We start from the raw sequence: 115,343 nt of genomic DNA, 5'->3' as shown, positions 1-115,343 counted from the left end.
TTGTTCCAATTGGGCTACCACTTCTTCCATGTGGTGGGGCATAATATTTTGTCAGCTTATACTGAACTGGATCACACATCAGGTCTCACTTTCGCTCAACCTGAACCTGGATCATATAATTTTTTGCATCGATCAATGTTTCGCTTTTACATTTCGGGCAGAACAACGGAAACGCCCTGAGTTCCGTCTCCCAAAGCAGCTGCAGACGTGTTTTTGCCCCACACACCGGACATCGGATCCAGAATCTTTCCCGCCCTGTATATTCTGTCATTTTACATCCATCCTCTCTGCTTCCATCCGCCTGATAAAACGGTCGATATGTTCGCTCAGCAATCCGGAAACTGCACTTTTTTCCTCTGCGCCGTCATAAACGCTGTAGAGCAGAAACATCGGACCATAAAACTCCAGGGCAAGCTGCATGGCAGACGCATCGCTGTCCGTCATCTTCCGAAACACCGCCGCCATATACTCCGCTGGCCCGGTCGCCAGATAATCATGATACAGCTTTTCAAGTTTCGGATCGCGATACTGTTCCAGCGTCAGCATCTTCCTGAAATTAGACGCGAACGGTTCCTCCGTCCAGTGGGCAAACTGCGCCATGCTATATGAACGGATCATCCCGATCGGCGTGTGAAGATACGCCTCCGCGAAACCATCCGGCTCCGTCTCCGGCATCTCGTACTCTTCCGCCCGCTCATAATCCATCTGATTCATCCGCTCCACGATCCTGTCCAGGATCTCCTGTTTTCCCGTGTAGTGCTTATACAAAGCTCCCTTTGTAATTCCCATCTGCTTTGCGATATCATTCATGGAAGTCCCCGAATATCCGCTCTGCGCGAACAGCTCAAGGGCAGCCTCCAAAATTCGTTCTTTCGTCTCTCCAGCCATGACCTGACTCCTTGTTTTTTGTAACCGTTCGGTTACTTTGTATTATAGTAACCAATCGGTTACTTGTCAAGAGGTTTTCATTTTATTTTTCACTCCCCTCAAACTGCAGCAGCGATAGTGCTTTCTTTGTGCGAAAACAAATTTGGCTCTGGAAATAGATTCCGAAATATCGCATTTTATTTATTCTTTTATTTCGAGCTTTCCATAACCCGGTATTGTCATACTTATGAGATTATTATATCATTATGGAAGATCCTGATATGAAAATCAATGAAAACGTTTATTTATATATGCGTAGAAAGGAAAACAAAACATGGACATGAAACGTAGAAGAGACATGCAGATCGCGTACATCGCAGATCAGAGTGTCATGGAGGAAATGGCAAAATGCAGAAAGATCCTGCAAAAGCTTAACTTTGCAGACCGCTCCGATTTTGATGGGATTTCGGAGACAGTAAAAGAACTTTTAGGGAAATCCGAAAATGCCTGGATCAATCCGCCTTTTTACTGCGATTACGGCTCCCATATTGAAGTCGGGAAAAATTTTTATGCCAATTACAACTGTACGATCCTGGATGTCGCAAAAGTAAAAATCGGTGACAACTGCCAGATGGCTCCGAATGTTGCGATCTATACAGCCGGACATCCGATCCATCCGGATACCCGCAATTCCGGGTTCGAATACGGGAAAGAAGTTACCATCGGGGACAATGTCTGGCTGGGCGGAAATACCGTCGTGTGTCCAGGCGTCCACATCGGAAATAACGTTGTGATCGGCTCCGGAAGTGTTATCACAAAAGATATTCCTGACTGGTCGATCGCTGCCGGCAATCCCTGTCGCGTCATTCGCAAGATCATCGAGACCGACAGAAGAAAACTGTTCCATGAGGAGGAGATCGATGAGGAAGCATGGGAGATGATATGTGCGCAGAACAAGTGAGCCTATGAAAAAGTCTGTAACAAGATCATGAAGGGCAGGAAGTTCAAAAGGAAATCCGGATGATCTATCATCCTCGTATCAAACCATACAGACTCACTCCGATCATAACCACTGCAAGTCCAACAAACACCGAATAAACTACCTTGCTTCCCCTGGATTCCGTATTTCTAATGCAAAACACAAGATAACAGATCCAGACAATATAAGCGACAAACAACAGGCCGCTCATATAAAAAAACATCGCCAAAAAGAACAGAGTATTAACCACCTTCATGCCATTCTCAGAAAAAAGGATCTCTTTTATTTTCCTCATAGCCCTCACCTCCATAAATTTTGCCGATGTATCCTCTCTTTACCAAAGTTTCATTCAATAATCGATAAAACCGCTCCAGTTCAAGATCCATCTATGATCAACCGTGTTCTGGACTTTCGACAGTTAAAATGTGCGTTGTTAGACTCATAAACAATAATCAAAGTGCTGTCATTAACTTTTGATCATTTATCTAATATCCCACTTCTATACTTAAAATTAAATGGGAAATAATATATCTCAGTCGTGTTTTTTCCTCCTATTGAGTTCCATATATAAATTTTGTATGTGAAACTGGAATAGACAATAGTCCCGCCATCCTCAAATACTTGTTTACTCCATGGAAAAAATAAAAACCAGGAAACAATAAGAGTTATTACTACAGTCCATAGTATACAATGTTTTTTCATTTTGTCCCCTCCATTTCCCTTTGATTTTGTGTACCAGTGTACAGGTTCTCCATTCATATCACGATCAAACAGCTTTTATGGTGATGCGTTTTTTCTTCTTTGCTCATCTATCAACCATACTATTTATGTATTGAATAATTACCGCGTAATCTCCTATTTTCCAGACCGAATGTTGAAATGGAAATTCATTATTCAAAATAATAATTAAACCTGAACTTTTTACAGTATAACGAACACTTCGCTTGCCAGAATAGTCAATATTATAACTTTGTTCTCCTGAACGTGATTGCGGAGTTATGTATATTTTCTTTGGGGTTATATCCTTTATTAATTGAGTAAGTCCGCTTCTTTCTTCTGTCAAAGTCTGGTTGTGATAGATTCCTTTATAATCATACCATTCAATGGAAACGGTATCAGAATCATCAAGCCAATTTCCTTTTAAACTCATGTTATTCCAAAGCAAATAAACTATCAGTAGGCACAGAATAGATATTAATGCAATTATGCGTATCTTTTTAATCAGGATCATCTCCATTCTTTAAATGGTGAGTATCACGTTTTCAAGACTAGAAGTAACGACATAATGATTAGGATACTGCGAAAATGGTTCATCACCAGGCAGAAATATAATCTGCATAAACTAGCTCCTTGTAATATTACAAAAAGTAATTACTTTCTTTATTACTGTAATGTGATATGCCCTAACACCCATTCAATGTATTGATCATATTCTTTTTCTATATTAACCACGAGTAATTTATGATCTACTACCATTGCATAACAGTCCGACCAGTCATATTTTGATCCCGGGCAATAATATGTGGAATTCCCTCTAATATCTTTTTTCGTGAATATGTCCGGATTGCTTTTTATTACAGCGTTCAGTTGTTCTTCGCCATTGTCCGAATCATATGTTGCCAACTTTACCTGAAATCTATCGCTATCTATCTCACATTCATATGTTACTGCCGTATAGCTCTTTGCCACAGAAACAGTTTTATCTACTGCGCTGAACGATCCATTATCTAAATTGCTTTCCTTGTTAAAATTAAGCACAAAAATATCCATGCTGTTGTTTGCTGAAAAATCCTCTATAGAACCATACTCTGTGTTTACTATAGATTCTGTGATATTCTCATCTTCATCTCTTTGAAATATTTCAGATAACATCTGGGTATTGTGCGCTCCTACACCAGTTAATGTTAATCCCACTGCTAGAATGAAAATAAGAATAGATTCTGCTATGCACCATTTATCTTTCGATAAGACTGTTTTAAGTTCAGGATATGTTCGCTTTAAATGGTATAGGCGAAAAATACCGGCTATGAACCAGATCACCGCAACCCCAACAATACTATTGGATAAAAAATCACCTTTTATTATTTCTAATGAGAGTAAAATTTTTTTTATATACAGGCTCACCAAGATACAGCACATCCCAAAAAGAAAAACTCTCCATGTTTTTATTGATTTATCCATAATAGTGACCTCCTTATCCGGGGGCATTCATCTTAACGGGGCTTTGTTAATTATATTTTTCCTCTGTCTCATTCAGGAACCGATAAAACTGTTCCAGTTCAGAATCGATCGATTCATCCATGACATATTTCTGCCTGTTCACTGTGATGTTTTCCCCGCAAAAAATAATATCATATTGATATGTTTCCGTTGTTATAATGGCTCTTTTGCTCCAGCCAGATGAGTTGATGATTGAAAATACAGGTTTCTTTTTTCTTTCATTAAACAGACTCGTAAATTCTTCGATCTCCTGCCGGTCTGTTATTCTCTTTTTATAAGGTGGGGATACGAGTATGATCTCGGTGACTTTTTCTGCGTTTAAATCATCAAGCTTAGTTATTTTTCCAACAAAAACTACTATGCCTATGATGATCAGAACAAAAATGATATATCTTATTTTAATTTTCTTCTTGCTCATACTGCCTCCTCTCCGGGGGGCAGTCCACTTTGCGCTTTTCTCTTATTTAAATTATATTTCAATTGCTGTTTTTTTCAATATACTTCCGTATATCTTCATAATTTGTAATATATTATTTATATTTTAGTTAATTATCTGTAATTTTATGTTCTATATGCAACATCACTGCCCATTTTCCGATTCACCGATACCTTTCCTTTCAATCTCTTCAAGCACCCACTCCGCCATATCACGAACCTCACGATATTCATCCTGACATACTTTTTTAATAACCGGAAGGTATTTCGGATCATAGTTATTTAACATCGCGTTCAGCGCATTCGTTTTATACCGCCACTCTTTCCCCTGCGGAATATACCAGAGTTTGGGCTGCACGACGGATCGCAGCCAGCTGTATTCCGCCAGAACGATCTCTGTATCCGTAAAATAGCTGCTCCACGCTTCGAGTTCTGGGAATTCTTCTGTATCTTTCCATGCTTTTCTATTATGGGGCCATGCATCCTAGCAGGCATCGCAGCCGTAGATCCATTTTTCGAATTTGTTCTGCAGCGGTTCCGTCCTTAGATCCCAGCCATCCCATGTTGTCAGGCAGGAAACGCAGGTGTTTCTGCACATCATGTACGGCGCTTCCAATGATTCTGTCGGACAAGATCGTATGCACAGGTTACATTTCTCAGCGCATGGTCTGATCTGATTCTCCACAATGTACTGAAGCGGCTCATCAATTAAAAAAGCCTCCAGATACTGATAAGACCCTTTCTCGGTATAAAAGAAATTGTTTTTTCGTATGATTCCAATTCCCGCCTTCATTCCTGCCCACCGCAGAGCTGTAATTCCAAAGTCTCTGTCAGTCGCCACCTGAAGACCGCAGTCTGCAAGGTATTTTTCAAATGCCACGCTTGTCTTATAACCTTCTGAATCTGTATGTCTTCTTCCGTCTGTCAGATAATATTTTGCAACACGGCCTTTCATTCTTTGTCCCCACCTAATTTCTTTTCCTTCCAACTGAGTTTGCCACCGGCAGTTTCCGGTGACAATAGCAGTAAAAAAGTGCGTACTCACCTCATAAGCTGCTTTACCAGTTCTTTTTTTCTTTGCTGCTGTCATGCTGCGATTTGCGCTCCTCAACCATTTTTACAAACCACTCCACCATTGCCGGATCCTGATGTGAGAAAAAAGCACTTGTGGCAGTATCCATCTGTGAAATCTGGTTCATATCATTCTCATCAAGCGCAAAGTCAAATACATTAAAGTTTTCAATCATACGTTCTTTATGTACAGACTTCGGAATTACGATCACACCTCTTTGGATATGCCAGCGGAGCATTACCTGAGCTGTTGTTTTTCCATATTTCTGTCCAATCGCTTTCAGGACTTCATTCTCAAAAAGACCGTTTCTTCCTTCGCCAAATGGTGCCCACGCTTCCAGCCGGATATCATATTCGTCTGCCCATTCTTTTAATGTTTTCTGCTGGTTAAGGGGATGCGTTTCCATCTGATTTACCATCGGCTTAATATTTGTGAAGTTTGCAAATTCTACCATGCGGTCTGTATAATGGTTGGAGATACCGATTGCATGGAATTTTCCTTCTTTGTACAATTCTTCCAAAGCACGCCACGCGCCGTAAGTATCACCAAACGGCTGATGCAGCAGCAGCAGATCCAGATAATCTGTACGCAGTTTTTCCACAGATTCCAGCACAGATTTTTTACACTCTTCATATCTGAAATGTTCGATCCATACCTTGGAGGTTAAAAATATTTCTTTTCTGTCAATTCCTGACTTTTCAATAGCCTTCCCAACTTCCTCTTCATTAAAATAACTCTGGGCAGTATCAATGCTGCGATATCCCACTTCCAATGCATCCCGCACGCATCGTTCACACTCATCTTTCGTAACCTGATATATTCCATTTGTTCTCCCCCTGCCTGTTGATTCATTTTTTTCATCATGCTATAATCCTACCAGCCGGTAGCTGCTACCGGTCAAGGACTTTTTGAGATCCAAGCTGTTAAATTCAGCATTTTGAATTTAATTTTATGTTTTTAGGAGAATGTTATGTATTCCATGAAAGAGGCCTGCAAATTAACCGATATGACCTACGAAAATTTGAATTTTTATTGCAACGAAGGACTTGTTCCCAATGTAAAAAGGGATAAAAGAAATTACCGGATGTTTGATAATCACGATATTAAATGGATCCAGAGTTTAAACTGCCTGAAAAATTGCGGTATGAGCATTGCTGAAATGAAAGAGTATCTCGCACTTTGCCTTGAAGGAGAAAAGTCTATTCCAACGCGAAAAATTATTCTGCAAAATAAAAGAGAAGCTCTGCTTCAGTCTATCGAAAAATTGCAGCAGGCTGTCGCATTTATTGACTGGAAGCAGAGCTTCTATGATAAAGTCTTGTCTGGGGAAATGAAGTATTATAGTAATTTACTGCCTGAATTAAGAGAATAACCCCTCGCTTTCAGCTCAGTCAATTCCCAGCGCCGATGAGTCACCGGGCACAGGCGCGCCTGGATCCCGGGAGCTGGCTTCCTCTTGGCTCGCAGGAAAATGCGTTGGAAGACAGGGAACACTTGTCTGAGTGTCAGCGAGTTGTGTTCCCTGTTCTCCGTCCTTAGCATTTTTCTGCAAGCTTAGAGGAACCCTTCCGGAATCCCACTAAGCGTCTGCGCCCGGAGACTCATTGGCGCGTACCTCTTGCAAAAAATGTATAAAGAAAGCAAACTCGTTTCCTTAATATTGAAATCCCCCAAAAACAAAATCATTCAGAACCAGATCAAAATGCAGCGATATGTCCGGCTCCGATCACACGAAAAGACCGGATGAAATCATCTCTATTCCTCCTCCAACATACATCCTTCCGGCGCATACATCCCAAACAGCCAGTCCTCCAGCACATTCAGGTTATCATCGGAGTGCTCGATCTCCCTCGCGTACCGCCAGGAGATCTCCTCCACATCCTGCATGGACAGCTTCTTCCCGTTTTTCAGCCACCGGACGATCAAAAATTCCTGGATCCAGCGGACAGAGAACAGCGCCAGCTCCATCTTGGAACAGACCATATTGTCATAGACTGCCCCGCAGAAATATGTATAGACAAAGAACATCAAAAGCTGTTCGCCCAGATTTTCCCACTCTTCTTTATGGCTGCTCAGCGCCCCGTACATCCGGTGAAATTCCTCGCAGATCTTAAAATATTCCTCTTTGCTTCCCTGATACAGCCGCTTTTCCGCTCCATCAAGCACCTGATCCCACTCCGGACGCAGACGTTCCAGACCATAAAGCACCTGAAGTTCTTCCTTCTGCCACTCCCACTGATGAAAAGATGCCGCATCCACGCCCTTTTCTGAGAGACTTTCCGATATAAACTCCCGCAAGGTTCCCTCCCTGTGATGGCGTTCGCATTCCTGAAGCAGATCATCGATCTCAAACTCTCTTCCTTCCTCCATACAGATCTGGTATCTCTCCGCCAGCTGCTCGCACGCTGCCATACGCAGTGTCAACGGCAGATTTCGATCCTGTAAAACAGAGAAAAGAACATCTCTGGTGTCTTCCAGTCTCGAAAACATCATAAAATCAAACTCGTCAAAACCATCCTCCTCGTCCGTCTCCTCCTCAAGAAACCGGACCGGCTCCTTGCAGGAAAGAATGATCTTCGCCGCCTCCGGGCAGGAAAGGGACAGGGATAATTCCCTGAGTCCCTCAAATTCCTCCGTGTGTCTCGGATAAAGGCGGCAGGTATCGCAGAGCGCGTCCGGTCCCAGTGCCTTATAGAGATCACACAGATTCTCATCATTCAAAAATGCGCACCGCCGTTCATTCTGGCAAAAGCAGTCCTCTTTCCAGTTGATCAAATTATGCAGGCGTTTTCCAAACTCCCCCTGCACATTTTTATACTTCTCCAGAGAAGCATCATCGATCATAATCTGCCATCCCGCACAGCAGGTATCCGGGCAGTCTCCGGCCGTACAGACAAATTTATCGTAAAAATGTGGTTTCAAATATCGCATCGTTTATTTTCCTTTCTGAATCACATAACTCTCCAACTGCAGCTTTTCTTCCGGCGCATATCTGCATCTGCCGTTAATGATATTCCCTGTAATAATCATCCGGATCTCCGTATTTTAAAACAGCTTCCTGCTGTTCTTCATCACTCAGACTCCTCATAAACAGCCAGTTTTCCTCATACATATAATGCGGATACCGAAATCTCGTTCTCACAAATGTATTCGTTACATACAGGGCAATGTGTTCATCATACTGTTCCACTTTCTGCTCAAATCCAAGACTGTAAAGAAACCAGTTCCATGCAAAAAACAGGAACAGAAAAACCGCCGCCACGATCACCGGTATCCTGATAATTCTTCTCATCCAGCCGTCGAATTTCTTTCTGTTCCACGCCAGCAAAAAAAATGTCCCCGCTGTCAGCACGATCTGCCAGAACACGCAGAGCCCAAGTGCAATGGCGATCGCCCTGTCAGGGATATAATACCAGCCATCACGCAGCCATTTTTCGCCTGAAAAAAAGAGAATTGTGACCACGCCAATCACACCTGCTGCAGCCAGCAGTATATAGAGCCATTTTTTCTGTATTTTCATGCCGCACCTCAACGCAATCTAAATTCTTCCGCTACCATAATATCATAAAAAACAAGTGTAATGCAAAATTTTCACATTTCTACACTACACCCGTCATTTCGTATGTTACTGTTCGCGCCTTGCGCAAACAGTAACTGTATATTTTGCTCACAGCTCAGAAGACGAAACCATACACGTGAACATCCAGCACTTCTCAACTACAGCGCCGTCCCTCTCTTCGGCACAAACATCCCGGACATGTCTGTCTGTTCCAGTTTCAAAAGCCCGATCTTCTTCTCAATTCCGCCCGCATACCCGGTAAGGCTCCCGTTTGTTCCGACCACCCGGTGGCATGGAATCAGGATCGAGATCGGATTGTGGCCGACTGCGCCTCCGACGGCCTGAGCGGACATGTGCTTTTTTCCTGTCATCTCAGCAATTTTTCTGCCGATTTCTCCGTAAGTCATCGTCTTCCCGTATGGGATCGTAAGCAGGAGCTTCCAGACCTCTTTCCGGAATTCTGATCCGTCCGGCGCCAGCGGCGGAAGAAACTCCGGATCTTTTCCTGCGAAATAAAGATCCAGCCACTCTCTCGTCCTCTTCAAGACAGGAGTTTCCTTCTCCTCTGTCCCGTTCTCTTTTAACCCGGAAGCAAAATACTTCTGCCCCTCAAACCAGACTCCCTTTAACGCTTCTTCATCCGCCGCCAGATAAAGGATTCCAAGCGGTGAATCATAGTGCGATACAAAAATCATATTCTGTTTCTCCTTAAATTTATCATATCCGCCAGCTATTTTGTGTCTTCTTTATCACGCTCTCTTTCCAAGCCACACAGCCACCCCGAAATGCACCAGGCAGACCGCTGCTCCCAATACAAACACCCACTCCGGACCGACAAACTTCCAGACAGCGCCTAAAAGCCCGGAGACCGTCACTGCCAGCACATGATCCACACTGAGCCCAAACGACAGGTTCTCCATCACGTCCGCCGGAGAATCGCTGAGTTTTTTCATCAACATCACATGGACCGCGTTAAAATGATCTGCGATCATAATAAAAATATATGCCGTGAACGCAAAGATCTGCTCCACTCTCCCCGTAAACACACCTGACGTGATCCCATGGACTGCCCAGGCCGCATACAGAAAGATCGCCCCGATCGTCACACTCTCCAGAACAAGTCCCTTTTTCACACCATACCGGTCAAGAAATTTTCCGATCTGCGGAGCAATCATACTGCTGCCAAAATGCGCCGCGATTCCAAGAAGCGCCACCGTATCTGCCCCCATCGCAAGAAGCTCGATAATGATCCACGGTGCAAACACCAGACGCATCCGTTTCTGGAAACCATAAACACCCGTAACGATATAATAAGGAATGTATTTCTTCTTAAGCGGCAGTCCTTTTTTCTTCTCATCATGCTTCCGCACATCAAGGGCCGGAACCTCTCTTCTCAGTCTCCACAGGAAGAATAACGCCGCCGCAACGACTACAAGTGACACGCAGAACGACGGAACGATCGATCTGTCCGCCCGGAACCAGAACGCCCCGTACCGGAACCCGATAAATACAAGCAGCGATGCCGCCATGGACCCCATCGTCGCATATCCCCGGTATTTTCCGAGAAACGTTCCCGTCTTCCCCTCATCCGCGAGATCCATCGCGATCGCGTCCCGGACCGGCATGACAATATGATCCCCGAGAGAATAGGTAAACACAAACAGCTGCATTAAGAGATATCCCGGAGATAAAAGTCCAAGGACAAACATTCCCACCGCGTACAGGCAGAAACTGATCATCGCTAACGTCAGATTTCCACATCCCGACAGCGCCGTGATCACAAACACTCCCACAACTCCCGGCAGCTCCCTCGGGATCTCCAAAAGCCCTCTCTGCACCGAGTCCACCTGATACACGCCCTTAAAATAGTTCGAGATAATACTGCCGCCAAATCCGTTCGCAAACGTAAACAGGACGAAAGCGATCAAAAACAGCCGCCTTGCCCTCTCCTTCTTCATCTGTTCCGCCATAACCTTCCTCCCATTTAATCTCGTCAATATCCAGCACAGGACTGCCTCTGGACGCGATGCCTGATTTTCAAAAAACGAAACAGTACAGTTTTCCTCCATCCAGACATCTCTTTTTTCTTCGAAAAAACGTTATCTAACCTCAATTATAATACATATCTTTCATATGAACAAGCGTTCTTTCCCACAGTAACAACCAGATCATACATCCTCCAGGTCTATCCTTACGCCTCCAATCCCCAGCGCAGGTCAGCCTCCGGAACCGGGTGCCTGATTTACAGGCCTGGCTTCCTCTTGGCTCGCAGGAAAATGCGTTGGAGGAAATGGGGCGCTTGTCTGAGCGAAGCGAGTTGCGTCCCATTTTCTCCGCCCTTAGCATTTTTCTGCAAGCATAGAGGAACCGCCTGGAAATCGACAGCACCAGGAGCCGGAAGCTGACCTGCGCGTACTTCCGCCAAGTTGACCCAATCTCTCTTTTCCTGACTCAGACCATAAAAATACCGGAACAGCAGTCTCCCCGCCATCCCGGTATTTCTCAATTCCTATAAGATTTCCCCAAGGAACCTACTCCCCGAGGTCCACCATCACATCAGAAACCTCAACCTTCTGATCGATCAGTCCACTCTCAAGCATCCAGTCGATGTTCTCCTGCCAGCACTCTTCCGTCTGTGTCAGGAACGGAACATCCTCCGTCTCCATAAGCGGCAGCAGAGTCTCACAGGATTTCTCCTCAACGCTCTGTGTCAGCGGGAAATTCTCCTCATTCTGGTTGTTCATGAGGATCGCGAGGCAGCCGTCCGGATCCTTCTTAAAGTCCTCAAAGCCCTTTGCAGATGCACGTAAAAAGCCCTTTAAGACCTCCGGCTCACTCTCGATCATCTCATTATTTGCGAGGAACACTTCCTCATAATAATTCGGAATGCCATATCCGTTTGCCATGAAATAATTGACATCAAAGCCCTCTTCCTCCAGCTGCGGAACCTCATGGTTCACAAGGCAGCCGATGGTGGCATCCACGTTTCCGGTAGTCATGGAGCTCATCAGGTCAAATCCAACGTCGATCAGATTTACATCTGACGCGTCCGCGCCCACATACTCCATCATGGTCTTCACAATAGACTCACTGAGAGCTGTTCCGCCGTATCCAACTGTCTTTCCGACAAGATCGGACGGGCTTGTAATATTCTTATCCTTTAAAGAAAGTACAATGCTCAACGGAGACTGCACGATCGCACCGATGGACTTGATCTTCGTTCCCTGATTTGCAACCGCCTGGATCACATCCTGCTGATAATACATTCCGATCTCCGCCTTGCCGGCAGCGACAAGTGCCAGAGCATCATTCGCATTCGCCGGGAAGCGGACCTTCACATCAAGCCCCTCTTCCGCATAATATCCGCGCTCGATGGCAGTGTAGATAAAGGTGTGGATCGCGTTCGGATACCAGTCCAATACCACGTTGACCTCACGGAGATCCTTTTTCTCATCAGAAGCAGCCGCTGTCTCTGCCACGCTGCTGTTTTCCGCTGAAGCGGCTGCCGCTGCCGTCGTTTCCGCTGTCTTTGTCTCACTCTTACCGCATCCTGCAAGTACTGTCATACTGAAAGCCGCAGCCATCACCGCTGCAGCGATTCTCATTCCTTTTTTCATGTCATTTCCTTTCGTTATCAAAATAATTTGTCCTGCTCTTTCACTGGTCATCCAGAATTTCATGTTGTGTTTTCTACTCATTTCTCCAGTGAATGATCCGTTTTTCAAGCAGTGTGACCACCCAGACAGCCGCCATCGCTGCCACCGATAACAATAAGATCGGTGCGAACACTCCGGCTCCATCAAGCTGTGTCATCATCCTCCTGCTGAAGTATCCAAGTCCGCTCTGAGCTCCCAGCCATTCACCGATGGCCGCTCCGATGATCGATAACGGAACCGCCATCTTGATCGCTGAGAAAAAGCAGGGCAGGACAGCCGGAACCTTTAACTTCATAAAAATCTGGCGTTTATCCGCGCCAAAGGTAAACAAGAGTTCTTCCATCTCCGTCTTCACCGACTTAAATCCGTCGAATACCGTGATCGTGATCGGGAAAAATGTGATCAGCACCGTCACAAGCACCTTGCTCCAGATCGTATATCCGAACCAGAGTACAAAAAGCGGTGCCAGAGCTGTCGTCGGGATCGTCTGGGACGCGATGATAAGCGGATAAAGTGCCTTTTCCGCTGTCTCGCTGGCATCCATCAGAACGGCCAGACCAAGGCCAAGAATAATGGAGATCAGAAGTCCGATCCCCACCACCGACATCGTTGCCGGAAGGTGTGCCTTAAATAACGGACCTCTAAGCTCCCAGAGCCGTACCACCACCTGGGTCGGTGACGGCAGGATATATGCCGCGTCGATTCCCATAGCCGCCGCCTGCCAGAAGATCAGCAGAGCTGCCACCAGAATCGCCGCCGGAAGGTTTGTACTCAGAAAATTATGGGTCTGTCCGTGCGAAGCCCCGGAAGGAACCCGCGCATGATCCTTCTTCATCTTTTTACTCATGACGTCTCCTTCCTCAGCATACCGATCAGCTCCTCCTTCAAGGACAGGATCTCCGGTTTCCGAAGCTCGTCCCTGGATCTCGGATATTCTGCCGGAACATCAATGGACCGCAGATGGGTGATCGGTGATTCCTCTACAACCAGGATCCGGCTGGACAAAAAGACCGCTTCCTCCACATCGTGCGTGATAAAAAGGACTGTCTTTTTCTCCCTCTCCCACTGCTCTAAAAGCCATTCCCGCATGGAGATCCTCGTCAGGTAATCGAGGGCTGAAAATGGCTCATCGAGGAGCAGAAGGTCGGAACCCGTGAGCACCGTTCTCGCAAACGCCGCTCTCTGACGCATGCCGCCGGAAAGCTCCTTCGGCATCTTGTCACCCCAGTCCTTAAGACCAACAGATTCGAGCGCCGCGTCCGCTTTCTCTCTCATCTCCATTTTCGAATATCCGCCCCGGATCTCCATCGGCAGCAGGAGATTCTCCCTCACGGTCCGCCATGGAAATAAAAGATCCTGCTGCGGCATGTATCCACAGTAGTTTCTCTTCCTCTCAATGGACTCTCCGTCCACCAGAATCTCGCCGGAAGCCGGCAGAAGGAGCTTGTTCACAAGCCGGAAGATCGTACTCTTACCACAGCCGGAAGCGCCGATGACGGACACGAATTCCCCGTCCTGTACATCGAAGGAAAGGTGGTCAATGATGGAGAAATCTTCCACATCATATTGAAAGCTTACATTGTCAAATTTCAGCATCCTACTGCCTCATTTCCCATGCCATATCCCAGAATGCCGCCTCGTAGCGGGAGCATGCTGTAAAGATGTCCACGAGATGCTGTTTCCGCATTTCGGAATAGTCCTCCGTCAGGCGGTTCATCAGGTCTGCCAGCACCTCATTGTCCTCGTGGTAGGAATCGGACGCATATCCGCTGACCCATTCCCCATAGAACTCATGCTTATCTGCAGCCGGATACTCTGCAAGGATCTTCTTCGCGATAAACTCATAGCTCAACGCGCAGGAAAGGATTGCCGCCATGACCTCCGCCTCTCCTTCCTCGTAAGCGACACGAAGCATATAAGAGGTATAGGACAGATTATCAAGAGCGACCGGTGTCTGCTCCGCCTCCTCCTTCGCGATTCCAAGTCTCGTCATGTACGCGCGGTGGATATCCATCTCACCGTCCAGGATCGAATGGGTATAACCCGCGAACAGGCGCATAGCGTCGAGGTTTTTCGCCTTCGCCGTGCCGATGGAAAATACCTTTGTATAATCAAGAAGATACAGATAATCCTGTATCATATAATATTTGAATTTTTCATGATCCAGACTGCCGTCCGCGATTCCCTTTACAAAAGGCGTTTCGTTATAGCCGGCCCAGATCTCCTTTGTTGCCTCTAAAAGGCGTTCTGTCATCGTCATACCTGTTCCTCCGCAAATCCTTTTCCGCGAAAATCAAATCCGTGATCCATCGGTCCGGATCCATGTCCGAGATCCAGCATGGCTGCCAGCGCTCCGGAGATGTAAGCCTTTGCGCGCTCCACCGCCGTATCGAGGTCATAGCCCTTCGCCAGATTGGAGGCGATGGCACTCGATAAGGTGCAGCCGGTTCCGTGGGTGTTCGGGTTGTCGATACGCTTACCGTTGAACCAGCGGTAGCTGCCGTCGCGGTATAACAGGTCGTTGGCATCATTCAACTGATGACCGCCCTTACAGAGGACCGCGCAGTGATAGGTCTCACTGATCTGTTTTGCCGCCGCGATCATGTCCTCGGCGGACTTTACTTCCATCCCTGATAAAACCTCTGTCTCCGGGATATTCGGGGTCAGGACTGCCGCCATCGGAAACAGGTATTCTTTTAATGTGCCGATGGCATCGTCGCTGATCAGCTTTGATCCGCTTGTCGCCACCATGACCGAGTCCACAACGATATTTTCTGCTTTGTGTTCATGAAGCTTCTTTGCGATGGACTTGATCAGTCCCGCAGAAGAAACCATTCCAATCTTTACCGCGTCCGGACGGATGTCCGTAAATACGCTGTCAATCTCCTGTTCCAGGAATTCCGGTGTTACCTCGAAAATCCCCTGGACGCCGGTCGTGTTCTGGGCCGTCAGTGCTGTGATCGCGCTCATTCCGTATACTCCGTTTGCGATCATCGTCTTTAAATCGGCCTGGATGCCGGCGCCTCCGCTGGAATCGCTTCCAGCGATCGTTAATGCTGTCTTCATCATAAAAACTCCTTTCAGGCATCAATAACTTTTTATTAGGCGACGCAAGGTGGTGCCCCCAATGTGCCGCCGCGGAAATGTTTTCCGCTTGATCTATTCCAAAACCCAGAGGGAAAATTGCTGCTCTGTGAATTTAGAATTCATATTTTCAGGCAAGTAGTATTTTTCTTCTGGCTTATTGGCTTGTTTGAATGTAGTGTTTAAAAAATTATATTATAAGATTTCTCTTACCGCCTCTTTCAGTTCTCGTGTCGCCTTCTCAATATCCTCTGCCGCAAAGATCGCGCTGACGACTGCGACGCCATCCACACCGGTTCCCTTAAGGGGCTCCAGGCGGTCCTTATTGATCCCGCCGATGGCGACTACCGGGATATCCACCGCCTGACAGATCGCAGAAAGCGCCTCCGGTGTCACCGCTGTGGCGTCCTTTTTTGTTCCTGTCGGATACATCGCTCCGACGCCGAGGTAATCCGCCCCGTGCTTTTTCGCGAGAAGCGCCTGCTCCACATTCTTACAGGAAACACCGATGATCTTATCCGGTCCCAGCTTTTCTCTCACTTTTCCCGCTTCCATATCGCTCTGTCCCACATGAACGCCGTCCGCGTCCACCTTAAGGGCGATATCCACGTTGTCGTTGATCACAAAGGGAACATGATATTCGGCACAAAGCTTTTTGATCTTCTTCGCCTCTTCTAAAAACATCTCCTCATCCAGCTCTTTTTCCCTCAGCTGAACAAAGGTTGCTCCGCCCTTTAAAGCCTTTTCCACCTGGCTCTCCAGAGTCTCACCATTTAACCACGCGCGGTCTGTCACCGCGTAGAGCAGCATATCTTCCGGTCTGCAGTTCATATCTTCTACCTCCTACAATACATGAAACGCGCCTCGCACATTCCCGCTCCTCGCGCGGCCGCTTGCGACGATCTACATCTTCGCGCGAGTGCACAGCATTGGCACGTCAGTACCTTTTGTGTAATAGGGAATTCCCCGGAATTTCCTGTAATAACAAGTGAAAACACGCTTCGCGAGTTTCCCCTTGTTATCGCGACAGTCGCCAAGGTCTCGCGCAAGCGCGGACTTTGGCTCGTTGTTCGCGTAAAAAAAGGAGACACCCGCAGGTATCTCCACTTCTACTCTTTCTCTTCAGCAGCTTCCTACGTTGGCATGATCCAAATCAGGTATACGGGTCTTGGCGATGCAGCCAACTCTCAGCCTGATCCGTCAGGCTCCCCGGTCTGTTTATTTTCTTTTTTCTGACAAGATTTACTATATACTTTCCGAGCGGAAAAGTCAAGTTTGCACCCGGTTTCGTACATGATTTCAAGACTGCGGACTTTGCATGGATCCATCGATATTTTTCATGTATTCCATGCAGCCTGCTTACAGCCTTGTGTTCCCCGCCCATCGCTTTTTCCCGGCGGCCTTTCAGAAATTTCCTCTCTTGCCTTTTTCCATCTCCTGTGCTACAATCCAAATCGGTTAACGGAATGCAGCATGAGGGGGAGCGCCCTGGTGCTGCGGTCAATTCAATTACTTGATGACGAAGACCAGATTGCGAGGGAGCCCGTGTTCCGGGCTGAGAGGATCCCAGAAAGGATCGACCGTCCCATGCCGCGGATCCATGTCCGCGGCTTGTCAGCATTCTGCCTGAAAGTCATTTTTACGGTATGCTGCAGAAGGCATGCCTTTTTCTTTATCCGCCTGCTTCTCCAGGATTCATGGCAGCTGAATGCGTTCTATTTCTTATTCGGAACGATCACGCTCTCACAGTGTCCTGACCATTAGCGGATATTGAAACTATTTCACCGTATTTCCCGGTGTCCCATTCTTTCAGCAGAAAATATATTCTGCCCTGACGGGCTATGGAGGTATTATATTATGAAAAAATTTGTTGTACCGGCTCTCTCCCTGGCACTCTGCCTCGGACTCACTGCAGGATGTTCTTCCAAAACGGACGCACCGGCTGCTTCCACAGGGGAGACCACAGCTGCCGCTTCTGCGGAAAGCACTTCTGAAGCAGCCGCTTCCGCAGAGACAAAATCCATCGATTCTTTAAAGATCGCTTTCTCCCCGTACGCGGACGCAGATACGATCACGACAGCAACAGAGCCGTTAGAGAACCTTTTAAAAGAGACACTGCTTGAAAAAGGCTACGATGTCAAAGACATCGACATGACCGTCGGAACAAGCTACACCGCTGTCGGTGAGGCACTGAGCGCAGGAAGCGCTGATATCGGATTTATCTCCGGAGGAAACTATGTCCTGTTCTCCGATGACTGCGACGTTCTCCTGACGGCTCTCCGCTACGCCATCAATAAGGACTCCGAAGATCCGAAGGAATGGAACGACGGCACCATCGAGGAAAACACAGACAAAATGAGCACATATTACCGCTCCATCATTCTCGCAGGACCGAGTGAAAAAGGTCAGGAGCTCTTAGCAAAAGTCAACAACGGCGAGGAACTTACCTGGGATGACTTAAACAGCGCCACCTGGGCAGTCATGGGACCAACCTCCGCGTCCGGCTACATTTATCCATCCTTATGGTTAAACGAGCGCTACGGAAAGACCATCGCTGACCTCGCGAATGCGGTCCAGTCCGATTCCTACACCACCTCCCTTGCCCGCCTCGCCTCCGGACAGGCAGACCTCATGGTCTCCTACGGCCATATCCGCACAAAATATGCGCCGGACTGGAAAGAGAAATTCGGCGGCACTGATGATATGGTAAAGCAGACAGGCATCATCGGCGTCACAGAGGGAATCTACAACGATATGATCGCATACAGCAAAACTTCCGAACTGATGCAGGATGCTGACTTCCGTCAGGCTCTCGGCGATTCCTTCATAGAGATCGCAGGAACTGATGAAGGCAAAGACATCATCAAAGTCTTCAGTCAGGTCGGCTACGAGTGGGGCGATGACGCGAACTATGACGGGGAACGCGCCGCACAGGAAATGTTAAAGTCTATGAACTAAACAGATCCCAATTTTTTACTGATTCATTATTTGTAAGGCAGGTATCTTCATGGAAATCGTTCTTCAGAACATTGGAAAACAATTTAAAAACGGGACACGCGCCCTGGACCATGTAACCTTTACCATCCCTCAGGGCGAGTTCGTCTCCGTGATCGGTCCGTCCGGAGCTGGAAAAACCACCCTGTTCCGGATCTTAAACGGCATGGAGACGCCGGGGGACGGGGCTGTCCTTTTTGATGGCAGCAACATATCGTCCATGTCCGGAACTGCCAGGAAGAATGTAAAGAGATCCATCGGCACCATCTATCAGGATTTCTGTCTCGTGGAAAATTCCACCTGCCTTGCAAATGTGCTCACTGCCTGTCTGCCGGATATGGGATTTTTCCCCGCTGTGTTCGGAATCTATGGAAAAAAGCGCCGGGCAGAAGCACTGAAATTTCTTGACCGCGTGGGACTCTTGGAAAAAGCAGAAGAACCGGTAAAAAATCTCTCCGGTGGTCAGAAACAGCGCGCCGCCATCGCGAGAGCCCTCATGCGTCATCCAAAAATCCTGCTGGCTGATGAGCCCGCCGCCTCCTTGGATCCGGTCACCGGGCGGCAGATCCTGACACTTTTAAAGGAGATTCAGGAAAAGGATGGCGTCACGATTCTTATGAACAGCCATAACCTTGAATTTTCTCAGGAGTTTTCCGACCGGATCATCGGGCTGAAGGACGGAAATGTAGTTTTTGATGGAACGCCATCGGAAATGAATGAGGAAATCCTGAGAAACATTTATCTCAGTCTCGAAGACGCCCACCTATCTTAGGTGATGAATAATAGAACTCTGCTATTTATGCATTTATCCATCCCAACGGATCCTTGCAGAGAAGCATTTCAGAGGAGGAAGCAACCCATGTACAGAAATCGAAAAAAATATATAAAACCTGCCGGCTGGATTCTCTTCCTTCTCTGCTTTTACGCCGCCGCGTCCTTCACCGGATGTGATCCGGCTCTTTTTATTTCAAGGAGCTCCCATCTTTCAGATCTGGCGGCCGACATGATGCGGCCGGATCTCTCCTTTTTTCCGAAGATCCTGCTGCCTCTCTTTTACACAGTCCAGATGTCCGTTACTGGTACCGTGACAGGATCCGCTCTGGCGCTGATCGTTTCCCCTTTCGGCGCTGTATCCCTGCATTTTCCGTCCTGGGCAAGGTGTTTGCTGCGTCTCCTGATCCAGGTACTCCGGTCTTTTCCGGCGCTGATCCTGGCGCTCGCCGCGACCTTTCTCTTCGGACTCGGAACCTTTGCTGGAACCTTCGCCATCACGCTCTACACCTTTGCGATCATGACAAAGCTCACCTACGAGGATGCGGAACATGCGGACATAGCCCCCTATCAGGCCCTTATCTCTATGGGCTGCGCCCGTTTCCCGGCATTTATCCATGCCGTCCTGCCGGAGATTTTGCCCGCGTTTCTGACAAACGCCCTGTACCTCTTTGAGACGAATGTGCGGCACAGCTCCATTCTCGGATACGTTGGGGCAGGCGGAATCGGTCTGATCTTAAATGAAAAGATCTCCTGGCGGGAGTTCCACAAGGTCGGAACGATCCTGCTGCTGCTCTTTCTCACCGTCTGTGTCATCGAGTACGCAAACCGGTATTTTACAGCTGTGATCCACAGCGGACAGATTACAGAACTTTTTTCAGGCAGCAAAGCCTTGTCTAAAAAAGCCTGTGTCTCTGGACGGATGATCCTTTTCGGTTTCACCGCCCTCTTCCTCTTCTGCCTCGCGGCCCAGACCCCGCCGGATTTATCAAGAACAAGTGCCGCGGCGTTAAAAAGTATGGCAGCCGGACTCACGCATCCGGACTGGACCTTCTTTTTCTCCACAGAGAAAGACGGGCTCGGCTATCTGCTTCTTGAGACCATCTGCATTGCCATTGTCGGAACAGCCATCGGTGCTTTCCTTGCCGCACCCCTTGCCTTTCTCAACACAAGACGCTTTGTCCCTGCTCCGACCGCTTTTTTCTTTAACCTGATCATCATGGCGATCCGGTCGATCCCGTTTCTGATCTATGGTCTGATCTTTATCCGGGTCTCCGGTCCCGGCGCCTTCACAGGTGTCCTGACGTTAGCCGTCTGCAGCATCGGACTTCTCACAAAGCGCTTCACCGAATGTCTGGAGACCATTGATCCCGGCCCGTACCGGGCGCTCCTCGCCATGGGTGTCCACCCGGTTCCAGCCGTCTGCCACAGCGTTCTCCCGCAGATCGCTCCGGCATTCTGCTCCGCCGTCCTCTACCGCTTTGACGTCAATATCCGTGAGGCGTCCGTTCTCGGACTCGTGGGCGCAGGCGGGATCGGCGCACCGCTTATCTTCGCGATGAACCAGTACGACTGGAATAAGGCTGGAGCGATCCTTTTGGGACTGATTCTGCTTGTGTGGGGTGTGGATATTCTGTCTTCACGCAGATAAAATAAATCCCTGCTCTTTCATCTCTTTTTAGAACTGTTTGCAGAAATTCCATCCTGCCCAGAAATATGCTTTCTACAACTGACGTCCAGCATGAACTACATAGATTTTATAAATAGTAAAAAGACCTTTTGACACAAAATAACAAACGATGTCAAAAGGTCTTTTATTCATTTTTTGACCCGGACACACAGGTCATCAGCCGCCTGTGCTCAGGTTCCACCTTTTACCGGATAGTCAGCCCGATGTATCGTCTCAGCTCGCCGGTTTCACCCATTCTGTCGCACCTGTCGACGCAGCAACAGGTTTCAGTCCCTGTTTTTCTACAAATTGATGGAGCATCTCCGCAGTCTCAGCGCGGGTAACCGTGCCCTTCAGATCAAGAAGATCGCTGCCGGCTGCCATGCCAACCTGTGTAATATCATGGCCCCTGACCTGTGCGTAGCGATAAAAGATCGATGCAAGCTGTTCACGCGTAACAGGATCATCCGGCCCAAATTTTTTGCCGTCAGAGTCTCCCATAATACCGTTTTGCTGCGCCCAGGTTACAGCATCGTAAAGCCCTACGGTACCGGGACCGTACTCAACATCCGTAAAGTGGTTCTTTCCCTCAACGGCAGGGCTGCCCGCCATACGGTAGAAGATCACCGCGATCTGGGCACGGGTGATATTAGTGTTCGGCGCAAATGTCACCGCACTGGCGCCGGACATCAATCCCTTCTCATGGACAAACATCACATCCTTATAAAACCGATCATTTCCATACACATCCGTAAATGGATTCGCCCCTGCGTGTGGATCGCTCTTTATCCACCCGGCGTAAACCGTCCTGTTTCCGATCATCCTGAGTTCCGTGATCTTCTGTGTCAATGCCTGATCGGAATACCAGCCGGTAAAATCATAGCCCTCGCGGGTCGGAATATGATCGGAAAGACTGACCGTCTTACCGTGGGTTCCCCAAATTGCACTTATGCCGCCGCCACCGTTCGCATGGAAGTTCAGCATATAGCTGGTGGTATCATCGCTGCTTCCGGAACTGCTGCTGTCCTTTTTCGGGGTCGTCGGGGCCGTTGGAACCGTGGGTGTCGTTGGAATCGTAGGTGTCGTCGGAACCGTAGGTGTCGTCGGAGTCGTAGGTGTCGTCGGGGTCGTAGGTGTCGTCGGGGTCGTAGGTGTCGTCGGAATCGCCGGATCCTTCGGGACAGCCTGTCCTGCCGCAATTCTGATACCACAGCCCTTACAATAGGTGTCCCCCGTATAGCCATCTGCACTGGCGGTGGCCTCAACTCTGCCGCGCACCTCGGTGCCGCCCGTGTGATGATCTGGATTCAGTTCCCCATAAGCTGCGCCGCAGACAGAACACACCGCCTGATCTTTGCAGGTGGCCATTCCGCCGGAGTGATCTTCCCTGATATCACTTGCATCACATTTAGAGCATTTCCTCCAATGTTTATCGGCATCGCTCTGCCATTCGCCCCATGCGTGAATACACACAACCGGATTTTCTGGCTCCGGTATCACGATCACAAGTCTCCAGCTGGCATAAAACACCACATTCTCCGTAACAGGAAAAATATCTCCCGGGCAGCCCGCTTTCTCTCCATCAGGATTATCCAGCGCCCAGTAATCAAGGATCGCTGATTGATATGTAAAACCAGACTCCGGAAGAACGTAATCCCCGGATATGCCTTCCACTGACTCCATACGTCCCGATGCTCTGCCTCCATCAAAAGAGACTGTGTAAGTTTCGCCCTTTACCTTCCAGTTTATCCATGCAGCTTCAAATTTGTCTTTATACGCGTCAGGAACATATATCGTCAGATTCTCCGGCCATGATTCACCGGGCAGATAAAATGCCAATGACAATTCTGCTTCATCCGGATCTTTCCAATGGGTGTGAACTTGCCCAAGTTGCGGGCATTTATGAAACGCGAAGGGCATCACATTTTTAACACTATTTGGAATATCAATCTGCCTGAGGGTGTTACAGTCATAAAAAGCGCCAGTCCCTATTGTTTTGACTGTTTTTGGAATTTGCACCTCACTGAGTCTTATGCATTTACTAAATGCATCTTTTCCAATCGTTGTCACTCCTTCCTCTATGATCACCTTGTCAATCTTAGACTTTTTGTCCTCCCAGGGACACCTTTTACCGGAACTACTATTATCAAAATCAGGCATTTCCCCTTTACCGGATATCGTAATGGTCTTATTGTCTCTGCTGATCGTCCATTTAATATCTGTGCCGAGGATAGGATTCTGGATGTCAGGAAACGGTCCATACAGCACAGCCGCAACCTTCAGATAGCGAGCGATATCAAGTACAACCGAGTCCTCAACGGAAAGTTGTATCATTGCGTCCTCAACAGCTTTAAACTGAAGCCTTACCTCCTCGATGTTATCGTTATTGATATCTGTTACGTCCGGCAAAGCATCGATCATATCCTGTGCGCGATCGATAGAAGAGACTTTCCTCGCATTGGACCGGGTGGCGATCGCTTTATTTTTCATAAGCGCTTTCGCTGTGATTGGAGTGCTTTCGCTGTCATATTGACAATTTAATTCTTTTGTGATGCAGCCGCTTTCCTCACTGCATACATGGCCGCATTCGGTGGGCTCCACCGCATCAGATGAGGTGGAGGCAGATTCCGTTATCTCCTTCTGCGGATAACATTCCAGCGTATGTTCATGGACACATTTTTCCATCCACGTATAACACTCCGGGGTATGTTTATGGCTGCCCGCTCCTTTTCTCATTTCTGCCGCCAATACAGGCACAGAAACTAAAGAAAGCATCGTACAGATGCAGAGCAGCGCCGCATAGATCCGTTCTCTTTGTTTCTTTTGTTTTTCTGGCTTTCTCATTGATTTTCCCCCATTTCTATGGTATCTGTTTCCTTTTTCTGAACTTGATATATAAAGCAGTGAGCACAACTGCAGCGGTAAAGGAAATGACCGCTTCCAGCACATATCCGCCCACACCCTCATGCAGCAGGATCGCCCCGTACATTCCCGCAGCATCCATCGGCTGGCTCTGCACCGTCCCTACCGTTCCCAGAAGAGACAAAAACAGCAGAACGCACAGTGCCGACAGACTGCGAATGCTTCGCCGCGCCTGTCGGCGGCGAGATTCCGCTATCCGCTCCTTTGCCAGTGCAACACGCTTTTGTGTATCGTACATGCACGCAAAACCTCCTTTCTGAAAACTCAGCTTAAAGGCCTTTCACTTATATAGGTACAAAAATCCGGAAAAACTCTCACCCGGAAAGCAGATTTTTCAAAAAAAATGAGAGCTGCTTAAAAACAGCTCCCAAAAATCACAAAATAAAGTTATATTACGATGTCAGACGGCGGGCAATCAGCTTTCCCGCTGCCAAGATCATTACAGGCAGAACATAGGCAGCATACTGCACTGCGCCGCCGTAAGCGATCAGCAGATTATAGAGCGCGTGAAACGTGATGGCTGCTCCCAGCAGACCGCAGGTTCCGGCAATCTTCAGCCAGGTCCGCTGCCACACATACGCAAGGCCTCCGCCTACAATGGCTCCGCAGATCACATGCATCGCTCCTGTTCCGATCCCCCGGAAAAAAATAAAGGAAAAATGTCCGGCTCCATTTTGGATCAGGTAGCAGATATTTTCAAAGGTGGCAAAGGAAAGAGCTGTGATCACAGCGGAGATTTTGATCTGTTCCGTCTTTGGCTCAAATATCAGAAGATAAAAGAGCAGAGGCAGAAGCTTCATGACTTCCTCCACCACCGGGGCGATCTCCGCAGTGGCGGCAAAGGTATCCGCACCATAAAGTGCAGCGAAAAAGGTATTGATATAAGCGGAAAGAAGACACGCCCCCATTCCTGCAAGGCAGAACAGAAAGAATTTTGTCTGCCGTTTTCCCATGCACAGGGCGGCGATCAGTAACGGCGATGCCATACAGATAAAAACATTTTCAATATACGTCATTCCTGCACCGCCTTTCCCATTGCCGGCAGCAAAGCGAGCAAGCAGCCTGCCAGCAGAAGATCAAACCAGCAGTATGGGCTGAAAATGGAATCTCCCGGCCAGAAGCAGCCGGAAGTCCAGAGAGCATATTCTAATGTTGCATAGCACAGTACCCAGGCATGAAAATATTTCATATTATGTGCAGCTCCCCTCTGCCTTCTGGCATAGGCAAGTCCCCGGATAGAAAAACAGGAAACAATGATCATCATACCGCACCAGAGCAGATTGGAGAGGATATCTCCAAATGTGCAGTAAAACATGCACAGCGGAACACCGATCAGGACGGCACTCAGGGCCTTCCTGCACGGAAATCTCCTTTCTTCTGCCGAAGAAAGCGCGTATTGCAGCATGGAAAGGAAAATGACACTTGCTACCCAGCCGAACTCTGACACATAAAAGACCTGCGGCGTTTTGGAAAATAAGAGCAGATACAGCGTCCAGTAGAGGGATCCAAGGAAAAAACAGCCATAAAAGCAGGTCAGCAGGAAATACTCCTGTTTCCGGCTTTTCAGATACCGGATACCGCCCAGAAAAAAGCCTAACAGGGTAACCGCGGCTTGCAAGAGGTTACTGATGACTTCCATCTGCATTTTCCCCCTTTTGCTCCCCTGTCTGTTCTTCTTCGTTCAGTCTACGTATGCGGAAACATAACACCGTCACGCACACGCCGAGAACAAAAGCGAGCAGTCCGACCACGATATATCCAAGTGCGGTGCTGCCGCCTAACATCGTCGCCGCTGTTTCAAAGCCAGAAGAAGTTCCCATCTCAATCCGGCTGACAGTATCAGGCATGGAAAGGGAAACACCTGCGATCACCGCAAGACATGCGGCCACGCAGCAAACTGCTGCAGCCCATTCTCTCCGCAGTCTTTTTTTGTATTCTTTTTCCGCAATACGACGTTTTACTTCCGCGATCCGTTCCTCATTACTTCGCATTGGTAATTCCCTCCCGCTCCAGCAATCCACGCAGACGCGCTTTTCCCCGGTATACCATATTGGTGATCTGCTTCTCACTTTTTCCCATGACCTCAGCGGCCTGCCGATAGCTCATTCCCTCAAAATAGGTCAGATAAAGAGCTTCCCGGTAATCCGCCTTCAGCTCATCCATACAGATATGCAGGATCTGATCCCGTTCCTTTGTCCGAATGACCTCTTCCACCAACGTCTTTCCATCCGGCTCTTCCGTCAGGTCATCGAGGCTGAAGAAAAGCCGATGTCTGCTTTTGTGGCGCAGAGCCATGTGCCGCGCTGCTTTATACAGGTAAGCCTTAAGACCGCCGTCCCGGATGCGTGGCTTTTTTGTGAACAGATAGGAAAAGACTTCGATCATCAGGTCCTCCGCTTCGTGGACATCATGCAGATAGCCATTGATGTATAGGGTCAGCGGGTTACCGTATTTTCTCATTAAAGCCTCAAGTCCTGCTTCATCGCCGCGCAGATACTGTCTGTAAAGTTCTTCATCAATAACCATGCTGTTCATTTCCTTCTGTCTGAAATACTATACACAGTATATGTGGGCATCGGCATAATTTCAAGTCCTATTTTACTTCAAACTTCGCCCCGTGCTCCAGCTCATCCCCGTCCATATGATAGATCGCGTCGATAATATAATTCCGGTATGTTGCGTTCCCGTCCTGCGGTGTCAGCCGTTTATGGGCGATCTCCCCCGCGAGTCCCATGGCACAGACTGCCGCTGCTGCCGCCTCAAGCGGATGCTCCTGATTTGCAGTCACAAATGCTGCTGTAAGAGCAGAAAGCTGGCAGCCGGTTCCCGTGATGGAGGACATCATCGGATGGCCATTGTAGATGCAGTACGCTTTTTTTGCGTCTGCCACGAGATCAATAGCGCCTGTGACCGCGATCACAGCCCCTGTCCTCCCCGCAAATCTTTTCACGAATGCCACCGCCTCATCAAGGTTCTCTTCGGTTACACGGTCTGCGATATCCGCATCCACGCCCTTTGTGGTCCCTGTTCCCACTGCAAGCGTCTTGATCTCAGAGATATTTCCGCGGATCACGGTGAATTTTACCGTTTTTAAGAGTTCGTTTGCCGTCGATGTCCGGAATGTCGATGCCCCGACGCCCACCGGATCCAGCACTGCCGGGTGTCCCAGCTCATTGGCCCGCATTCCCGCGATCTTCATGGACTCGATGGTACGGCTGTTCAGCGTACCGATATTGATATTGAGGCCTGCGCAGATCGTCTGGATCTCCGCGACCTCCTCCTTGTCGTCCGCCATGATCGGGGAAGCCCCGCAGGCCAGAACCATATTTGCGCAGTCATTGACCGTCACATAGTTCGTAATATTATGGATCAGCGGGCTCTTCTCCCGCACCTGATCAAACATCTGTTTTAACATGCTTCTCTCTCCTCTACTGTCCCATTGCTTCCTGCATCCCTGCAAGGATATTGGCTTTCTTTAAGCTGTAGATCAGCACACCGCTGATCACTGCACCTCCGGCAGTTGAAACAAGGAACGGGATCACATATGCGTAAAATGCCAGACCTGCCGCGCTCTTTCCCATAAGGAAGACCGCTACCGGATAGGCCGTGAGTCCGCCAAGAACAGAGGTTCCAAATACCTCACCGATCAGTGTCGCCGGAATATTCTGTGTCTTCTGATACACAAGCCCGCAGATCAGCGCGCCGAACATACTGCCCGGGAATGCCATCAGGCTTCCAAGTCCCAGAAGATTCCGGATCAGCGCCGCCGCGAATGCCGCACCCAGTCCGTATCCCGGTCCTAAGAGGACTGCACAGAGAATATTCACCATATGCTGTACCGGGGAACACTTACTCCCGAATACCGGGAATGAAAATAAGCTTCCTGCCACTGCGACAGCACAGAAAACGGCTGCCACCGCTAATTTTTTCGTATTTGTCTGTTTCATGTTTTATTCCGCGTGACCGGTCCTTCCTTCGGACCGTCACACATTCCTCCTTTGAAAATTTTCCGCAGCCGCAAAGCTTCCCTGCGCAGCTGCATTTTTAGGAAACGTCTGTACGACAACAGCGCTTCCACAGGCGAAGTACCATGTACTCCACATAAAAATGTACAGTTCCCCTCTCCGGATCACTGTATGGAAGGCGGTCGATGCTTACTGGCATCCTCTCACGCCGGAACACGGCTTCCCATCGCTGATCTCATACATGGCCCAGGGCGCTCCCCCTCGGCCCGCCGCCTGCTGGCGGATCCCGTTTCCTCCTTTCCCAAAGTATGGTTTTTGTTACTTTTTTTCTGCCACCTGTTTCGGAAACACAATGATCCCGAACTCTTTAAGTCAGATGACATAAAAACAGGAGACACCCATCGCGGCATGTCCCCTGTAAAAATTCACATCATGACTTCCTACGGCGGCATTATCCGCATCAGGTTAAAGGGTCGAAGTTCGATTACTTCCTCTCAGCCCGCCAACGAGCTCCCCTGTTTTTTGTAAGACTTATTATAGCGCATCTTCGAAAATTTGCAAGTAAAGAATTTCCTATTTTTCTTTTTCCTTCTTTATCCGCACGTCCTGATCCATCTGAGCTTTCGCCTTTCTCGCAACCTTCCCGGCCGTACTCATCGTACTGCCCCGGACGATCATTCCATTTCCAAAACGCCTGCGGATATCGTCGAACGCCTCATCTGCTTTCTTCTGTTTTTCCCGTTCATCAGGATTCTCAAACAGGGAGATCTGTCTGAAATCATCCGTTGTAAGATCTGTCAGCGCCATTCCGATCAGCCGCAGAGGCTCACACTTCCAACATTCATATAACAGTTTTTTCACCTGCGCAAAGATCTCATCCGTCACATCCGTGGGATCCTCAAAAGCTCTCTGATGTGACCTCGTCTTAAAATCCAGTGTCCGATAGGTCACCGCCACACAGCTGCACTTTTTCCCGTCTCTGCGCATCCTTGCAGCCACCACATCACACTGGGCAAGCAGAAGCGCCAGTGCCTGCTCATACGTCACAAGATCCTCTTCCACGGTCGTCTCCGCGCTGTAGCCCTTCGCTTCCTCCCGCTCCGCACGCACCGGGGAATCGTCGATGCCATTGGCATACCGGTAAAGCTGATGCCCGGCCTTTTCTCCCAGGATCCGCTTAAGCTCAGCTTCCCCGCTCCGCGCCATATCTCCGATGGTCTTAATTCCTTCCTGTAAAAGTCTCTGCTCCGATGCCTTTCCAAGGAACAGAAGATCCCGCACCGGAAGCGGCCACATTTTTTTCGGGATCTCAGGCGGAAAAAGCGTATGAACCTTATCCGGCTTTTCAAAATCCGATGCCATCTTCGCTAACAGCTTATTCGTTCCGATCCCGACATTCACCGTAAAGCCCAGCTCATCCCGGATCTTATCCTTGATCTCGTGAGCCACCGCCACCGGATCCGGATAGATCAGATGGGTACCGGTCATGTCGAGGAACACTTCATCGATTGAAAAGGACTCCATCGCAGGCGCATAGGACGCGCAGATCTCCTTAAACGCCCGGGAACATCTCTGGTACAGCGCAAAATCCCCCGGCACGCACACGAGATCCGGACATTTCCGCAGTGCCAGGGCCACAGGTTCCCCTGTTGTCACCCCGTACTTTTTCGCCGGAATCGATTTCGCCACAACGATGCTGCGCCTTAGCTTTGGGTCCCCGCCGATACAGGACGGGATCTCCCGAAGATCCGGCAGCCCCTCCTTTACACGCTTCGCCGCCTCCCAGGAGAGGAAGGCGCTGTTCACATCCACATGAAATATCAACCGTTCCATACTGTTTTCCTCATACCAGAACTTTCTGAGACTTCCGTCTCCTCATTCAGTCAGGCACTGCAAAGGAAACCTTTCTATAATCATGCCTCAGCTCATCCTGCCGCACTGCCTGCTCACGCGCTTTTTTCTCTCATGATCCAGAAAAACGTGCATGTAAATATAATTCCCTTTACGATCGACGTGGACGTAAGCGCCCACCAGATTCCGTCAAGCCCCATGATACCGCTAAGAACGATGGCAAGCGGTATTCTGGCACTCGTGAGCACAATACTGATCACGCTGCATAGTCTCGTTCTTCCGAGTCCCGACAGTGCTCCGATCGTCGTCAGCTCCACGCACATAAATGCCTCGCTGAATCCAATGATCACGAGATAGCCCACAGCTGTCGCAACCGCCTTCGGCTCATGAAAGAAGATATCCGCGATCGCATTTGGGAAACAGATAAATACGGCAGAGACCAGCACTCCCCAGATTCCGACCGTCCACAGGGATACCTGATATCCTTTCCGGACGCGTTCTCTCTCCCCTGCCCCATAGTTCTGGGCCACAAACGCGTTTAACGCCGCCGCGAAGCCATCAGCCGTATTCCAGGAGATCGATTCGATCTGACCGCCAACTCTCTGCGTTGCCACTGCCTCCGCACCGTATCCGGACACCATTCGCGTCAGGATCATGGAAATTCCACAGTACGCCATGCCCTGAATCGCGGTTGGAATTCCGATCCTGCAGATCCCCCTTAAAAATTCAGCAGGGATCTTCGCAAAGAGCCGGGTTCCTTTTAACACATTCTCCTTCTTCCGCGCAATGATCCCAAGAATCATGATACTCATCACGATCGCCTGGGCCGTCACCGTAGCAATCGCTGCCCCGGTTACGCCAAGTTTCGGAAATGGTCTCGGTCCGAGGATAAGGACCGGATCCAGGATCATGTTTGTCACGAGTCCGATCAGATTTGCCATAAACGGCGTTTTTGAATCTCCCTGAGCCGTATAGAGTCCCGTCAGCGTCAACGTCAAAAATGAAAATACGATCAGTCCGCAGGCAATCTTTGTGTAGGCCAGCGCTGACGCCTGGGCTTCCGCATCCTCAAGTTTAAAAAATCCCACCATCTGATTGACAAATATGAGACAGAGGACCGCATACGCGATTCCCATTGCCGCTGAAAGCTGCACTGCAGCCTGGGCAAATCCGTGGGCTTTTTCCCGGTCCCCGCGCCCGATACACTGTGCCACCTGAACCTGTCCGCCCATTCTCGCCATGGACGCCAGCCCCTGCGAAAGCCAGGTAAACATTCCCCCGACGCCGACCCCCGCTACTGCCTTTGATCCCAGAAGGCCGATCCACGCCATGTCCGTAATGTTGTAAAGCGTCCCCAGAAATGCCGATGCCATGATCGGGACAGCAAGCTTCACCAGCGTCTTCATGATCGGCCCCTTTGTTAAATTTCCTTCCATTCCCCAAATTCCCTCATTCGTTTTATTTTTCGCTGATCCAGTATCTCTATTATACATGGTTTCCTGCAGAATTTCATCTATAAAAAATTTCGCAAGCTTCCCGCTCGGCTCCTTAAGCCTGTACCGCCGTTGGCTATTCTCAGACTTTTTTCCACTTTGGGGAAAAAGATTTCATTTATTATTTTTTTGCCTTGCAAAAATAAAAAGAACGATTAATAAAGTGACCGGGAACAATAGTCCAACTCCCATACCTGCACGGATATTGTCTATAATTAACGGTAAATCCGCTTCTATTTTATCCCCCTCCATCATTATTTCACTTTCATTTAACCATTTAAATTTCATCTTCTTTCAATTCACCTTTAACAGAATTTATGCATCTTTTATAATGACAATGTGTTGATATTAGACGTGTTTTTGAGTATACTATACTTGAATGGAGGTGTTTTGTATGGCAACAACTAATTTAAATATTCGTATAGACAAGGCAATCAAGGATCAGGCGGAGGAAATCTTCAATGAACTTGGTCTGAATATGACAACTGCTGTAAATATGTTCCTGAGAACCGCTATCCGTGAGCATGGTATTCCTTTTGAATTAAAACTGGAAGTACCGAATAATACTACAACCGCTGCGATTGAGGAAGGACGGAAAATGCTGTCTGATCCTTCTGCACCGAGATATTCCAATATGGATGCTTTGAAGGCGGCACTTGAAGTATGAAATATGATGCGTAGTTTACCAATCAGTTTAAAAAGGATTTGAAGCTTGCCAAAAAGCAAAATAAGAATCTGGATAAGCTGTTTGAGGTAATCGATATTCTGGCGAATGGCGGTACGCTGGATGCAAAACACAGGGATCATGACCTTACAGGAAACTACAAAGGTACTCGTGAATGTCACATCGAACCGGACTGGCTGCTTATTTATGAGATTCGTGGAGATGTTCTTGTTTTGATGCTTTTTCGCCTTGCTTCACATTCTGAGCTGTTTAAGAAATAAGTACAAATCGAAATTTGTAAATCTCAATAGAATAGCAGTTTATTAGCATCGGTCAGAGAAATCTGGTCGGTGCTTTCTTTATGCTCGGCAGCAATGCCGGGCAACCCTGAGCAAAAGGAATTGCCATCCCTTTGGAATCTCAGCCCGCTTTGAAATGAGTACCCACAAATGGGAAATGGTTTGTGGGCATTCATTCCAAAACGAAATAATCCCCAGAGCTTCATCCGGGAAGAAGATGAAGTTCTGGGGATTTTCAAGAATGCATGAACTGAGTAGGGAGCCTATCTCAGTATCATATGAATGCATTAATTCATTGGATGAACCTAAGAAACCCATGAGCCGCTTAAACTACAAAATTCCTATTTTTTTCTGACGGCAGACCTGGATTTCCTCTATGGATGGCAATGCTGGAATTGCGCCGCCCCTCGTTGCAGTGAGGCTTCCTGCGGCATTTGCAAAGTCCACTATTTGGCTCAGGTCACCAAGGAATAATTCCTCTTCAGGCAGGTCTTTCAACGACCAGAGCATTGCGCCGACAAACGCATCCCCTGATCCTGTCGTATCGATAGCTTTCACAGGGTATGTAGGAATCAGCTGCGCGTGGGTTCGGTTACGGTAGAATGCTCCCCTCTCTCCCAGCGTTACCAGCACCAGAGAAGGTCCCTTTTCCATCAGGATTTTGGAACCCGCCTCCAGATCGGCTGTTCCGGTAATCAGCAGCAGTTCTTCCTCAGATACCTTCAAGATATCTGCCAAAGCAATACCTCGCATGATTTGTTCCCGTGCATCTGCCTCCGTATCCCAAAGTAGCGGTCTGTAGTTTGGATCGAAACTGATTCTCTTAGCTTGCTGCTTTGCATAGGCCGCAGCATCAAGACATGCACTGCGGCAAGGTTCATCAGTCAGAGACACTGATCCAAAATGGAATATCTTACACTGGTCGATTAGATCTCTGCGAACCTCCGATGCTTTCAGCATTAGATCCGCTCCCGGTTTTCTGTAGAAAGAAAAGGATCGGTCTCCCTGTTCATTCAGTTGAACAAATGCCAGCGTTGTCGGAATAGAGTTGTCTTCTACCAGACCGGCATCATAGATGCCGCATTCTGTCAGTGTCTGCCGCAGATAACGGCCGAATCCGTCTGCACCAACTTTACCAAGGAAGGCAGAGGTTCCTCCCAACCGGTTGTTCATAGCCAACACATTGGCTGGCGCACCACCGGGATTCCGGGCGAACATAGCGATTCCCTGCTCATTTACTCCGCTGGGCGTAAAATCAATCAGGATTTCCCCCAGTGCAACAATATCGATCATTCATGTCACTCCTTTGTAAATTCCTCTCGAAATAAGCGGTATGGTTTCCCACCTGTCTGACCTCAGAAAGGGGAGTGAATCAGTACAGAGCACCAACCAGATTAATCAGGAATCTAGCCGGTTGTGAAACCAGATAGTCCTGCTTATATGCGGCAACAAAATCCCAAACCTCTGGGTGTTCTCCAAAGGAGAAAAAGCTGATTTTGTCGGCAGTCTCATGTTTCTCAATGCGGAAACTGCTGGCAAATGCCACACCGTATTCCTGTGCCACCAGGGACAGAACGGTATCAATGGTACTCAGTTCCGCAATTCTGGGAGAAATCGCATGACTTTCCAGAATTTCCGAAGCCAGCTGTCCCAGCCGCATTTTCTTTTTCAGAGTAAGGAAACAGTCGTTTTCAAGATACTTCAAATCAATCCACGGATATTTTCGCCCGGGTTCGTTTTTGGAAAGCAGCTCATAGTGGCCGTTTTTCGGGGCACACAGTACAATTTCCTCCTGAGAGATCAACTCACAGCAAAACCGTTTTTGCGTGAACCTGCTTTTTTCAGACATGGTGAAAAAAGCAATTTCAATGGTCCCGTCACTGAGCATACGCTCCAGTGTGTCCACATCTTCCTCAAAAATCCGAAGCTCATAATCCGGAAACTGCTTTCGGAAATCCGGTAAGATCATGGGCAGAATGGTATGACCGCGTCCAGGGGTAATTCCCACGGACAGTTTTCCGTGATCGACCTCCTTCAACGCATCCAGTTCCTTTTCCAGTTTCTGCTGGAGTTGCAGGATACTGCGCGCTGTTGCCAGATAAAGTTCCCCTGCGTATGTTGGGATCAGCTGCCGTTTTCTTCTTTCAAACAGAGGAAGCCCCAGCTCATCCTCTAGCTTCAGCAGGAATCTGCTGAGAGCCGGTTGGGAAACAAACAGGCGATCCGCTGCTTTTGATAGTGTTTTCTCCTGGGCAATCACAATAACATACTCGATTTCTCTGCGATCCATGGCGCGCTTCCTTTCCTGTTGTCGGGAAATCCCGTTGTTGGCTATATTATAGCAGAGGAAGCACCGTTCTGACAGCCGCCCGGAGAACTTTTTTCTCGTTTTCGATTTGCATGGAATTGATGGCAATGACCGCATTCTTCCTGGGGACGACCACACAGTACTGACCATACTTTCCGTCCGCGCGGAACATTCCATCAGGCATCATCCAGAACAGGAAACCATAGTCGGTGCCAATTTCGTCATCGCCTTCATCGGAGACAATATGGCTGCGGGTTGCTTCTTCCACCCACTGGGCAGGAATCAGCTGTTTTCCGTTCCACTGACCCTTCTGCAGGTACAGCAGCCCCAGCTTGGCAAACTCGCTGACATTCAGCTGCAAGCCGCCGGCGCCAAAGGTGTTGCCCAAGGGGTCCTTCTCGCATTCCGGACGGGAAATTCCCAGGGGCTCAAACAGCCGGGGCATCAGATAGTCCACCAGCGACATCCCGGTTTTTCTCTGCACCAGAATGCCCAGAAGATAGGGACCTGCGTTGTTATATTGGAAAACGCTGCCCGGCTCATGAACCACCGGAGCCTTCAGCACAAATTTTACCCAGTCCTTCTCCACCATCTTGGGACGCATGGCTCCCATCAGCATGGGGCTTTCAAAGCCCATGGACATGGTAATCAGATGGCGGAGCTTCATTTTTTTCAGATTCTCACTGGGATTTTCCGGTGCGTCCTCCGCAAAGTGATCCAGAACATAATCATCCATGGAGAACAACCCTTCCTGGGCAGCGAAGGCGCAGGCGGTGGAGGTGAAGCTCTTGGTGCCGGAATACTGGTTCTGACGCTGCTCGGGCTCCGGCTGGTAGTACGCGATCAGCTGTCCAGCCTGAAATACACGCATTCCCCGCACAGCCAGATTCTCAGAGGTAACAGCTGCCTCAAAGGCAGAAAGATCAAGTTGACGCATAGTAACACTCCTTTGTTTGTTAAGATAGCTGCCCCTGGAATCCCCTGAGGCAGCCGTAACGGTTGTTGCGGATTATACGGGAATGATGCCGGTGACGAGAACGAAGGCCAGCATGGCACTTGCCAGAACGAATGCCCACTTGTAGGAGAAGGCGATATGATCCTTCAGTTCCACATTGGTCAGGCCAAGGCCCATGTAAGTAGCAGCAGTCATGGGCATGATGTAAATGGCAGGGCCAAAAGTAATCAAGAAGGCTGCGCCCACAGCAGCGGCAGGGATTCCGTAGACAGACACAATCTGGTTGACAATGGGCAGAATGCCATAAGTCAGGGCATCACCGTGGATGAACATACTCAGCGGGCTGTTGACAGCGGCAAACAGCACGTGCAGATGGGGAGCCATGCTCTCGGGCATGGCGGACAGAACCATCTGAGTCATGGCGTCCAGCATGGGGCTCTTGCCCATGATGCCGATAAGAACACCGGAAGCCAGTGCCGTGAAGGCCATGGTCAGAGCATCGGTGGCGTGGGCCTTGACACGCTCCATCTGCATCTTCTGGGAGGGATAGTTGACCGTCAGGCCGATGGCCAGAGCAATCATAAAGGTGATGTGTGTTGCCACCTTGGTCATGGTCAGCATCAGCACAACCGCCACGATCAGGGCAATGTTGAACCAGAACAGCTTGGGACGGTGCAGTTCATTCACTTCGGCGACAGTTTCCACGCTGACGGTCTCCGCCTCGGCGGCAGGGTTGTAGCCCGCTCCACGCTTTTTTTCATTCCGGGAGAGCAGGACACACAGGCCAAGGATCAGAACAATTCCGACAACCTGTGCGGGGATGCAATACCTCCAGATCTCAGAGGTGCCGACTTCCAGCGCGGCGGCGGTGCGTCCGCAGGGGCCACCCCAGGGCACGATATTCATAACGCCCATGGTCAGGGTTGTGATGCACAGCAGGTTGATGGGCCGCACATTCATTTTCTTATAAATAGGAAGCAGAGGAGGGATGCAGATCAACAGGGTGGTTGCACCGGAGCCATCCAGATGGCCAATGAAGGCAATCAGCACCGTGGCAAACATCAGCAGTGTAATGTTATTGCCCACCAGTTTCAGAACCTTGCCCACGATCACATCGAAAACACCGGCATCGTTCATAACACCGAAGAACAGAACCGCGAAGATAAACAGGATTGCCGTGGTCGCCACACCGGACACGCCGGAGGCAATATATCCGCTCATCTCCTCAGCGGTAAAGCCGACAGCAAAGCCAACGATGATGGGAAGGAGAATGAAAACCACCGCAGGTGTACTCTTTCCCCAGAGCAGCAGGGCTACGATCAGAATCATCAGAGCGAAGCCTGCAAGACCTAAGTATGACATATCTTTCTTTCCTTTCTCTTTTTGTGATTTGTTTCGTTCATCAATTACCGCGGTTATCTAGATGCTTTCATTATACCGGGTGCAGGAAAAATTATCCAATACCCAAAAAATCCGGTTTGTATAATCAAATGTTATACAAAAAACGCTTTTGTGCAGTTTTCCCAAGATGTCCATGGCGATGCCGGGATGAACGGGAATACCGCCGTATGCTGTCTGTATCAGGCAGCCTGCGGCGGTATTTTTACCAATACTACATACTTTTCCCGAAGAGAACACGGGTTGTAATCTGAATAAAGTCCCGGAGGTACTTGGGCATAAATTACTCCTTACTGTGGCAGGCGTAGAGATGGCGGTAGTTTTCGTAATCTTTCAAAGGGTAAAACTCCCCTCGTTTTCTGCGGATAAACTCATCTATATAGATATTGGACATCAGCATACAGGCACCGGAGGCAACCGCCACCCGCTTGCCCACCTCCAAAGTGTTTGTCTCCAGCAGTATCTTGGGATGAAAGCCAGAGCGATAGAAGAGCTTGTCCTGCACTACCCGGATGGAATGCCCTTCCCGCATCGGCACAAAAGTCTCTCTCCACATCCGCCAAGGTGATGGGGGGCCGGACTCGATGCGGGCCACGATCCCAGTGTCTCTGGCATCCAGAATGCTAATGGTTTCCTGCTCGATAAGCTGCTCATAGACCAGATTGGTGCCGGTGGATTCCATGGCGACGAAGACCAGGTCAATGGTCCCCTTTTGCAACAGCTCCTCCAGGCTGGCAGAACCCCGTTCCGTCAAATCCAGAGTGACCTTGGGATACTTCTGCCGAAAAAGCAGGAATGACCTTGGGCAGAATCTGCATGGATCGCTGCACACTGATGCCCAACCGCAGCCGACCCGAGTGGTCGGCTTTGATTTCCCGCAGCTGCTTTTCCAGCTGGTCGTTGACAGCCAGTATAGCATCTGCTGCCGCCAGATACATCTCGTCGGCATAGGTCACACGAAATAGGGAGCTGTAGCGGGTATGCCGATATTTTGTAACACTTTTATAATTCAAAATCATTATAAATACTGCTACCAAATTTGGTATTATATCGGCCACCGATTTATTTTGGGTAGTTTGCGGTTTTGAAGCCCATCTATGATTTTTGATATCATCATTATACTTTACGAATGCCTGTGCCTCTTGCTTAGTCAATTCAGGCTCGTTTCTGGTTTGTTATGTCTTGGATTATAGTATGGTCTACTCTGTGCTTCTTTCAGCTTTGACTTATAATCTGCAATATTCTTCTTGTATTGGACCAACATTTTATGCAATCGTGTACTTTGACTTATCTGCAGATTACATGCATATTCTAATACTTTATTTCTTTCCGTCTCATCCAAATAATCAAGAATTCCATCCGGCCACTCAGGTATGTTGTCCGCTTTTTTCTGCGGTAAATCTTCCTCGACCGCTACGTCCAATTCTTCTGTTGCGTCAGTATGCACTTTCTCTACTACTTCTTCTCTACCCTGTAAACTACACTACCAGCTTATAATACCTCAGTGCCTCCATGATATATTCCCTTTTCTCTGGAGTACATTATTTTATCTCAGGAGCCTCTTTCTTTGAAACATTATAATTAGGACGCATATCCAATTCACAATCCCGTTTTATTTCTGCTATATAAGCAGTATGCACCTTCACCCCATGCTTCTCCATGATATACTTTTTGATATTCTCATAAGTTGGTTTCTGTTCCTTATACTCCTTATGCATATCAGGACTAATAGGAACTTCCATCTCAACCTGGAAGTCTCTCTTTTTCTTTCCTAAGTCACTTTTTTAGTTAAAAGAGCTACCGTCTCAACTGTATTACCACTTTCCCACAAAATCTAACCTTGACAATACCATCCACAAATATCATTTAGCGAACATGCATCTCTTATTATATTTATTTCAGATGAATAATAACCTGCATCCATTAATGAATCCTAAACTCATCCAAAATAACAGCCGCCTGCTCATAATTTAAATTGATCAATATTTCAAGTATATCTTCATATGCTTCAATAAGTTCTTGATCCTGTTTAATTTTATCACTATATGTAATAAAGGATTTAAGGATAACCAACTGTACTATTGCTTCTTGTTCTCTTATTGATTTTTTAAATTTATTTACCTCAGATTTTGCATTTTGAAAGCTATTTCTAATAGAAATTAATATTTCTGGCAGCAATTCATCCATATGCATTTGGTAAATCGTTCTCAACAGTTCCTTTATGTGATATTTTCCATACTTTGTAAATTGCTTATTCAAAAATTGCTTATCTACGTATGAATAATTTGTTTTGATTTTACTCCAGTCTCCCGTGCAATATCTCGTTACAGAAAGCATAAGAGATTTATATAACTGTATTCGAACATACTCCTCATCAATGTCATTTACTTTTTTCTCAATATATAGAATTTTCTTTTTACATATATTTCTTCTTTTTGAGTCAACATATGAGTCAAAAAATTCACATAAAAAATTGCCAAAGATATCTTGATAGAACTCAATTGTATCTGTTGTAAATTTTGTAAAATCAATCTCTTCAAATAATATATCGATTGCCATTTTTGCATCATCTTGGGTTTGAATCATTTCCCGCTGAAACAGCTCTATGATTTCATGTTCTTGGTAAACATCAAAAATTTCGTGAGCATTATAATTTCTTTTAGTATATTTCCAAATATCAATCACACATAGCAAAATTTCATGAATAACCATTCTAAAAGATTCATTCGTAAAATTTAGGCCGCAATTTGCAACATAGCATATTGTAGATATATCATAGTTACTCATATCAAAAACATCTATCTCTAAAGATTCTTCCTGCAGCAGATACCTATCTATTATCTCCTCTTCGCGACTAGTATAACAATTTCCATCATCATCTTTGATATAATGATCTATTCCTGACAACTTAGGTTGCATATTAGGATTAAATATAAACTCCTTATCTTTCTTACTCACTTTCAAATAATTAGCATTATATTTTTGATGTTCCATCTGATCTTCAGATAATTTAATAATTGTATTAAATACCGCTTGTGCCAAAGTCTCGTGATTAGCTAAATATCTCTTCACGTATTTAGCCATTTCATCAATAACACCATGTTGCCCCTTATACATCAAACAATCCAACACAATTTTCTTTATTTTATTTTTTATCCCAATAGCAACGTCATTTTCCAATTGATTCAATAAAACTGGCATAAGTGCAGTATCTGCCAAAAAGCTTCTATTAGAAAACAATTTCTCTATTCCGTTAATCCATATTGTGCAAAACTTTTCCCTTTTCTCATTTTCTAATTCTTGATGATTTATTGCACTAGCAATTAAAAGTATCAAAAGATTTTCATATTGAAATGCCATATCAGTATCCTTCATCAATTCTAAAATAACTTTAATTGCATCAAGAGTTGATGGCAAGTCAATCTGCCCAGACACCTTATTATCATTACACTTTTTAATCGCCGCATTTAATCTCTGCTTAGGTTTATTGAATTCTTCTTGTCTTAGAACAATTTTTTCTGCTTCCCCTGATATTTGGGGTTCTAACATAATTATATTGTCGGTTATCTTGGTTGCTTTTGCACCACGCATATCCATTTTTTGAATCTGTAAATAGTCCTGTGCATTTTCTGCATCATTTTTTATAATTGAATATAAATAATCAAGAATTCCATAGCATTTATCCTGAACCATTGAATCAAAATATATCTGTGTATGAGATACATATTCTTGTATACTCAAATCACATTTTTTATCCAACTCATATCTATCTTTAAGCTCAGGTATCCCCATGGTCTTAAGAATTTGCCTTTCGAGCAACTCTTTTGTCGGATTTTTTTTGTATAACATATATCTTGTGGTATCCCAATGAACAAGTTCTATGCTTGTAGCCAAATCCAAAGCATAACCCGGTAATTCGTTTTCAAAGTGCATTCCTATACTCTCAATGATTGTAAGCAATACTATATTATTTGATTTTGAATAAATAGTTTCTTTGACATAATTTGCAAATGCAACAGTGAATTCATGATCCTTTTTACAAATCTCCAAACTGCTTATTATAGCCTCTTTAAGACAAAAAATAACATCTCCTATTAAGGTAGGTACATTGTGATCTCTAATCCCTGCAAGCCACATGTTTCCATTTCCCCAATATTCCTTTATTGCATTACTCTCACTAATTTTTACTTTGATTTTTATTACATATTCAGGATTATTAGTTGCATATTCTAATATTGCCCTATTTATAAATTGAATTGCCCAATGAAATCCCACTTTAAAATTCAATCGAAACAGATTCCATAAAAATGCATTCTCGTACACTGTTCTATATAAATAATTATAATGTTCAGCTTTCTCACTTAATCCATATTCAAAACCCTTAGACAGTCTATCGGCTCTATAGAAATCAAATTCCTCTGCATCTACTTTTCCACGTAACCATAGTATATCAGCTATCGAACACAATTCGCTTGCTAATCCAGTTACCAAAGCAGGATAAGCATTCTTCAATGTCCATTCCATAATATCTTCTGACTTACGCATACTTTTTCTATTTCCATTAATATAATTATTAATCAATGTATTAAAAAACTTTTTTAACCACTCTTCTGAGTTATCTGCCATTCGATAAAGTGCTTCCAAGCAAGACGATATTTCATCTATGATTTTATAATAGTTTTCTTGCTCAGATTCCTGCAACGAATATTCCACATAATATTCCATCATAGCGCATGCATCTGACGCAATAACTGCCACTTTATCTTCTTGTTTCGCATAATCCAAGCATAACTTAACTATATCATCTCTTTCGATTATATTTTTCTTATATATTTCTTCGTTTTTCAAAAGTCGAATAATACATGGTCTTCCATTACCAATTGGGGACAATTTCATTTGTGGTGATTCTTGTCTAATATGTAATAACTCACCTTCAAATGCGAACAAATTAATATTCTTCACAAAGTCGAACAACATGCCTTGTTCCAGAATCTCCGACCCTTGTTCTTCGAAATAATTATCACAAAACCTTGACTTAACAATTCCAATTTCTGTTTGCCTTTTCCAACTTTGCGGAATCTCATCAGAAAAAGTAAGGCTATATAAAAACTTATCTCTATTTACCTGTATAAACATTTTATTTGAAATCCAAATCTGATACCGTCTATACACACATCGCCCAAGATTTTCTATTTCATCATAGAAGGTCTTATACTTCCCTTTGCACAAATCAAAAGCTTTATCAAAATAATGTTCAAAGCAAATATCCTCGAAAATATCATATTTCAGTCTAATATAATCTCCTTGTTGAGCAATTACACCTTCTGAAAGCAATGCATGCATTATGTCTCTATCTATATCGTCCTTATGAATACCCAACATAAATTTTCTAGCTCTTTCAAACACAATCTTCTCAACAGTTTCAATAACTTTGTTACTGAGTATGCCATACATTCGAGATTTTTCCTCCAAACATATTATGTTTTTCCAAATATATTCTCTTAGAGAATTTTCATCACCTATATTATCAATATCCATCGAATTACTAACTATCAAGTTTATATAAAAGGGCGATTTTAATAAATCAACATATGAATTTGTTTTATACATTTTATGAATAATCGGATATTGCTTCATAAGCAATGCAAGTTCATCTTCTGTTATATCGCCAACTTCATAAATTTTTATTGAAAAATTTGTTTCCAGTTTAATAAAAGCATTTTTATCACTCGTTCTACAAGATGTTACTATGTACACATTTTGATATTCTTCCGCCATATCATACAAATACTGTAATAATTCAAATTTTGTTTCGGCACAGTCCGCAATAAACTCGAGAGCATCAATAAAGAATATTAATTTCTTTCCATTAATACACTCTAAAACGTCTTGGATACAGCAACCCCAAATGTCGTCAATATGACTTTCTTCCAAAAATCTTTCAGCACGAGCATATAAAACCAATTTTTCATTTTCAACATATTTTTTGCATAAAACAGATTTACCGCTACCAGCTCCACCTTGTATTGAAATATATCGCTCATTGTCTTTTGTTATTTTTTCAAGAAATTCATTTCTATCGATTTCATACTCTCCGTTAATCAATCCTTCAATATTTTTCAACCCTAAATTACTAAGTTCCAATGCACCTTTAAATTTTCTGATATTAATATTAAAGTTCTCATACTCATCCTTTAATACCTTGTATAATTTCTTCTGAAAATTAAGATCATTTTGTGCTTTAGTTATAATATCATTTGTAGTAATCAAATTATCTTTAATAGTAAATGAAATACTCCCAATTTGATTATCCCCACTATACTCTCTCATCTTATCAATACTATTATTACTAAGTACAAAAAATACAATATTCTTTAAGTCCGAGCATTTTTTATCTTTTGAATCCCTTATCTTTTCCAATGTGGTTTTTATTTTTGTTGGTACATCTTGTACAGTACTTACCTGCACTAAAAGTTCTCTGTTTTCTGATATCAAATCTACATATGGATAAGTTGCCGTCTCGTCATTCAGATTACTAAACTTCTGTCCGAACCATACATTACATACCTCAATTGCAAATAACTCAAACATTTTTGCAGCATCAAATAATCCGTTTTTATTTGCCATTTTGATTTTTTCATCATATGAAGACATATATTCAATTATGAAACCCATTCTTTCGTTTGAATTCAACATATATTCAATGCTCCTTATCCGTTAGTTTCTTTTAAAATATTTACCTGAGTTCATTCTCAATTTCTTCTATCGTTGGCATAGAAGCTCTATATTCCACAGGCAATAAATTTGACAACTTATACTCAGATATTCCTATCGGTTCTTTTGAACTATTTACCGCATATTTTGCAAGGATATTATTTTTGCTTTTGCATATAATCAGACCAATTGTTTTTGCATCAAAATCTGTCTTGACCAAATCATCCACAATATTCACATATGTACCAATCTGTCCAATGTCTCTCGATGTAAAAGCTACTATTTTAACTTCAACAACAACGTAACAATGCAAATACAGATGATAAAATAAAAGATCTATTTTTTCCTCTGTTCCTTCAATCGGTATTGTATATTCTCTTCCAACAAAAGCAAACCCTTTTCCAAGTTCCATAAGAAATTTTGTGATGTTGTCCATCAATGCGTCTTTTAACTCTTTCTCACTATAATCTTCTCTGATTGCTACGAAGTCGAAATTATATGGATCCTTTGTTATTTCCTGTGCAAGGTCGCTTTGTGGTTCAGGCAATGCGTATTCAAAGTTTGAAATTGCTTTTCCCTGACGCTCATATAAATCGGTATCAAGATAATTTAAAAGTACTGCCCTTGACCAATTATTTAAAATCGTTTTCTTCACAAAAATATTGATTTTTCCCTGTCCAATTTACATTTATCAATGATAGCTCTATGATGTCCCCACGGAATCGAAAACAATTCTTTATCCGATAAATCTCCCACAAGTTGTGGAACATTTATTGAATCCTCTTTGCTCTTCAATTCTTCCACAAATTGTGGAAGAATTGGATCACTGTACAATTCATAAAATTTCTTCATATATCTGAGATTCGAACTTGATAAGCCTTGAACCCCTGGCAAAATTGTTCTCATATCTTTACTTAAATGTAACTGTTCAGAACCCCCTTCAGGTTCGTTGCCAGTTATTGTGCAAAACAGAGAATCGAAAAATCTTTTTTACTCTGATTTGCTGTTACTCTGTGGATAAAAGTGATGAATTTTTACTTGTATATCAGTCTTGTGGATAATCCTCAACTACCTACCTTTTATCCGCTTCATTTTCGTCTTTGGAGGCGATATTGAATATATTTGTAAGCATTTGCACCTTCAAATTTAATACTTATCCACCGTCATTTTGCCGAATGGATTTTTCGACAGATTCGCTTTTTTACAGCGTTTCCGCTATAATAAAAATGCAAAATCTAGCGGAAAGAAGGTGGTTTGAATGCCCGTTAACATCACAGAAGAATTCGTTCGCCAGCTTATGGCACAGATTGATTTTCTCACGAAGCAAAACAGCACATTAACAGCTACAATTGCCGAGCTGAATCAAACCATCAAAGAGCTGAAAGAACAACTAAACAAAAACTCCAAAAACAGTTCCAAGCCACCTTCCTCTGACGGTCTTAAGAAACCTGCGGTAAAAAAGAACCGAAGCCTTCGTGAATCTTCCGGGAAAAAGCAGGGCGCTCAGCAAGGTCACAATGGTGTCCATCTTTCTGTCATCTCCAATCCGGATCACACCATGGAACATATGCATTTTGACTGTAACGGATATCCTTATCGCGAGAAATGTCTGGATAAGGCTTGCATAAAAGAAACCCGTCATGAGATTGATGCGGTTGTGACTGTAGATGTCACTGCGCACAATCTTATTGAAATGCGCGAATGCCCTTTGCATGGTGGCATAAAAACAGGATCATTTCCTAAAAACATAAAAGCAACTGTCCAGTATGGCAAAAATCTTCAGGCGATGGTTGTGGCTTTCAATACGGTTGGTGCAGCCAGCATCAATCGCACTCATGAAATCCTGTCCAGTGTGTTTAATATTCCATTAGCAACGGGAACCATCAAAAACATGGTAACCCGCTGTGCGGAATCACTGAAAGATACTTATGAGCAAATCCGTCTGAAAATGATTACGCTCGGACTGATCCATTGTGATGAGACTGGTAGCCGCGTAGATGGAAAAACCTGCTGGGTTCACGTTGCATCCGATCAGAATTACACATATCTGACCATAAATCAGAAACGTGGTCAGGCTGGCATGGATGCTGCGAATGTACTGCCGCATGCCAACGGGATCATTATGCATGACTGCTGGAGTTCTTACTGGAAGTATCAAAATGTGACACATGCCATCTGCTGTGCGCATCTTCTCAGGGAATTAAACGGTGTGATTGAAAATCATCCGGAGCAGACATGGGCAGTCCGTTTTAAGAAGCTTCTGCTCGATATGAAAAAGGTGCGAGATAAAGCACTTCTTTTAGATAAGGATGAGGTCAGCTACTATCACCGCCATAAATTTGATATGGAGTATGATTCCATTATCAAAACTGCATATGGGGAAAATCCATTCCCCGAAACTCCTGCAAAAAAGCGCGGTCGCACGAAAAAGAGCAAAGTATTAAATTTGATCTGCAGACTGTATAATTACAAGGAATCAGTCTGTCTGTTTATAAAGAATCTCTGTGTACCATTTGATAATAATCAGGCGGAACGTGATCTGAAAATGGTAAAAATAAAAACCAAAGTCTCTGGATGCTTCCGAAATGAAGAAGGTGCACAGGAATATCTTACAATTATGAGTTATATCGGATCAGCTCGCAAGCACGGAATAAATGCTTTCACAGCTATCCGCGAGGCACTGAACGGAACCCCTGATATCATTTTCAACTAACTGGGTTCTGAACAGTTACACTTAAATTAACAAAAAATCCACTGCCCCACTTACTTTCAGCCGACTTTTCTACAATATCTCTTCCTATAGACCAATAGAAACCAATCATTTCCTGATTAACAGAAACAGATGCCTTAATCTGTCTCTGTTTATAGCGTTTTCCTATGTCCTCAATCCACTTCCTATACTCTTCATCCATTTTTATAAGTTGATTCATGTAAACCCTTTCAGAATTCTGTTTTTTCCCACATCTCTTTATAGGCATTGACATAAAAATTTATACATCCAGGATATGTGTATACAAATCTTCTGCACAACTTTTTATACAATTCCAGCATACTCGCATCATCTGCGAAATCTAATAAGTAATCGAGACAATGAGACAATTCTTCTTCTGATACCTCTCTGTTGCACAATTCCTCCACTATGGGTAAATATATTTCATATGCCTGCTGTCTAATCTTGTTGAGCTCAATTACCGCGCTAAATATATCATTTCCCATTCCATTTGACCTCCAAATAACTGATATAATTTCTTCAATAGTTATTATAATCAAAGCTCACAGTAAATAACATATAAATAACGCTCATATTAAATCACCCCAAAATGTTTTAATGCATCCTTTATCGCTTCTACTTTCTCCGCCGTCGGATGCCTTCTCGGCTGTTTCAACTCTTCTACCATATTAGGTGCATCATACATCGGCAATCCTAAATTTCTTTTTACCTCTGCGATATATGCCGTATGTACTTTGAAGCCATATTTTTCTTCAATATATTCTTGTATCATTTTATATGTAACCCTTGGAGCCGGCTGATATTGCTTTGCCCGCTCCGCAATTTTATCTAAAGGTACCTTTTCTTCACCTTCTCCAAATTCAACTTTCACATCTATATGGCTATCTGGTGACTTGTGGGACAAGAGCACGATGCTTTCCACATGCGGTGAAAGTTACTTCTTATACTAAATAGCGAAACCGTCACCTTTTGCGAAAAGGTTCATACCCTACTTAGGGGGATAGCCTTTACCCCTCTTCAAACAATAAATTAACCCTCCGCATGTAGTTGCATAGTCTCCATTGTTTTGCTCACTTCACTTACCAATGGTAACGTTTGTCTTTTATTCTTTGCGATATATTCCTGCATTGCTTTTACTCTGGATTTAAACTCTTGCTTAAGCTTAATATGCGGAATTTCCTGCTCATCATACGATTGAATATATTTCAGAACATAATCCCAAAAATTCTCATTCGTCAAGTACTCTCTCAATTTGTCACGTAATTCAATTACCCCGGCATATTCGTATGCCGCTTCATAATAAGGATTGAATATCCAATACAACTCCTGATGAGAATCGCCATATCCAATAAAATTATTCCTACGTTTGAGAACGTTACTATTTAATAAATTTAATAATTTTTCATGAATCTGTTTTTCTGTACATTGACCACTAAAGGAAAACTCGAGCCAGCGTACAGTATTTTTAATATATTCAACCGCTTCATTCGTGTCTGAATGTTTTTCCAACAAATGTATTACATACTGAAGATCCAATAACAACTCAAAAGAAATTCTTTCATACTCTTCTTCTTTAAAACAATTTCTTCCATGAGCCACTTTATTACGAATCATGCTGTTAAAGTAAAACTTAAAGTATAATGCTGCCTCTTCTAATCCCATACTTGTATCATTCTTTTCCATTTTACTTTTCAAATCATCTTTTTCGAACAAATCAAATTGTCCATCCAAACGATTCTGGATATTGGCATCTACAAACATATCATAAAATAAACCTTCAATTTGGATGACAACCAAATTCATAAACACAACATAATTTTGATTCTCAAATGAATCAATAATCGTATTTAAGATATTTTTCCGGTCTTGCAAACAGTACAAACCATCTATTTTCTGCCTTAAATACTCTAACACTTGCTGTTCTGAAATATGTTGTTTTAATTCCTGTATATACTTATTCAAATCCTGTGTTCTCAGGTTTATCCATTGATCGCTATCTAAAACCTTTGCTCTTTTTTCTTTACATATCTCAATCAATTCATCTAATCTATTCCAATATGCACCATTACCATTCTGATAATAAAACTCTTCTATATCATCTAAAACTTTTCGCATCTTAATCATATAGAAAGGCTTATATATTGATTGCACTGCATTTTTCCAGGATTCCAAACATACGTCATAATTTTCAAAATTACTTTTATAGTCCTTCAATCCACCACTATCTTCCTGCGCTACTTCGATTGCTATTTTTCTCAATGAAAAATAGGGATCTTCAGTATCTAAGAAAATAGTTCCTTCAAAATATGCTTCTATTTTTTCTTTTGCATACTTAAGCATTTCTCGATAGACATAATTTTCCTGAATCGAATCAAATAGTGTATTGTATTCATTTTCTATCTTTTTCAAATCCTTTAGAATACTTTTGTTTACATTATTTCTTGCTTGTAATTGATTTTGCTTTTTTATTAAACTACCACAACATTGAGGATGTTCCTTGTCTATTTTTATAAGATCATCAATACGCAACATCTCATTCTCTATTTCTGCAATAATAGAATAATATTTATTTTTTATTCCGTCATAGTTTTGCTCAATTTTCTGATATTCGTCTGCTGGATATGTTTTAAACCGTATAACATGCTCACAAACTAATACACACAATTCTTCATAAGTGAGTCTTGAATATTGCTCCTGACTATAGCGTAAATTCATGCAAATAATTTGTTTTATCTGAGTAATATCAACTTCTGCAATTTCTTCCAGGAGCATATTTATTATAACATTACCAATTACTTGAAAATCCCTTTCTTGAATCATCTGCACTTTTTTCGCTAAACACTGTTCATCATGCAAACAATCCAAGACCTTTATATATAATTCTCGTTCGATCACTACCAATCGCCCTCTTTTCTATCTCTAACTATTAAATAAGCTTCTCAAATATAGTATATATTTTACCATATCACCTGTTATTTTACCATCTGCCAAAGAGCAAGAAAAAGCCGATTCGGAAATGCTACAACTCCCAATCGGCATTTTTTTAACTTGCATCATGCTTGCGAATCGATTTTATCCAATGAAAAATCCTCATCTCTTCTACATATAATGCGCAACTTACGAGGTGATTTTATTTTATGGGAGCTTAATTTATAAGACCAAATTATCATATCAAGCAATTCCTGCTGAGGAATAGATGCACCTGAGCCTCCGTCAAAGCGAGTTAATCCAGCTCCTAAAATCGGTATACATACATCTTTCTGCCCATAATACTTATCTATTTCTTCCCATAATACCGATAAGCAATCCAAATATTCATCACGTGTAAAAAATCTACCCAATCCATTTTTATCCAGTTTAGCAAATGCCAGCAACAGGTCATCCCCATTCGGTACTATTCTCCCTGATTCATACCGTTCTTTGCTCTGATATTTCGATTTAGTCTTAAGCGGCTTTAGCTGTGAGTTTGATAACAGTGATTGAATATTTAGATTCGGATTTGCAGTTAAATATTGCCCACAAATCGAAGTCGGTTTTATATCAGCAGGATTAGTGCCAACATGTGTTGAAAAACATTCATCAAAATTAATTACTCTTTTACATTTCTTCATTTTGAGCAAATCGCCATATTCTACTGTAATTTTATAATTGTTCCCTTTTATACTAACTTTATTTCGCAAAAGTAAATACGCTTTATATCCAAACGCTGCAATAAACCAAACAATTACAAAAGTAAGTACACGATTCACGATAATATTGATTTCTGAAGTATAGCCCTCTATAGTGAATTGTTTAAGAACATCTTCTGATATCAATATAACCTTTCCAAATATAGCTTCCGGAACGAAAGTAAAAACTGCCGAAATGATAGCAAAAGCACAAGCCGCACTTTTCTTTAACAGATCAATCAAAATCCAAGCACCTCTTTTATGTATGAATAATCTCCTACTTTATCACCTCGATAATTTGTTGTCCAGAAAGGTCTTGCGCTATCTTCATAATTCTTCATATAAGAAGGAAGCCAACCTGATTCTTTTCGAAGAGAATTATAAACCACAATAATTGTTTTATTTTTCTTCTCAGTCTGTTTAAATTCATGTTTCAAGTATGAATATGAATTAATGCATCCCACATCATCGTTTTCACCAGGAGTAGAAGTAAAAAATACCTTACATGGTTTCGTACCATTTGTATTTTGTTTATAAGGTGTACAATTACAAGAACTTTGATCATTGCCAGAACGCTTACAAGCACTCCCTGCTGTACGCAATGCAGTCTTATCTCCAACAACAAAGATAACTGCAGATGAAGCATTAATTTGTCTGTTAAATTCTTGTTTCAAATCGCATATGCGGCAATCAGGATCTTTTGAAACGCTCCCTGATGCTACTTTAGACATATCAATAAAATCAACCTTATGAAGATTATCACATCCCCATTTGTTCAACTCTTCAACGACATCACGATCACCATCGTATTCTGCATAATCTGCACTTATATATACTTGCTTACTCATATTGATCTATCCTCCTTTATTATTGTTAGCACTCTCGTTCATTGAGTGCTAATTTGGATTATATCACTAATTATAGAATATTACAAGTAACCAATACATAAATCTACTAAAAAAAGCCGATCAGGAATCACAACTCCCAATCGACATCTTTTCTTACTCCTCTTCATTTTTCCATTCAATCTCCGTTCCGTCCAGGAAGACCACCAACAATGTTCCATCTTCAAAAACCTTGATGTGGTCCAGTGTTTTCAGTATGAAGTCCGTATCCATCTCCGTCAAAGGCTTTGCCCCATCGGTATATTCTATGAACTTCTCCGCCCGATAACTTTCCAAGAGGTTCTCGCTCTGCAGCTGTTCCGTCCACTGCTCCATAAAATCCTCTCGGTTCTCCACCAATGCGTTCCAAGCCATCAGATAAGCCTTTATCAGCGTTTCTTCCTCTACGTGGCGGTTGGCACATCCCATAACTCCTTTGACCTTGTAGCGTTCACTGCATTGCCATACCTTACGGTCAACTCCCGTACTGCTCCGCCAGCCTTTCCGTGCAAATACTTTATTACAGTCTCCGCAAATTATCTTGGAAGCAAATGGATTGCTTTCCGGCCGGTGGGAATAGGAGTTTGTCCCATGCTCCTCCAGATACTTTTTCCTGCGTTTTATTTCAAGCTGTACACATTCCCATATCCGCTTTGAGATGATGGCATCGTGATCATCCTCCACATAAAACATCTGAATTTCCCCTTTGTTCTGTGTACGTTTCTTGGTGAGGAAATCCACCGTATAACTTTTCTGCAGCAAGGCATCACCCTTGTATTTTTCATTCTCCAACATACTCATTAAGGTTGTGGACTGCCACTTCGTACCGCCATCCCATTTTTTCACACCTTCCCGTTCAAAAATCCTCTTGATGTAATCGGTTGTTTTTCCGTCCATGAATTCCTGATACAGCCGAACCACAATCGGCTCCTGTGTCCTATTGATTACCATCTTCCCCGTTTCATCCGTATCGTAGCCAAGAAAACGCTTTGTACTCATTTTGTGCTTCCCTGTCTCAAACCTTCTGCGGATTCCCCATGTGCAGTTCTCTGAAATGGATCGGCTCTCGTCCTGTGCCAGTGAGGAAAGAATGGTAAGCAGCACTTCCCCCTTTGCATCGAGAGTATTGATATTTTCCTTTTCAAAAATAATCCCTATCCCCAAATCTTTCAACTCTCGCACATAGTTCAAGCAATCCAGCGTATTTCTTGCAAATCTGGAAATGGACTTGGTAATAATCATGTCAATTTTCCCTGCCCTGCAATCAGCAATCATACGGTTGAAGCTTTGTTTTTGAAACAGCCTCATTTTTGAATCTTTATAGTTCCTTTTACAACTTCCTCAATATACTTTGAAGAAATTTCATAATCAATGGAATCCGGAATTTCTTTAAAAACTAGCACTGAAGGAAATGCCATTACAGTATTATGCTTGAGATAATTGATATGGAATATCAAAATATCTACATCATCTCTTTGATAATACTCATAACAAAAAATTCTATTTAACTCTTCTGAATATTCGTCTTTGTTTCTATTATAATGTTCTTGCACCGATGGTCTGTTAAATGGATTTTCAGTAAACTTATAATCCATTCTTGGTTTTTCTGATGGATATCCTGTATATTCAACAATAACATCATTGCATTTAATTTTATATGCATATCCTAAAAATCTCATTTCCAATATATCTTCAATGATATTAATTTCTGGAATGGCTATATCTTTCGTTTTGCAAATATGATTTTTCTTAATAATTATTTTTACGTCAATATCTTCATCAAATGTATTTCCAACATTAGCCACAGTTAAATCCACTAACCCTTGTTGATCTACTTTCCCAAAAAAAGTCATATATTCATTATAATCAACAATAGCCCAATACAAATCTTCTATGGTTTCGTAACGTTTTTTCTCTTCCTCACTACCTTCTAAAGTTGTACCACCACCTCCATAAAAAGGAACAATCAAAGATACCCTTTTTTTGAGATTTCCAACATTCCAAAAAAATTCTTCAATTTCTATACCATTCTCATTAGCAAATTCACAAATAATAGTTTTCCATTCATCAGCAATATCAGCATCCATTATTTTCCCTGACATTAAATCCGACTTTCCTAACAACTTATTTAAATCAGGTGAATTGATTAATAACGAGTTCTCTTTTTTTTCAATAGCTTCAGAAGGTTTTTCTTCTCTAGCTTCCAAATATCCTTGCTGCAACAAGGTAATTTTTGAAATAATACTTTTCTTTTTATCCTTTACCAGTTTGCATTCAGAAAATTCAGAATACTCCACAATTGCATCTTTATCTTCCTGCTGAGATGCCGCCTTAATTTTAAGAACTGGGCTTGCTTTTTTTTCAAATGAGTTTTTCCCACCTACCGCTAGTGGTAAAAAATGCATCCCTAAATGATTCGTAAATAACTGTCGTAATTCCTGTTCATCTCTTACTATAAAATAGATTCCTCTATCTTTGTACTTCTCTTTGAATGCTTGCACTTTCTTATATTGTTCCATATCTACACTAGATGGATTTACAGGTGCATCCAAAAAATACATGAATACTTGTTTATTTGAAGATAGCATTTCTTCAATTTCTTCTTCTGTTCCTGAACCATATCTATCTGTCGGTGTACCAAATTTTGTCCAAAATATAGCAACTGCTGCATCACACTCCCGAACAAATTGTTTATTCAGTAGTTCCTGTGGTTTGTCCCCAGATTGCGGATAACTATCTGTTGACCAGTGCTTTGTAACAATTTCCATATTATTAATATTTCCATATACTCTATTAAAATTACCCACACATTCTCTAATAATATCCGTAAACTGATTCACATCACCCGGGCATGAAATTAACAAATCATATGCAGTAATTCCTACTCTCGGCATAAAACTTATTCCTCCTCTGTTACTTTTGTCTCTTTTGCGAAAAAGTATCCTTTCGCCAAAATATATATCTCCCATTTTCCCAAGCCTATCCCCTGGGGTAAACATCCGATTATATCATCACTCTATGGAAACAGAAACACACATCCATTTTTCTTCCAAAATCGCAGAAACCTTTGATTTATTGGGATCTTCTTGACAGAAGGCAGACTGTTTCACAGTGCCCGGTCATCGGAAACTGATCCACCGCCCAGGCCTTCTCCGCCCGATATCCTTTCTTCTTAAAATACGCTAAGTCTCTCGCCAGCGTCTCCGGATTGCAGGAAACATACACGATGCGGTCCGGGTTTAAGATCGCGACGGCGTCCATGAATTCTTCGGTGCTTCCGCTTCTTGGCGGATCCATGAAGACAACGTCGGCGTGGGCATTCTGGGATGCCATCTGGACCATGAATTTTCCGGCATCGTTGTTGTAAAAATGGATATTTTTCTCACCGTTTACCTTCGCGTTTGTGACTGCATCCCGGACAGCGTCCTTATTTAACTCAACGCCGATCACTTCTTTTGCCGCGGATGCCGCAACGATCCCGATCGTTCCAATCCCGCAATAGGCGTCAACGACCAGTTCTTTTCCGGTAAGACCTGCTACCTCGATCGCCAGGTTATAGAGTTTCTCCGTCTGGACCGGATTGATCTGATAGAAGGATTTTGAGGAGATCCGGAATTTTTTCCCGCAGAGAACATCCACGATAAATCCCGGTCCGTAGAGGACGTGCTCTTTCTCTCCGAGCACCATGCTGGTGTTTCGGTCGTTTACATTCTGGACCACGGTCGTGATCTCCGGATGGACTTTTCTCAGCGCTTTCACAAAGTTATTCTTCGAAGGGAACACCGGCGATGCCGTGATCAGGACCACCATGATCTCCCCTGTCGCATGGGCTATTCGCACCAGAACATGGCGGAGGAAGCCATATCCGGTGTCCTCATCAAATACCTTCATCTTGAACGACGGAAGCAGTTCCCGGATCGTTCCGATGATCTCATCCGCCTTTTTATTCTCGATCAGGCATGTTTCTACCGGCAGAACCGTGTGGGTTCCCTCTTTGTAGACTCCGGAAATGATCCTGCCTTTCCGATCTCTCGCCATCACCGCATGAACCTTATTTCTGTAATGGAACGGATCGTCCATGCCGATGATCGTCTCGACCTTGCAGAACGGGCGGAGAAGGTCTGCAACCTCTTTCTTTTTGTGCTCTAGCTGCTTCTCATACGGCATGTCCAGATACTGACACCCGCCGCAGGATTTAAAATGCGGACAGAGAGAGTTCTTTTTCCCCGATTTCCCGCTATTCTGGTCTCCCCGTGCCCGGGTATTCAGCATTTCTCCGGATTTCCGGTTTGTTCTTCCGTTCCCGTTTGTCCACTCTTTCTTTTCACTCATTTTCTTCATCTTCTTATCCCGGTTTTCTCTATTTTCCATCTCTTGTTTTCTCCATTCTCTTTTTCTATCTTTTATCCGGCTTCCCCTTGATTCTCCCAATCCATCTGATTATAATATCACATAAAGTATATCTTTTTTCCCCGAATTATTCTACATGATTTTACATAAGTTTAGACAGAAAGGACATACACTCATGGAAAACACATGCAATCACGACACTGCTCAGCCAGCTTCCACTCCATCCCCTGTCGCCGAGACAGGCCGTCCGAAAGATTGTTCCGGACGTCTTGAGACAGAGATCCGCACTTACGATCTTCTCGACTCCTTGAATATCCCCTACACCCGCGTCGACCACGAAGCCGCATTCACGATCGATGCCTGCAACGGTGTTGACGAGATCCTCGGGATCCACATCTGCAAGAATCTCTTTCTCTGCAATGCGCAGAAGACAAAATTTTATCTTCTTCTGATGCCGGGCCACAAGAAATTCAAGACAAAAGTCCTCTCAAAGCAGATCGGCTCCGCACGGCTCTCCTTCGCAGATGATGATCACATGAAGGAATATTTAAAGCTGACTCCCGGTTCCGTCAGTGTGATGGGACTTATGAACGATCCGGAAGGTCATGTAAAACTTCTGATCGACTCCGATGTCTTAAAGGACGAATCTTTCGGCTGCCATCCATGCATCAACACCAGCAGCCTGAAGATCAAAACATCCGATATTCTCGAAAAATTTCTCCCGGCCGTTCACCATGAACCGACGATCGTGGATCTTCCTTGGGAAGAGTAAAAGAAGAACAGGAACATGGCTCCTCAAAAAGTCTTGTTCCTGCTCTTCTTTTTCCTTTATTCTTTATCCTATATCCTTTTGCTGAACGCTATTCTCAGACTTTCCGCCGGACTCGCGGTACTTTCCCATGTATGGGAGATTTCTCTTGCCCGGCAGAATCCTTGTCCTAACTGCCTGTCCGCCAAAAACGGAAGCTGCAGGTCAGAAAGGACCTTTTTTCCCTTACTGCATCACACCGCTCGCATTGAAGGTATAATCCACACCGTCAATGTTCTTCGTTGTTCCTGTCACCATCGCACCTAACTCTGCAGGATCAAGATAGTACCAGTAGCCGTCCGGATTTACCCAGCCGCTCATTCTTCCGCCATCGCGGTAGAAATACCATTTTCCGCCTTCCTGCTTCCATTCACCGCTGTCGATCGCGGTTCCCTGTGCAGCCTTCGGAGCATAGTCTTTATATGCGAATTCCAGGCAGACATTTCCGTTGATCCCGTTTACGCGCCCTTTATCTGTGCACTGCCAGATCGTACGGCCCTGATACTGTCCGTCCGCGCCATATCTCGCAAGCCAGAGATCATATTTGATCTGGTTTGTATCCATCTCGTTCGTAAACTTGCTGTAATCACTGTAAACGATCGGGGTATATCCGGCCGCAGCGATCGTGTCACAGAACGCATTTACCACATTTGTCAGATCCTGCACTGATAAATAGTCCAGAATATATTTTGATTCCACATCCACGGCAACGGGAAATTTTACCGCATATCCGGACATCTTTTCCAGAGTATATTTTGCTGCCGCTTTTGCCTCATCGACGGTCCGGGTCTGGAGGAACACATACGGGGCCGCCTGAACTCCGTTTGCGGAAGCCCCTTTCATATTTTTCTCATAATATTCGTCCATGGTATACTGTCCTTCATATCCAAAGGATCCCATACGAACATACGCAAAGGAGACATCATCCGCTGCAACCTTCGCCCAGTCGATATCGCCCTGCCATTTGGAAACGCTGATGCCGCGAAGAAGCGCCCCGTCCATATTTTTTCCATTCGCGTCTACGTAAACACCGTTGACCTTTTTCCATGCACTTGCCGGATCACTTGTCGTGGTATCCGTGGAGGCCTTATTCTGGTCCTCGTATCCCGGTCCAACCGGAGTCTCATCCGCAAAAGCTGTAAAACTGCCCTGTGTGATCATAAGCGCTGCGAGAAGCGCTGTCATATATCGAAATTTTTTCTGAAACATTCTAAAACCGCCTTTCTCTTTTCATACGTCTTTTTTCCTGCCAAAAGTCATAACCTTGAGGCTTCTATCATCTGAATATCGATCGTAAACTGCATTCTCCATCCAATGTCTCTCCAAAGCTTCGGCATAAACATCCCTTTTCTTTAAGACGTACCAAGTATACTACAATTTCCCTCTTTTTTTATTAAGAACTTCTTACGTTTTCGTTGTCACACATATAAGACTTTGTGGCAAAATTCCGTCCAAACCATAGATGCGGACACATTGGCAGATGTTCTGCCAGGAAAAGCATAACATTTTCCTATCTGGTCGACAAACGGTCGATTTCATACATAAAAAGCTGTCCTCACCGGACGGCCTTTTCCTCACGCCGAGCGCGATCGCCTGCGCCAATTTTCTTCTTCCACAAGTGCATCTCATTGGCACATCGTGCCCTTTTGCTTAACAGAAAATTCCCTGTTAAACAAATGAAAACACGCTTCGCGAGTTTCCCCTTATTATCGCGACAGTCGCCAAGGTCTCGCGCAAGTGCGGACTTTGACCCGTTATTCGCGTAAATAAGAAAAACCCCTGAAAAATCAAGGGTTTCGAGCGGAGACGGAGGGATTCGAACCCTCGTACCGGGATGAACCGATAAACGCATTTCGAGTGCGCCGCGTTACGGCCGCTTCGCTACGTCTCCGGATTGTCTGCTTTTTGAAAAAGCAGACTATATATTATTATACATATTTTTTTCGATTTGTATAGAGGATTTAAAAAATTTATTTTAATTCCCCTCCGCAAAATAAGCATCCACCGCCCCGGCGATCCCGCTCGCGATCTTTCCCCGGTAGCCATCGTCCTGAAGCCATGTGTCCTCGTCAGGATTGCTTAAGAATCCCATCTCGAGCACACAGACCGGGATCTCGCACCAGTTGATATCGGAGGAGCTGTCCGTCTCCTGGACGCCTCGATTCTTCGTTCCTGTCGTCCCGCAGACGGTATCCACGATCTTTTTGGAAAGATTGTAGCTCTTGTCATGAAGAGACGCGTTGTAAGGGTTCTGGGCTGTCATACAGGTTGCTAATGCCCCATAGGCACCAGAGTTGTCCATGGAATCCGCGTGAAGCCGGATCAGGATATCCGCGCCGCTCTGATTTGCTGCGACGGACCGCTCCGCGCTGCTCATGTTCACATCGTTGCTCGTCCGGATCATGACGACATGGTATCCGCGGTTTGTGAGCTCTGTCTCAAGCTTTTTTGCGACCGCAAGAGTGACCTCATATTCAGGGACGCCGCTCGCCGTTCCAACTGAGCCTTCCGGCATCTTCGCCTTCATCGTCGAAGAGGACGGGCCAATCGGCTCCTTGGAAGTATTGGCTTTCGCCTGGTGTCCCGCATCGATCGCGACGGTATGTCCGTTAAACGGAACTTCCGGAGCAGTCTCCGCGTCATCGTTCGCCGCGGCTGTATAAGCCTCCGCCGCTGACTCTCTCGCTGCCGCGACACTCTCCTCCTCCGACATCTCCGAAGCCATCTCCTCTGATTCGGAGACCGATTCCGCATCCTGCGAGCTTTCGGCCGCCTGATCTGCGCTCATCATCTCCCCGGCAGGATTGCCCAGTGCCTGAAGATCAGCTTCATCGGAATTTTCCGTTCCCTGTTCCTCGCCGGATCCGCTTTCTGACTCCGCTGCCACAGTCTCGCTGCTCAGATCCACCGCCTCATATTTTCTCGTCCCATTGCAGCCGGAAAGCACCAGTGCAAAAAAGACCGCAGAAATAAGGAATCGGAGGAGTCCGTTCCCCTTTTTCATCCTGCTCATAGGATCGTTCCCCCTCCGACTACACATTCATTTTCATAAAATACAACTGCCTGTCCCGGCGTGATCGCACGCTGCGGCTCTTTAAACCGGCATTCCACGGTTCCGTCCGGGAGTTCCCTGATGATACACGGAGATCCCTTGTGGCTGTAGCGGATCTTCGCGAGAACTTCCCATTCCCCGCCGTGAAGTCCGTCGATCGCCATCCAGTTCACATCCTTGCAGACCAGATGGTCGGAAAATACATCATTTCCTTCGCCGATCACAACCTCGTTCGTCTCCGGGCGAATTCCTGTGACAAACACCGGATGGCCCATCGCGAGGTTTAAGCCCTTTCTCTGACCGACCGTGTAATGAGTGATCCCCTTATGTTTTCCAAGGATCACACCATTTTTATCCACAAAGTTTCCGCTTCCCGGAACACTTTCGGCTTCCCGCTCGATAAATCCGGCATAATCATTATCCGGAACGAAGCAGATCTCCATGCTGTCCTTCTTCTTTGCCACGGCAAGTCCACGGTCCTCGGCGATCTTTCGCACCTCGTCCTTCGTGTAATCACCGATCGGCATCAAAGTTTTGGAAAGCTGGAACTGGGTCAGGTTATAGAGCGCGTAAGTCTGATCCTTCGCCGCCGTCACGGAGTTCCGGATCGTATAACGGCCGTTCGGAAGCTGGCTGATCCTTGCATAGTGACCGGTCGCGATATAATCGGCTCCGATCTCAAGGCTGCGCTCCAAAAGCGCCTCCCATTTTACATAGCGGTTGCAGGCAATGCACGGATTCGGTGTCCGTCCGTGCAGATACTCCGCAACAAAATAGTCAATGACATTCTTCTGGAATTCTTTCCGGAAGTTCATAACATAGTAGGGAATTCCAAGGGTCCACGCGACACGTCTCGCGTCTTCCACCGCGCTGAGTCCGCAGCATCCGCCGTTTTCCTCAACGGTACAGGAATCCTCTTCCTGCCAGATCTGCATGGTGACACCGATCACATCATAGCCCTGTTCCTTTAAAAGACAGGCCGCAACCGATGAGTCCACGCCTCCTGACATTCCCACCACGACTTTTTTCTTCATTAATATTCCTCGTCCTCTTCATGCTCACTGATATCGGACACCGGCTTCTGTAAGCCTTTGATCTCGATATGGTGCTTTTCTGCATAATCCCAGAGTGCTGCATGGATCGCTTCCTCGGCAAGCAGGGAGCAGTGAACCTTTACCGGCGGAAGTCCGTCAAGTGCTTCCATAACTGCCTTATTAGTTACTTCCATCGCTTCCTCGATCGTCTTTCCCATTACCATCTCGGTCGCCATGCTGCTTGTGGCAACGGCAGCACCGCAGCCGAATGTTTTAAACTTACAGTCACGGATGATATGTGTCTCGTCATCAATGTCGAGATAGATTCTCATGATATCGCCGCATTTTGCGTTTCCGACAGTACCTACGCCGCTGGCGTCCTCAATTTCTCCCATGTTTCTCGGGTGCTGGAAATGGTCCATTACTTTCTCTGAATACATTATTTTTCCTCTTACTTTCTGTTCTTCTTAATGAAATCCTCATAGAGTGGGGACATTGCGCGAAGCTTCTCCACGATCTTCTTAAGGCAGTCTACAGTATGGTCGATCTCTTCCTTCGTTGTCTCCTCGCTTAAGGTAAGGCGTAAGGATCCGTGCGCGATCTCGTGCGGAAGTCCGATGGCTAACAGCACATGGGACGGATCCAGGGAACCGGATGTACATGCAGATCCGCTGGAACCGCAGATCCCGTCCATATCGAGCATGATGAGTAAGGACTCACCTTCGATAAACTGGAACGCAAAGTTCGCATTGTTGGAGAGACGGTTTGTGCGGTGACCGTTTAAGCGTGTGTACGGTATCTCGTCCATGACACGTCCGATCAGGTAATCACGGAGTTCTGTCTCTTTCTTCTTATTATTCTCAAGCTCTGCCATCGCAATCTCGACTGCTTTTCCGAGACCCACGATTCCCGGCACATTCTCAGTTCCGGCACGGCGTTTTCTCTCCTGGGCGCCGCCGTGGATGAAGGAGCGGAGTTTTAAGCCTTTTCTGATATAGAGGAAGCCGACTCCCTTCGGGCCGTGGAACTTGTGTCCGCTGGCGCTTAACATGTCGATATGGTACTCATCCACATTGATCGGTTCATGGCAGTATGCCTGAACTGCGTCGGTGTGGAAGATAATTCCGTTTTCATGGGCGATCTCACCGATCTCTTTAATCGGCTGGATCGTTCCGATCTCGTTGTTTGCGAACATTACAGAGATCAGGATCGTATCCGGGCGGATCGCCTTCTTTAACTCGTCGATGGAGACGGTGCCGTACTCATCCACCGGGAGGTATGTGATCTCGTAGCCGCGCTTTTCAAGATATTCACAGGTGTGAAGGATCGCGTGGTGTTCGATCTTTGTTGTGATGATGTGTTTTCCCTTGGATGCATATGCCTCCGCAGTTGCGATCAAAGCCCAGTTGTCGGACTCGGAACCGCCGTTTGTAAAGTAGATCTCATTGTCCTTTGCGCCGAGAGAATTTGCGACCGTCTCTCTTGCCTTTGCGAGCGCTTCCTTACACGGTGTGGAAAACTCATATACCGCAGAAGGGTTTCCGTAATATTCTGTATAAAACGGCAGCATGGCTTCCACGACTTCCGGACGTACCTTTGTCGTAGCCGCGTTGTCGAGATAAATTACTTTCTTCATTGTTCCGCCTTTCTGTTTTAAGAGGTTCAAAGCCTGATAACACTATTAGTTTATGCCATGACCCGCGAGTCAGCGCCGCAAAAAGCGCGGACAGGCCACAGATATTTTACATTATATACGAAACCCCTCAGGAATTTCAACCGGTATTCTCATGTTTTTTCAGAAATACACAGTGAATCACTAAGTATTAAAGAATTTGTGATGATTTCAATCTTCATATCAGTCATCCGTCTGCGATAAACCGGATTCATATCATTCCCCTGCTCCCACATATATATAACCGAATCCTTCTGCCATTTCGGAGCTGCCATGCCTTCTTCCCATAAGCCCCATCCACTCATCACCGGAACAATTCTTCTCACAGCCGCCGGTCTCCTCTCCCGCGTCCTCGGCTTTTTCTACCGGATCTTTCTCTCCCGCACGATCGGCGCCGAAGGTCTCGGGATCTATCAGATGATCTTTCCGGTCTACGGGATCTTTTTCTCCTTGTGCGCCGGCTCGATCCAGACTGCGATCTCCCGTTTCATCGCAGCGGAGCCGGAACATGCGAAGCGGACGCTTGTTTCCGGATTTCTCCTTTCCTTTTCCATGTCACTCTCCGCGGCCCTTATGATCCGACATTTTTCCGGATTTCTCGCGGGATCTGTCCTCATGGAACCGCGGTGCGCCCCGCTGCTCTCCGTTATGGCCTTTGCAATCCCCTGCACTTCCGTCCATGCCTGTATCTGCGGCTACTACTACGGAAAGGAAAAGGTGTCTGTCCCTGCAGCCGCCCAGCTCTTTGAACAGATGATCCGGATCTTTACGGTCTTTCTCCTGGCATCCATCTGGATCGAGAAGAAGATTCCGATCACGGTGTCGCTCGCGGTATTCGGCCTGGTGGCCGGAGAGGCCGGATCTGCTTCGTTTGTCCTGATATTTTTTCTTCTTTTTCATGAATTTCATGGAAATAAAAATAATTCAGCAAATTTCTCCGATCATGCCGCGCACAAACCTCATAAATTTCAAAGTACCGCAGATATTCCGGGACTCCTGGATTTCCTGTCTCCCATGAGTGCTCTCCTCGCTCTCGCCGTCCCGCTCATGGCCAACCGGCTGATCCTGAACCTCTTACAGAGTGCCGAGACGATCATGATCCCGGAGCGGCTCACTGTCTACGGCCTCACAAGGTCCCAGGCTGTCAGTACATATGGGACTCTCACCGGCATGGCAATGCCGTTTGTCCTCTTTCCCTCCGCTCTCGTAAACTCTCTGGCTGTGGTCCTGCTGCCGTCGACCGCCAGACACCAGTCTGCCGGAAACACCTCCGGCATCGCGGACGGGATCTCCATGTCCTTCCGCTACAGCCTCTACCTCGGGATCTTCTGCATCGGGGTATTCACGGTCTTCGGCGAAACTCTGGGGCTGCAGATATTTAAAAGCCAGGACGCCGGATCTTTCATTCAGATCCTCGCCTGGCTCTGCCCGTTTCTCTATCTTGCCACCTCGTCCGGCAGCATTTTAAATGGCCTTGGAAGGACGAAGCTCACATTTTTCCATCACCTGGTCTCTCTCCTCGTCCGCATCGCTTTCGTGTGGTTCGGGATCCCGGTGTTCGGGATCCGTTCCTGTCTCTGGGGGATGTTAGCAAGCGAGGTTCTCCTCGCTCTGCTCCATATCCTGGCACTCCGAAGGATCACTGCGTTTGAATGGAACGCATGGATCCTGATCGGAAAACCGGTATTCTGCCTGCTCTGCGCGCTCTGGATCTTCCGCCTGTTCCCGGAAGACTTCCCGATCCCGTCCGGTTTTCCGGAATTTTTCCGCACCGCCGTCCGGATCCTCATCCTGTCAGCCGCCTACTTCCTGCTTTTGCTGTTTTTCCACAGGAAACCGCAGCGCTCCGCTGCATAAGTCAAACAAACCATTCCGCTACTCGTCGAACTCCACTGTCACATAGTATCCGCGGTCATTCTGGATGATGTCCTTCACAATGCCCTTTTTGCTCTTCAGACGCTCCGTAAAACGGAACAGCCCCGACATGGCCACCGCCGGCTCGATCATGTAATTGACATTGACCGGTGTGACCGACTCGCTGACATCCACTTCCTGCCCGACCTCAACGAGACCCGGGCGCTCCATTTTAAATACGATCTCTCTCATTTTTATCCTCTTTTCCTGATAAATACAACAGTTCTTCCGATACGCTCTTCTGACAGAAAAACAGATGCCGCCAGCCCGCTTTTGTCGCGTTCTCTGGCGGCATATAATCTTTTTTCTTAGTCAGACATGACTCCCATCTCTTTAAGATGCTGAGTAACCGTAAATTTATCCCAACAAAAATCCATTCTGCAGTTGAAATAACCGTTCTGCGAAGGTGTGTATCATCCAGCGACCATCATTTGCATGGACCTGGTTTCCTTATTACTTACCCTCGTAAATGATCGCGGAATCCACATCATATTTCTGAAGTTTCTCTCTTCCTTTTAATCCCGCAAGCTCCATCACAAAACAGATCTTAACGACCTCGCCGCCGAGTTCTTCCACGAGCTTTGCGATCGCCTCCACAGTTCCACCGGTTGCGATCAGATCATCGATGATCACGACCTTCTGACCCGGTTTGATGGAATCTTTATGAAGCTCGATCGTTCCGGTGCCGTACTCTAAGGCATACTCCATAGAAACCGTCTCTCTCGGAAGCTTACCCGGTTTTCTCGCCGGGACAAAGGATTTTCCCATCTCATACGCGACCGGTGTTCCAAAAATAAATCCTCTGGACTCCGCGCCGACAACCACATCGAAATCCACGTCCTTCACCATCGCAAGGAGAGAATCGATCGCCAGCTTAAATCCATCCGGATCCTGTAAGATCGAGGTGATATCGCGGAAAATAATTCCCGGCTCCGGGAAATCCGGAATGCTTACAACATAATCTTCCAGCTTTTTCATAACTTTTCTGGTTCCTTTCTTTCTGACTCACTATTTCTGCAGCGATCCTGATTTCATCTCAACCAACTTGTTAGCTTTTCATTTTCAGGGCCACCGCTGATATTCTGTTTTCGCAGCAATCTGGTCCTTTTTCCAAAGGACCTCTATTGGCGGTTTCCGTTCTCTGCCGGAAACTCTTTTTTATTTTATCACATGTGTATTTTTCTGGCAACCACGAGAAAAAGCCAAAACCTTAGTTGAACGCCCATCTTTTTTGTAGTATAATCGGAACCAGTTCCGATTTGCGTTGTTTGTCACCTAAACGAGGTGGAAGTCTGATCTGACTGAGATAAAATATTACAGAAAGTTCAACGCCCGGCTGTCTTTTCCCATGCCAGGCTGTTGTTTAAATTGGTGAAGCAATTATGAAAATATCTACAAAAGGCCGTTATGCGCTCCGCATGGTCATCGACCTGGCGGAACACACCGAGGATGGGTTTATTTCCTTAAAGGATATCGCCGCCCGCCAGGGGCTCTCAAAAAAATATCTGGAGCAGATCGTCCCGCTCTTAAATAAGACCGGAATGCTCTCCACTACCCGCGGATACCAGGGCGGATATCGTCTCGCGAAAGCTCCGTCGGAATGTACGGTCGGTGAGATCTTAGAGACCACAGAGGGCAGTCTCGCCCCGGTCTCCTGCCTCGAGCACACTCCGAATCCCTGCGAACGCTGCTCCGCCTGCGACACGCTCCCGGTCTGGGAAGGTTTAAACCGCGTCATCATGGACTACCTGGACGGCATCACGATCCAGACGATCCTGGACCAGAAACATGAGCTGGAGGAGAAACACAGACTGGCAGCGGAGGAGATCTTAAACAGTGTGAAGGGGCCATGCAAATCATAAGATTGGCAGCGGCGGTATCGGTCAGGTCTTCCACCTCATAATACCAAATGATATAAGCTTCGTAGCTAGTTCCTTCCGAAATAACTGCTGCGAAGCTATTTTTTCTTCGATCAGTTACAGTAGACAGCCACTCTCACCCATCAGAAATACACTCACCGATCATCTTTTCATCTTATATCTCCTGCGTTCCCCCTTATGTTTTGCATAAACCTGCCACCAGCGTTTTCCTGCAGTTATACAGCCACAGCAAAACAGCAGCCACATGCACTTTTTTTGCGCACTGGCTGCTGTTTTTCGTTCACTTATTGAGGGGGAATATCATATTGGGAGTATTTTGCAAGGATCTTATGATCTCCGGGACGATTCCTGCCAGGCATTCATCGTCCCGTACCATTCTGTAAAAGCAGTGGATTATTCCTGTAATGTCTTAAATGCCTCGTCGAGATCCTCGATGATATCGTCGATATTCTCAGTACCGATGGAGAGACGGATCGTGTTCTGCTTGATGCCCTGATCTGCAAGCTCTTCATCGTTTAACTGGGAGTGGGTTGTGGATGCCGGATGGATGACAAGGGATTTTACATCGGCAACGTTTGCGAGTAAGGAGAAGAGTTCCAGGTTATCAATGAACTTCTTCGCAGCCTCTGCACCGCCTTTGATCTCGAAGGTAAAGATGGAGCCGCCGCCGTTCGGGAAATATTTCTTGTAAAGTCTCTGCTGCTCCGGATCATCGGATACGGACGGATGGTTTACTTTTTCTACGAGCGGATGGTTGTTTAAGTACTCAACGACTTTTAATGCGTTCTGTACATGGCGCTCTACACGGAGGGACAATGTCTCAAGTCCCTGTAAGAAGATGAATGCGTGGAACGGGGAGATCGTTGCGCCTGTATCACGAAGTAAGATCGCACGGATCTTTGTGACGAATGCTGCTCTTCCTGCTGCCTTTACGAAGCTTACGCCATGGTAGCTCGGGTTCGGCTCAACTAAGGACGGGAACTTTCCGCTTGCTTCCCAGTCAAAGTTTCCGCTGTCGATGATCACGCCGCCGATCGTGGTTCCGTGGCCGCCGATGAATTTTGTTGCGGAATGGAATACGATGTCTGCGCCGTACTCGATCGGTCTTACAAGGTACGGAGTCGCAAATGTGTTATCCACTACGAGTGGGATCTTGTGTGCATGAGCGATGGATGCGAGCTTCTCGATATCGACAACATCGGAGTTCGGGTTTCCGAGTGTCTCAACATGGATCGCTTTTGTGTTCTCCTGGATCGCATTCTCAACTTCCTCGTAGTTGAACGGATCAACGAAGGTTGCTGTCACACCGTACTCCGGAAGTGTATGTGCGAGGAGGTTGTAGGTTCCTCCGTAGATGTTCTTTGCTGCAACGATGTGGTCGCCTGCATGTGCAAGGTTTTCAAATACATAGGTTGCTGCCGCTGCACCGGATGCAACTGCAAGTGCTGCAACGCCGCCCTCAAGTGCTGCGATTCTCTTTTCAAATACATCCTCGGTCGGGTTTGTCAGTCTTCCATAGATGTTTCCGGCATCGGTAAGTCCGAAACGTGCTGCTGCATGTTCGCAGTTTTTAAATACATAGGAAGAAGTCTGGTAGATCGGGACTGCTCTCGCATCTGTCACCGGATCCGGCTGTTCCTGTCCTACATGAAGCTGTAATGTCTCAAATTTGAAATGTCTCTCTGCTCTTGTCTTCTTTGCCATAGTATTTTCCTCCTCTTATTCCGGATCGGGACATCGCATTTCATTCCCGAAAAATTTCTTATTTTCATTTACCAACCATCCTATCTGGTTGCAAGGTAATAGTACCATATGTTGGAAAATCTGTCTAATTGGATGTACTCAGGGTCTGCTATAGGTTTTTCCTATTGCTTTATGCTACGTCAAGGCACCGCAGGAATCATGATCTTTTGCACCCTTTCCGGCATTTCTCATACACTGAACATATAGAACGATCGCAAAGAGAGGTCTTTTGGTATTATGAGAAAATTTCTGGCACCGGTTCTTCTTGTGTTTACGGCGGCGGCTCTGCTTGCCGGATGTAAGAAGAACACGGAATCATCTTTAACTCCCGTGACTTTAAATGAGGTTGCCCACTCCATCTTCTACGCCCCCCAGTATGCCGCCATCGAGCTGGGGTATTTTGAGGAGGAGGGAATCGATCTGACACTGGTAAACGGTGCAGGGGCTGACAAGGTCATGACAGCCCTGGTATCCGGGGATGCGGACATCGGGTTCATGGGATCTGAGGCGAGTATCTATACTTATATCCAGGGCGATGAGGATTACGCCGTAAACTTCGCCCAGCTCACCCAGCGCGCCGGAAACTTCCTGGTCGGACGCACACCGGAAGCTGATTTCAAGTGGGAAAACCTCATTGGGAAGAAAGTTTTAGGCGGCCGTGCCGGTGGCATGCCCCAGATGGTCTTTGAGTATATCTTAAAGAAGAACGGCATCGATCCCGCCAAAGATCTCACCATCGACCAGAGCATCAGCTTCGGTCTCACCGCGGCAGCGTTCACCAGCAATGATTCCGACTACACCGTCGAGTTCGAACCCTTCGCGACAGCCCTGGAACAGGAAGGAAACGGCTATGTAGTCGCATCCCTTGGAAAAGATTCCGGCTACGTCCCTTACACGGCCTACAGTGCAAAAAAAAGCTATATTGAAAAGCATCCGGAGATCATACAAAGCTTCACCAATGCGATCCAGAAAGGCCTCGACTACGTGAATACCCACTCCGCCGCAGAGATCGCCGAGACGATCAAACCACAGTTTCAGGAGACAGACACCGAAAAGATCAAGATCATTGTGGAACGTTACAAAGAGCAGGATACCTGGAAAGGAAATACCATCTTTGAAAAAGAGAGCTTTGAACTTCTTGAGAATATCCTCGAGGAAGCCGGGGAGCTTGACACACGGGTTCCTTATGAGGATCTTGTGAATACGGGGTTTGCGAAAGAAGCTGCAGCACAGTAATCCCATCTGCTGCAGGGCATCCGCAATAACAGGCGCTATCTCTCCCCTGCAGAAATCAGCGGCAGTTTTCTCAAGTTTTTGGCATCAAAAAACGGAAGCCCCGGACCGTATCACTCATACGTCCTGACCGCTTCCGCTTTTTCAATTATTTTTTGTCCGCTCCGGACACGACACAACGATCACCGACAGTAAAATTGCCGCGATCCCAGTGAGCGTCCTTCCGGTCATAACTTCATGGTATACAATAACTCCCACGATCACGCTTGTCAGCGGTTCAAAAGTCGAGAGCATCGAGGCGTTCTGCGCGCCGACATACTTTGTACCAAGCTGAAATGCCGTCGAGGCGATCACACCTGCTGACAGGGCAAAGATGACCGTCAGTCCCCAGCCTGCCGCTGCGATGCCCAACGTAAATTTCCCCGTCTCCAGCGCGATCAGGAATATCTCCACGGTGCCGATTCCGGAAAGCCAGAAACTTAACTTATACGGATGCATGTCCACGAGTCCGCAGTGATCTAACAGCAAAATATACAGTGTGTAGACGATTCCTGAGACAAACGCGAGCAGAAATCCCATCAAGCTGACCGTCCCATCCGCCTGGCAGAGACACAGGATCCCTGTCACGCAGAAAAGACAACTCACCGCTTTTTTTCTGGTAAGTCTCTCATGATAAAATACGATACTTCCAATCAGGACAAGCACCGGATACACAAAGTGGATCGTTGTCGCCATTCCGGACGGGAGGTAATTGTAAGAACTCCAAAGCAGATACGGCGTCAGGCAGTACCCCTGGGCGCAGAAAAACAGCTTTTTGAATTCATCCCGGCTCACGCTGTAATCTTTATGCATCCAGACTGCATTCACGATCCAGAATGTCACTGCCGTTATCATCATACGGAAGAATGTCAACGTGACCGAATTTCCGCCCATGGCGTAGATCTGCTTCGACAGCAGCGGATTCACCCCAAACAGAACCGCTGATAAGATCGTATAGAATATCCCTTTTAATTTCACACTATCGCCATCATTTCAGCTTTGTCGCGCAGTGGCTCGTATTATAGTTCCATCCTGTCTTCTCAAGCTCCTCTATATCTTTCACGACAGCATCTACGAGGCAGTCATTCATGAGCTTTCCTTTTTCCGCTGTCGCGATGGTCGCGTCACCGGTCTGGGCTGTATCTGTGATCTCAGCGAAATCCCACTTGATATCGACATGTTCCGGAAGATGATCTGGCACGACGCATGTTGCCTGATCCGGCTCACACCACTGCGGGAATAAATGGTAAGCGATGGAGGATTCGCCCTCTCCCGCATGTCCAAGTCCGTTCCAGACCTTGAAGGTTCCTTCCGGGACGAGCTTTCCGGCGATGACCCACCATTCCGGCAGGGACGCGATCCTTGCGTCCGGATATTTCTCCTTGATCTTTCTCGCCGCGATCTCGATTGGAGCGATATTTCCGTCATGTCCGTTCATCAAAAAGATCTTATTGATACCGTTTCTCAGGACAGATTCCACGATATCATAGATCACATGGATCATGGTCTCATAATCAAAGGTCAGGGTAAACGGGAATGTGTCATAATGTCCGCTGTAGCCCACAGTAATCGGCGGGAGAACCAGCATTCCCGGCACACGGTCCGCCACCTGTTTGCTGAGTTCGTAGGAGACGATGGTGTCACAGCCCTCTGCCAGATGCTGTCCATGGGCCTCGCAGGAACCGATCGCCAGAATCACCTTATCAAATTTACCTTCTTTTATCTGGTGGGCTGTCATTTTTAATAATTCGTTCATACTGTGTTTCTCCTTTCTAAAATGGTCATTAATTGCGGAAAAGGCGCCTCTGCACGGTCAGAAGCGCCTTTCCCACAAGAGGTAACGGTATAATGAGAAATTGTAAGCTATTTTATTTTACAAGATAGAGGTACGGTCTGCGGTCCTTGAAAGACGGAAGTTTCGCGCGGACCTGTTTGATTCTGTCTGTATCGATGGTCGCGCAGATAAGCTGCGGTGTCTCGCCTGCGGATGCAACCGCAACGCCCATCGGATCCACGATGATGCTCTCGCCCATGCTGTTTACGCCAACCTGGTCTGCCGCAACGATGTAAGCGGTGTTCTCGATGGCTCTCGCTGTGATCAGAGTCTTGAACTGATGGGATTTTAACGGACCGCTTGCCCATGCTGTCGGCATGAGAATGATGTCGGCTCCCTTGAGAACCTGATCTCTCGCAACCTCCGGGAATCTTACTTCGTAGCATACAAACAGTCCGATTTTTCCGAACGGGGTATCGATCGGATCAAACAGCTTGTCGCCCGGGCAGATCGTATCAGACTCTTTATATCCGAACGCATCGTAAAGATGTGTCTTTCTATACACTCCCTTGATCTCGCCTTCGCTGTCGATGATCATTGTCGTATTGTGGTTGCGCGGATCTGCCGGATTGTCTACTTTTTCATTCATTCCGAATGCGATCCATACATGGTTGTCTTTTGCCAGTTTCTTCATTTCCGTTGCAAACGGTCCATCCAGAGTCTGGGCGCTCGCAAGCTGTGTCTCATGCGGAGTTCCCGCCGGATAAAGGCTCATAAAGCACTCCGGGAATACGATAAAGTCTGCATGATAATATTCTACAGCCTCTGCAACAGCTTTTCTAGCGTTCTCAAGGTTGATTTCCGGGTCACCATTCTGCTCCATCTGAGCAACTACAAATCTACTTTTCATAAGAATACCACCTTTATCATTTTTAGCATTACATTAAGCACCAAGCAGTAAATTCGGAAGCCATGTTACGATCGGCGGGAAGAATGTTACAAATAAAAGTGCTATAAAGATCGGGAGATAGAAGGTCTTTGTACCTGCAATTACGTTCTCCAGAGGTTCTCCCGTTACTGTACTGAGTACGAACAGACACACACCTACCGGCGGAGTGGAAGCTCCGATCGTTACCGCGAGGGCAACGACAACTCCAAGGTGGATCATATCGATTCCGAAAGCTGCCGCAATCGGCATTAATACAGGAACCATAACGAGCTGGATAGAAGTACCGTCCATGAAGCATCCAAGGAAAAGAAGGATAAAGAGGATGATCAAGAGGACGACATACTTACTGGAAGTAAAACCAACCAATGCGTTTGTGATAGTTTGCGGAACCTGTTCTTTTGTCATGACCCATGCGATAACAGAACCAACACCTGTAAGGAACATGATGGAGGATGCGGAAGTAATTGTCTTCTTGAGCGCATCAATCAGGTTCTTGAGAGAGAATGTCTTGTAAATGATGCTTACAAAGATTGCATATACGCATCCAAGGATACCGACCTCTGTTGCTGTTGCGACACCGGTACCAACACCGAGGAATAATAATACCGGGCAAAGAAGAGCGAAGATACTTCTCTTTGTTGCAGTGATAAGTTTCTTAAGACTAAATTTTTCTGGTTCTGGGCACTGTACTTTTCCGGTCGCACACATGAAGTAAATCTGTGCCATTAACGCTGCCGCAAGAATAAGTCCCGGAAGAAGACCTGCCATAAAAAGTTTTCCCGGGGAAGTATTGGAAAGGGAACCGAATACCAATAAAACAACGCTGGGAGGAATGATCGGTCCCAACAGAGATGCCGCTACGGTTACACCGGTGGAAAACTTTCCGTCGTATCCTTTACTTCTCATTGCCTTTACGCCCAGCATTCCAAGACCAGCCGCATTGGCAACCGCAGTACCGGAGATTGCTGCGAAGACAACGGATGTAACAACGTTAACCTGTGCAAGGCTTCCTTTCATATGTCCAACAAGAGCTTCACACCAGTCAAAGATTCTCTCAGTGATACCGCCGCTATTCATGATGTTTCCAAGAAAGATGAAAAATGGAATCGCCATAAGTGTGTAGTTGCTCATGCCGCCGGAAATAAGGCTTGGGATAATAACAGGATCAAGTCCGCTGTATTTTATAGCGGCTAACGCTCCGATTGCCATCGCCATGGAGATTGGTGCTCCTAAGAGTACAAATACAATCAGGATGATAAACATGAAAATCGCAATCATTTCTCATCTCCTCCTTTCTTTCCAAAAACCGCAAGTGCTGCTTTGACAGTGTTCGCAATGTATTTAATCTCTGTTGTTCCGATTCCTATGAACAGAGCGTAGCTTCTGAATTTAAGAGGATATCTCGCTACAATCGTCACATTGTTGCCCTGTGATAAGTACAATTTATAGAGGTTTACTAATAATATATAGTTCATGAATACGAGCATGGCCGCCACAAAGAGATCAACGATCTTTCGTGCGGAAGGCGGAAGCTTATTGATAAATAAGTCCAGGCAGATGTCCGCATTGTCATTCGCTACTTTCGGGAGACCGAGCATTGCGAACCATAACATTAAGAGTACACTGATTTCCTGTATCCAGATAAAGGAATTTCCCCATAAGTTTCTCTGTAAGATCTCATAGGCGTTTAAAACAATTGCTGCAACGAGTGCAACAACGGCGATCCATCCTTCTACTTCGACGATGCCGTCATATATTTTTTTCAATGTTTTCATACGCTTACTCCTGCAAATTGCTAAGCTTTTGGGAGAAGTTCCCGACCGCTCTGGATCAGGAACCCAGTTCCCTTAAGCCTGTCTGTGTGAATCAGTTCTGTTGATTAGTTTAAGCCAAGTTCTTTAACGATGATCTCGTTGAATTCGCCCTTTGCGGCTAAGCCTTTGTAGTAATCTTTCAGAGCGTCTGCGAAAATGCTGTCATCAAAGTCAAGATCAAATGTAACGCCGCCTTTTGCTTCAAGTCTTGCAATCATATCGTCAACGTCTTTTTCAATGATCTCGTTGGAGTGTGTTGCTGCATCGTTCGCTGCGCGGATAAGTGCATCCTGCTGATCTGCTGTAAGGCTGTTGAACTTGTTGAGGTTCATAACCATCCAGAGTTCTGCCGGATAACAGTCCATACGTGTTACATAAGGTCCAACCTCGTAGAATGCCATGGACTCTACATTTGAAATCGGGCAGTTAACAGCGTCGACCTGCCCCTGCTGAAGAGCCATATAGCACTCACTGTAATTGACAACGGTTGTTGTTACACCGAGAGATTTCATTGCTTCCATGAATACAGGAGAATCTGCGGAACGAAGTCTCATTGCCTTTAAATCAGCAACGCTTGTGATCGGCTTTGTAGAGCATGTAACGTAGTACGGTCCACGTCTCCAGTCACGGTTTGTGTTGATGAGTTTAAATCCTGCGGACTCAAGCTGCTGTTCCTGTAATTTACCGAAATCGCCTTTTACGATCTCTTCATATTTATCCCAGCTGTCAAATAAGAACGGGTAAGAGCAGATACCTGTGTCTACGCCGTATCCTAAGTAGAAGATACCGCCCTCACAGTACATATCAACAGTACCTAACTGCATGTTGCTGACTACTGTTGTGGAGTCGCCTAACTGCTCACTCGGATATACAGTTACTTCAACGGTTCCGTTTGTGTATTCTTTTACAAGATCAGCGAAATCTTGGAAGGATTTTCCCTCAAAGCTGTCTGCCGCAACCTTTGTTGCTAAGGATAACTTTACGACATCACCGCTCGCTGCTGTGTTTGAAGCTGCCTGTGTCGTTCCGCCTGCTGCCGCTGTTGTCGCCGGTGTAGAGGAACCGCCTGATGAGCATCCGCCGAGCATTGTAGCTACCATACCTGCTGCCAGTACCATTGCTAATGTTTTTTTCATGTGTAATCCTCCTCGTATAATAAGTTCGTAGGCAAGAAATATCGCTTATGAACTTATTCTTTTTATGGGTATAGATGGTAAGGACATCCAAGAGGAACTCCCCTCATCCTGAATCCCATCCATACGGTCAACAGTTACTTTTTATATGATTCATCCTGTGTTATGATATCAGGCAGAGTCTGATGTCCGAAGGCACTGCTTTTCCTCCTTTCAGCCGGCTTTGGCCGTGACTGCTTTTTTAGCATTCAGCCTGGCACATATGGCACATTCCGCTAACACAGAATTTTCGTCCCCCGCCGTAGCTCCAGCAAGAAAGGCTGGCCGGGTGCATGCTCATTGCGCGAGGCTTCGGTCACCATATGCAGCACAGGATAAACCTTTTACTTCAGGCTCCACAAATCCAGATCGGAAAGGATGTGATATCTTGTTAAAGATCAACTATATGTCCACCTTGTTTGTAGGTATTGATGTAAGCTCAAAATCCAATGCGGTCTATGCCATGGATTTTGAAGAAAACAAGTACATCTCATCCTCATTTGGCAACAATCAGCCCGGCGCTGATGAACTTGCCGATATGATCGCTAAATGCATGCAGAAACATAAAAACCTTGATACAATCATCGTTGCTTTAGAGTCTACCTCTGTTTACAGCGTCCATATCGCAAATTTTCTTTCTACATGTGAGACGCTTATGCCGTACAAGCCCTATGTTTTCTGTGTCAACCCCAAGGCTACATCCAATTACCGTAAATCCTATATCGGAATGGAAAAGACGGATCCTATCGATGCTTTTCTCATTGCTGACTTCGCAAGGGTCGGCAGGACGAAAAAGCTTGAGCCTTGGCGCGGCGGCCAGTTTATCGCCCTGAAGCGTCTTACCAGGCATCGCATGCACCTGTCAGAATGCATTACCAGGGAAAAGACCTACATGGTTTCAAACCTGTATCTGAAGTTCAGCGAACTGCAGCTTCTTGAGGGTGATAACAAGCCGTTCAGCAATATTTACGGCGCAACATCTTCTGCCATACTGACGGAGTTCCTGTCCCCCCAGGAGATCATCGACCTCTCAGAGGAAGAACTCCTTTCGTTCCTCGCTGAAAAAAGCAGGAACCGTATTTCTGACATATCCAGGACATCCGAGCTTTTGCGGAAAGCCGCAAGGGACTCGTACCGTTTGGATCAATGCATGTATGAACCACTGAATATTTCACTTGCAAGCTCATTTAACTGCATCCAGGCCTATCAAAAAGAAATAAAACTGATAGAGCAGGCAATTGAAAAGTGCATCAATGGGATGAACCCGAATGCGTTTCTTATCCTGAAGTCCATTCCCGGTATCGGACCGGTATGGGCCTCCGGCATGCTGTCCGAAATAGGCGACATAACTGCGTTCCACTCATCCGATGCACTTGCAAAGTATGCCGGTTTGTACTGGCTGAAAAACGATTCCGGCGATTTTATTTCCGAGGACAATCAAGTCTCAAAAGTCGGGAATCCGTATCTGCGCTATTATCTGGGAGAAGCGGCTAACAGCGTCAGGAAGCATGTGCCAGAATACACTGAGTATTATGCAAAAAAATATGCTGAAGTTACCAAGCATCAGCACAAAAGAGCACTCGCGCTTACATCTCGTAAACTTGTACGGCTTGTTTTTGGATTGCTGGTCAAAAACCAACTGTACACCGGCGAAAAGCTGGACACTCAATCAAATATCAACAAGAACTGATGTTCGCCTTTGGATTTTCCGCCGAAGGTCTATTAAAGTTACCCTTTTTCCTGAAAAATATATCAAAATCTTTTTTAAAAACTCTTGACATATCACCAGAATGCTGTTTTCTTTGGTTATGTTAATCTTATTTATTTTTCTCTGCATCTTCCCACGGATTTGCTTCCTCACCGGCGATCTTTAACGCGTCGTTGATGATCGGGAAGTAATCGGACATCTTCTTTCCACTTCTGAAGCCTGCGAACATTCCGTCCGGAGCCTGCTCTGCGCGGTTTCCAGCTTCGCCCATCTCTAAGAGTTTCTCGCACTCTTCCGGTTTCATAACGATTACGCCCTCAGCGTTTCCGAAAATAATGTCGCCCGGATTTACAACAACGCCGCAGCAGTTGACCGGTACATTGAAGCTTGCGGTCTTATCTTCTTTAATAGTAGTTGTCACAACGGAAAGTCCTGTAGCGAATACCGGAAGTCCTACGGATACGATTCCTGCGGAGTCTGTTGCCGGTCCATCGATAACGATTCCTGCCATTCCCTGGCACTGCGCGTTTAAGGAGCATCCGTCACCGCAGCATGCGTGAATGTTTTCTCCGCCGCGGTCTACAACGATTACGGAACCCTTCGGTGCATGTTCAACTGCGTAATATAACATGATGTTGCTGTCGCCTGTCATTCTTACGGTAACAGCCGGCCCGATCATCTTGAAATCTTTGGATACCGGTTTGATGCTGGTATTCATATATCCGTTCTTTACAAAATGCCCAAGCTGTGCCGGATCAACCTTCATAAAACGATCGATGAGTTCTTTTGTTAATGCCATAATTTCCTCTCCTTTTGATTCTTTGTAGTAAGCATTCTCTAAACCGCCCTGCGGTCCCGGAGGATCTTATTTTGTTTCGTTCAATGCTTCTGCACTTATATATAGCAACCCATGTGCCAAATTCAGCAAATTCCCCTCTTTTTATAGTTTTGCACATTTTTTTTGGTTATATCTGCCTTTTTGAGTGCTGCTTTTGTGCATTTTTCACAATTTCCATTTTTCTTTTCACCTTACAATTAGTATGTATCGGCTGTTTTAGTCTCATTTTTTAGACATTATTTCGATATTTTTCTCACTTTTGAGACTTCCGTTATGTTTCAGACTTACTCAATTTTCATATTTGGTCCAAATCAGACCGTCTGCTTATCAAAAAACGGAAAAGACTTATAACTTCACTTAAAAATTATAAGTCTTCTCCCTTTATTCCTTAATAAACTCATTCATTTTTCTATAATAGGATGCCACACTGATATCCAGCTCATCACAGATCTCTTTAATCTGCTTCTTCGTCGGCTGTCCTCCATATTTTTTTACTTTATTCTTTAATACATCCACTTCTTTTTCATGGAGAAGCTCCTTTAACGTCTTCTTTTCACCCTCGCCATTCTCAGATTTTAGACTGTTGATCTTTTCTGGAAGAACATCCATGGAAATCACGTTACTTTTCTCGAACGTCATCATATATTCCACGCAATTTTCCAATTCCCTGACATTTCCCGGCCAGCAATATTCCATCAGTTTTTCGAGAACAAGAGTGGACACTCCGCGGATATCTTTCTCGAGGATCTTATCATATTTTCCGAGGAAATACTGGACAAGAACAGGAATATCTCCCGCCCGTTCCCTTAAAGGCGGCAGATGAAGCGGAACCACGTTCAGTCGGTAATACAGGTCTTCCCGGAATTCCTTCCTCTCGATCATTTCCTCTAAGTTTCTGTTTGTCGCGGCAATAATCCGCACATCCACGTCGATCAGGGAATTAGAATTGCTTCCGATTCGGTCGATCTTTCTCTCGCTCAGGACACGGAGAAGTTTTGCCTGGAGATATAACGGCATCTCGCCGATCTCATCCAGGAAAAAGGTTCCCTTGTGGGCCAGCTGGATCTTACCGATTTTTCCGCCTTTTCTCGCGCCGGTAAAAGCACCTTCCTCGTATCCGAACAGCTCACTTTCCATCAGGGACTCCGGAATCGCTGCGCAGTTCATCGCGACGAACGGTCCATCTTTCCTGGAGCTTTTCGCGTGAATCAGGCGGGCGAAAAGTTCTTTTCCTGTTCCGCTCTCCCCTGTGATCAGGACATTTGTGTTGTGACGGGCTGTCACTGTCGCCTGGCTCACAAGCTCCCGCATCTTCTTATCCGCAAAGACCAGCTGATTCTCGATCCCATTTGTATCTCCCTCTGTCTGGTTGATCTGCTCCTGAATCTGGGAGAACGGGCTTATGATACAGAGAACATCCCCGTCGCTCTCATTGACGTACAGACTCTTCACCTGGAGAAGGAACTGGAAATCATCCACGGTCCTGTGGATCTCACGAATGTTGTTCCGGTGTGTCTTTACGGTATTTTCAGCGACTTCCTTCACGTCCTGGAGGAGCATCTCGCCAAGCTTCGGTTCATCCAAATGCAGATATATCTTTGCCAGCTTGTTGATATGACGGATCTCTCCGTTCGATGAGATCAGAAGTGCTCCTTCTTCCATGGTCTCTACCACATAGGTAAGATTGTTATTAAGCACCCTCATCTGATCCACCAGATCTTCCTGTTCCAGCTTGCTGGCAATCAAATTGGATATCTTCTCAATACATAACAGCAGCTGGTCCTCTTTTGTCTCGATCAGTTTCTTCTGTTCCTTGTCAAAGGATGCGAAATACACACACCCCTCAACTTTTTCCTCTGGTCCTACAAGAATCGGATGACCGATCAGTGCGTAATTCGCAAAATCGAATTTCCTGTCATCATAGTAATATTTCTCCATATAAGCCAGTGCATCACGAACGATCACTGGCTTTTTTGTTGCTGCCATCTGGAGGGAAAAACCATTTTTCCACTCGGGCCGCATCTCATCTTCTCTATATGCAGAACCATGGGTCTTGAACCAGTCATTCGATCCGGCAACACGTTCCAGCGGATCAATATTTGTAATTGTAAATTCCAGATTTAATACGGCTGCGAACGACTCACATAGCGTATCCAGATACTCTTTGATATCTGTTAATTTCATAGATATTTCCCCCTTCTAACTCTTATAGCCGACAGCTTTCCTCGCATTTACTGCCGTTTTTATCAACTCGGTTTCATATCTGCCTGTATTTTTCTCAGGCTGCTAAAACGCCCCTCTCGAATATATTATAATGTTCGATTATTTTTGTCAATTCGGAACACACCATAATTAAATTCTATATTTCCCCCAATTGCATTCGTTTATCCAGTTATTATTTTGAACAGGTGTCTTATTTTTGTTAAATTTCCACCAAGGCTTAAAAATATAAAATCTCCCTTTCCGAAAATCAGCCACATTGCCAAAACATTCGGAAAGGGAGTTATCTGGAAAAGGTCGCTATTTTCTACGATCTCTTATTTCGATTAGTCAACTTTCATCAGATCTGCAATTTTTCCTTTAACGCCTTCCTCAACCAGACGGTCGATGTTAATCAGCGCATCCAGATATTTACCTTCCGCAAAATTCTTTCTCCACTCTACTTCGTTGCGGTCTGCAGCTTCTGCCTTTTCAACTAATTCCGCAAATCGGTCAGCTGGAGCTACAATAACACCGTCTACATCTCCGTATACGATATCACCCGGATTAACAACTGCACCGCCGCAGCATACCGGAACATTGTACTCGCCGTCGATTCCCTTTAATGTATTTGTTACGGAAGCACGTCCTGTGGAGAATAACGGGAAACCGAGAGCCTTAATCGGACGTGTATCAGTATTCGGTCCATCAACGATAATACCTGCAAGTCCAAGACTCTTCGCAGCCTGAACAACCATCTCACCGACAGCAGCCACACGCTTGTCACCCATACGGTCAATAACAACAACGGACCCCTTCGGAGCACGTTTCATTGCGTAGTAAAGCATTGCGTTATCGTTGCCTGGAAGTCTTACGGTGAATGCCGGTCCGATCATCTTGATATCTTCGCTGATCGGTTTGATGCTTGCATCCATGAATCCGCCCTGAACATAATGTCCGATCTGAGCCGGGTCTGTCTTTAACGCACGTGCAAATAATTCGTTCATGTCCATAAGAAATACCTCCATATTTTAATATTCCGTATTCGGTATACCGAAAATTTGTTTTTTATAATATCGCCATCAGCGATATGAATAAAATGATCTTCTTGATTTTTCCGTATTTGGTATACCAAAATTTATATTTAAAATATATCACCTGTTCTTCAAATTTTCAAGTACCTTTTACCCGATATTTCAATATTGTACAAAATATATAAATATCCCCTCAAAAACATATACATTTTTCACAACAGCAAAGAAAGAGCAGAGGTTACATCAGAACACCAGATTCTCATCGCTGTTGATCTGCAGAATTTCCGGAACCTTTTTCAGATGGCCTTCCCACACAGAAATATGCTGCTCTAATTCCTCTCTACCTTTCTGGTACTCATGGTTTTTCAGGCACTCCAACAGCCTGCTATGATTACTGCAGTAGGTGTCCAGAGAAAAGTCCCCATAACGTACCGATAAGACAGACGTCCTGATCAGTTGATCTCCAAGCTCAGACATAATATGAAGCACGTTATCATTTCTCGAGATTCTTGCAAGCTGTAAATGAAATTCGATATCCGCCGCCATGGCCTCATAGTGAGATGCTTTTTCCTGTTTTTTCGCGATCATCTCCATATTTTCATAAATATGCTCTAAGTCCCTCACATCCTGATCTGTCATCTTCTGAACAGCAAGATCATAGGACATCAGTTCCAGAGGACGGCGAATCTCCATCAGACTTTGCACATTTTTCCAGGTCAAAAGACTCACAACCTTAAATTTCCCTTTTTTTGAAATCCATCCTTCCTGCTCAAGACTCCTCAGGGCATCTCTGATCGGAGTTCTGCTGACTGATAAGGAATCCGCTAATTCCCTCTCGTTCAGAATTTCTCCTGGTTTAATATGATTTGCAACAATCAACTGTTTCAGCTGACGATAGACCTTTTCTGAATATATTTCGTTTTTATCGATAGCTGTCAACTGAACATGTTCCATTGACTTCCCCCCTGTATTTTCATTTTTGATCTGTTTCCAATCATGTTCGTATATTATTTTTAGTATACCATATTCCAAAATAGCGTCAATCATTTTCTGCTTTGCCATTCCTGCATGAGCTTTTCACATATATATTCGTCATATGCTTACCATGCAAGCCTATTCTGACAAACTCTTATAATAATCTATCACATTGATAAATGGGATAACAATTTTTCCATTGTTGAAAACATTTGAAGTAATCGTTTCTATTTTTCCCCTGGCTATACCGATAATTGCCGCTGCTCCGTTCACTATAACTAACTGTCGAAATGTATCTTTATCTACATCTGAGCTGGAAATAAAAGCCCCTTCTAAAGATAACTGAATTTGGCAATTTTGATTTTCTGACTGCTCTATATCAATCTCAAAATCAATTGTCATTTGTGCGAAGAACACATCATTCGTTTCTTCGAAATGTGGTTCATTGATATTTAATCCAAAACTTCTCTTTGCTTCCTTTTCGACATCCACTATATTATTGCCTATAGTAAGTGTTTTTACTGTAGTTCCGACCAGTTCAATACCTGGTACAACAAGATTGAATTCCATTATGCAATAGCCTCCTTGTTTGTAAGTGCTGTCGCCCAATTACTGTTCTTTTTATTCTTTGCTATATAATCTCTATCCCATCTGACGATTTTATAATCTGTTTTTGCACATAAAGAATCAAACGATATATTGAATTTCAGATTTAATTTTTGGCAGATTTCATTCAGTGATCTTACTGTAAAATTATACTCTCTGCTTTCCCATTTTGAAATCATCCCCTGTGACACTCCCATATATGCAGCAAACTCTTTTTGTGACATATGCATATCCAACCTACAGCGTTCAATTTGAGCCGAAATTTTAGCCAATTCTACCGTTGTCTTTATTTCTGCTTCAGAAAGTCCTTCCGAAAGCCAGGTACTCTTCTTTGCACTTGCGATTTTCTCTGCGATTCCCATTTTTCTCCTCCATACAATATCTTTTGTAACATACTTAAATTTTAATTACTCTCAAGCCACTTCATTCTCTTGTTTGCTATTTCGATTCCCCTTTGATAATCTCCATTATTTTTTTCTAAAAAAGCTGTAAGAAGAATAATACTACCATCGAAAATACAATAAAGAACTCTGATATTTTTTCTGGATTCAGGATGCCGGATACTATAAAGATTTCCACACCCATTTAACTTTTCAAACTGCGGAAGGTCTACTGCCCTCTCTTTCTCCTGTTCTAATACAGCCAAATCCTCAATGAGTTTTTTTTGATATCTTAGCCAAGGTGGTATATCTTTCCACGGTTCATCTACAGCTTTTCTGAACTCTTTTTTTAAATTAGATATAGCATATGTGTTTTCAATTCCTGTAATGCATATTTTTTCTAATTCCACACCTTAACCTCCCCCCTTTCTTTTTATTATATTACTTATATGTAATATTTTCAACCTCGATCAAATAGTTTTTCAATCTGTATTTCCTTATACACAAAAACAGGATACCATCTCAGCTGCATTCCCACAGCTCTGGTATCCTGCTTTTTCCTCTATCCTATTCCCCCGTCAGATGTGCCTTCCGCACTATCTGCAGGCATCAACAAACGCTTTTAAGAGCTTTAACTGCTCATCAGAGTCATACATCATCTCCGGATGCCACTGAACGGCTACAGAGAACGGATGATTTTTCTGAACGATGGCCTCCGGAACACCGTCGGCAGATTTTGCGATGATCTCAATGTCCTTGCCCGGGTCCTTTACGGCCTGGTGATGGAAGGAGTTGATCCGGATCTCGGTTTTACCGTAGATTTTCTCCAGGATCGAACCTTTTTCGATCGTGAGGTCATGCCACGGATAGTTTCTCGGGTATTTGTCACCGAAATGGTGCTCAAATTTTCCTTCGATCTCAAGATCCTGATACAAGGTTCCGCCTGCAGCCACGTTCATGATCTGGATGCCGCGGCAGATGCCGAGGATCGGTTTTTTGATCTCATTCATAAAGTACTTTGCAACTGCGATATCATGGTTATCGCGCTGCGGGATGATCGTTCCGCAGTATCCTTTGGTAGGAGTATTGTACTGCTCCGGTCCTACATCGTGACCGCCGGAAATGATCACTCCGTCCAGTTTATTTAAGAACTCTTTGATGGATTCCTCATCACAGTCCTTATAAACCGGGATCAGTACCGGGATTGCTCCGGCTTTTTCCAATATATATACGTAATCTCCTGCAACGAAGTTCCAGTCCTGACCGACGATTCCCATTCCGGAAGTAATTCCGACGGTGTCACGGTAATCGTAATTGCATGTTACTCCAATTAAAGGTCTTTTCATGTTGTATACCCTCCTGCATTTAATTTCTCTTTTATGATTATGTTTGCTCAATATTTTGCCGCGTTTTTGTTTTCCGCGTCATCTTGTACACACAGTATATTCTCTGAAGTTTTCTTTCTGTCAACATCGAATTTTAACACAAATTTTGCAAAACATAAAGTATACTTCACATTTTATAAAAATTTTATAAAAATTTCCTCTTGAACTCAAGTTGCCTTCATAAGCTATAATGCAGACATCAGCGATGCGAAAGATCTTTTTTCAGAAATCTTTCCATACAAACGTTCAGAATGCAGACGGAGTGATGCTGAAAAGATCCGTTCCTTTCTGAAGAACGAAACACAAAGGAGGATGTGTGTATGTTTATTTACAATGCAGTGTTGGCCTTTAACTCTTGGATCTGGGGCATCCCGATCCTGATCATCCTGATCGGCGGCGGTCTTTATCTTTCCTTTATTACAGGATTCGTTCAGGTCCGTCACTTCCCGACCATCATTAAATCGACAGTCGGCAGCATGTTTAATAAGGAAGAAATGAAAGAAGAGACCGGAAAACATCACGGTACGATCTCAAGCTTCCAGGCTGTGTCCGCAGCACTTGCAGCCGTTCTTGGTACCGGTAATATCGTCGGTGTCGGAACAGCGATCGCAGCCGGCGGTCCTGGCGCGATCTTCTGGATGTGGGTTGTTGGTTTTGTAGCAATGGCTTTAAAGTACTCTGAGGCCTGCGTTTCCATCGCAGTTCGTGAAAAGAAACCGGAAGGCGGCTACAAAGGCGGCGCTAACTACTACCTTTCCAAGATCAATAAACCGTTAGGCTTTGCATGGTCCATCGCTATCATGTACGGTCTCATTACCGCAGCTGGTGTTCACACAGGTTCTGTTGTAACAGCCGCTGAAAGCCTTGGTGTTCCGCGTCTCGTTGCTACGATCATTGTCTGCATCATCATCGCCCTGATCATCTTCGGCGGACTTCAGGCTCTCGTTCAGATCACAGAGCGTCTTGTCCCGTTCATGGCAGCGATCTATATTTTAGCTGGTCTCGCAGTTGTTGTTTTAAACATCGGCAACCTTGTTCCGGCATTCGTAAGCATCTTCAAAGGTGCCTTCACAGGTACTGCAGCACTCGGCGGCTTTGCAGGTGCAACTGTATCCGCAGCGATCCGCAACGGCTGTGCACGTGGTGTTTACTCTTCTGACGCTGGTAACGGACAGTCCTCTATCGCATACTCCCAGTCTTCCGAGACTGATCCGGTGAAACAGGGTATGTGGGGCGTATTCGAAGTATTCTTTGATACCATCGTTGTTTGTACTTTCACAGCACTCGTTATCCTCTGCACAGGTGTATGGCAGACAGGCGAGGCTGGTTCCACACTTGCAATCACAGCATTCAAATCTGCTTTAGGCGGCGCTGGAAACGTGATCGCATCCCTTGGTCTTATGATGTTCGCAGGATCTACTGTTCTTGCTTTCTGTACCTTCATCGGTCTTACATGTGAGAACGTATTCGGAAAGACCGGACGCTGGATCGGTCAGATCGGTTTCGTGATCCTTGCCTTTGTCGGCGGTACTGTTGGTGTTGATATCCTTCTCGGATGGGCTGACTTCGGTAACGCATGGACCTTAACCTTAAATATCATCGGTCTCCTCTGCTTCAGCAAACAGATCGCAAAGTGGACCAAAAACTACTTCGAGAAAGGAAGTTCCTACGCAGAGTAATTGCCGTACCTCCTTACCCCCTGAAAAGAGCGGTTTTCCTCACTTACTGCTCGCGGCAATTGACATACCAAAACTTTTTCTCATATCATTATCCAAAAAGGCGGACAGGTTTTATCTCCTGTCCACCTTTTTTACCCTAACCGTCTGGATCCGCTGCCTCATATGGATATGTTCCTCCAGGATTCCATTTTTTCATAGCCACACGACACATTTTGCATTATAATAAATCTGCTTTTCCAGATTTCATTCATAAGAGATCGAATGTCTGAAAAAGCCGACTGACAGCTTTCTATATTTAGGAGAAACAGATGGAAAAAATCGTTACTGCTATCATGATGTTCTTCATGGTCTTAGGTGCCCTGGACCGGGCGGTCTTCCGCAACCGGTTCGGACTTGGAAATGAATTTGTGAAAGGATTAAACAGCATCGGTCCCCTTATTCTCGGAATGGCCGGGATCATGTGCAGTGCCCCGGTTCTCGGAAAACTGCTCTTAAAACTTGTAACTCCGCTCTTCGGAGCGATCGGTGCCGATCCCGCGATCATCGCCGGAACATGTTTCGGTCTCGATATGGGCGGCTACTACATGACAGCCTCCATGACGAATGACCCATCCGTCATCATGCTGGGCGGTGTCATTTTGAGTACCGTGCTCGGCGCCACCATCGTATTCACGATCCCGGTGGCCCTGACACTCTGCCGCCCGGAGGACGCGTCTGCGGTCTCCAAAGGCATCGTATTCGGGATCATCTCCATTCCTTTCGGGACCATCGCGGCGGCTCTTGCTTCCGGTCTCACACTGCACTACACTCTGATCAACGCAGCTCCCGCCTTCGTCCTTGCTGCTCTTCTGGCTGCCGGAATGATCTTCTTTCCGCAGAAGACCCTGATCATCTTCCGGGCGTTCGGAAACCTCCTGCAGGCATTTATCATCCTGGCTCTCGCAGCCGCGGGTGTGGAATCGACACTCGGGATCACGGTGATCCCCGGTATGGATCCCCTGGCGGAACAGCTTGAGACGATCGCCATGATCGGGATCACGCTGGCGGGTGCCTATCCCTTTGTCCATGTCCTCTCAAAACTTCTCGCCCCGGTTCTCAATGTGATCGCGAAGCTCATGGGCGTCAATGGACCTTCCGTGACCGGAATGCTGGCCTGCCTGGCAAATCCGCTCCCGATGTACGATATGATCCCACTCATGGATGAAAGAGGAAAAGTCCTGGCAATGGCGTTCTGCACCTGTGCGAACGCGATGATCGGCGACCACTTTGCCTTCATCTCCATCGCATATCCGGAGGGAACCACCGCTACTTTTATCGTAAAGATCGTCAGCGGTGCTGTCGCTCTTCTCATTGCAGCTCTCTCCACAAAAAAAGGCGGTAAAACGCATTGATCGCGTTTTACCGTCTTTTTTGTTTTTCTACAGATTTTCCGGTTTATGACCTGCTTTCCACGCTGTAAATGAATAGATCCTGAGCACTTCGCCGATCACCTGGCAGGAGAACGCATATACTCTCGCTCCGCAATCTGTAATCGCTCCCATCTGTTCGAGTGACAGCTCATAGCCACATTTTTTATAGTCCTCCATCAGATATTCCATCTGGAATCCACGTTTTGAACTTTCCGGATACTTGGTCAGGAGATTTTTTCTGGATTTTGCGCTCCGGTCATAGCTTAAATATGTACCGTACACACGGACATCCTCTTTAAAATACCTTGCAGCATCCATCAGATAACAGTTTTGATGGTACAGCATATATTCGCCTTCCCCGCAGAACGTAATGTAGCGGTCCACACAACTGCTTTTTAACGGGTAATCCGTCCCTGCATCGGCGATATAGAGGATCTGACATTTGATATCGCACTGTTCGATCAGGGCTTTGTACATCCTGAGGATCTCTGGGTATTTATCGATCAGGACCAGCGTACTGCTCGCCGGCAGAAGTCCCAGATGGTTGTACATGTAAAAATATCCATTGATATTCGCCTCCAGAAAGACTTTTCCGTTCATATCATCCTTCATCAGAGACTCTGTCACACGGTCATAGCATCTCTGGAAACAAAAGCTGAATTCCGGTCCCATATCCCGGTACAGTCCGCGCTTGAGATCCGGATGATCATAGATTCCGGTGTAAAGATTTCCGGTCTCCACGATCCCGTCAACGATCTTCGCTTCATATTTCTTTTCACATGTTCCATTCCCATAACCGGAACACACGAGTTTTCCTGAAATGATGTATCCGTTCTTGATCTCCGCATCCTCGATATTTAACGGTTCCCCGCAGTACGGACACGCAAAAAGAGGCAGGGCACTCACCGGCACCCCCGTCACACGCCTCTCGGCTGTTCCCTTTTCCCGGAGATTGTGGATCTCCTCCCCGATCTCCCGGTAGGAATTTTTCAGTTCCTCTATTTCAGAGAATATTTCCTGCTGCTTTGTCTCCAGGATCGTCAGCGCCGCATTGATCGTACTCGGCTCGATCATTCTGGAATGTCTCGTCAGGATCAGATACTGCTGGATCTCTTTCAGTTTAAACTGATGCTTCCGCATCTTTAAGATCAGATTCAGATCCTCCACTTCACGCTCGGAGAAATCGTACTGGGCGCTGGAATCATTCGGGATCAGCATTCCCATACTTACATAGTAGCGGACCGTCGCAACACTGACACCGCATAACTTTGCCAACTGTCCAATTTTCATCGGATCACCTCATTGTTTGCGATATTTTGAGAACTGTCGCTTCTCACCTTTACAGTTCTGTTTTTTGCAGCTCTTTCAGATATCAAATTCTGCATTTTCTATCTATTATACACAAATAATAAAAAAAAGCGAACTGTTTTTCACCGAAATCTTTGCATTTTCTTAGCGAAATATACAATGTCTACTCCGCCGTCTCAATTGCCTCCCTGAGCTTCTCCAGGCAGGAATCATCCCCGAATCCGACCTCGATGATTGTTTCTGCCCCTGCCATGGAAAGGATCTCAGAAGCGCCTTCTATGAGCTCAGGATCCTCACACAGATCCGTCTTTGTGATAACCCCGATCACAGGTTTTCCGGAGAACAGGGATCCCATCCGCGGGGAAAATGCATTCTGCTCATCGATCGCCGAGGAGAGGAGCAGGATTACATCCGCCTCCACGGCTGTCACGATGAGGGCGCTGTAAAACTGTTTCTGCTCGACATATTCGCCCGGGGTATCCACGATATCATCCCCGATGACCTGAATCGACTGGGTCTTTTTGTAGGAGACCTGCTCCCCGATGAGTCTCTGGCTGAGCGTCGTCTTTCCGCAGCCGATCTTTCCCACCATCATGATCTTCTTCATGTCTTCTCTCCTCCCGCGCACTGTAACATAGGATTTTGCCGATGCTTCGCATTCCAAATCGGCAAAATCTGCGACCACTACTGTATTATACGGAATTTCCAGTTCAGAAAATTCCTACCCGTAAAAAGTAACTTTCTTCCCAACTTACAAGATCCTGATTTTCATCAGGATCTTGTAATATCTGTGAGTGTAAAATGAAGGACTTCTCCAAGGACTCTGAGTACATCCTTAAGGGCCGCATCCACGGCCGCCACATCCCCGCATACGACCAGGGAGCCGGAAAAACGATCGACAAATACGATCTCCACCTCTGCCGCCTTTGTCGCCACATCGGCTCCTATGATCGCCGCCTCACTCGGCGTGATCGTCAGGATCCCAAGAGCTCCACGGGTCTTGCTGACGACGCCGAGCTTTTTATAGAGATCCTCGTTCGGATTCGCGATGAGGTGGGCCATGGTGACCTGCTTGCCGGGTACGAACTCCTGGATGATCCTCTGTTTACTCTCAAAAGGATTCTGCTCTGTCATGATGTCTTCTCCTTCTCAGGTCTCATTATAAAAGTGCCGCGAAGATCTCCTCGCGCGGGCTCGGGATCACTACGCTGCTGAGCGCCAGTCCCTTCTCTGTTCCTGCCGCCATTCCACACTTCACTGCTTCCTCAACAGCTGCCACATCCCCGGTCAGGACCGCGAACGATTTTCCGCCGATCCCGATCCCCAGACGCACATCGATCAGTGTGACATCCGCCGCTTTTACCGCCGCATCGGCCGCATAAACTGCCGCTGTAATGCTGTAAAATTCCATGACGCCGACCGCATTCACGCCTTCCGGTGTTGTCGACAGGTTGATCGCCTGGATCACCTGCGGATGTACTCTCGGAATCACAACGGAGTCCACCGTATGCTCTCCCGTCACGCGCTCTCCGGCCTCCAGGGACGCCTGGACCGCCGCCACATCCCCGTAAAACAGGGTCGTATATTTTCCCGGACATACCGGTTTTGAAAACAGCAGGGATGTATCTGCTGCTTTTAAGATCGCATCTGCTGCCTCGATTCCTTTCGCGATGCTGTTGCTCTCAAGAATTCCGATCGCTTCCACTATAGCCACTCTCCTTTATCCTGCCTGACTGCCGGCTGTCTCCGTATCTTTTACGGTTCCTGTTTTTCATAACTCCAGCTCTTTCCTGTCCGGATCTCGATATACGCTCCATCCGGATCAATGGAAACCGTTCCGGACACGGAAGCATGAAGCTCTGATCCCAGACTCTTTTCCGGACAGGCAGCGATCCGTTCTCCTGCTTTCACCGGATCCCCGTCCTTCACAGTCGGAACAGACGGCGCTCCGATCCCCTGTCTGAGGCTTAAGCGGACGCATCCCGCTTCCTCCGGGTTTACAGAAAAGAAATCATCGATCTTCAGGTTCTCATAGGCGCCGACACCGGCTCTCGCCGCCACACGCTCTGTTGGGGCTTTTCTCATCCCGCGCTCCGGACGCGCTGTATATTCCACGCCTTCCGGTCTCTGATAGCGGATCCCCGCCTTCGCAAGCTCCTTTTTCAGCATGGAATTCACGGTTCTCGGCTTCAGTCCCATCGGACACGCGTAGATCTCGCAGATCCCGCATTCACAGCAGAGCGCCGCATTCCTTACATCCGGATCGTTTAACATCTCCCCGATCGGAGTGCCAGAGCTCAATTTTCTCATGATCTTATTTGGACGGATCGGATGTCCCAAAAGCGCTCTCGGACACATCTGGGAGCAGAAGGAACACTGGATGCAGGCAGATTTTGCCTGATTGATCATGTGCTTTACCGTCACCTGGTTTCTTCTCGCGATCGCGGAATCCTCCGGAAGTACGATCAGTCCCGACATGGTCTTCGTCACATAGGAGTTCGGAACCTCTTCCATGGGGATCATCTTTCCCATCATCGGACCGCCGTTGACCACGATATACCTCGAAAGATGCGTGCCGCCCGCCAGGGCGATGCACTCGCTGACCGGTGTTCCGACCGGCACTCTGAGGATTGTCGGATGCGCCACCTCTCCTGTCACTGTCAGGAATTTTCTTGTAAACGGTTCCCCCTCAAAGGCATCCCCGATCCCGTAGATGGTTGCCACATTGCTGACCACGCAGCCGACGGAAAGCGGGATCGCAGCCGGAGGAACGACCCGTCCTGTCACTTCATAGACGATCGTCTGCTCGTCCCCGGCCGGGAAAAAGCTCTGAAGCTTATGAAGTTTTACAGAGGAGCCAAGCTCTTCAATGGCACGCTCCAGAGACTCGATCTCCCTTGTATATGCCGCTTTTAACGCAATGATAAATTCTTTCGCACCAGTTTCTTCCTTGATCCGGTCTGCCGTCCGGATCAGCTTTCTGGCGCAGTTTCTCATGAGATACCGGTCCGTCTGCAGGAGCGGCTCACACTCCGCTCCATTCACGATAATTGTCTCGACCGGACCGCCGGAATATTTTGCATGGGTCGGAAAACCCGCTCCGCCGCATCCGACGATACCGGCTTCTTTTATGATTTCCGTAAGTCCTGCCATGTTAATTCTTCTCCTTTGAAATCTCCATGGAATCGATGATCCCGACGATGGCGCTGTCGATGGGCGCGTCATCCTCGCCGATCGCCCGTCTCGCTGTACTTCCGCTGACAACAAGGACCATCTCTCCGATCCCGGCTCCCACCGAATCCGCAGCGACAAACGTCGCTCCCTTTCTCGTTGTCGTCGTCTCCTCACGGACGATCATAAGTTTATGTCCGTTTAATTTTTCTTCTTTTTTTGTCGCCCAGACATGACCGACCACCTGACAGATCATCATCGTTTTTTACCTCCCTGTCTCCCACACGAGTTCCATCTTTTCCCGGCTGAAAATGTCCTTCGCAGATGGAGTGACGATCACGCCTTTCTTTATCGTCAGCGTGCCGCCTTTCTGTGCAGTCAGTTCTTTCGCGATTGCTTCCGTGATCAGCTTTCCGTTAAATACCGTCTCCGGCTTTTTTACCGGCTCATCACATGGAATCTTTTCTTTCTCCGGCTCCGTCTTCACAGCCGGTTTCTGTTCGATCTTTTCCTCCGCGTGCGGCTTTGCCGGAGTCTTTTCCAGGCTGCAGCACGGTGTCTGAAGGCGCATTTTCGCAGTCGCATTCTTTGGAAGCATGCACGCGTTCGCCTCATCATAATCAATGTGCATCGCAAGTCCCGCTGTGGAGCTGACTCTGCAGATCACATTTTCAAAAGTTGCCGGACGCTCCCCGCGGATCGTCACCGATACTCTCTGTCCATCGGAAACGCCTGCTTTCGCTGCGTCATCCGGTGTGAGATGAATATGGGCCTGTGCCACGATCGCACTTCCTTTTGCGTCGTAGACTCCTTCCGGTCCAATGATATAGACATCCCCGGCTCCATTTAAATCCCCGGACATTTTGAGCGGGGCCTTAACGCCGAGTGTTCTGGCATCCGTTGCCGAGAGTTCCACCTGCACATAGGGGCGCTCCGGTCCCAGGACTGCCACATTTTCGATCCTTCCTTTTGGAGTGACGAGAGTTACACGCTCCTCACTCAGGAACTGTCCCGGCTGGGAGAGCGGGCGCTTTGGCGTCAGCTTTTTTCCTTTGCCGAACAGCACTTCCACTGCTTTATCCGTCAGATGTACATGTTTTGCGGATACCTCAACGGGAAATTCCAGTTCCGGTTCCCGTCCCGGCATCCAGTTTCCGAATTCGGACAATACGCGGAAGATGATCTCCTGAATCTGTTCTCTGTCCACGTTATTCCTCCATCCTGTCGTAATAGCCGGAAAGCAGGCGGCAGAATACAACATAGACTCCGCTGCTCAACCGGTTTAACGCCTTTATGATCCCATAGTCGTTTTCTTCGTCTTCAAACGCATTTGCCGCCGCAAGCTCCACTTCCCGGATCTCTGCCCGCAAAAGGTTCAGTTCCAGGGCCGTTTTTCCCATCGATGCGTCCGGGATCGGATGATCCATCCCAAATGTCTCCCTTACCTGGTGGGACATCCGATGAATCTCCTTCTCATCCAGACCGAAGAGAGAAAATCCCGCGATCTCCTCTTCCTTTACTTCTGATCCCAGGACTTCCCTCAGACCGTTTAAAATATCGGCGAGGTCTTTATATAGCCCGGGTTCATTCCGGTACTCCGCCATCAGAAGAAGGACTTTCGCCTGGATCGTATCCACCTTTCCCCGGAAAGCGATCCGGGGATGGGTCTTCATCACAAGAAGATTCCCGCGAAGATGAGTCATGTTCTCCGGTTTCTCCCGGTATCCCTCTCCTGTTTTTGCATCGATATAGGTGTGGTCTCCCTGTTTTTTTACCGGCGTCCTGGTCATGGACTTCTTCTCCTCCGTGTCAATGACCATGGACACCCCCTTTTCCCGCAGAAAGTCTTTTGCCATCGGCGTGACAAATGTCCCGGCTTCCACATGGTAGACTCCGTCCTCCGGGGTTTTCCACTTTGCCCGAAGCTCCATTTCTGTCAGTACTTTCATGCGCTGTTTCCTTTACTTTTGTTTACTCTGTGACTACGCTCACGTGCGGAAGAATGGATTCCACTTCGCCGTGCGGACGCGGGATAACGTGTACGGAAACGAGATTTCCGACTTTTCCTGCTGCTGCCGCTCCTGCGTCTGTCGCTGCCTTGACTGCTGCGACATCACCGCGTACCATAACGGTCACGAGTCCGCCGCCGATATGCTCTTTGCCGATCAGCGTAACATCTGCTGCCTTTACCATCGCGTCGGCCGCCTCGATCGCGCCGACAAGTCCTTTTGTTTCGATCATTCCAAGTGCCTGTAATGATGCCATGTTCGTTTCCTCCTGATATCTTTCACGCAGCCTTTTTCAGGCTGTGACATGTCTTAGATCTTCTGAGATGATCATTCCCCAAGCTTCGGAAGAATGGACTCAACCTCTGCATGCGGACGCGGGATAACGTGTACAGATACAAGTTCCCCTACACGGCCCGCTGCTGCTGCGCCTGCGTCTGTCGCTGCCTTGACTGCTCCGACATCGCCGCGCACCATAACGGTCACAAGTCCGCCGCCGACATGTACTTTACCGATCAGAGTAACGTTTGCTGCCTTTACCATTGCATCGGCTGCTTCGATGGATCCTACTAAACCTTTTGTCTCTACCATTCCAAGTGCTAATAATGCTGCCATAATCGATTTCCTCCTGTTTTATCTGTTCTAATAGTTTAAATTATATATTCTTTCTTGTTTTTTGATTATTTTCCGAGTCCTGCTCCGAGTCGTTTCATGATCTCACGTGTGATCGCCTCGATATCCTCCGGGGTGAGATCTGTTTTGGTACCGCATTCGCAGGACGGCTCATCCTTCGGGACCGGACTTCCTTTTCTCAGATCCTCCAGTTCGCAGAGTCCCCATGCCACACGGCGGATGTTGATGAGATTCATCGGGGTGATGTTATCGGAAGTTGCACTTCCGCCGACTGCTCCGCAGCCAAGCGTCAGGGCCGGTGCAAGACCTGTGCTCGCTCCGACTCCGCCGAGCGCACCCGGGGTGTTGACAAGGATCCTCGATACCGGTTTTCTTAAGGCGAACTCACGGACAACATCCTTATTCTTTGTGTGGAGTGTCATGGTATGACCTGCGCCCTCATTCTGAAGGATGCGGATGCTGAGCTCACATGCGGCCTCCCAGCCGTCTACCGTGAAGAATGCGATGACCGGGCAGAGCTTTTCTCTGGAGTACGGATTCTTCTTGCTGACATTCATCGGATCCTGTTCGGATACGAGAAGTTTTGTTCCCGCCGGGACCGTGATCCCAGCCATCTCAGCAATTTTCAGTGCCGTTCTTCCGACGATCTTCGGATTCATCGTTCCGTTCGCTCTGAGAAGAAATCCGGAAAGCTTGTCCGACTGCTCTTTCGTCAGGAAATAGCCGCCCTGTTTTTTTAATTCCTCTTTTACCTTCTCTGCGATCTCAGTCTCTGTGACGATGGACTGTTCGGATGCACAGATCGTTCCGTTGTCAAAGGTCTTCGAATCCATGATCCGTTTTACCGCCATCGGGATGTCCGCACTCTTTTCGATATAGGACGGACCATTTCCAGGACCAACGCCGAGCGCCGGATTTCCGGAAGAATACGCCGCATGGACCATCGCTTCGCCGCCTGTGGCAAGGATGATGCTTACATCCGGATGCTTTAAGAGAGCATCCGTCGCCTGGACAGTTGTGAGGCTCACACAGTTGACGGTTCCCTCCGGAGCACCCGCGCGTTCCGCCGCCTCTTTCACGATCTTATATGTAGCTGTGATACAGTTTTTTGCTCCCGGATGCGGGCTGATCACGATGGCATTTCCAGCTTTGATGGAAATGATGCTCTTGTACATGACGGTGGAAGTCGGGTTTGTGGACGGGATCAGTGCCGCTACAACGCCCATCGGAACGCCGATCTCGGTCACCTTTGTCTCCTCATTCTCCCTTAAGACTCCGACCGTCTTCATGTTCTTTACGGACTCCCAGGTAATTGCGCTGCCGAGCTTGTTCTTTAATACCTTGTCCTCCCATTTTCCAAATCCGGTCTCCTGGACCGCCATCTTCGCCAGCTCCTCCGCATGCTCCATACATGCGGAAGCGATGGAAGCACAGATGGCATCTAATTTTTCCTGCGGAAATGTGCAGAGTGTTTTTTCTGCCTCTTTTGCTTTTGCGACCAGGTCTCTGACCTCCTGGATCGACTGCAGATCACGATCAATATTCACGATCTGACCACTCCTTTCTGTTCTGTAGTTCTATCTCATTTTCTAATATGCCAACGGATCCTCAGCGATCCGGCAGACCGCATCTGCGAAGGCATCGCATGCCGCCTGACAGGATGCCTGAGTTCCCGTCAGAAGTCCGCCTGCAAAGTTTGTCTCCGTGGGCGGTCCGTAGTAGAGGGAAAGCTCCACATCCGCCGCCTTCAACGCTGCATCGAGTCCCACGGAAGCTTCCAACGGCGGTGCGATCAGATACGCCATCGGTGTTCCCTCCGGGACTCCCGCCTGACTGGAAAGGTAGCTTCCTGTCCGGGAAATACAGTGGGCAAAGTAGACTACCGTTCCCGTTTCATTCGCCTCATAAAAGTGCGCATCGTTCTCGATCAGGGAGAATGCCGCCTGAAGTCCGCTTCTCACTTCCTCCGGATCCGGTCCGGAAAGGATCCCGATAAACTCTCCCGCAAGTGCCGTGCTGGCATTTCCAGAACCCGCGTACATGCTCTTCGCGTAGGCCACATGGACATCTGCCTTCTTTGTCGCTTCATCCACCGCCGTGTAGGACACATCGTCGCAGTCGGTGGTGAAGATTCCGAGACTCTTATCCCCCGGACGGACATCCAGGTTCTTTAAGAGCATCGGATCCGCATTCGGGATGATCCGCACTGCCAGGATCTTTGTGTTCAGCTGTTTTCCTGCCATGCTGCCTCCTATTTTTTCAGGTCAACACCGCTGGCCTTTTTCTCCAGGATCAGAGCTAAAAGATCAACGATGTAAGCTCCCGCTTCGACCGCCGGGACTCCGTTTTTGTGGATATTGGAAACAACGGTTCTTCTCGCCTCCGGCATTCCGACTGTCGCCATATAGGAAATGTAGGCGCTCATGCTCTCCGCCGTTGCGAGACCCGGCCGTTCTCCGATAAAGGAGCAGACGATCTTTGCGTTAAGAAGCTCTGAGATCTGGTCCTGGGCAGCGACTCTTCCGAATTTTACGAAGATCGGCGTTCCCGTACTGATCCCTTTCTCTTTTAGTCCTTCCATCACGATCGGCAGGATCTTCGGCGCATTCGCCTCGATGGAGGAGGAAGAAAGTCCGTCACTCACGATGATCTGGACATCGATATCATGGACACAGTGTTCGGAGATTGCCTTCTTTGTCTCCTCAGAGAAATCTCTTCCGAGATCCGGTCTCGTGAGGAATACGTTTTTGTCCTCACAGAGTGTCTTTACCGGGAAAAGTCCCAGTTCCGAGACAAGTTCCTCGCTGACATCCATCATGACCGCATCCCGCGCAGCCGCGTGGTCGGCGCGAAGCTTTAAAAGCGTCTGGGTCTTTAATCTCGGACCGCACCTGCCGACTCCAATCCGAGCCGTCGTCTTCGCCATCATCCTCTGCAGGGCATCCGGATCCTGCGGGCTATCGATGAGAGGCGCCCGCCAGTCCTTTTCCTTCAACTCATCCTCTCCGCTTTCTGACTCTTTCGCCGTTGTTTCCGCCTTCGGAACACTTCCGACGGCCGCCTCGAGGATCTCCTGTTCCTGTTTTTTTCTGTTTTCTCTCACGGAAGCTTCCGCCTTCACATCAGCGACTCCAGAGAGCCCCGGAATTTCTTTTTTTGTTTTGGGAGCGGACGTTCGCTCTTCCTTTCCCGCCTGAAACCCTGCCAGGATCTCTTCCGCGATCCGGTCGATCTCTTCTTTACTCAGCACTCCGATCACCGCCCTTTCTTCATGAAGATCGTCGGATCTCCCGCGTACTTTGTAAGTCTTCCGTTTTCCATGATCCCCATCTTCTCAAGCCACCGCTCGAATGCCGGGATCGGATGTTTCCCCAGGATCTCACGGATCGTTCCGATGTCATGGTAGGCATTTGTCTGATAGTTTAACATGATGTCGTCGCTGGTCGGAACGCCAAGGATGTAATTGACTCCCGCTGCCCCTAAGAGCAGGGACAGGTTCTCGATGTCGTTCTGATCTGCCATCATATGGTTTGTGTAGCAGCAGTCACATCCCATCGGGATTCCGGAGAGCTTCGCCATGAAGTGGTCTTCAAGTCCTGCCCTTATGACCTGTTTGGAATCATATAAGTACTCCGGTCCGATGAAGCCGACGACTGTATTGACCATGAACGGGTGATATTTTCTTGCGAACGCATAACATCTCGCCTCCATCGTCACCTGATCCGCTCCCCAGTGGGCGTTCGAGGAAAGTTCACTTCCCTGTCCTGTCTCGAAATAGAGAACGTTCGGTCCTGCCGCCGTACCCTGCGTCCTCATCAGCTCCTGCGCCTCATCCACAGTCTCCGCGGAGAAACCGAACGCTCGGTTTCCTTTCTCGCTGCCCGCGATAGACTGGAAGATCATGTCACACGGCGCTCCCTGTTTGACCGCCTCGATCTGGGTGGTGATATGTCCCAGTACACAGATCTGCGTCGGAATGTCAAACTGGTGTTTGACCTCGTCAAACCGCTTTAATACCTCCGCGAGACTCGACACGGTATCATTGACCGGGTTCAGTCCGATCAGGACATCTCCACATCCGTAGGAAAGTCCCTCAAATAAGGATGCCGTGATCCCTTCGACATTATCGGTCGTATGGTTCGGCTGAAGTCTTGTTCCCATGATGTCACGCTCTCCGACGGTGGTATTGCAGTGAGCCGTCACGCGGATCTTCTGTGCCGCGTAGATCAGGTCCAGATTCGTCATGAGCTTACAGACGGAAGCGACCATCTCCGCGGTCAGTCCCCGGGAGATCCGGTGGATCGCCTCATTGTCCGCCTCATAGGAGAGGAGCCATTCCCTGAGGTCGCTGACCGTCCAGCCGGCGATCTCGCCAAATATTTTCCTGTTCAATCCGTCGATGTTGATCCTTGTGACCTCATCTTCCTCGTAGGGCGCCGCCGGATTCTCGTAGAGTTCTCTCAACGTCATTCCTGCGAGAACATCCTTCGCTGCGATGCGTTCGATATCAGATGCGGCCGCCACACCGGCCAGGACATCTCCGGATTTGTGTTCCCCGGCTTTCGCCATCACTTCTTTTACAGAATCAAAGGTAAAGCGTTGTCCGGAAAGTATCGTATGGTATCCCATGTTCCTTTTTCCTCTCCTCCTTTTACCCAAATAATAATGTCTTTACAACTACCGGGATGACAAGACCGTTCATCACCGGCTTTCCGAAATCCACGAAGTTGTTGTCCTCCACGCGGATCTCGTCGATCACCACAATATTTCTTTCTTTTAAAAACCTCTGTCTCAAAAGCTGTCCCAGCGCCTTTGCCATGTCCTCCCTGACAACAAAAAGAAGCGGTTCCCCGGTCGGGATCGTCGCATGCATTCCATCTCCCAGAGCGGCGGCGAACGTCTTTAATTCCGTGTAACCCGGATTTTTCTTTCCGTTCACGGCGAGAACGATCTTCGAGCTGTCACTCTGTTTTAAGAACCAGAGGATCTTTTCTTTCAGTCCTTCGCTCTTTCCCAGCCAGCAGTCGTTTTCCTCTGTTTCCGAAAGCTTGAGTACCGGAATATTCTTCATCGGGAACAGCCCGTCCGCATAAGCGATGGTGCTTCCGGAGATCGTCGTCGTGTAAGTTCCCGCTCCGATCACTGTGGCCCGGATCGTCTCCTGCGCGCTGATCACATGGAATTTTGAGAACAGGCGGCTCTGCCGGATGGCATCTGCTAAGAGGATCCCGATATCCCCGTATGCAAATACATCCATTCCCGGATGGTAGATGCATTCCGCCACACCGCCTGAAAAACAGATGTACCGGATCGGACGTTCTGCGGGGATCTCAAATGTTGAGGAACCCGCTGTCCGGACTTCTTCTAAAAGCTCTGTGGGTTCCGCCGCCCCGAGCATTTCCTCGAGGACTTCCGCCATTCCATCACAGAGTCTCGAGAGGACCGCCTCATCTGCCGGGTCACCCTCATTGATCGAAAGTCTCAGCGCTTTTGCGATTGCCGCGGCACTTGGGCTCACATAAGTGATTCGTCCATGTTCATCCACAGTCACCTGACGGCCGCCGATATCCATGCAGCCTCTCGTCCCGATCACACCTCCGTCAAAGAGGACCACGTTCGTGGTTCCGCCGCCAATATCCAGGTTCACAACGACAACGCCGTTGTCCTCCGAATATTTCCAGGCGCCGCTTCCCTGTCCCGCGATCACAGATTCCAGATCAGGACCCGCCGTCGATACGACGAAATCTCCGGCAAACACACTGAGCTCATCAAGGACCATGGAGGCATTCTCTTTTCTCGCCGATTCACCGGTAATGATGGCGGCTCCCGTCTCCACCTGTGCCGGGACAACGCCCGCGCTCTGATACTCTTTTTCTAGGATCTTCTTTAACGCAGCTCCGTCGATCAAGGATCTGTCCAGAAGCGGTGTCCGGTAAACCGGACTCTTATAGATGATCTCCTTTCCCACGATCTCCACAGAAGGAACCGAGAAGTATCCCGCTGTATTTTCGATCGTCAGGTGGCTGAAGATCACCTGCGATGTCGATGTCCCGATATCGATCCCAACGCTCAACATTTTTGAATGTTCCAGGATTCTCACCTCCGTTCACCGAAATTTTTCCAGAATTTTCCCAGAAAAGAACAAAAGACCCAGAGCAGAAATAAATTCCTGCTCTGAGCCTTATCGCTGTTGCACCGTACCCTGTTGTGCGGTGAAATATTCAATTTCTTCATTTATTATATTCCAGTCTCCGTGGATTTGTCAATCAAAAAATCGAAGGTGACGGAGGTTCCGTTCTCTCCGCTCTCCACATAGACTTTTCCTTTTAATTTGTCCTTCACGGTCATCTGTACCAGCATCATACCGAAATTTCCCTCATTCCGGATCTCTTCCGTTCCAGTCCCGTTGTCCTGGACCGTCACGGATGCGTACCGTTCTCCGTTCTTTAAGATCACGCGGATTTCCCCGTTTTCTCTTCCCTTAAACGCGTGTTTGTACGCATTTGAAACAAGCTCATTCACCACGAGCGCAACGTCCGTTGCCTGATCCTGGGAAACAGTCAGATCATCGCCGGAAAGTTTCAGATCAATGGGATATTCTGCCCCATATAGGAGCAGGAACTGGTTCTTTAACTTCTCGAGAAACGGCATCAGAGGCGCCGGTCCCTCATCATTTGCCGTGAGGATCTCGTTGATGGAGGCGATGCTCTGGACTCTTGCGATGTTTTCCCGGAACGCCTGCTTCACTTCCTCACTCTCCGACTTTCTCGCCTGGATGTTCATGATGCTGGCGATGAGCTGAAGATGATTTTTTACCCGGTGATGGACTTCCCGTCTCGCATTCCGCACTGCGGTACTCTCAGTCCTCGACGCGACCGAACCAAACGCCACCGGCTGTCTCGCCATCGCCTCGTATTTCTGTTCTCTCCGGATCTCTTTGCTGATGTCCCGCTCGCCGATCAGGATCCCGATGACGCTTCCATCCTCGCCCTGGATCGGGACTGCATCCTGGCGCACCATATTTTCCTCCTGAGTCACTGCTTTGATATCCCGTACAGGAGTTCTCGTCTCGAGCGCCCGGTAAACCGCCGGTTCGTCCTTTTGCTCAGCTGCACATCCGACAACACTTTTCTGATAGGCTGACGGCATATATTTCGGTCCTGCCTGGGCTGCGACAAACATGATCCCATCCGTTTTGTCCATACAGTCGATAAACAGATCGGCCCCCGCAAGCTCCGCCATCATCGGCAGCATCTGTTCCGTCCGTTTTAAAATCTCTGCATTCTCCTCCGAGAGACCGGTGCGTTTCATGAGTTCTTCTTTTGTCATGCTACGCCTCCTCTTCCAGGAGCTGCTTTGCAAAGGCGGAAACCGTAAGCCCGGCCTTTTCCGCTCCCTTTACGAGGTAACGGTACGCCTCCTGCTCCGTCATCCGGCGCTCCCTCATCAGCCACTTCTTCGCCTGATTTGCCTCGTCCCTCTGGGATTCCACGCGGATGATCGCACGGGCCACGGAAACTAACGGTGCACGCTTTTCCATGGCTGTCTTCTGCATTTTCCGGTACGCATCCATTTCAGAGATATGTTTTGATCTCGCCAGAAGACCTTTTGCCCGTTCGATCACACGGTTCTCCTCCAGTCTTCTGTTCGCCTCACCGATCGCCAGCTTCTGTTTCGCAAGCCGTCTCCCCTGCGCATACGCCATCTCGATCGTCGGCCGCAGATTTCTCGCTTCGACCGGCTTCACGATATAACCGGACACTCCGATCCGGCCGGCCTGTTCCAGAAAGTCTTCATCTGCAAAAGCGGTGCAGATCACAACGCAGCCTGCGAGGTTCTCATTGATGATCGTCTCCGCCGCTGTCATTCCGTCAAATACCGGCATCTCAAGGTCCAGGAGGACCACATCCGGGTTCTTCTTTCTGCAGAGTTTCACCGCGTCAAATCCGTCCGCGCCCTCCGCTACTACCTCATAATTTAACTCTTCCAGCATCTGACCGAGGTCCATCCGGATGATCGGTTCGTCATCCACCACGACCACAGTCTTTTTATTCTCCTGTCTGTCCGCCATTTTTCTTCCTCAGTTATAAAAAAAATGTGCCTTGACACATTCTCGCTCCGGGCGCGGCTGCCTGCGCCAATCTTCAACTTCGGGCGAGTACGCGTTTCAGGCACGCAGTGTCTTTATCGTTTTTTACAGTCCGTGCAGTAAATGCACCGATCTGCTGAATAGTTACCATCATACAATATTTTTCCGGAAAATGGAACCGCCAGATTGAATTTTCAATCCCGAAAATTTCTACCTGTGAAAAGTACCACCAGCTTCTTCACCTTTCATTCTCCACCACCCTGTCATCCACTTCATATAATCAGCCAATCCGGCAGTGTCCACATCCTGTGCCGCTATGACAGGGACATTTCCGACTTCTTCCCCGTTCAGGCGGTAACTTAAGGTTCCAAGCCGGTCCCCCGCCTTTACCGGGGCGTTTACGTCTTCCTCCAGCGTCAGTTCCCGCTCCATGCCGGAAAAATCCTCGCCGTGGAGCCCGAGATATGTAAAAGGTTCCCCGTAGGAAAGTTCCACTTCCGGTTCTTTTCCGCCGTTGACCGGGAGCTTCGGAAGCTCCGGCGGCGTCTCGTCCTTATAGAGCCTGCAGTTCCCATATCCATAATTTAAGAGCGTCACCGCATCTTTAAATCGTGCCTTGTAATCCGGCGCTGCCATGATCGCAGCGATGAGCTCCACACCGTCCTTCTTCGCCGTGGCGGAGAGACAGTATTTCGCGATGCTCGTGGACCCCGTCTTTAATCCTGTCACCTCAAAGTTCGTCGCCATCTTTAAAAGCTTATTCGTGTTGGAGAGGCCGAACTCCTTCGATCCCTGTTTGGTCACATGGGTGATGTTCTCCATCCAGATCGTCGTGTAGTTCGTGATCTGCGGATATTTTGTGATGAGTTCCCGTGACATCAGCGCAATGTCCCGCGCGGTCGTCACATGTTCCGGGGAATTTGTGAGTCCGCAGCAGTCGATGAATTTTGTGTGCTCCATCCCCAGTCCTTTCGCCCGCTCATTCATCATCTTCACAAATGTCCCCTCATCTCCGCCGACAAACTCCGCCATCGCCACCGACGCGTCGTTCCCCGATGCGATGACGATGCACTTGATCAGTGTCTCCACCGTCTGGATCTCTCCTTCCTCCAGAAACACCTGCGATCCGCCCATGGATTTCGCGTGGGCACTCGTCACCACCTCATCCGTCAGGTGGATCTTCCCGGACTGCAGGGCATCGAAGATCAGGATCAGCGTCATGATCTTCGTGACACTCGCCGGGTTTCTCGGCTCATCCGCGTTCTTCTCACAGATCACGGTCCCTGTGGACGCCTCCATGAGGATCGCGGACGGGGCTGTGATCTCCGGGCCGGGACCGGCTCCCGCCGCAGTTTCCGCTGTGATCCGTCCACTCTCCGCTATTTTGCTGTTTCCTGCCCCCGCATATCCGTTTACCGGTCCCATCATCACCAGGATCCCGGCCATGATCCCGCAAAAGATCCTTTTTCCAGCTCTCATGCTTTTTCTCCCGCCCAGCCTGCTCTCACGCAGGATTTCTCCATATAAAATATGGAGCGGACATTCCTTATTATGCCACTGCTTACAAAATGCTTAATTTTTGTATTTTCCATAGCGGCGAACATGCGGTTGTGTTATGATAGAAGTAATAAAATCGTAACTTGCCATGCATCCGAAGGGAAACTCCGGGGGAGGTTCCTGTAGGTGTGAAGGTACTGAACAGTTGTTACAGTACACGGGCACTCCATGCCCGCGCACTGTAACAGGATTTTGCCGATGCTTCGCATTCCAAATCGGCAAAATCCGCGGCCATAACGGTATCATATGGAATTTTCAGTTCAGAAAATTCCTACCCGTGAAAAGTACTGAACAGTTACATAAAATCCTTATTGATTACAAGAGGTGATACTTTGGAATACAACAACGATTTTGAGAGACGCCGCGCATATATTTCAAGCCGCGAAAAGATGCGGAAACGACGCCGGACCGTTTATCTTACGATCCTTTTTATGGTCCTCGCTGCTCTGTTCCTTCTGGTCGGCGGCGGGATCCTTATAAAAAAACATGGCGGGCTTCCCGGACTTGCGAAAAAGGAGACAGAAACTTCCTCCGATCCTTCCTCCAGAAACGGAGACACAAACGTTTCACTGGCGGAGAGCGGATCCGATGGAGATGCATCTTCCGAAACGCCTTCCTCCACAGCTCTGACAGCCGCCTACAATACCGGCGATGCTGCGCTGGACGAGATCTTAAACAGCGCCCATGCAAAATTTGTTACCTACGATTACGATGCCGCCCTTGAGATCCTGAACTCGGCGACAGATTATGCCGAAAACGAGGATCTAAAGGCATTGATCGCATCCTGCGAAGAGACAAAAGCCACCCTGGTTCCTGCTGATGTGAATAAGATCACCCACATCTTTTTCCATTCCCTCATCATGGACAACTCCAAAGCGTTTGACGGGGATGCCGATGAAAAAGGCTACGATCAGGTGATGACGACAAAAAGTGAGTTCTTAAAGATCCTGGACTCCATGTACGCAAAAGGCTATGTTCTCGTGAAACTTCACGACATTGCGCATGAGGAGACCGATGAAAACGGCAATGCAAAAATGGTGCCGGGAACGATCCTGCTGCCGCCTGGAAAGATCCCATTCGTCATGTCGCAGGATGATCTCTGCTACTATGAGTACATGACCGGCGACGGTTTCGCGAGCCGGATGATCGTCGGGGAAGACGGGAAACCGACTTGTGAGATGGTGATGGATGACGGTTCCGTGTCCGTCGGCTCCTACGATCTCGTCCCGCTTCTGGAGGATTTCATCACGGAACATCCGGACTTCTCCTACCGAGGTGCAAGAGCCGTCCTCGCTTTCACAGGATATCAGGGTGTCCTCGGATACCGGACAGACCCGTCTTATGAGACTACGAATCCCAACTATGAGGCCGATAAGGAGACGGTCCGCCAGGTTGCGCAGTGTCTCCGCGATAACGGCTGGGAGCTCGCCTCCCACAGCTGGGGACATATCAACTTCGGAAAGCGCTCCTTTGAAGATGTGAAGACCGATTCCGATAAATGGGCGTCCCGCGTGGAATCCCTGATCGGAAAGACCGATATCCTGCTCTATCCGTTCGGCTCCGATGTCGGCGACTGGCACCCGTACACATCTGAAAATCAGAAATACGAGTATCTCCACCAGCTCGGTTTCCGCTACTTCTGCAACGTGGACTCCAGCCGGTACTGGGTACAGTTCGGACCGGATTATCTGCGTCAGGGACGCCGGAATATTGATGGCTACCGGATGTACTATGATCTCCCGGAGACGAATCCGACGAAAGATCATCTGAGCGATCTCTTCGATGTGTCGGAAGTGTTCGACCGCGAGCGGCCGGTTCCGGTGGCACCGATGAACTAACATAAAAAACAGACTCTTTCCTCCTGCAAATCGAGAGTAAGAGTCTGTTTTTTATTTTCGTTGGAATCCAATTTTCTGCCTGTCAAATTTTCTTAGAACTGCACGATCTCCTTGATCTCCTCCGCCGGCTCAACGCTCTCCGCGTAGAGGACCGGTCCGACGCCGTCGTAGTCCTGCCAGAACTCGTAAGCGATCTTCGCGCGGACTTTGACCCACTGCTTTGTCTCAAGGTTTCTCGCCTCACGCGCCTTGCAGATGAAGCCCAGGAACGTCATATCCGCCTCGCAGCATGTCATCGCCATACGGCCAGGAACGAAGTAGTTCTTCGGGAATTCCGGGGATTTTAATACCATTCCGGTAAACTCCACGACCTTTCCCTCGTAGCGGTCTTTCTTATCCAGCGCATCGATATACCAGATACCGAAATCCTTCGGATCGATCTTGATCACGTCCGCCTTCATATCGTACGGAAGATCCTCTTCCAGGACTTCCTGCTCGATCTCGCCTTCCGCGTCCTCGAAGATCAGCTCTGCCTGCGGGTTTAACGCCTTTAATCCGCGGCGGTAGCGGGTGATGTTCTCGTCGCTGACTTCATCGCAGCGGTTCATGATCACAAGCTCGGAGTGTTTGACAAGAAGCGCAAGGAGCGGCTTCATGTTGTTCAGATAAAGATCAAAGGTAGAACCGTCAATGATCGTGATCTGCTGGAAGAGCTCCCAGGTATCCGGCAGCTGCAGCTGATCCTGCGGCCACATTCCGTTCCACTCGATGAGGACACGGTCCGGGTCATAGAGCGCTTCGATCCGGCCGTAGAAGTCTTCATCCATCTCGGAGACATCTTCAACCGTCACGATCTTCGTTCTTGTCTTCTTTAAGATCTCCTTATCATACTCCGTATCTCCCTCTTCGCAGAGGATCAGGACTGTTGTTCCGTCGGCCTGGAAATAGTCCTGCTGTAAGGTATTTGTGATAAACTGGGTCTTTCCTGCTTCCAGAAAGCCATTGATGACAAATACCGGCATTTTTTCCTGCTGTTTCAATGCTTTATTCTCCTATCTGATTGTATGACAGAAGCTTTTCGCGAGATCCTGATGACGCAAAAAGCTCCTGTCGTTTTTATTTCCTGTAATCGTAACTGTTCAGTGCTCTCACAGCTACGGGCATTCTTTCATATCCGTGTCCGGCACATGCCCGACACTGCGCATTCGTCTCTTAAGCCTCGAATGCTTTCTTTAACTCGTCTTCCTTTAAGTTGGAACCGATCACGCACACTTTACCTGTGTAGATCGGAGCGCCTGTGCGGACTTCCGTCTCCTCCGGAACGAGATCAAAGTAGTACCAGGTTCCGTCTGCATCCGGGAGCATTCCCTTTGCACGGAGAACCTGACCGTATTTCTCAGAATGAGCAAGCTCCTGTAACAGGGACTCGAGTTTCTCCTTTGTGATCGTGCGGTTTGTCTCAAGACCCCAGCTTGTGAATACCTCATCGGCATCATGGTCATGGTGGTGATGGTGATGATGACCGCAGCCGCACTCGCCGTCATGATGCTCGTGCTCATCCTCGTCGTCATCATCGTCATGGTGATGATGGTGATGACCGCAGCCGCACTCCTCGTCATCGTCATGGTGATGGTGGTGCTCATGCTCGTCCTCATCGTCATCATCGTCGTGATGACCGCAGCCGCACTCCTCGTCATCGTCATGGTGATGGTGGTGCTCATGCTCGTCCTCATCGTCATCGTCGTCATGGTGATGATGGTGGTGGCCACAGCAGCACTCCTCGTCATCGTCATGATGGTGGTGATGACCTTCTTTTACTTCCTCAAGAAGCTTCTCAGCCATATCATCGGTCGGTTTCTCGATGATCGCAAGAAGCTGCTCACCAGTCAGCTTGTCGATCGGAGTTGTCACGATCGCTGCCTTCGGGTTCTTCTCACGGATCATCTCAACGCACTGTGCAACCTTGTCAGCGTCAGCGACATCGGTACGGCTTAAAACGATCGTTCCGGCGCTCTCGATCTGGTTGTTGAAGAACTCACCGAAGTTCTTCATGTACATCTTGCACTTCTGTGCGTCAACAACCGTAACAGAACCGTTTAATACAACGTCGATCTCGCCTGCAACGTCGCATACTGCCTTCATGACATCAGAAAGTTTGCCGACGCCGGACGGCTCGATAATGACACGGTCCGGTGTATATTTTGTGAGGACTTCATTTAAGGAACGTCCGAAATCACCAACTAAGGAACAGCAGATGCATCCGGAGTTCATCTCACGGATCTCAATTCCGGAATCCTTTAAAAATCCGCCGTCGATTCCGATCTCACCAAATTCATTCTCGATCAAGACTACTTTCTCACCCGCGATCGCTTCTTTCAGAAGCTTCTTTATAAATGTTGTTTTTCCGGCTCCGAGGAAACCGGAGATAATATCGATCTTTGTCATAATGACACCTCTTTCTTGTCACCTGTGCCATGTTTCTGTAGTTCTGACAGGTCTGTTTTCCAGTGTTTCTTCTCATCCGCAGACCGGAACACATGCCGCAGTTTTCAGATCACTGCGAATCCGTCTTCTCATAGCACTTTCATTTTTCGTTACCATTTACTAACTTTAACACATTTTCCCGCAAAGTCAAGTACTGCCGCTTTCCTTTGTTTTTCGGAAAGCGGCAGTATCTGAGATTTTTTCTCATTATGAAGTTTTCCGCAGATCTGCGCATCTGTCTGCGCTGACCGGAAGAAAGCATATCTTTCTTACCGCACCTTCTGCTTCAGGATCTGAACGATGCAGAACACCCCGAACATCACGAGATTGACGACCACCACACTCGCTCCTGCCGGGATCGAATATACATAGGAAAGAACGAGTCCGATGAAGAAACACACCACCGACACGACGCCGGAGGAAACGACCACACCGAAAAAACTCTTAAAGATCCGCATGGAGGTCAGCGCCGGGAAGATCACAAGACTCGAGATCAGCATGGCACCCATCATCCGCATTCCGAGGACGATCGTGATCGCAGTAAGGACCGCGATCAGAAGGTTATAGGCCGACACGCGCACGCCGGTCGCCTTTGCGAAGCTCTCGTCGAACGTCACTGCAAAGACCTTATTATAACAGATCACAAACATTCCGAGGACGATCACGGAGAGCACCACGCTCAGATACATGTCCTCACGGCTCATGGCGAGGATACTTCCGAACATGTAGCTGCTCACATCGGTCGTCATTCCCGTTGTCAGGGAGGTCACGATAATACCGATCGCCAGGGATCCTGCAGAGATCATCGCGATCGCCGCGTCACTCTTGATCTTTCCGTTTCCCGTGATCCGAAGGAGCAGGACCGCTGCGGCTGCGACGACCGGGATCGACACCGCGAGAGGCGCCCAGTTAAACGCCACTGCGATCGATAAGGCACCGAACGATACATGGGACAGTCCGTCACCGATCATCGAATACCGTTTTAATACAAGGCTGACGCCTAAAAGCGACGCGCACAGAGAGATACAGATCCCGCCGATCATCGCGCGCACCAGAAACGGATAGGAAAACATTTCCTGTAAAAGTCCCATTTAGCTCTCACCTCCGAGGAATTCTCTTCCAAATTCCGATTTTTTATACTCTTCCACAGTCCCGTAGAACTGGACTGTCTGTTTCAACTGTAAGATCTTGTTCGCCTGAGTCACGATGTTCCCGATATCATGGGAGACCATCAGGACTGCGACCTTTTCATCTCTGTTCAGATGGCGGATCACCGCATAGAAATCCTGGGTCGATGCCGGATCGAGACCGGTGATCGGCTCGTCTAAGATCAGGAGCTTGTCGGTCGCGCAGAGCGCTCTCGCGATCAGTGTTCTCTGCTTCTGGCCGCCGGAGAGATCCCGGTAGCAGCTTTTTTTCAGATCCGTGATCCCGAGCTTTTCCATGTTGACCTGTGCGATCTTCCGCTCCGCCGCAGAATAGAATGGGCGGTTTCCGCGCTTTCCGAGACAGCCGGAAAGTACGACCTCCTGGACCGTTGCCGGGAAATCCTTCTGCGCCGGCGTCTGCTGCGGGAGATATCCGATGCCGGACCGTTTTAACTCGTCCGCGATCGTGAGGACTCCCCCGGTCGGCTTTAAGAGCCCTAAAAGGCCCTTCATCAGCGTACTCTTTCCGGATCCGTTCTCACCGACGATGCAGAGATAATCCCCGGGAACGATCTCCATGGACACGTCCTTCACCACATCGTAATTTTCATATCCAAAGTCCACATGTTCACATTTTAATAAAGGCTGGTTCATCGATAAAGTCCTTCCCGTAAATTCACAACATTCTGTTCCATCAGCTGCAGATAGGTAACGCCGCTCTCAAATTCTCTCCTCGTCACGTTGTGGCAGGAGTGGAATAATAACGGCTTCGCTCCGGTCTCCTCACTGATGATCTCCGCCACCCGGTGGCTGGAAAGCTCCAGATAGTAGACCGCCGGGATCTGTTCCTCCCGCACTTTGTCGATCAGATAAGCGATCGTCTTCGCGCTCGGCTCCGTGTCGGACGAACAGCCGGAAAACGCTGCCCGGTAGCGGAGTCCGTAGGTGTCCGCAAAATAGCGGAGTGGGAACTTATCCGCCATGACGATCAGGTCAAGATCCGCACCGTCCACGACATCCCGGAATTCCTGGTCGAGATTCTTCAGCTTCCCGAGGTAATCCGCCTCATTCGCCCGGAAAACCGCCGCATCCGCCGGATCCATCTCCTCCAGCGTATCCGCGATCACCTGCGTGATCTTCATGGCATTCACCGGAGACGTCCAGATATGCTCGTCATACTCGATCTCGTAGGCATGGTCGTCGTCCGCATGGTCATGGTCCTCCGTATCGTGGTCATGATCTGCATGGTCACCGTCTTCCTCGTCATGATGCGCATGATCATGTCCATGATCGTCGCCGGAATCTTCCATTCCTTCCACGATTTCCTCCTGAACGACATCGACATAGTCCATCATCGTGATGACCTTCAGGTCCGGGGCATCCAGGGATCCGAGCACCTGTGTCACCCACTGTTCCATCGTTCCGCCGTTGCAGATCAGAAAATCCGCATTCTGGATCAGTCGGATATCTGCAGGCGTTGGTTCAAACGAATGGCTGTCCTGACCGGCAGGGATCACCATGGAAAGATCCACGACGTCACCGGCGATCTGTCTTGCGAAATCATAATACGGAAACAAGGTCGTCACAACCTTCAGCTTCCCGTCTCCTGGAGTTCCCACATTCCCGTGTGTGTCCCTGACAGAAGCGCACCCGGTCAGGGAACCAAAAAGAAACATCGCTGCAATGAGCCATGCTTCCACCCGTTTTCGTCTTGTTTTCTTAAAATATTTCAATCTGTCTCCTCCGGTATCATCACCCGACTATCTCTTTTAAGATATCCTGCGGCTTTTCAAGCAGAAATTCCGGATGAAATGCGGCAAGTTCCTCACGCCCCCGGAATCCCCAGAGAACTCCAACGGTCGTCATCTTCGCATTCTTTCCAGTTTTCATATCCGTGTTCGTGTCACCAAAATACAGGCACTCCGACGGATCTGCACCGCAGAGTTTCGCCGCCTTCAGCGCCCCTGACGGATCCGGCTTCTTCGGGACACCTTCCTGCTCCCCGATCACCGTGTCGAAATAGTTTGTTCCGAACACGTATTCCACCGTCTTTTTCGCCTGAGCGTCCGGCTTATTGGACACGACCGCGATCTTAAGACCGAGTTCCTTCGCTCTCGCCGTGAGCTCCATGATCCCATCGTAATGATGCATCTCATAGTTACAGTATTTTCCGAAAATCTCCATATATACAGGTAAGATTGCCTCGTAATGCGCTTCGTCCGTATCTCCGCAGGCGGCCAGAGAACGCTTCATCTGCATCTTATATCCATCCCCGACGATCGTCTTCATCTGAGTCTCCGTCAGAGGACCGAGCCCGAACTTCTCAAGAGCGAGGTTCGTGCAGTAGGTCAGCGCATGGATCGAATTTACCAGTGTTCCATCGAGATCAAAGATCAGACACTTATATTTCATATCTGCCTCCATCAACGCAAAAGTGAATCCAAAAAGGCGGTCCGTCCGCCCTTATTCCGGGCAGAAAATTCCATAAAACCGCCGGTTTCATCGAAATTGTGTCATCCACAAAACTGTGCCACTCATTTTATCACAAACCCGAAAACTTGACAACACTTTTCTATTTCCCTTTTTTCTCATATTTTCACTCCAATATCACGTGGAATTCCATGTTCAGAAAACGTTACAGGATTGTACGAAATTTTCAGTTCACGAAATTTCTCACTATGACAAAGCAACCCCAAAATTTCCTGCCTGTGAGAGCTCCCGCCGCATTTTTGCCGTCTTTTCACTCTCTATTTGCCGCTATTTTGCCACTTTTTATTGACTCTTTTCTGTTTCCATATTAGGATATAGATAAGTTCGTAGAAAAAACGGCAGATTTCATATTTTTTATATGCAGTCTGATACCGGAAAAGGAAATCCCAGGAGGTATTTTTCATGAAAAAGATCTGTATCGCAGCTCTCGCTGCAACTCTGGCACTCGGAACAATGATCACAGCACAGGCTGCTGACACAACAGAGCCGACTTATCCTAAACAGTACCGCAGTGTAAACGGCGGTCGCCTCCGCGGCTTAAAATCCCCGGCTGGCGGTGCGTGGGAAGAACTCGCTGACGGCACCTGGAAATATCATTTCGCAGAAGGTCTCGAAGCAACTGACTACTGGCTGGAGATCGACGGAACCTGGTACTATTTCGGTCATGACAACATCATGCAGACCGGCTGGGTAAAAGATGACGGCAACTGGTACTACATGGACCTTGAGACCGGCGCCCTCTTTACCGGATGGCATGAGATCGGCGGCAAATGGTACTACTTCCATGAGGAAGGCGACGGATTCAAGGGAACTCTCATGGTTGACTGTGTAACTCCGGATGGACACACGGTTGATGTAAATGGAGCTCTTGTAGAATAAAAAAGGAAAAAATTGATCAAAACCGCTTATGGATCCGGAAATCCGTAAGCGGTTTTTTCATGTTATAATTATGAATTCAACCGGTATCCCGCTCCCCAGACCGTCTCGAGGATCTTCGGATTTCTCGCATCGTCCTCGATCTTCTCCCGGATCCTGTTCACATGGACTGACACAGTCGCCGCGTCCGAGACGTAATCGTATCCCCAGACTGCCTCAAAGAGACGATCCTTTGAAAATACGACATTCGGATTCTGCGCCATGAACCTCAGAAGCTCAAACTCAGCGACATTCCCGGCTTTTTCTCCATGGTTCTCCCTCTTTCATAACTTCCCGACCGGAATTTCCGGGCCGGAATCTCTTCGTGCCTCTCGGGCCGCCGCTACCATCTCTGTCAGTTTTGAAGCGGCTGCCCCGCAGAGGATTCCAATGACAGCCCCGGCCAATACATCCGTCGGATAATGGACATACAGATACAGTCTCGAAAATGCGATCAGGCATGCGACGGCCCCAAAAGCCACACCTGTTTTTCTCTTCTTCATAAACCAGGCGGCTGACGCTGCAGCAAAGGATACCGCCGTATGTCCAGACGGAAACGAATAATCTTCCGGTCTCGGGATCAAAAGGATTCTCGCCGGATCTGAAGTAAACGGACGCGGTCTTGCGACCAGAGGTTTCAGAATCACATTGCAGCTCAGTACCTCAAAGACCAGTGCTGTCAGAATGCAGATTCCAAATGTTCTCGTCTTTTTATATAAAGTAAAAACAAGTCCTGCCGCGATCCAGAAGATGCCGCCGTTCCCGAGAGCGGTGACTGCAGGCATAATCTGATCCATAAGATCCGACTGAAATACCGACTGGATCCCGTTTAAGATATCAAACTCCCATCCCATACTGCTTTCCTCTCTTTCTGAATATGATCTGATGCTGCATGATCCAGCTGAACAGGAACATGGTACATTCCATCATGACCTTTGCCACGTAGAGAGGAATTCCTCCCCTCACAAGGATCCCGAGGATCATGCTGTCCAGGATCAGGTTTCCGGCTGCCAGCGCTGCATATTCAAGAAATGACTCCCGACTCTCTCCGGTCCGGAACACCAGGCGGCAGTTCATTTCATAATTATACACGGCGCTGAACATTCTTGCAAACAGATTAGCCGCGTAAATTCTTAAAGGGGATCGCAGACTTTTTTACTCGTACCGCAGCGCGTCGATCGGATCCGCCTTTGCGGCCTTCGATGCCGGATAGATTCCAAAGAAAATTCCGACAACCGCCGAAAATGACACTGCAAGAATGATGATCCCCGGCCGGATCACGACCGGGAGTCCAAACGCGGCACCTCCCGCCGTCACAACGGTCACGGCAAGTACGACGCCGATGATCCCGCCCAGGGCGGACAGGATCGCCGACTCCGTGAGGAACTGGATCAGGACATCCCTGGTCCTCGCGCCCAGCGCTTTCCGGATCCCGATCTCCCGGGTCCTCTCCGTGACGGACACCAGCATGATGTTCATGATCCCGATCCCGCCGACGATCAGGGAGATCGCCGCGATCCCGCCGACCGCCATGGAAAGTCCTCCCATCATGCTGTCAATGCTTCCCATCTCATCCGCCACCGTGTTCGTATAGAAATCTCCTGCGTTCCGCCCTTTTAATTTTCCGAGATAGGCGGTCAGGCGGGACATGAGATCCACCATATCGGTTCCTTCTTTTGCATATAAGCGGCAGTAATAAAACGTATCATTCGGCCAGGTGAGCAACGTGTACGGAATGTATGCGGACCCTGTATCGCTGGAACCGCCCATCAGCAGTTTCTGAAACGCGCTCATCTCCTTTTTATAGACGCCGACTACGGTATAGAGGTCCGTGTCCCCGTAGATCGTCGTCCGGAATGTCTTCCCGACCGCATCCTCCGTTCCAAAAAGTTTTCCGGCGCTCTCCGCCTCCATCACCACGTTTTTCTTTCTTCCAAGGATATCACTCTCGTTTAAATACCGTCCGGCAACCATCGTCACCGGCTGTACTTCCTGATAATCCCGGTCGACTCCCTGAAGATCAAATTTCATGGAAGTCCGACCCACGCGGACATCCGGGCTCACACTCGCATAACTGTCGATATATGCGATCTCGTCTGCAAACACTTCCCGGATCTTCTCCAGGTCATCCAATGTGAAATAATCGCTGTCCCGCACGTCCTCGACCCAGTATCCGATCGACACGACTGCCTGCGTCGTTCCCGCATCCTTGTAGAGATCCGCAAACAGTCCCCGCATGGTGTCTCCGATGGAGACGATCGAGATGACGGAGCCGATCCCGATGATGATGCCGAGCATCGTCAGAAAGGAACGCATCTTGTTCGCCATGATGGCATGGAACGCCATGACCATATTTTCCCCTAACATGAACTCACCCCGCTCTCTGTTCCGGCTGCCTCCCGGAAATGTCGGTAGAGGCCCTTCATGTGGAGTTCCCCGCTCCCCTTTGTCGGATTCTCATTGATCTCATCTTTGATGATCTGTCCGTCGGAAAAGTGGATGATCCTGTCCGTGAAGGCGGCAATGTTTTCCTCGTGGGTGACCACGATCACCGTGGCTCCAGCCTTGTGGAGCTCCGCAAAGATCTCCATGATCTCGATCGATGCCGCCGTGTCGAGGTTTCCCGTCGGCTCATCCGCGAGGATCAGCGGCGGTTCGTTTGCGAGAGCTCTGGCGATCGCCACGCGCTGTCTCTGTCCGCCGGACATCTCGTTCGGCATGTGACCGGCACGTGCGCCAAGTCCCACACAATCTAAAAGTTCCATGGCACGCTCCGTCCGTTTTTTCTTCGGGATCCTCGCATAAGTCATCGGCAGCTCCACATTTTTTAATGCCGATGTGCGTGAGATCAGATTGAAGGACTGGAATACGAAACCGATCTTTTTGTTTCTCACCGCCG

The 115,343-nt window shown here is 47.1% G+C and carries 113 protein-coding genes, 1 tRNA gene, 2 pseudogenes and 2 riboswitches (1 of these 118 only partly in view); of the genes and pseudogenes, 17 read left to right on the top strand and 99 right to left on the bottom strand.

Annotated elements, in window-relative coordinates; genetic code table 11:
* Nucleotides 1–85 precede the first annotated feature (85 nt).
* Both ACI3EW_RS06020 and ACI3EW_RS06015 read right to left on the bottom strand, forming a co-directional pair.
* Complete coding sequence (locus ACI3EW_RS06020) at nucleotides 86–271, bottom strand: cysteine-rich KTR domain-containing protein (protein ID WP_118297797.1); 186 nt, start codon at nucleotides 269–271, stop codon at nucleotides 86–88.
* Complete coding sequence (locus ACI3EW_RS06015) at nucleotides 268–888, bottom strand: TetR/AcrR family transcriptional regulator (RefSeq protein ID WP_118529579.1); 621 nt, start codon at nucleotides 886–888, stop codon at nucleotides 268–270. Before ACI3EW_RS06015 ends, ACI3EW_RS06020 begins: the two co-directional genes overlap by 4 nt.
* Nucleotides 889–1,201: 313 nt before the next feature.
* Between ACI3EW_RS06015 and ACI3EW_RS06010 the strand changes: the two genes are divergently transcribed.
* Complete coding sequence (locus ACI3EW_RS06010) at nucleotides 1,202–1,828, top strand: sugar O-acetyltransferase (protein ID WP_405579778.1); 627 nt, start codon at nucleotides 1,202–1,204, stop codon at nucleotides 1,826–1,828.
* Between the two features lie 823 nt (nucleotides 1,829–2,651).
* Here the strand turns inward: ACI3EW_RS06010 and ACI3EW_RS06005 are convergent.
* From ACI3EW_RS06005 to ACI3EW_RS05980, 6 genes are all read right to left on the bottom strand, one after another.
* Complete coding sequence (locus tag ACI3EW_RS06005) at nucleotides 2,652–2,996, bottom strand: hypothetical protein (protein ID WP_147352705.1); 345 nt, start codon at nucleotides 2,994–2,996, stop codon at nucleotides 2,652–2,654.
* Between the two features lie 233 nt (nucleotides 2,997–3,229).
* Nucleotides 3,230–4,027, bottom strand: coding sequence for a hypothetical protein (locus ACI3EW_RS06000; RefSeq protein WP_118529575.1), 798 nt, complete (start codon nucleotides 4,025–4,027; stop codon nucleotides 3,230–3,232).
* Between the two features lie 46 nt (nucleotides 4,028–4,073).
* Nucleotides 4,074–4,484 carry a hypothetical protein gene (locus ACI3EW_RS05995; RefSeq protein WP_405579774.1) on the bottom strand — a complete coding sequence of 137 codons (411 nt, stop codon included), beginning with the start codon at nucleotides 4,482–4,484 and terminating at the stop codon, nucleotides 4,074–4,076.
* A gap of 162 nt (nucleotides 4,485–4,646) precedes the next feature.
* On the bottom strand, nucleotides 4,647–4,859 hold the full coding sequence (locus ACI3EW_RS05990) for a hypothetical protein (RefSeq protein ID WP_147352704.1): 213 nt from the start codon (nucleotides 4,857–4,859) through the stop codon (nucleotides 4,647–4,649).
* Between the two features lie 126 nt (nucleotides 4,860–4,985).
* Nucleotides 4,986–5,456, bottom strand: a complete 471-nt coding sequence (locus ACI3EW_RS05985; RefSeq protein WP_215704839.1) for a hypothetical protein — start codon at nucleotides 5,454–5,456, stop codon at nucleotides 4,986–4,988.
* 103 nt (nucleotides 5,457–5,559) lie between these two features.
* Nucleotides 5,560–6,339, bottom strand: a complete 780-nt coding sequence (locus tag ACI3EW_RS05980) for an aldo/keto reductase (protein ID WP_405579770.1) — start codon at nucleotides 6,337–6,339, stop codon at nucleotides 5,560–5,562.
* Nucleotides 6,340–6,543: 204 nt separating this feature from the next.
* Between ACI3EW_RS05980 and ACI3EW_RS05975 the strand changes: the two genes are divergently transcribed.
* Nucleotides 6,544–6,945 carry a MerR family transcriptional regulator gene (locus ACI3EW_RS05975; RefSeq protein WP_405579767.1) on the top strand — a complete coding sequence of 134 codons (402 nt, stop codon included), beginning with the start codon at nucleotides 6,544–6,546 and terminating at the stop codon, nucleotides 6,943–6,945.
* A 383-nt stretch (nucleotides 6,946–7,328) separates the two neighbouring features.
* On the opposite strand, the gene fliB is transcribed toward ACI3EW_RS05975, so the two are convergent.
* The 10 genes from fliB to thiE all read right to left on the bottom strand — a co-directional run bounded on the left by fliB (nucleotide 7,329) and on the right by thiE (nucleotide 16,703).
* Nucleotides 7,329–8,504: a flagellin lysine-N-methylase gene (gene fliB, locus ACI3EW_RS05970; protein WP_405579764.1), complete on the bottom strand. Its 1,176-nt coding sequence runs from the start codon at nucleotides 8,502–8,504 to the stop codon at nucleotides 7,329–7,331.
* Nucleotides 8,505–8,577: 73 nt separating this feature from the next.
* Nucleotides 8,578–9,093, bottom strand: a complete 516-nt coding sequence (locus ACI3EW_RS05965; protein WP_117552521.1) for a hypothetical protein — start codon at nucleotides 9,091–9,093, stop codon at nucleotides 8,578–8,580.
* 197 nt (nucleotides 9,094–9,290) lie between these two features.
* Nucleotides 9,291–9,827 carry a methylated-DNA--[protein]-cysteine S-methyltransferase gene (locus ACI3EW_RS05960; RefSeq protein ID WP_117485375.1) on the bottom strand — a complete coding sequence of 179 codons (537 nt, stop codon included), beginning with the start codon at nucleotides 9,825–9,827 and terminating at the stop codon, nucleotides 9,291–9,293.
* Nucleotides 9,828–9,881: 54 nt separating this feature from the next.
* Nucleotides 9,882–11,102 (bottom strand): MFS transporter, encoded by a 1,221-nt coding sequence (locus ACI3EW_RS05955; RefSeq protein WP_118728562.1) that lies wholly within the window; start codon nucleotides 11,100–11,102, stop codon nucleotides 9,882–9,884.
* A gap of 561 nt (nucleotides 11,103–11,663) precedes the next feature.
* On the bottom strand, nucleotides 11,664–12,749 hold the full coding sequence (locus ACI3EW_RS05950) for an ABC transporter substrate-binding protein (RefSeq protein WP_243037171.1): 1,086 nt from the start codon (nucleotides 12,747–12,749) through the stop codon (nucleotides 11,664–11,666).
* 73 nt (nucleotides 12,750–12,822) lie between these two features.
* Nucleotides 12,823–13,563: an ABC transporter permease gene (locus ACI3EW_RS05945; RefSeq protein WP_117485407.1), complete on the bottom strand. Its 741-nt coding sequence runs from the start codon at nucleotides 13,561–13,563 to the stop codon at nucleotides 12,823–12,825.
* Between the two features lie 68 nt (nucleotides 13,564–13,631).
* The gene (locus ACI3EW_RS05940; protein ID WP_405579758.1) at nucleotides 13,632–14,384 is read right to left on the bottom strand and encodes an ABC transporter ATP-binding protein; all 753 of its coding nucleotides are present in this window, start codon (nucleotides 14,382–14,384) and stop codon (nucleotides 13,632–13,634) included.
* A gap of 1 nt (nucleotide 14,385) precedes the next feature.
* Complete coding sequence (tenA, locus tag ACI3EW_RS05935; RefSeq protein ID WP_405579755.1) at nucleotides 14,386–15,048, bottom strand: thiaminase II; 663 nt, start codon at nucleotides 15,046–15,048, stop codon at nucleotides 14,386–14,388.
* Nucleotides 15,045–15,854, bottom strand: coding sequence for a bifunctional hydroxymethylpyrimidine kinase/phosphomethylpyrimidine kinase (gene thiD / locus ACI3EW_RS05930; RefSeq protein WP_405579820.1), 810 nt, complete (start codon nucleotides 15,852–15,854; stop codon nucleotides 15,045–15,047). The genes tenA and thiD overlap by 4 nt, the downstream gene beginning before the upstream one ends.
* A 213-nt stretch (nucleotides 15,855–16,067) precedes the next feature.
* Nucleotides 16,068–16,703, bottom strand: a complete 636-nt coding sequence (gene thiE, locus ACI3EW_RS05925) for a thiamine phosphate synthase (protein ID WP_405579752.1) — start codon at nucleotides 16,701–16,703, stop codon at nucleotides 16,068–16,070.
* A 283-nt stretch (nucleotides 16,704–16,986) separates the two neighbouring features.
* Nucleotides 16,987–17,094: riboswitch (TPP riboswitch) on the bottom strand.
* 635 nt (nucleotides 17,095–17,729) lie between these two features.
* Here thiE and ACI3EW_RS05920 point away from each other — a divergent pair.
* The 3 genes from ACI3EW_RS05920 to ACI3EW_RS05910 all read left to right on the top strand — a co-directional run bounded on the left by ACI3EW_RS05920 (nucleotide 17,730) and on the right by ACI3EW_RS05910 (nucleotide 21,288).
* A complete protein-coding gene (locus ACI3EW_RS05920) occupies nucleotides 17,730–18,830 on the top strand; it encodes a phosphate/phosphite/phosphonate ABC transporter substrate-binding protein (RefSeq protein WP_405579749.1) in 1,101 nt (366 codons plus the stop codon).
* Between the two features lie 49 nt (nucleotides 18,831–18,879).
* Nucleotides 18,880–19,638, top strand: a complete 759-nt coding sequence (phnC, locus tag ACI3EW_RS05915; RefSeq protein WP_405579746.1) for a phosphonate ABC transporter ATP-binding protein — start codon at nucleotides 18,880–18,882, stop codon at nucleotides 19,636–19,638.
* A gap of 87 nt (nucleotides 19,639–19,725) precedes the next feature.
* Nucleotides 19,726–21,288, top strand: coding sequence for a PhnE/PtxC family ABC transporter permease (locus ACI3EW_RS05910; RefSeq protein WP_405579744.1), 1,563 nt, complete (start codon nucleotides 19,726–19,728; stop codon nucleotides 21,286–21,288).
* 252 nt (nucleotides 21,289–21,540) lie between these two features.
* Here ACI3EW_RS05910 and ACI3EW_RS05905 read toward each other — a convergent pair whose 3' ends face one another.
* The 11 genes from ACI3EW_RS05905 to ACI3EW_RS05855 form a co-directional block, all read right to left on the bottom strand.
* A complete protein-coding gene (locus ACI3EW_RS05905; protein WP_405579741.1) occupies nucleotides 21,541–24,150 on the bottom strand; it encodes an S-layer homology domain-containing protein in 2,610 nt (869 codons plus the stop codon).
* Between the two features lie 16 nt (nucleotides 24,151–24,166).
* Nucleotides 24,167–24,466 carry a hypothetical protein gene (locus ACI3EW_RS05900; protein ID WP_405579738.1) on the bottom strand — a complete coding sequence of 100 codons (300 nt, stop codon included), beginning with the start codon at nucleotides 24,464–24,466 and terminating at the stop codon, nucleotides 24,167–24,169.
* Nucleotides 24,467–24,620: 154 nt separating this feature from the next.
* A complete protein-coding gene (locus tag ACI3EW_RS05895) occupies nucleotides 24,621–25,244 on the bottom strand; it encodes a PrsW family glutamic-type intramembrane protease (protein ID WP_117515633.1) in 624 nt (207 codons plus the stop codon).
* Entirely contained in the window at nucleotides 25,241–25,867 is a 627-nt protein-coding gene (locus ACI3EW_RS05890) for a histidine kinase (RefSeq protein ID WP_405579735.1), read from the bottom strand. The genes ACI3EW_RS05895 and ACI3EW_RS05890 overlap by 4 nt, the downstream gene beginning before the upstream one ends.
* Entirely contained in the window at nucleotides 25,851–26,219 is a 369-nt protein-coding gene (locus ACI3EW_RS05885; protein ID WP_021905703.1) for a hypothetical protein, read from the bottom strand. Before ACI3EW_RS05885 ends, ACI3EW_RS05890 begins: the two co-directional genes overlap by 17 nt.
* A complete protein-coding gene (locus tag ACI3EW_RS05880) occupies nucleotides 26,209–26,754 on the bottom strand; it encodes an RNA polymerase sigma factor (RefSeq protein WP_021905704.1) in 546 nt (181 codons plus the stop codon). Before ACI3EW_RS05880 ends, ACI3EW_RS05885 begins: the two co-directional genes overlap by 11 nt.
* Before the next feature lie 67 nt (nucleotides 26,755–26,821).
* Nucleotides 26,822–27,643: a hydroxyethylthiazole kinase gene (gene thiM, locus ACI3EW_RS05875; protein WP_405579730.1), complete on the bottom strand. Its 822-nt coding sequence runs from the start codon at nucleotides 27,641–27,643 to the stop codon at nucleotides 26,822–26,824.
* Nucleotides 27,644–27,656: 13 nt separating this feature from the next.
* Nucleotides 27,657–28,175: an energy coupling factor transporter S component ThiW gene (thiW, locus tag ACI3EW_RS05870; RefSeq protein WP_015554054.1), complete on the bottom strand. Its 519-nt coding sequence runs from the start codon at nucleotides 28,173–28,175 to the stop codon at nucleotides 27,657–27,659.
* Nucleotides 28,176–28,613: 438 nt separating this feature from the next.
* Nucleotides 28,614–28,720, bottom strand: a riboswitch (TPP riboswitch).
* A 46-nt stretch (nucleotides 28,721–28,766) separates the two neighbouring features.
* Entirely contained in the window at nucleotides 28,767–30,026 is a 1,260-nt protein-coding gene (locus ACI3EW_RS05865) for a DNA polymerase Y family protein (RefSeq protein WP_405579726.1), read from the bottom strand.
* Between the two features lie 113 nt (nucleotides 30,027–30,139).
* The gene (locus ACI3EW_RS05860; protein ID WP_405579723.1) at nucleotides 30,140–31,480 is read right to left on the bottom strand and encodes an MATE family efflux transporter; all 1,341 of its coding nucleotides are present in this window, start codon (nucleotides 31,478–31,480) and stop codon (nucleotides 30,140–30,142) included.
* Nucleotides 31,481–31,651: 171 nt separating this feature from the next.
* Nucleotides 31,652–31,825 carry a hypothetical protein gene (locus ACI3EW_RS05855; RefSeq protein WP_182426724.1) on the bottom strand — a complete coding sequence of 58 codons (174 nt, stop codon included), beginning with the start codon at nucleotides 31,823–31,825 and terminating at the stop codon, nucleotides 31,652–31,654.
* A gap of 106 nt (nucleotides 31,826–31,931) precedes the next feature.
* Here ACI3EW_RS05855 and ACI3EW_RS05850 point away from each other — a divergent pair, with 106 nt between their 5' ends.
* Both ACI3EW_RS05850 and ACI3EW_RS05845 read left to right on the top strand, forming a co-directional pair.
* Nucleotides 31,932–32,204, top strand: a complete 273-nt coding sequence (locus ACI3EW_RS05850; RefSeq protein WP_118529556.1) for a type II toxin-antitoxin system RelB/DinJ family antitoxin — start codon at nucleotides 31,932–31,934, stop codon at nucleotides 32,202–32,204.
* A gap of 14 nt (nucleotides 32,205–32,218) precedes the next feature.
* A pseudogene (locus ACI3EW_RS05845) lies at nucleotides 32,219–32,482 on the top strand (type II toxin-antitoxin system YafQ family toxin); the annotation flags it as partial.
* 348 nt (nucleotides 32,483–32,830) lie between these two features.
* Here ACI3EW_RS05845 and ACI3EW_RS05840 read toward each other — a convergent pair.
* The 9 genes from ACI3EW_RS05840 to ACI3EW_RS05800 form a co-directional block, all read right to left on the bottom strand.
* The gene (locus tag ACI3EW_RS05840; protein ID WP_118529555.1) at nucleotides 32,831–33,793 is read right to left on the bottom strand and encodes a carbohydrate kinase family protein; all 963 of its coding nucleotides are present in this window, start codon (nucleotides 33,791–33,793) and stop codon (nucleotides 32,831–32,833) included.
* Between the two features lie 79 nt (nucleotides 33,794–33,872).
* A complete protein-coding gene (locus tag ACI3EW_RS05835; protein WP_182426723.1) occupies nucleotides 33,873–34,790 on the bottom strand; it encodes a LysR family transcriptional regulator in 918 nt (305 codons plus the stop codon).
* A 46-nt stretch (nucleotides 34,791–34,836) separates the two neighbouring features.
* Nucleotides 34,837–35,745: a serine hydrolase domain-containing protein gene (locus ACI3EW_RS05830; protein ID WP_118529553.1), complete on the bottom strand. Its 909-nt coding sequence runs from the start codon at nucleotides 35,743–35,745 to the stop codon at nucleotides 34,837–34,839.
* Between the two features lie 72 nt (nucleotides 35,746–35,817).
* Nucleotides 35,818–37,125: a CitMHS family transporter gene (locus ACI3EW_RS05825; protein ID WP_118529552.1), complete on the bottom strand. Its 1,308-nt coding sequence runs from the start codon at nucleotides 37,123–37,125 to the stop codon at nucleotides 35,818–35,820.
* A 319-nt stretch (nucleotides 37,126–37,444) separates the two neighbouring features.
* Nucleotides 37,445–37,915, bottom strand: coding sequence for a LysR family transcriptional regulator substrate-binding protein (locus ACI3EW_RS05820; protein WP_243022206.1), 471 nt, complete (start codon nucleotides 37,913–37,915; stop codon nucleotides 37,445–37,447).
* Nucleotides 37,860–38,315 carry a hypothetical protein gene (locus ACI3EW_RS05815; RefSeq protein ID WP_243022205.1) on the bottom strand — a complete coding sequence of 152 codons (456 nt, stop codon included), beginning with the start codon at nucleotides 38,313–38,315 and terminating at the stop codon, nucleotides 37,860–37,862. Before ACI3EW_RS05815 ends, ACI3EW_RS05820 begins: the two co-directional genes overlap by 56 nt.
* A 769-nt stretch (nucleotides 38,316–39,084) precedes the next feature.
* Nucleotides 39,085–43,857: an SMEK domain-containing protein gene (locus ACI3EW_RS05810; RefSeq protein ID WP_405579715.1), complete on the bottom strand. Its 4,773-nt coding sequence runs from the start codon at nucleotides 43,855–43,857 to the stop codon at nucleotides 39,085–39,087.
* Nucleotides 43,858–43,897: 40 nt separating this feature from the next.
* Nucleotides 43,898–44,530: a PDDEXK nuclease domain-containing protein gene (locus ACI3EW_RS05805; protein ID WP_243022204.1), complete on the bottom strand. Its 633-nt coding sequence runs from the start codon at nucleotides 44,528–44,530 to the stop codon at nucleotides 43,898–43,900.
* Nucleotides 44,527–44,835, bottom strand: coding sequence for a DUF1016 N-terminal domain-containing protein (locus tag ACI3EW_RS05800; protein WP_483880001.1), 309 nt, complete (start codon nucleotides 44,833–44,835; stop codon nucleotides 44,527–44,529). Before ACI3EW_RS05800 ends, ACI3EW_RS05805 begins: the two co-directional genes overlap by 4 nt.
* Nucleotides 44,836–45,133: 298 nt before the next feature.
* Between ACI3EW_RS05800 and tnpC the strand changes: the two genes are divergently transcribed.
* Entirely contained in the window at nucleotides 45,134–46,588 is a 1,455-nt protein-coding gene (tnpC, locus tag ACI3EW_RS05795; protein ID WP_118529547.1) for an IS66 family transposase, read from the top strand.
* Here the strand turns inward: tnpC and ACI3EW_RS05790 are convergent.
* From ACI3EW_RS05790 to rlmD, 9 genes are all read right to left on the bottom strand, one after another.
* Nucleotides 46,581–46,859 (bottom strand): DUF1016 N-terminal domain-containing protein, encoded by a 279-nt coding sequence (locus ACI3EW_RS05790; RefSeq protein ID WP_118529546.1) that lies wholly within the window; start codon nucleotides 46,857–46,859, stop codon nucleotides 46,581–46,583. The two genes, tnpC and ACI3EW_RS05790, sit on opposite strands and share 8 nt — an antisense overlap.
* Nucleotides 46,816–47,091, bottom strand: coding sequence for a hypothetical protein (locus ACI3EW_RS05785; RefSeq protein WP_015528556.1), 276 nt, complete (start codon nucleotides 47,089–47,091; stop codon nucleotides 46,816–46,818). Before ACI3EW_RS05785 ends, ACI3EW_RS05790 begins: the two co-directional genes overlap by 44 nt.
* Nucleotides 47,092–47,180: 89 nt before the next feature.
* The gene (locus ACI3EW_RS05780) at nucleotides 47,181–47,528 is read right to left on the bottom strand and encodes an RNA methyltransferase (RefSeq protein ID WP_118529545.1); all 348 of its coding nucleotides are present in this window, start codon (nucleotides 47,526–47,528) and stop codon (nucleotides 47,181–47,183) included.
* 107 nt (nucleotides 47,529–47,635) lie between these two features.
* Entirely contained in the window at nucleotides 47,636–49,501 is a 1,866-nt protein-coding gene (locus tag ACI3EW_RS05775) for a hypothetical protein (protein WP_118529544.1), read from the bottom strand.
* Nucleotides 49,502–49,659: 158 nt separating this feature from the next.
* Complete coding sequence (locus tag ACI3EW_RS05770; protein ID WP_118529543.1) at nucleotides 49,660–50,517, bottom strand: macro domain-containing protein; 858 nt, start codon at nucleotides 50,515–50,517, stop codon at nucleotides 49,660–49,662.
* Entirely contained in the window at nucleotides 50,514–51,122 is a 609-nt protein-coding gene (locus tag ACI3EW_RS05765) for a hypothetical protein (RefSeq protein ID WP_118529542.1), read from the bottom strand. The genes ACI3EW_RS05770 and ACI3EW_RS05765 overlap by 4 nt, the downstream gene beginning before the upstream one ends.
* Nucleotides 51,123–51,275: 153 nt before the next feature.
* Nucleotides 51,276–52,466: a recombinase family protein gene (locus ACI3EW_RS05760; protein ID WP_118529541.1), complete on the bottom strand. Its 1,191-nt coding sequence runs from the start codon at nucleotides 52,464–52,466 to the stop codon at nucleotides 51,276–51,278.
* Nucleotides 52,463–54,052 carry a hypothetical protein gene (locus ACI3EW_RS05755; RefSeq protein ID WP_243022201.1) on the bottom strand — a complete coding sequence of 530 codons (1,590 nt, stop codon included), beginning with the start codon at nucleotides 54,050–54,052 and terminating at the stop codon, nucleotides 52,463–52,465. Before ACI3EW_RS05755 ends, ACI3EW_RS05760 begins: the two co-directional genes overlap by 4 nt.
* 178 nt (nucleotides 54,053–54,230) lie before the next feature.
* Entirely contained in the window at nucleotides 54,231–55,529 is a 1,299-nt protein-coding gene (rlmD, locus tag ACI3EW_RS05750; protein WP_405579703.1) for a 23S rRNA (uracil(1939)-C(5))-methyltransferase RlmD, read from the bottom strand.
* Nucleotides 55,530–55,683: 154 nt separating this feature from the next.
* On the opposite strand from rlmD, the gene ACI3EW_RS05745 reads away from it, so the two are divergent.
* Entirely contained in the window at nucleotides 55,684–56,280 is a 597-nt protein-coding gene (locus tag ACI3EW_RS05745; protein WP_118529540.1) for a prolyl-tRNA synthetase associated domain-containing protein, read from the top strand.
* A gap of 222 nt (nucleotides 56,281–56,502) precedes the next feature.
* Here ACI3EW_RS05745 and ACI3EW_RS05740 read toward each other — a convergent pair whose 3' ends face one another.
* The 6 genes from ACI3EW_RS05740 to nifS form a co-directional block, all read right to left on the bottom strand.
* Nucleotides 56,503–57,525, bottom strand: a complete 1,023-nt coding sequence (locus ACI3EW_RS05740) for a GH25 family lysozyme (RefSeq protein WP_405579699.1) — start codon at nucleotides 57,523–57,525, stop codon at nucleotides 56,503–56,505.
* Nucleotides 57,526–58,117: 592 nt separating this feature from the next.
* Nucleotides 58,118–58,207: transfer RNA gene (locus ACI3EW_RS05735), tRNA-Ser, on the bottom strand.
* Nucleotides 58,208–58,291: 84 nt separating this feature from the next.
* Nucleotides 58,292–59,329, bottom strand: coding sequence for an N-acetylmuramoyl-L-alanine amidase family protein (locus ACI3EW_RS05730; RefSeq protein WP_405579696.1), 1,038 nt, complete (start codon nucleotides 59,327–59,329; stop codon nucleotides 58,292–58,294).
* Nucleotides 59,326–60,402, bottom strand: a complete 1,077-nt coding sequence (mnmA, locus tag ACI3EW_RS05725; RefSeq protein ID WP_405579693.1) for a tRNA 2-thiouridine(34) synthase MnmA — start codon at nucleotides 60,400–60,402, stop codon at nucleotides 59,326–59,328. Before mnmA ends, ACI3EW_RS05730 begins: the two co-directional genes overlap by 4 nt.
* Nucleotides 60,402–60,842 (bottom strand): Fe-S cluster assembly scaffold protein NifU, encoded by a 441-nt coding sequence (gene nifU / locus ACI3EW_RS05720; protein ID WP_021904779.1) that lies wholly within the window; start codon nucleotides 60,840–60,842, stop codon nucleotides 60,402–60,404. The genes mnmA and nifU overlap by 1 nt, the downstream gene beginning before the upstream one ends.
* An 11-nt stretch (nucleotides 60,843–60,853) precedes the next feature.
* Nucleotides 60,854–62,038: a cysteine desulfurase NifS gene (gene nifS, locus ACI3EW_RS05715; protein WP_118322114.1), complete on the bottom strand. Its 1,185-nt coding sequence runs from the start codon at nucleotides 62,036–62,038 to the stop codon at nucleotides 60,854–60,856.
* A gap of 309 nt (nucleotides 62,039–62,347) precedes the next feature.
* Here nifS and ACI3EW_RS05710 point away from each other — a divergent pair, with 309 nt between their 5' ends.
* Entirely contained in the window at nucleotides 62,348–63,931 is a 1,584-nt protein-coding gene (locus tag ACI3EW_RS05710) for a putative polysaccharide biosynthesis protein (protein ID WP_405579688.1), read from the top strand.
* Between the two features lie 18 nt (nucleotides 63,932–63,949).
* Here the strand turns inward: ACI3EW_RS05710 and ACI3EW_RS05705 are convergent, their stop codons facing one another.
* On the bottom strand, nucleotides 63,950–64,180 hold the full coding sequence (locus ACI3EW_RS05705) for a hypothetical protein (RefSeq protein ID WP_182426484.1): 231 nt from the start codon (nucleotides 64,178–64,180) through the stop codon (nucleotides 63,950–63,952).
* Between the two features lie 261 nt (nucleotides 64,181–64,441).
* Nucleotides 64,442–64,966 carry an adenine phosphoribosyltransferase gene (locus tag ACI3EW_RS05700; RefSeq protein WP_118297723.1) on the bottom strand — a complete coding sequence of 175 codons (525 nt, stop codon included), beginning with the start codon at nucleotides 64,964–64,966 and terminating at the stop codon, nucleotides 64,442–64,444.
* Nucleotides 64,967–65,370: 404 nt separating this feature from the next.
* Between ACI3EW_RS05700 and ACI3EW_RS05695 the strand changes: the two genes are divergently transcribed.
* Nucleotides 65,371–65,850 (top strand): RrF2 family transcriptional regulator, encoded by a 480-nt coding sequence (locus ACI3EW_RS05695; RefSeq protein WP_118297722.1) that lies wholly within the window; start codon nucleotides 65,371–65,373, stop codon nucleotides 65,848–65,850.
* Between the two features lie 411 nt (nucleotides 65,851–66,261).
* On the opposite strand, the gene ACI3EW_RS05690 is transcribed toward ACI3EW_RS05695, so the two are convergent.
* Complete coding sequence (locus tag ACI3EW_RS05690) at nucleotides 66,262–67,572, bottom strand: O-acetylhomoserine aminocarboxypropyltransferase/cysteine synthase family protein (protein WP_118297721.1); 1,311 nt, start codon at nucleotides 67,570–67,572, stop codon at nucleotides 66,262–66,264.
* A 276-nt stretch (nucleotides 67,573–67,848) separates the two neighbouring features.
* Here ACI3EW_RS05690 and ACI3EW_RS05685 point away from each other — a divergent pair, with 276 nt between their 5' ends.
* On the top strand, nucleotides 67,849–68,847 hold the full coding sequence (locus tag ACI3EW_RS05685; protein ID WP_405579680.1) for an ABC transporter substrate-binding protein: 999 nt from the start codon (nucleotides 67,849–67,851) through the stop codon (nucleotides 68,845–68,847).
* A gap of 141 nt (nucleotides 68,848–68,988) precedes the next feature.
* On the opposite strand, the gene ACI3EW_RS05680 is transcribed toward ACI3EW_RS05685, so the two are convergent.
* From ACI3EW_RS05680 to ACI3EW_RS05655, 6 genes are all read right to left on the bottom strand, one after another.
* Complete coding sequence (locus ACI3EW_RS05680) at nucleotides 68,989–69,861, bottom strand: DMT family transporter (protein ID WP_405579677.1); 873 nt, start codon at nucleotides 69,859–69,861, stop codon at nucleotides 68,989–68,991.
* 10 nt (nucleotides 69,862–69,871) lie between these two features.
* A complete protein-coding gene (locus ACI3EW_RS05675) occupies nucleotides 69,872–70,639 on the bottom strand; it encodes a creatininase family protein (RefSeq protein WP_118321614.1) in 768 nt (255 codons plus the stop codon).
* Between the two features lie 112 nt (nucleotides 70,640–70,751).
* Nucleotides 70,752–71,567, bottom strand: coding sequence for a carbon-nitrogen hydrolase family protein (locus ACI3EW_RS05670; RefSeq protein ID WP_405579674.1), 816 nt, complete (start codon nucleotides 71,565–71,567; stop codon nucleotides 70,752–70,754).
* Between the two features lie 33 nt (nucleotides 71,568–71,600).
* Nucleotides 71,601–72,884, bottom strand: coding sequence for a TRAP transporter large permease (locus tag ACI3EW_RS05665; RefSeq protein ID WP_118321612.1), 1,284 nt, complete (start codon nucleotides 72,882–72,884; stop codon nucleotides 71,601–71,603).
* On the bottom strand, nucleotides 72,881–73,381 hold the full coding sequence (locus tag ACI3EW_RS05660; protein ID WP_405579671.1) for a TRAP transporter small permease: 501 nt from the start codon (nucleotides 73,379–73,381) through the stop codon (nucleotides 72,881–72,883). Before ACI3EW_RS05660 ends, ACI3EW_RS05665 begins: the two co-directional genes overlap by 4 nt.
* Before the next feature lie 104 nt (nucleotides 73,382–73,485).
* Entirely contained in the window at nucleotides 73,486–74,556 is a 1,071-nt protein-coding gene (locus tag ACI3EW_RS05655) for a TRAP transporter substrate-binding protein (RefSeq protein WP_405579668.1), read from the bottom strand.
* Between the two features lie 424 nt (nucleotides 74,557–74,980).
* Between ACI3EW_RS05655 and ACI3EW_RS05650 the strand changes: the two genes are divergently transcribed.
* Complete coding sequence (locus ACI3EW_RS05650; protein WP_227117340.1) at nucleotides 74,981–76,282, top strand: IS110 family RNA-guided transposase; 1,302 nt, start codon at nucleotides 74,981–74,983, stop codon at nucleotides 76,280–76,282.
* A gap of 127 nt (nucleotides 76,283–76,409) precedes the next feature.
* Here the strand turns inward: ACI3EW_RS05650 and ACI3EW_RS05645 are convergent, their stop codons facing one another.
* The 8 genes from ACI3EW_RS05645 to ACI3EW_RS05610 form a co-directional block, all read right to left on the bottom strand.
* Nucleotides 76,410–77,099 (bottom strand): RraA family protein, encoded by a 690-nt coding sequence (locus ACI3EW_RS05645; RefSeq protein WP_118321609.1) that lies wholly within the window; start codon nucleotides 77,097–77,099, stop codon nucleotides 76,410–76,412.
* A 420-nt stretch (nucleotides 77,100–77,519) separates the two neighbouring features.
* A complete protein-coding gene (locus tag ACI3EW_RS05640; protein ID WP_405580387.1) occupies nucleotides 77,520–79,322 on the bottom strand; it encodes a sigma-54 interaction domain-containing protein in 1,803 nt (600 codons plus the stop codon).
* A gap of 362 nt (nucleotides 79,323–79,684) precedes the next feature.
* Nucleotides 79,685–80,344 (bottom strand): RraA family protein, encoded by a 660-nt coding sequence (locus tag ACI3EW_RS05635; protein WP_243016071.1) that lies wholly within the window; start codon nucleotides 80,342–80,344, stop codon nucleotides 79,685–79,687.
* Nucleotides 80,345–80,614: 270 nt separating this feature from the next.
* Nucleotides 80,615–81,325: a GntR family transcriptional regulator gene (locus ACI3EW_RS05630; protein ID WP_182426721.1), complete on the bottom strand. Its 711-nt coding sequence runs from the start codon at nucleotides 81,323–81,325 to the stop codon at nucleotides 80,615–80,617.
* 159 nt (nucleotides 81,326–81,484) lie between these two features.
* Entirely contained in the window at nucleotides 81,485–81,916 is a 432-nt protein-coding gene (locus tag ACI3EW_RS05625) for a hypothetical protein (RefSeq protein WP_118299100.1), read from the bottom strand.
* Entirely contained in the window at nucleotides 81,916–82,314 is a 399-nt protein-coding gene (locus ACI3EW_RS05620; RefSeq protein WP_118529528.1) for a helix-turn-helix domain-containing protein, read from the bottom strand. The genes ACI3EW_RS05625 and ACI3EW_RS05620 overlap by 1 nt, the downstream gene beginning before the upstream one ends.
* 41 nt (nucleotides 82,315–82,355) lie before the next feature.
* The gene (locus ACI3EW_RS05615; RefSeq protein ID WP_118529527.1) at nucleotides 82,356–82,742 is read right to left on the bottom strand and encodes a type II toxin-antitoxin system RelE/ParE family toxin; all 387 of its coding nucleotides are present in this window, start codon (nucleotides 82,740–82,742) and stop codon (nucleotides 82,356–82,358) included.
* 186 nt (nucleotides 82,743–82,928) lie between these two features.
* The gene (locus ACI3EW_RS05610; RefSeq protein ID WP_118299102.1) at nucleotides 82,929–83,678 is read right to left on the bottom strand and encodes a gamma-glutamyl-gamma-aminobutyrate hydrolase family protein; all 750 of its coding nucleotides are present in this window, start codon (nucleotides 83,676–83,678) and stop codon (nucleotides 82,929–82,931) included.
* A gap of 359 nt (nucleotides 83,679–84,037) precedes the next feature.
* On the opposite strand from ACI3EW_RS05610, the gene ACI3EW_RS05605 reads away from it, so the two are divergent.
* Both ACI3EW_RS05605 and eutH read left to right on the top strand, forming a co-directional pair.
* Nucleotides 84,038–85,396: an alanine/glycine:cation symporter family protein gene (locus ACI3EW_RS05605; RefSeq protein ID WP_405580381.1), complete on the top strand. Its 1,359-nt coding sequence runs from the start codon at nucleotides 84,038–84,040 to the stop codon at nucleotides 85,394–85,396.
* A gap of 308 nt (nucleotides 85,397–85,704) precedes the next feature.
* Nucleotides 85,705–86,787 carry an ethanolamine utilization protein EutH gene (eutH, locus tag ACI3EW_RS05600; protein ID WP_118529525.1) on the top strand — a complete coding sequence of 361 codons (1,083 nt, stop codon included), beginning with the start codon at nucleotides 85,705–85,707 and terminating at the stop codon, nucleotides 86,785–86,787.
* 27 nt (nucleotides 86,788–86,814) lie between these two features.
* Here eutH and ACI3EW_RS05595 read toward each other — a convergent pair whose 3' ends face one another.
* The 18 genes from ACI3EW_RS05595 to ACI3EW_RS05510 all read right to left on the bottom strand — a co-directional run bounded on the left by ACI3EW_RS05595 (nucleotide 86,815) and on the right by ACI3EW_RS05510 (nucleotide 103,491).
* The gene (locus ACI3EW_RS05595; RefSeq protein WP_405580377.1) at nucleotides 86,815–88,095 is read right to left on the bottom strand and encodes a MerR family transcriptional regulator; all 1,281 of its coding nucleotides are present in this window, start codon (nucleotides 88,093–88,095) and stop codon (nucleotides 86,815–86,817) included.
* 181 nt (nucleotides 88,096–88,276) lie between these two features.
* Nucleotides 88,277–88,720: a EutP/PduV family microcompartment system protein gene (locus ACI3EW_RS05590; RefSeq protein ID WP_118529523.1), complete on the bottom strand. Its 444-nt coding sequence runs from the start codon at nucleotides 88,718–88,720 to the stop codon at nucleotides 88,277–88,279.
* A 164-nt stretch (nucleotides 88,721–88,884) separates the two neighbouring features.
* Nucleotides 88,885–89,247: an ethanolamine utilization microcompartment protein EutS gene (gene eutS, locus ACI3EW_RS05585; protein ID WP_118299107.1), complete on the bottom strand. Its 363-nt coding sequence runs from the start codon at nucleotides 89,245–89,247 to the stop codon at nucleotides 88,885–88,887.
* A 25-nt stretch (nucleotides 89,248–89,272) separates the two neighbouring features.
* Nucleotides 89,273–89,827, bottom strand: a complete 555-nt coding sequence (locus tag ACI3EW_RS05580; RefSeq protein ID WP_405580372.1) for a BMC domain-containing protein — start codon at nucleotides 89,825–89,827, stop codon at nucleotides 89,273–89,275.
* Between the two features lie 41 nt (nucleotides 89,828–89,868).
* Complete coding sequence (locus tag ACI3EW_RS05575) at nucleotides 89,869–91,266, bottom strand: 4Fe-4S dicluster domain-containing protein (protein WP_405580369.1); 1,398 nt, start codon at nucleotides 91,264–91,266, stop codon at nucleotides 89,869–89,871.
* 1 nt (nucleotide 91,267) lies between these two features.
* Entirely contained in the window at nucleotides 91,268–91,543 is a 276-nt protein-coding gene (locus ACI3EW_RS05570) for a EutN/CcmL family microcompartment protein (RefSeq protein ID WP_118299110.1), read from the bottom strand.
* 6 nt (nucleotides 91,544–91,549) lie between these two features.
* Nucleotides 91,550–92,491, bottom strand: a complete 942-nt coding sequence (gene pduL, locus ACI3EW_RS05565) for a phosphate propanoyltransferase (RefSeq protein WP_243022199.1) — start codon at nucleotides 92,489–92,491, stop codon at nucleotides 91,550–91,552.
* Nucleotide 92,492: 1 nt separating this feature from the next.
* Nucleotides 92,493–93,233: a hypothetical protein gene (locus ACI3EW_RS05560; protein ID WP_118529520.1), complete on the bottom strand. Its 741-nt coding sequence runs from the start codon at nucleotides 93,231–93,233 to the stop codon at nucleotides 92,493–92,495.
* A gap of 22 nt (nucleotides 93,234–93,255) precedes the next feature.
* Entirely contained in the window at nucleotides 93,256–93,549 is a 294-nt protein-coding gene (gene eutM, locus ACI3EW_RS05555; RefSeq protein WP_118299113.1) for an ethanolamine utilization microcompartment protein EutM, read from the bottom strand.
* Between the two features lie 71 nt (nucleotides 93,550–93,620).
* Nucleotides 93,621–93,905, bottom strand: a complete 285-nt coding sequence (locus tag ACI3EW_RS05550) for a BMC domain-containing protein (RefSeq protein WP_118299114.1) — start codon at nucleotides 93,903–93,905, stop codon at nucleotides 93,621–93,623.
* Nucleotides 93,906–93,970: 65 nt separating this feature from the next.
* Nucleotides 93,971–95,473 (bottom strand): acetaldehyde dehydrogenase (acetylating), encoded by a 1,503-nt coding sequence (locus ACI3EW_RS05545; RefSeq protein ID WP_405580401.1) that lies wholly within the window; start codon nucleotides 95,471–95,473, stop codon nucleotides 93,971–93,973.
* Nucleotides 95,474–95,512: 39 nt separating this feature from the next.
* On the bottom strand, nucleotides 95,513–96,166 hold the full coding sequence (gene eutL, locus ACI3EW_RS05540; protein ID WP_118299116.1) for an ethanolamine utilization microcompartment protein EutL: 654 nt from the start codon (nucleotides 96,164–96,166) through the stop codon (nucleotides 95,513–95,515).
* 8 nt (nucleotides 96,167–96,174) lie between these two features.
* Nucleotides 96,175–97,173 (bottom strand): ethanolamine ammonia-lyase subunit EutC, encoded by a 999-nt coding sequence (gene eutC / locus ACI3EW_RS05535; protein WP_118529610.1) that lies wholly within the window; start codon nucleotides 97,171–97,173, stop codon nucleotides 96,175–96,177.
* A gap of 5 nt (nucleotides 97,174–97,178) precedes the next feature.
* A complete protein-coding gene (locus tag ACI3EW_RS05530; RefSeq protein ID WP_118299117.1) occupies nucleotides 97,179–98,552 on the bottom strand; it encodes an ethanolamine ammonia-lyase subunit EutB in 1,374 nt (457 codons plus the stop codon).
* 22 nt (nucleotides 98,553–98,574) lie between these two features.
* On the bottom strand, nucleotides 98,575–99,999 hold the full coding sequence (locus ACI3EW_RS05525) for an ethanolamine ammonia-lyase reactivating factor EutA (protein ID WP_485663320.1): 1,425 nt from the start codon (nucleotides 99,997–99,999) through the stop codon (nucleotides 98,575–98,577).
* Nucleotides 100,000–100,160: 161 nt separating this feature from the next.
* On the bottom strand, nucleotides 100,161–101,252 hold the full coding sequence (locus ACI3EW_RS05520) for a sensor histidine kinase (protein WP_405580361.1): 1,092 nt from the start codon (nucleotides 101,250–101,252) through the stop codon (nucleotides 100,161–100,163).
* Between the two features lies 1 nt (nucleotide 101,253).
* A complete protein-coding gene (locus tag ACI3EW_RS05515) occupies nucleotides 101,254–101,994 on the bottom strand; it encodes an ANTAR domain-containing response regulator (RefSeq protein ID WP_405580358.1) in 741 nt (246 codons plus the stop codon).
* 228 nt (nucleotides 101,995–102,222) lie between these two features.
* Nucleotides 102,223–103,491, bottom strand: coding sequence for a D-alanyl-D-alanine carboxypeptidase family protein (locus tag ACI3EW_RS05510; protein WP_405580355.1), 1,269 nt, complete (start codon nucleotides 103,489–103,491; stop codon nucleotides 102,223–102,225).
* 410 nt (nucleotides 103,492–103,901) lie between these two features.
* On the opposite strand from ACI3EW_RS05510, the gene ACI3EW_RS05505 reads away from it, so the two are divergent.
* Entirely contained in the window at nucleotides 103,902–105,407 is a 1,506-nt protein-coding gene (locus ACI3EW_RS05505) for a polysaccharide deacetylase family protein (protein ID WP_346011261.1), read from the top strand.
* Nucleotides 105,408–105,499: 92 nt separating this feature from the next.
* Here the strand turns inward: ACI3EW_RS05505 and ACI3EW_RS05500 are convergent, their stop codons facing one another.
* The 6 genes from ACI3EW_RS05500 to ACI3EW_RS05475 form a co-directional block, all read right to left on the bottom strand.
* Nucleotides 105,500–106,447 carry a TIGR03943 family putative permease subunit gene (locus ACI3EW_RS05500; protein ID WP_346011260.1) on the bottom strand — a complete coding sequence of 316 codons (948 nt, stop codon included), beginning with the start codon at nucleotides 106,445–106,447 and terminating at the stop codon, nucleotides 105,500–105,502.
* 172 nt (nucleotides 106,448–106,619) lie between these two features.
* On the bottom strand, nucleotides 106,620–107,852 hold the full coding sequence (locus ACI3EW_RS05495; protein WP_405580352.1) for a CobW family GTP-binding protein: 1,233 nt from the start codon (nucleotides 107,850–107,852) through the stop codon (nucleotides 106,620–106,622).
* A 308-nt stretch (nucleotides 107,853–108,160) separates the two neighbouring features.
* Complete coding sequence (locus ACI3EW_RS05490) at nucleotides 108,161–108,982, bottom strand: metal ABC transporter permease (RefSeq protein ID WP_118529516.1); 822 nt, start codon at nucleotides 108,980–108,982, stop codon at nucleotides 108,161–108,163.
* Nucleotides 108,983–109,693: a metal ABC transporter ATP-binding protein gene (locus ACI3EW_RS05485; protein ID WP_215703167.1), complete on the bottom strand. Its 711-nt coding sequence runs from the start codon at nucleotides 109,691–109,693 to the stop codon at nucleotides 108,983–108,985.
* Nucleotides 109,690–110,772: a metal ABC transporter substrate-binding protein gene (locus ACI3EW_RS05480; protein WP_405580347.1), complete on the bottom strand. Its 1,083-nt coding sequence runs from the start codon at nucleotides 110,770–110,772 to the stop codon at nucleotides 109,690–109,692. The genes ACI3EW_RS05485 and ACI3EW_RS05480 overlap by 4 nt, the downstream gene beginning before the upstream one ends.
* Before the next feature lie 19 nt (nucleotides 110,773–110,791).
* Nucleotides 110,792–111,451, bottom strand: a complete 660-nt coding sequence (locus tag ACI3EW_RS05475) for an HAD family hydrolase (protein WP_405580344.1) — start codon at nucleotides 111,449–111,451, stop codon at nucleotides 110,792–110,794.
* 480 nt (nucleotides 111,452–111,931) lie between these two features.
* On the opposite strand from ACI3EW_RS05475, the gene ACI3EW_RS05470 reads away from it, so the two are divergent.
* Nucleotides 111,932–112,408, top strand: a complete 477-nt coding sequence (locus ACI3EW_RS05470) for a hypothetical protein (protein ID WP_118321592.1) — start codon at nucleotides 111,932–111,934, stop codon at nucleotides 112,406–112,408.
* Between the two features lie 68 nt (nucleotides 112,409–112,476).
* Here the strand turns inward: ACI3EW_RS05470 and ACI3EW_RS05465 are convergent.
* The 5 genes and pseudogenes from ACI3EW_RS05465 to ACI3EW_RS05445 form a co-directional block, all read right to left on the bottom strand.
* Nucleotides 112,477–112,689: pseudogene (locus ACI3EW_RS05465) on the bottom strand (winged helix-turn-helix domain-containing protein); the annotation flags it as partial.
* Nucleotides 112,690–112,728: 39 nt separating this feature from the next.
* Entirely contained in the window at nucleotides 112,729–113,298 is a 570-nt protein-coding gene (locus ACI3EW_RS05460) for a phosphatase PAP2 family protein (protein ID WP_215703164.1), read from the bottom strand.
* Nucleotides 113,282–113,575: a GtrA family protein gene (locus tag ACI3EW_RS05455; RefSeq protein WP_405580398.1), complete on the bottom strand. Its 294-nt coding sequence runs from the start codon at nucleotides 113,573–113,575 to the stop codon at nucleotides 113,282–113,284. Before ACI3EW_RS05455 ends, ACI3EW_RS05460 begins: the two co-directional genes overlap by 17 nt.
* A 24-nt stretch (nucleotides 113,576–113,599) precedes the next feature.
* Nucleotides 113,600–114,811, bottom strand: coding sequence for an ABC transporter permease (locus tag ACI3EW_RS05450; protein WP_215703162.1), 1,212 nt, complete (start codon nucleotides 114,809–114,811; stop codon nucleotides 113,600–113,602).
* A protein-coding gene (locus ACI3EW_RS05445) for an ABC transporter ATP-binding protein (RefSeq protein WP_118299128.1) crosses the window boundary here: on the bottom strand, nucleotides 114,805–115,343 show its 3' portion. Its footprint extends 286 nt past the window's final position; 539 of the gene's 825 nt are visible here — the last part of the coding sequence; the start codon falls outside the window, past its right edge; it ends in the stop codon at nucleotides 114,805–114,807. Before ACI3EW_RS05445 ends, ACI3EW_RS05450 begins: the two co-directional genes overlap by 7 nt.

Source organism: Pilosibacter rotomagensis (assembly GCF_045062245.2).
In the GTDB taxonomy this organism is placed as follows: domain Bacteria; phylum Bacillota; class Clostridia; order Lachnospirales; family Lachnospiraceae; genus Pilosibacter.
This window is presented reverse-complemented; position numbering and strand designations above follow the sequence as displayed.

Bases quoted from the DNA above. Each gene is read 5' to 3' on its own strand.
- ACI3EW_RS06020 (WP_118297797.1), bottom strand. From the start codon at position 271: ATGACAGAATATACAGGGCGGGAAAGATTCTGGATCCGATGTCCGGTG.
- ACI3EW_RS06015 (WP_118529579.1), bottom strand. From the start codon at position 888: ATGGCTGGAGAGACGAAAGAACGAATTTTGGAGGCTGCCCTTGAGCTG.
- ACI3EW_RS06010 (WP_405579778.1), top strand. From the start codon at position 1,202: ATGGACATGAAACGTAGAAGAGACATGCAGATCGCGTACATCGCAGAT.
- ACI3EW_RS06005 (WP_147352705.1), bottom strand. From the start codon at position 2,996: ATGAGTTTAAAAGGAAATTGGCTTGATGATTCTGATACCGTTTCCATT.
- ACI3EW_RS06000 (WP_118529575.1), bottom strand. From the start codon at position 4,027: ATGGATAAATCAATAAAAACATGGAGAGTTTTTCTTTTTGGGATGTGC.
- ACI3EW_RS05995 (WP_405579774.1), bottom strand. From the start codon at position 4,484: ATGAGCAAGAAGAAAATTAAAATAAGATATATCATTTTTGTTCTGATC.
- ACI3EW_RS05985 (WP_215704839.1), bottom strand. From the start codon at position 5,456: ATGAAAGGCCGTGTTGCAAAATATTATCTGACAGACGGAAGAAGACAT.
- ACI3EW_RS05975 (WP_405579767.1), top strand. From the start codon at position 6,544: ATGTATTCCATGAAAGAGGCCTGCAAATTAACCGATATGACCTACGAA.
- fliB (WP_405579764.1), bottom strand. From the start codon at position 8,504: ATGCGATATTTGAAACCACATTTTTACGATAAATTTGTCTGTACGGCC.
- ACI3EW_RS05965 (WP_117552521.1), bottom strand. From the start codon at position 9,093: ATGAAAATACAGAAAAAATGGCTCTATATACTGCTGGCTGCAGCAGGT.
- ACI3EW_RS05960 (WP_117485375.1), bottom strand. From the start codon at position 9,827: ATGATTTTTGTATCGCACTATGATTCACCGCTTGGAATCCTTTATCTG.
- ACI3EW_RS05955 (WP_118728562.1), bottom strand. From the start codon at position 11,102: ATGGCGGAACAGATGAAGAAGGAGAGGGCAAGGCGGCTGTTTTTGATC.
- ACI3EW_RS05950 (WP_243037171.1), bottom strand. From the start codon at position 12,749: ATGAAAAAAGGAATGAGAATCGCTGCAGCGGTGATGGCTGCGGCTTTC.
- ACI3EW_RS05940 (WP_405579758.1), bottom strand. From the start codon at position 14,384: ATGCTGAAATTTGACAATGTAAGCTTTCAATATGATGTGGAAGATTTC.
- tenA (WP_405579755.1), bottom strand. From the start codon at position 15,048: ATGACGATGACAGAACGCCTTTTAGAGGCAACAAAGGAGATCTGGGCC.
- thiD (WP_405579820.1), bottom strand. From the start codon at position 15,854: ATGAAGACAGCATTAACGATCGCTGGAAGCGATTCCAGCGGAGGCGCC.
- thiE (WP_405579752.1), bottom strand. From the start codon at position 16,703: ATGAACTGCAGACCGGAAGATATGCTGCTCTACGCGGTGACAGACCGC.
- ACI3EW_RS05920 (WP_405579749.1), top strand. From the start codon at position 17,730: ATGAAAAAATTTGTTGTACCGGCTCTCTCCCTGGCACTCTGCCTCGGA.
- phnC (WP_405579746.1), top strand. From the start codon at position 18,880: ATGGAAATCGTTCTTCAGAACATTGGAAAACAATTTAAAAACGGGACA.
- ACI3EW_RS05910 (WP_405579744.1), top strand. From the start codon at position 19,726: ATGTACAGAAATCGAAAAAAATATATAAAACCTGCCGGCTGGATTCTC.
- ACI3EW_RS05905 (WP_405579741.1), bottom strand. From the start codon at position 24,150: ATGAGAAAGCCAGAAAAACAAAAGAAACAAAGAGAACGGATCTATGCG.
- ACI3EW_RS05900 (WP_405579738.1), bottom strand. From the start codon at position 24,466: ATGTACGATACACAAAAGCGTGTTGCACTGGCAAAGGAGCGGATAGCG.
- ACI3EW_RS05895 (WP_117515633.1), bottom strand. From the start codon at position 25,244: ATGACGTATATTGAAAATGTTTTTATCTGTATGGCATCGCCGTTACTG.
- ACI3EW_RS05890 (WP_405579735.1), bottom strand. From the start codon at position 25,867: ATGGAAGTCATCAGTAACCTCTTGCAAGCCGCGGTTACCCTGTTAGGC.
- ACI3EW_RS05885 (WP_021905703.1), bottom strand. From the start codon at position 26,219: ATGCGAAGTAATGAGGAACGGATCGCGGAAGTAAAACGTCGTATTGCG.
- ACI3EW_RS05880 (WP_021905704.1), bottom strand. From the start codon at position 26,754: ATGGTTATTGATGAAGAACTTTACAGACAGTATCTGCGCGGCGATGAA.
- thiM (WP_405579730.1), bottom strand. From the start codon at position 27,643: ATGTTAAAACAGATGTTTGATCAGGTGCGGGAGAAGAGCCCGCTGATC.
- thiW (WP_015554054.1), bottom strand. From the start codon at position 28,175: ATGAAACAGACAAATACGAAAAAATTAGCGGTGGCAGCCGTTTTCTGT.
- ACI3EW_RS05865 (WP_405579726.1), bottom strand. From the start codon at position 30,026: ATGGAACGGTTGATATTTCATGTGGATGTGAACAGCGCCTTCCTCTCC.
- ACI3EW_RS05860 (WP_405579723.1), bottom strand. From the start codon at position 31,480: ATGGAAGGAAATTTAACAAAGGGGCCGATCATGAAGACGCTGGTGAAG.
- ACI3EW_RS05855 (WP_182426724.1), bottom strand. From the start codon at position 31,825: ATGAAATTTAAATGGTTAAATGAAAGTGAAATAATGATGGAGGGGGAT.
- ACI3EW_RS05850 (WP_118529556.1), top strand. From the start codon at position 31,932: ATGGCAACAACTAATTTAAATATTCGTATAGACAAGGCAATCAAGGAT.
- ACI3EW_RS05840 (WP_118529555.1), bottom strand. From the start codon at position 33,793: ATGATCGATATTGTTGCACTGGGGGAAATCCTGATTGATTTTACGCCC.
- ACI3EW_RS05835 (WP_182426723.1), bottom strand. From the start codon at position 34,790: ATGGATCGCAGAGAAATCGAGTATGTTATTGTGATTGCCCAGGAGAAA.
- ACI3EW_RS05830 (WP_118529553.1), bottom strand. From the start codon at position 35,745: ATGCGTCAACTTGATCTTTCTGCCTTTGAGGCAGCTGTTACCTCTGAG.
- ACI3EW_RS05825 (WP_118529552.1), bottom strand. From the start codon at position 37,125: ATGTCATACTTAGGTCTTGCAGGCTTCGCTCTGATGATTCTGATCGTA.
- ACI3EW_RS05810 (WP_405579715.1), bottom strand. From the start codon at position 43,857: ATGTTGAATTCAAACGAAAGAATGGGTTTCATAATTGAATATATGTCT.
- tnpC (WP_118529547.1), top strand. From the start codon at position 45,134: ATGCCCGTTAACATCACAGAAGAATTCGTTCGCCAGCTTATGGCACAG.
- ACI3EW_RS05790 (WP_118529546.1), bottom strand. From the start codon at position 46,859: ATGTCAATGCCTATAAAGAGATGTGGGAAAAAACAGAATTCTGAAAGG.
- ACI3EW_RS05785 (WP_015528556.1), bottom strand. From the start codon at position 47,091: ATGGGAAATGATATATTTAGCGCGGTAATTGAGCTCAACAAGATTAGA.
- ACI3EW_RS05765 (WP_118529542.1), bottom strand. From the start codon at position 51,122: ATGAGTAAGCAAGTATATATAAGTGCAGATTATGCAGAATACGATGGT.
- ACI3EW_RS05760 (WP_118529541.1), bottom strand. From the start codon at position 52,466: ATGAGGCTGTTTCAAAAACAAAGCTTCAACCGTATGATTGCTGATTGC.
- ACI3EW_RS05755 (WP_243022201.1), bottom strand. From the start codon at position 54,052: ATGCCGAGAGTAGGAATTACTGCATATGATTTGTTAATTTCATGCCCG.
- rlmD (WP_405579703.1), bottom strand. From the start codon at position 55,529: ATGGAAAATAGAGAAAACCGGGATAAGAAGATGAAGAAAATGAGTGAA.
- ACI3EW_RS05745 (WP_118529540.1), top strand. From the start codon at position 55,684: ATGGAAAACACATGCAATCACGACACTGCTCAGCCAGCTTCCACTCCA.
- ACI3EW_RS05740 (WP_405579699.1), bottom strand. From the start codon at position 57,525: ATGTTTCAGAAAAAATTTCGATATATGACAGCGCTTCTCGCAGCGCTT.
- ACI3EW_RS05730 (WP_405579696.1), bottom strand. From the start codon at position 59,329: ATGAGCAGGATGAAAAAGGGGAACGGACTCCTCCGATTCCTTATTTCT.
- mnmA (WP_405579693.1), bottom strand. From the start codon at position 60,402: ATGAAGAAAAAAGTCGTGGTGGGAATGTCAGGAGGCGTGGACTCATCG.
- nifU (WP_021904779.1), bottom strand. From the start codon at position 60,842: ATGTATTCAGAGAAAGTAATGGACCATTTCCAGCACCCGAGAAACATG.
- nifS (WP_118322114.1), bottom strand. From the start codon at position 62,038: ATGAAGAAAGTAATTTATCTCGACAACGCGGCTACGACAAAGGTACGT.
- ACI3EW_RS05710 (WP_405579688.1), top strand. From the start codon at position 62,348: ATGCCTTCTTCCCATAAGCCCCATCCACTCATCACCGGAACAATTCTT.
- ACI3EW_RS05705 (WP_182426484.1), bottom strand. From the start codon at position 64,180: ATGAGAGAGATCGTATTTAAAATGGAGCGCCCGGGTCTCGTTGAGGTC.
- ACI3EW_RS05700 (WP_118297723.1), bottom strand. From the start codon at position 64,966: ATGAAAAAGCTGGAAGATTATGTTGTAAGCATTCCGGATTTCCCGGAG.
- ACI3EW_RS05695 (WP_118297722.1), top strand. From the start codon at position 65,371: ATGAAAATATCTACAAAAGGCCGTTATGCGCTCCGCATGGTCATCGAC.
- ACI3EW_RS05690 (WP_118297721.1), bottom strand. From the start codon at position 67,572: ATGGCAAAGAAGACAAGAGCAGAGAGACATTTCAAATTTGAGACATTA.
- ACI3EW_RS05685 (WP_405579680.1), top strand. From the start codon at position 67,849: ATGAGAAAATTTCTGGCACCGGTTCTTCTTGTGTTTACGGCGGCGGCT.
- ACI3EW_RS05675 (WP_118321614.1), bottom strand. From the start codon at position 70,639: ATGAACGAATTATTAAAAATGACAGCCCACCAGATAAAAGAAGGTAAA.
- ACI3EW_RS05670 (WP_405579674.1), bottom strand. From the start codon at position 71,567: ATGAAAAGTAGATTTGTAGTTGCTCAGATGGAGCAGAATGGTGACCCG.
- ACI3EW_RS05665 (WP_118321612.1), bottom strand. From the start codon at position 72,884: ATGATTGCGATTTTCATGTTTATCATCCTGATTGTATTTGTACTCTTA.
- ACI3EW_RS05660 (WP_405579671.1), bottom strand. From the start codon at position 73,381: ATGAAAACATTGAAAAAAATATATGACGGCATCGTCGAAGTAGAAGGA.
- ACI3EW_RS05655 (WP_405579668.1), bottom strand. From the start codon at position 74,556: ATGAAAAAAACATTAGCAATGGTACTGGCAGCAGGTATGGTAGCTACA.
- ACI3EW_RS05645 (WP_118321609.1), bottom strand. From the start codon at position 77,099: ATGGCATTAACAAAAGAACTCATCGATCGTTTTATGAAGGTTGATCCG.
- ACI3EW_RS05640 (WP_405580387.1), bottom strand. From the start codon at position 79,322: ATGAAATTAACAGATATCAAAGAGTATCTGGATACGCTATGTGAGTCG.
- ACI3EW_RS05635 (WP_243016071.1), bottom strand. From the start codon at position 80,344: ATGAACGAATTATTTGCACGTGCGTTAAAGACAGACCCGGCTCAGATC.
- ACI3EW_RS05630 (WP_182426721.1), bottom strand. From the start codon at position 81,325: ATGGAACATGTTCAGTTGACAGCTATCGATAAAAACGAAATATATTCA.
- ACI3EW_RS05625 (WP_118299100.1), bottom strand. From the start codon at position 81,916: ATGGAATTCAATCTTGTTGTACCAGGTATTGAACTGGTCGGAACTACA.
- ACI3EW_RS05620 (WP_118529528.1), bottom strand. From the start codon at position 82,314: ATGGGAATCGCAGAGAAAATCGCAAGTGCAAAGAAGAGTACCTGGCTT.
- ACI3EW_RS05610 (WP_118299102.1), bottom strand. From the start codon at position 83,678: ATGAAAAGACCTTTAATTGGAGTAACATGCAATTACGATTACCGTGAC.
- ACI3EW_RS05605 (WP_405580381.1), top strand. From the start codon at position 84,038: ATGTTTATTTACAATGCAGTGTTGGCCTTTAACTCTTGGATCTGGGGC.
- eutH (WP_118529525.1), top strand. From the start codon at position 85,705: ATGGAAAAAATCGTTACTGCTATCATGATGTTCTTCATGGTCTTAGGT.
- ACI3EW_RS05595 (WP_405580377.1), bottom strand. From the start codon at position 88,095: ATGAAAATTGGACAGTTGGCAAAGTTATGCGGTGTCAGTGTTGCGACG.
- ACI3EW_RS05590 (WP_118529523.1), bottom strand. From the start codon at position 88,720: ATGAAGAAGATCATGATGGTGGGAAAGATCGGCTGCGGAAAGACGACG.
- eutS (WP_118299107.1), bottom strand. From the start codon at position 89,247: ATGACAGAGCAGAATCCTTTTGAGAGTAAACAGAGGATCATCCAGGAG.
- ACI3EW_RS05575 (WP_405580369.1), bottom strand. From the start codon at position 91,266: ATGGCAGGACTTACGGAAATCATAAAAGAAGCCGGTATCGTCGGATGC.
- ACI3EW_RS05570 (WP_118299110.1), bottom strand. From the start codon at position 91,543: ATGATGATCTGTCAGGTGGTCGGTCATGTCTGGGCGACAAAAAAAGAA.
- ACI3EW_RS05560 (WP_118529520.1), bottom strand. From the start codon at position 93,233: ATGAAAGTACTGACAGAAATGGAGCTTCGGGCAAAGTGGAAAACCCCG.
- eutM (WP_118299113.1), bottom strand. From the start codon at position 93,549: ATGGCATCATTACAGGCACTTGGAATGATCGAAACAAAAGGACTTGTC.
- ACI3EW_RS05550 (WP_118299114.1), bottom strand. From the start codon at position 93,905: ATGGCAGCATTATTAGCACTTGGAATGGTAGAGACAAAAGGTTTAGTA.
- eutL (WP_118299116.1), bottom strand. From the start codon at position 96,166: ATGGCAGGAAAACAGCTGAACACAAAGATCCTGGCAGTGCGGATCATC.
- ACI3EW_RS05530 (WP_118299117.1), bottom strand. From the start codon at position 98,552: ATGGGATACCATACGATACTTTCCGGACAACGCTTTACCTTTGATTCT.
- ACI3EW_RS05525 (WP_485663320.1), bottom strand. From the start codon at position 99,999: ATGTTGAGCGTTGGGATCGATATCGGGACATCGACATCGCAGGTGATC.
- ACI3EW_RS05520 (WP_405580361.1), bottom strand. From the start codon at position 101,252: ATGACAAAAGAAGAACTCATGAAACGCACCGGTCTCTCGGAGGAGAAT.
- ACI3EW_RS05515 (WP_405580358.1), bottom strand. From the start codon at position 101,994: ATGGCGGACAGACAGGAGAATAAAAAGACTGTGGTCGTGGTGGATGAC.
- ACI3EW_RS05510 (WP_405580355.1), bottom strand. From the start codon at position 103,491: ATGAGAGCTGGAAAAAGGATCTTTTGCGGGATCATGGCCGGGATCCTG.
- ACI3EW_RS05495 (WP_405580352.1), bottom strand. From the start codon at position 107,852: ATGACAAAGATCGATATTATCTCCGGTTTCCTCGGAGCCGGAAAAACA.
- ACI3EW_RS05490 (WP_118529516.1), bottom strand. From the start codon at position 108,982: ATGGGACTTTTACAGGAAATGTTTTCCTATCCGTTTCTGGTGCGCGCG.
- ACI3EW_RS05485 (WP_215703167.1), bottom strand. From the start codon at position 109,693: ATGAACCAGCCTTTATTAAAATGTGAACATGTGGACTTTGGATATGAA.
- ACI3EW_RS05475 (WP_405580344.1), bottom strand. From the start codon at position 111,451: ATGAAATATAAGTGTCTGATCTTTGATCTCGATGGAACACTGGTAAAT.
- ACI3EW_RS05470 (WP_118321592.1), top strand. From the start codon at position 111,932: ATGAAAAAGATCTGTATCGCAGCTCTCGCTGCAACTCTGGCACTCGGA.
- ACI3EW_RS05460 (WP_215703164.1), bottom strand. From the start codon at position 113,298: ATGGGATGGGAGTTTGATATCTTAAACGGGATCCAGTCGGTATTTCAG.
- ACI3EW_RS05450 (WP_215703162.1), bottom strand. From the start codon at position 114,811: ATGTTAGGGGAAAATATGGTCATGGCGTTCCATGCCATCATGGCGAAC.